Origin of the sequence: Citrobacter sp. CK189 (genome assembly GCF_030333505.1) — a bacterium.
In the GTDB taxonomy this organism is placed as follows: Bacteria; Pseudomonadota; Gammaproteobacteria; order Enterobacterales; family Enterobacteriaceae; genus Citrobacter_B; species Citrobacter_B koseri.
In genome coordinates this window covers 1-84,745 of the sequence record NZ_JAOWFV010000033.1, presented here as the reverse complement: position 1 = coordinate 84,745, position 84,745 = coordinate 1, and the positions used below count along the sequence as shown (strand labels likewise).

The following is an 84,745-nucleotide window of genomic DNA, read 5'->3' as shown; positions in this document are numbered from 1 at the left end:
GTGGAGCGGTAGTTCAGTTGGTTAGAATACCTGCCTGTCACGCAGGGGGTCGCGGGTTCGAGTCCCGTCCGTTCCGCCACCCTAATTAGGGGCGTAGTTCAATTGGTAGAGCACCGGTCTCCAAAACCGGGTGTTGGGAGTTCGAGTCTCTCCGCCCCTGCCAGAAAATTATCCTTAGCATTTGCTAAGGATTTTTTTTGCCTGAAAAACGGCCCCCGGCATATCCATTCAACTCCTTTCCCGGCATCCTTGCCATTGCTGTCCCTTTAATCTTCCAGGACGTTTGTTTTTAACAGATCGCGGATCAACGTATGTTTATCGCTATTTTGTAGCCATATTGCATATAACGGGCGTGAAAGCGTAGCGCTGTCGGCAACGGTATGAAGCCCGCCTTTTTCTTTGGCCCAGCCAACAGGAAGCCAACTGCATCCATTAAGAGCAGACAGTTGCTGTTTCGCCAGTTCAGCTGAACTGGTGGTAAGAACGGGAACCTCATCGCTCGCAATCAAACCCACTTCATGCTGTTGAAAATCAGGTCCCCACTCAAGGCGCAGATAATTTAATTCATCTTTCATCTGTGATGGGCTGCTGCAATACAATGCGAGTGTGAAATGTCCCAGCAATTGGCTGCTAAACTCATCCATTTTTGGCGCTTCGGTGGTAATGAGCAGATCAAGCTGACGTTCATGGAGTTGCTTTACTAACGACTGGCGTTGAGCGATCCTGGCTTCAAATTGCAGACTGGCTTGCGGCTCCAGAGACTGATATAAGCGTGCCAGCCAGCCATTGAGCATGCACTCCCACAGAGAAGCGCTGGCACCGATAGAAAACTCATTATGCCGCGACGTATGCGCCACTTCCTTACGTGCTGCCTGCCACGTATTCATCAGCGTTTCTGCATAGGGTAGTAGCTTTTCACCTGCTGCGGTTAAGCGGATATTGTTTCTGTGCCGGGTGAACAGGTTCACACCAAGCTGATTTTCCAGTTGTCTTATCCGAAAACTGACCGCCGATTGGGTCAGGTAGAGCGCTTCTGCCGCTCGTCCAAAGTGGCGTGTCCGGCTAACTTCCAGGAAAGTTTTTAACAATTCCGTATCCACAACGCTCTCCACAAAATTATTTGTCGTAATGATTTAAATCTTTTGTTTTACACTCTGTCAAGCGTAACTAATACTCCGCGCCATAAATAGCTCGGCCAAAGAATTAGGAGCGTGCAGGATGGCGGAAAGCTTTACGACGACTAATCGATATTTCGACAACAAATATTATCCACGCGGATTCTCTCGTCATGGTGATTTCACCATCAAAGAGGCACAACTGCTTGAACGTCATGGTTATGCCTTCAATGAGCTGGATCTGGGGAAACGTGAGCCAGTAACCGAAGAAGAGAGACTGTTTGTCGCGGTATGCCGTGGCGAACGTGAGCCGGTGACAGAAGCAGAACGCGTCTGGTCTAAATATATGACGCGTATTAAGCGTCCAAAACGTTTCCACACTCTGTCTGGCGGTAAACCGCAGATGGAAGGTGCGGAAGACTACACCGAATCTGACGATTAATAAAAAAAGGGCGAAATGCCCTTTTTTTACGTCAGTAGTTTTTGTAAATGAATCAGTAGTCTGTCTATTGCCCGATAGCCCACAGCCTCCTGCAAATGCAGGCGCGTAATATTCTCCGTTTGTTCCAGATCGGCAATGGTACGGGCAACCTTCAGTAAGCGCTGCCAGGCTCGTATAGACAATCCCAGATGTATCAGCGTCTCCTCCAGCCAGTGCGCATCATCACTGTGTAGAGAGCAGTACTTTCGTATACCCTGGCTGTCCAGATGGGCGTTTAGCTTCCCCTGTCGTTCGTACTGGCGTTTCCGTGCGGATATCACCCGTACTTTCACTGTAGCGCTGTCCTCGCTTTTCACCGCTGCCTGGCTGAGTATACCGGGCGGTGGCAGGGGAATTTCGAGCGAGAGATCGAATCGATCGAGAAAGGGGCCGGATAAACGGCTGAGGTAGCGCAACGTCTGTTCCGGGCTACAGCGATTATGGTTCCCCTGATAGTGACCGGTCGGGCTGGGATTCATCGCTGCAATCAGTTGGAAGCGCGCAGGATAGGTGATCTTTGCCCGGGTGCGCGAAAGGTGTATCTGACCAGACTCAATAGGTTCACGCAGCGCATCCAGCGTGCGTCGCTCAAACTCAGGCAGTTCATCCAGAAACAAAATACCGTTGTGCGCCAGCGATATTTCTCCTGGCGCGGGTATTGAACCTCCCCCTACCATTGCCGTTAATGACGCGCTGTGATGAGGCGAGCGGAAAGGACGTCGTTTCCACTGCCTTTGTACCGTATCAGCGTTCACCAGGCTGAGAATCGCCGCGCTTTCCAGCGCTTCTTTGTCGCTTAATGATGGCAGTAGCCCATTAATGCGGCTGGCCAGCATGGTTTTTCCCGTACCTGGCGGGCCTATCAGCAGCAGGTTGTGCCCTCCTGCGGCCGTGATTTCCAGGCCTCGTTTCCCCTGTTCCTGACCGATAACATCACTGAGATCGTCATGCAGTAAACAGGCGTCAGAATCGGTAGAGACTGGTTTCTCAAGATCACGTTTCCCTTCCAGAAATGCGCATACCGTTTGCAGATGATCTGCAATCAGGCATCCCTCCCCGCTGATTAGCCCAACTTCCGCCGTATTCTCTTTTGCAACAATGATATGTCTGCCTGCCCGAATCGCCTCGGTTGCACTGGATATCGCGCCTGGAACGCCACGTAACGCACCTGTAAGGGCCAGTTCGCCCACCAGTTCATATTCATTAAGCTTATTTGTTGTAAGTTGCTCTGACGCCGCCAGAAGCGCAATTGCGATAGGTAAATCATATCTTCCGCCCTCTTTGGGTAAATCTGCCGGGGCCAGATTAATGGTGATTTTCTTCGCCGGAAATTCATACCCGCTATTGATGATTGCGCTGCGAACCCGATCCCGGGCCTCCTTTACCGTCGTTTCAGGTAGCCCAACCATTGTTAAACCCGGCAGGCCATTACTGATATGCACCTCGATGGTTATTGGCGGCGCATTAACGCCAAGTGCGGCGCGTGTGTGAACAATCGACAGTGACATAACTCCTCCCGTTGAGAGAATTATGCTGCATTAAAAACCAGAAATATCCTGCACGATTGTTAATTTTCGGCGCATATTCCGGTAATTTTATCGCGTTTTCAAAATATGCTTTGCTGTTCGGAAGCTTGCTCGCAAAAAATCACAGATGCGAAAAAAAGATGGGGGTTGCTGTTGTTTATGAGGCAAAAAGTGAAAATTTTTCATTTCCTGTTTTTTGTATAAAAAACAATGATTTTTTGCTAAACCGTTAGCTGCGTCAGAAAAATGAAAATAAAAATATCTTGTGCTATTGGCGAAAGCTATGGTAACTCTTTAGGCATTCCTTCGAACAAGATGCAAGAATAGACAAAAATGACAGCCCTTCTACGAGTGATTAGCCTGGTCGTGATTAGCGTGGTGGTGATTATTATCCCACCGTGCGGGGCTGCACTTGGACGAGGAAAGGCTTAGAAATCAAGCCTTAACGAACTAAGACCCCCGCACCGAAAGGTCCGGGGGTTTTTTTTGACCTTAAAAACATAAACGAGGAGCAGATAATGACTAATAGCATAAAATTCTGTTTCTCCAGATTTACGGCGGGGATGTAACTATGAATGGGGCACAGTGGGTGGTACATGCTTTGCGAGCACAGGGTGTTGAAACCGTTTTTGGTTATCCCGGTGGCGCAATTATGCCGGTTTACGATGCGTTGTATGACGGCGGCGTGGAACATCTGTTGTGTCGTCACGAGCAGGGCGCGGCGATGGCGGCAATCGGCTATGCGCGTTCAACGGGCAAAACGGGCGTCTGTATCGCCACGTCTGGCCCTGGCGCTACCAATTTGATCACCGGTCTGGCTGACGCACTGTTAGATTCCGTGCCGGTTGTGGCCATCACGGGTCAGGTTTCCGCTCCGTTCATCGGAACGGACGCTTTTCAGGAGGTTGATGTGCTGGGGCTGTCGTTGGCATGTACTAAGCACAGCTTCCTCGTGCAGTCACTGGAAGAGCTGCCGCGCATCATGGCTGAGGCTTTCCGGGTTGCTAACTCGGGTCGTCCTGGCCCTGTTCTGGTTGATATCCCCAAAGATATCCAGTTAGCCAATGGTTCACTGGAGCCGTATTTCACCACCGTTGAAAACGAAACGGCTTTCCCGCACGCGGATGTTGAGCAGGCGCGTCGGATGATGGCGCAGGCGCAAAAACCGATGCTGTACGTGGGCGGCGGCGTAGGCATGGCGCAGGCCGTACCCGCGCTGCGCGAATTTATCGCTGCGACGCAAATGCCGGTGACCTGCACGTTAAAAGGCCTGGGCGCGGTGGATGCCGACTATCCGTATTATCTCGGTATGTTGGGGATGCATGGCACTAAAGCGGCAAACTTTGCGGTGCAGGAGTGCGATCTGCTGATTGCCGTAGGGGCACGTTTTGATGACCGGGTGACGGGCAAGCTGAATACCTTTGCGCCGAACGCCAGCGTGATCCACATGGATATCGATCCGGCGGAAATGAACAAACTGCGTCAGGCGCATGTCGCGTTGCAGGGCGATCTGAACGCATTATTGCCCGCGTTACAGCAACCGTTAAATATTGACGCCTGGCGTCAGCACAATGCTGAACTGCGTACTGAGCACGCCTGGCGTTACGATCATCCCGGTGAAGCCATCTATGCGCCGCTGCTGTTAAAACAGCTGTCGGAACGTAAACCCGCAGACAGCGTGGTGACGACGGATGTGGGCCAGCATCAGATGTGGTCTGCGCAGCATATGACGTACACTCGCCCGGAGAATTTCATCACCTCCAGCGGCTTAGGTACGATGGGTTTTGGCCTGCCTGCGGCGGTTGGCGCGCAGGTTGCGAGGCCGAATGATACCGTTATCTGTATCTCCGGTGACGGCTCTTTCATGATGAATGTACAAGAGTTGGGCACCGTAAAACGCAAGCAGTTGCCGTTGAAGATTGTCTTACTCGATAACCAGCGGTTAGGCATGGTTCGACAATGGCAACAACTGTTTTTCCAGGAACGATATAGCGAAACCACCCTTACCGATAACCCCGATTTCCTCATGTTAGCCAGCGCCTTCGGCATTCCTGGCCAACACATCACCCGTAAAGACCAGGTTGAAGCGGCGCTCGACACCATGCTGAACAGTGATGGGCCATACCTGCTTCATGTCTCAATCGACGAACTTGAGAATGTCTGGCCCCTGGTGCCGCCTGGCGCCAGTAACTCAGAAATGCTGGAGAAATTATCATGATGCAACATCAGGTCAATGTGGCAGCTCGCTTCAACCCGGAAACGTTAGAACGTGTTTTACGCGTGGTTCGCCACCGTGGTTTTCAGGTGTGCTCCATGAATATGGAAGCCGCCACCGATGCGCAAAATATAAATATCGAATTGACCGTTGCCAGCCCCCGGTCGGTCGACTTACTGTTTAGTCAGTTAAGTAAACTGGTAGATGTTGCACATGTTGCTATCTGCCAGAGCACAACCACATCACAACAAATCCGCGCCTGAGCGCAAAAGGAAGAAAAATGACGACGAAAAAAGCTGATTACATCTGGTTCAATGGTGAGATGATTCGTTGGGAAGATGCGAAGGTTCATGTGATGTCCCACGCACTGCACTACGGTACTTCCGTGTTTGAAGGGATCCGTTGCTACGACTCTCACAAAGGTCCAGTGGTGTTCCGCCATCGTGAACACATGCAGCGTTTGCATGATTCAGCCAAAATCTATCGTTTTCCCGTCTCCCAGAGCGTTGATGAGCTGATGGAAGCCTGCCGCGACGTTATCCGTAAAAACAACCTGACCAGCGCGTATATTCGTCCGCTGGTGTTTGTGGGCGATGTGGGGATGGGCGTTAACCCGCCTCCGGGATACAGCACTGACGTCATCATCGCGGCGTTCCCATGGGGCGCATACCTGGGCGCAGAAGCGCTGGATCAGGGGATCGATGCGATGGTTTCTTCCTGGAACCGCGCAGCGCCAAACACCATTCCGACAGCGGCAAAAGCGGGCGGTAACTACCTTTCTTCACTGCTGGTAGGGAGTGAAGCGCGTCGTCATGGCTACCAGGAAGGTATCGCGTTGGATGTGAATGGTTATATTTCCGAAGGCGCAGGCGAAAACCTGTTTGAAGTGAAAGATGGCGTGTTGTTTACCCCGCCGTTTACCTCCTCCGCGCTGCCAGGTATTACCCGTGATGCGATCATTAAGCTGGCGAAAGAGCTGGATATCGAAGTGCGTGAGCAGGTGCTGTCTCGCGAATCTCTGTATCTGGCGGACGAAGTGTTTATGTCCGGTACTGCGGCAGAGATCACACCGGTTCGCAGCGTGGACGGTATCCAGGTAGGCGAGGGCCGCTGCGGTCCGGTCACCAAACGTATTCAGCAAGCATTCTTTGGCCTCTTCACCGGTGAAACCGAAGATAAATGGGGCTGGTTGGATCAGGTAAATCCATAAATTAAAAATAAATGGGACGGCACGCACCGTCCCATTTAACAGACAGACACTGGGAGTAAATTACGCATGCCTAAGTATCGTTCCGCCACAACCACACATGGTCGCAATATGGCGGGTGCCCGCGCGCTGTGGCGCGCCACCGGGATGACCGATGCCGATTTTGGCAAACCGATCATCGCCGTCGTGAACTCATTCACCCAGTTTGTGCCGGGTCACGTTCATCTGCGCGATCTCGGTAAGCTGGTCGCCGAACAGATTGAAGCCGCTGGCGGCGTCGCCAAAGAGTTCAACACCATTGCCGTGGATGATGGAATCGCTATGGGTCACGGGGGCATGCTGTATTCACTGCCGTCTCGCGAACTGATCGCCGACTCGGTGGAGTACATGGTGAACGCCCACTGTGCGGATGCGATGGTCTGTATCTCCAACTGCGACAAAATCACCCCAGGGATGCTGATGGCCTCGCTGCGCCTGAACATTCCGGTAATTTTTGTCTCCGGCGGCCCGATGGAAGCCGGGAAAACCAAACTTTCCGATCAGATCATCAAGCTCGATCTGGTTGATGCGATGATTCAGGGCGCGGACCCGAAAGTTTCTGACGATCAGAGCAATCAGGTCGAACGCTCCGCCTGCCCGACCTGTGGGTCGTGTTCCGGGATGTTCACCGCTAACTCAATGAACTGCCTGACGGAAGCGCTGGGCCTGTCGCAGCCGGGCAACGGCTCGTTGCTGGCAACCCACGCCGATCGCAAGCAGCTGTTCCTCAATGCCGGTAAGCGCATTGTTGAGCTGACTAAACGTTACTACGAGCAGGACGACGCTTCCGCACTGCCGCGTAATATCGCCAGTAAAGCGGCGTTTGAAAACGCCATGACGCTGGATATCGCTATGGGCGGTTCGACCAACACCGTTTTACACCTGCTGGCGGCGGCGCAGGAAGCGGAAATCGACTTCACCATGAGTGATATCGACAAGCTTTCCCGCAAGGTTCCACAGTTGTGTAAAGTCGCGCCAAGTACGCAGAAATACCACATGGAAGACGTCCACCGCGCAGGCGGCGTGCTGGGTATTCTGGGCGAGCTGGATCGCGCCGGGCTGATGAATCGCGATGTAAAAAACGTGCTGGGTCTGACGCTGCCGCAAACGCTGGAGCAGTACGACGTTATGGTCAGCCAGAATGAAGCGGTAAAACAGATGTTCCGTGCAGGCCCGGCGGGTATCCGCACGACGCAGGCGTTCTCGCAGGATTGCCGCTGGGATTCGCTGGATACCGACCGCGCCGAAGGCTGCATTCGCTCGCTGGAACATGCCTACAGCAAAGATGGCGGTCTGGCGGTGCTCTACGGTAACTTTGCTGAAAACGGCTGTATCGTAAAAACCGCAGGCGTGGATGACAGCATCCTGAAATTTACCGGCCCGGCGAAAGTCTATGAAAGCCAGGACGATGCGGTTGAGGCGATTCTTGGCGGTAAGGTGGTTGCCGGTGATGTGGTGGTTATTCGCTACGAAGGGCCGAAGGGTGGTCCTGGTATGCAGGAAATGCTCTACCCGACCACCTTCCTGAAATCGATGGGGCTGGGTAAAGCCTGTGCGCTGATCACCGATGGCCGTTTCTCCGGCGGCACGTCTGGCCTCTCTATCGGTCACGTCTCACCGGAAGCGGCCAGCGGCGGTAATATTGCCATCATCGAAGATGGCGACATGATTGCTATTGATATTCCAAACCGTGGTATTCAACTGCAACTGAGCGATGCGGAAATCGCCGCGCGTCGCGAAGCGCAGGAAGCCCGTGGTGATAAAGCCTGGACGCCGAAAGATCGTCAGCGTCCGGTCTCCTTTGCGCTGCGTGCTTATGCCAGCCTGGCGACCAGCGCCGATAAAGGCGCGGTACGCGATAAATCGAAGCTGGGAGGTTGATGATGGCCGAGTCGCAACCCCTGTCAGCCGCCCCGGAAGGGGCGGAGTACCTGCGTGCGGTACTCCGCGCGCCGGTATATGAAGCAGCACAGGTGACGCCGCTGCAAAAAATGGAAAAACTTTCTTCGCGCCTCGACAACGTTATTCTCGTGAAGCGTGAAGACAGGCAGCCTGTACACAGCTTCAAGCTGCGCGGAGCCTACGCGATGATGGCGGGGCTCACCGAAGAACAAAAAGCCCACGGCGTTATCACCGCATCGGCGGGTAACCATGCTCAGGGCGTGGCGTTCTCCTCCGCGCGTTTGGGCGTAAAAGCATTGATTGTGATGCCGCTGGCGACCGCCGATATCAAAGTGGACGCGGTGCGCGGGTTTGGCGGGGAAGTGCTGCTGCACGGCGCGAACTTTGATGAAGCGAAAGCAAAAGCTATCGAGCTGGCGCAACAGCAGGGCTTTACCTGGGTTCCGCCGTTCGATCATCCGATGGTGATTGCCGGGCAGGGCACGCTGGCGCTGGAACTGCTCCAACAGGATGCGCATCTCGACCGCGTATTCGTGCCGGTTGGCGGCGGTGGACTGGCGGCAGGCGTGGCGGTGCTCATCAAACAGCTGATGCCGCAAATCAAAGTGATCGCCGTTGAAGCGGAAGATTCGGCCTGCCTGAAAGCGGCGCTGGATGCCGGTCATCCGGTGGATCTCCCGCGTGTGGGACTGTTTGCCGAAGGCGTGGCGGTTAAACGTATCGGCGATGAAACCTTCCGTCTGTGCCAGGAATATCTCGACGACATTATCACCGTCGACAGCGATGCGATTTGCGCAGCGATGAAAGATCTGTTCGAGGATGTGCGTGCGGTGGCGGAACCTTCCGGTGCGCTGGCGCTGGCGGGGATGAAAAAATACATCGCCCAACACAATATTCGCGGCGAACGCCTGGCGCATGTGCTTTCTGGCGCGAATGTGAACTTTCATGGTCTGCGCTATGTGTCTGAACGCTGCGAGCTGGGTGAACAGCGCGAAGCGCTGCTGGCGGTGACTATCCCGGAAGAGAAAGGCAGCTTCCTGACGTTTTGTCAGCTGCTGGGCGGCCGTTCCGTTACCGAATTTAACTACCGTTTTGCCGACGCTCAAGATGCCTGCATTTTTGTCGGCGTCCGTCTGAGCCGTGGACTGGAAGAGCGCAAAGAGATTCTCGCGCTGCTGCATGAAGGCGGCTACAGCGTGGTGGATCTCTCCGACGACGAAATGGCGAAACTGCATGTGCGCTATATGGTTGGCGGACGCCCATCGAAACCGTTGCAGGAACGTCTGTACAGTTTCGAATTTCCAGAGTCGCCCGGCGCGCTGCTGAAGTTTCTGCACACGCTGGGAACGCACTGGAATATTTCGCTGTTCCACTATCGCAGCCACGGTACCGACTATGGTCGTGTGCTGGCGGCGTTCGAACTGGGCGAAAACGAGCCAGATTTCGAAACCCGGCTGAATGAGCTGGGCTACGAGTGCCACAACGAAACCCACAACCCGGCGTTCCGCTTTTTCCTTGCGGGTTAGGGTGTTCGGGAAAATGCCTGATGGCGCTGCGCTTATCAGGTCTACGTTCTTTTGAGCCGTAGGCCGGATAAGGCGCTTGCGCCGCCATCCGGCTAGTGGTTGGGCAGAATGTTCCAGAACGCATCAATAAGCGGCTCATGCAGCCGCTTTTTTTGTGCGCAAACGCCCAGCTCAAACGGCGTTTTCTCGTCGCTGCGCTCCAGGATCATCACGCGGTTACGCACGGGTTCAGGGCTATTTTCCAATACCACTTCCGGCAGCAGTGCCACGCCGCAGCCGAGCGCGACCATCGACACCATCGCTTCATGTCCACCGACCGTTGCGTATATCGACGGATTGCTGATTTTCTGACGGCGGAACCACAGCTCAATACGGCGACGCACCGGGCCTTGATCGGCCATGATAAACGGCACCGTTGACCAGTCGGGTTTATCCACTGAGACCTGATTTCGCACCGGGCAAGGCAATGCGGGAGCTATCAGCACCACCGCCAGATTCTCCAGCATTGAAAACGCGACCGCGCCGGGCAGGGTTTCCGGTTTACCAGCAATCGCCAGATCCGCCTCGCCCGTCACCACTTTTTCCATCGCATCGGCGGCATCGCCGGTGGTGAGTTTGATTTCCACAGAGGGATGCTCCGCCCGGAAACGGTCAAGAATGGGCGGCAGATGGCTATAAGCGGCAGTGACCGAGCAGAAGATATGCAGCTCGCCCGACAGCGACGGGCCTTGTTGGTCGATGGTGTGGCGTAACTGCTGATACTGCAACAGCGTTTGCTGGGCGAACGTTCGCAGCTCTTCTCCCGCTTCGGTGAGCGTAACGGTACGGTTATCGCGAATGAACAGCGGCTGACCGAGATCCTCTTCGAGGCGTTGAATCTGCCGGGAGAGCGTGGAAGGGCTAACGTGCATTGCCCGCGCGCTGCGGCCAAAATGGCGACTTTCCGCCAGATGCAGGAAGGTTTTCAGATCGCGTAAATCCACTGGCTTTACTCCCGATGTCTACGTTGCAGAAATTGCAATGTGATGTTGTGAATATATCAATTTCCGCAATAAATTTCCTGTCATATAGTGAGTTCATTCTCTCTTGCACAGACACGGCAAGCGAACCGAACAATAAGCACGACACAACATCACGGAGTTACAGATATGGCTAACTACTTTAATACACTGAATCTGCGCCAGCAGTTGGCGCAACTGGGTAAATGTCGCTTTATGGGCCGCGATGAATTTGCCGATGGCGCGAGCTACCTTCAGGGTAAAAAAGTGGTCATCGTCGGCTGTGGCGCTCAGGGGCTGAACCAGGGCCTGAACATGCGTGACTCCGGTCTGGATATCGCCTACGCCCTGCGTAAAGAGGCGATTGCCGAGAAACGTGCTTCCTGGCGTAAAGCGACCGAAAACGGCTTCAAAGTGGGGACTTACGAAGAGCTGATCCCGCAGGCTGATCTGGTGGTTAACCTGACGCCGGACAAACAGCACTCCGACGTGGTGCGTTCCGTACAACCTCTGATGAAAGACGGCGCGGCGCTGGGTTACTCCCACGGTTTCAACATCGTGGAAGTGGGCGAGCAGATCCGCAAAGATATCACCGTGGTGATGGTGGCGCCGAAGTGCCCGGGTACTGAAGTCCGTGAAGAGTACAAACGTGGTTTCGGTGTACCGACGCTGATCGCCGTTCACCCGGAAAACGATCCGAAAGGCGAAGGGATGGCGATTGCCAAAGCATGGGCGGCGGCAACTGGCGGTCATCGTGCGGGTGTGCTGGAGTCCTCCTTCGTGGCGGAAGTGAAATCTGACCTGATGGGCGAGCAGACCATCCTGTGCGGTATGCTGCAAGCGGGTTCTCTGCTGTGCTTCGATAAGCTGGTGGAAGAAGGTACTGACCCGGCATATGCGGAAAAACTGATTCAGTACGGCTGGGAAACTATCACCGAAGCGCTGAAGCAGGGCGGCATTACGCTGATGATGGATCGTCTGTCCAATCCGGCAAAACTGCGTGCTTATGCGCTGTCTGAACAGCTGAAAACCATCATGGCGCCGCTGTTCCAGAAACACATGGACGACATCATCTCCGGTGAATTCTCCTCCGGTATGATGGCGGACTGGGCGAACGACGATAAGAAACTGCTGACCTGGCGTGAAGAGACCGGTAAAACCGCATTCGAAACCGCGCCGCAGTATGAAGGTAAAATCGGTGAGCAGGAGTACTTCGATAAAGGCGTACTGATGATCGCGATGGTGAAAGCGGGCGTTGAGCTGGCATTCGAAACCATGGTGGATTCCGGCATCATCGAAGAGTCTGCGTACTATGAGTCACTGCACGAACTGCCGCTGATCGCCAACACCATCGCCCGTAAGCGTCTGTATGAAATGAACGTGGTTATCTCTGACACCGCCGAGTACGGCAACTACCTGTTCTCTTACGCTTGCGTACCGTTGCTGAAAGCGTTCATGACTGAAATTCAACCGGGCGATCTGGGTAAAGCGATTGCTGAAGGCGCGGTTGACAACGCACAGCTGCGTGATGTGAACGAAGCGATTCGTGGCCACGCTATTGAGAAAGTGGGCCAGAAACTGCGTGGCTATATGACTGATATGAAACGCATTGCGGTAGCTGGTTAAACAGGTTGTCGGGTGGCGCTAACGCTTACCCGACCTACAAAAAGCCATTATTTCGTAGGCCGGGTAAGCGTTAGCGCCATCCGGCAAAAAAGCCCGGTGTTTATACTCACCGGGCTTTTTATTAGTTGCGATACAGCACCTTAATGATGTGGTATCCGAACTGGGTGTGCAGTGGGCCGGTTGGCTCCAGCACCGGGCAGGAGAAGACCACTTTGTCGAACGCCGGAACCATCTGGCCCTGACGAAACTCACCTAAGTCACCGCCTCTTTTGCCTGACGGGCAGATAGAGTGCTTTTTCGCCAGTTTGCCAAAGTCGGCGCCATTCTTGATTTGTTCCAGAAGATCCAGCGCCAGCTTCTCTTCTTTTACCAGGATATGCAGTGCTGCTGCGGTTTTCGCCATTATTTCGCTCTCATGTCTCAAAGGTTGCCCGCCACTTTATCATTCCTTAGGGCGTCGGACATATACTCTTCGCCATCGCAGGACAGATGTCCCGCCGGGTTTAATGAACCGGGAGATGAACGACACTTTTATCAGACATATTCCCTCTGCAACAGGACAGCCGTCCTGTCTTTCCATCTCAGGAGAGAGATAACATGAGCTCAATGAAAAACGCAGAATTTTCAGGTGACTGGCTGACAGGGCTAACCCAAATCGTACGCGATCCGCAGCTGTATGAGCTGCTCAAATATTGCCCTCTGGACATCATGCAGCGCTGGCGCGTTGAGGAAATACCTCGCGGAGCGCTGATTTGCCGTCAGGGCGACATTTGTCGGCAATTCTCGCTGATTGTTTCCGGTGAGGTGGATGTCTTTTACGAAGCTGAAGACGGGCGCCGTTATCGGCAGGCACATTACCGCAAAGGCGACATGCTGGGCGAGCTGGAGATTTTTGAGTCGCGGCATTACATCTGTTCGGTGATGGCGGTTGGCAGCGTTCAGTTGTTAAGCCTGCCGCAGGCGGATTTTCATCGCTGGCTGGCGCTGGATAACCATTTTAACCAGCGGATGCTGCGCTTTTTCAGCCAGCAATATTATCAGTTGTCGAAAAAGGCCAGCAGCGACAATTTGTACTCGCTGTATCAACGGGTTTGCCAGGCATTATGGCAGCGATATCAACATGATGAATCGACCACGATTTTGCTGGATAAACAAAATCTCAGTCAGGAATTTGCGGCGACGACGCGCAGTATCAACCGTATTTTGCACGATCTGAAATCGCTGAAAATTATTGATACCGACGGTGAGCGGATCGTCTTATTAGCCCCTGAAAAACTGAAACAGGAGGCGGAGATCTGAGTCCCTCAGCACAGTAAGGAGACAGAAGATGCAACCCCATATTCGATTAAGCAATAGCATGACCGGTGCGCGGTATGCGCTATTGCCCGGCGATCCCGAGCGGGTGGACAGGGTCGCCCACTTTCTTGATAACCCTGAGATACTGGGGCAAAACCGGGAATTTCGGGCGGCGCGCGGCACATATAAAGGGATTGAGATTCTGGTGCTGTCGACGGGAATCGGCGGGCCATCAACGGCCATTGCCATTGAAGAGTTACGGCAGATTGGCGTGGACACGCTGATTCGCATCGGTAGCTGTGGGGCATTGCAGGATACGCTGGCGCTGGGTGATCTGATTATCGCCAACGGTGCGGTCGCCGATGACGGCACCAGCAAAACCTACGCGCCAGCCTGCTATCCGGCCTGCGCAGACCCGCAGCTTATCGCCACGTTGATCCAGCAGGCGAAGCAGATGAACATTCCTGCGATTTGCGGGCTGGTGCGCAGCCACGACAGCTTTTATACCGATCGTGAAGCTGAACTGGATGCGGAATGGTCAGCGCGCGGCATTCTCGGGGCGGATATGGAAACGGCGGCGCTGATGGTGGTCGGCGCATTACGTGGGCTGCGTACGGCGTCGTTGCTGAACGTGGTCGTTGCCCACAACGGCTGTCTGGACAGCAGTATTAATGATTATGTTCAACAGGAAACGCTGTGCCTGCGGGGTGAAGAACGTCAGATTTCCCTGGCGCTACAGGCCATTTATTTCGATAGCCAGCAAGGAGAGCAATGATGGACTTTTTCAGTATTAACAATGTGATGGTCAACATTCCTCTCGGCGAAGGCGGGTATGCGCTGTCGTGGATTGAGGCTATCGGCACGGTCTTTGGTTTATTGTGCATCTGGTGCGCCAGCCGGGAAAAAATCATCAATTACCTGTTTGGTCTGATTAACGTCACCCTGTTTGCCGCGATCTTTTTCCAGATTCAGCTATATGCCAGCCTGCTGCTTCAGGTGTTCTTCTTTGCCGCCAATATCTATGGCTGGTATGCGTGGAGCCGTCAGAATGAGGCGCAAGAGGCGGCGCTGAAGGTGCGCTGGCTCTCCCGCCAGCAAACGCTGGTGCTGAGTGGTGTGTGTATTGTCGCCATCCTGCTGATGACGCGGTTTATCGACCCGGTGTTCGCCATGCTGACCCATATTATGCTCGGGATGCTGCAAACGGTAGGAGTTCAGGTGGCGATGCCAGAGCTACAGCCGGACGCGTTCCCGTTCTGGGATTCCACCATGCTGGTGCTGTCGATCGCGGCGATGGTGCTGATGACTCGCAAATATGTGGAAAACTGGCTGCTGTGGGTGCTTATTGACGTCATTAGCGTGGTGATTTACGCGGTACAGGGCGTCTATGCGATGTCGCTGGAGTATGTCCTGCTAACGGCGATTGCGATTATGGGATCGTACAGCTGGGTCCTGAGCGCAAAACGCAACGGCTATACGCCGCTTGCCGCCAGCGCCTCCTGATTAACGCTTTTTAGGCTGTCTGAAAGGGCAGCCTGTTACTCCCTCGGCCCTGCTTTCTGCTACAATCCTTCCCCCGTTCGAAGATTGAGCAATATTCCCATGCGTTTAAACCCCGGCCAACAACACGCTGTCGAATTCGTCACCGGCCCCTGCCTGGTGCTGGCGGGCGCGGGTTCTGGTAAGACTCGCGTTATTACCAATAAAATCGCCCATCTGATTCGTGGTTGCGGCTATCAGGCGCGCCATATTGCGGCAGTGACCTTTACCAATAAAGCGGCGCGTGAAATGAAAGAGCGTGTCGGGCAAACGCTGGGGCGTAAAGAGGCGCGCGGGCTGATGATCTCCACTTTCCATACGCTGGGGCTGGATATCATCAAACGTGAATATGCGGCGTTGGGGATGAAATCGAACTTTTCGCTGTTTGACGATACCGATCAGGTCGCATTGCTGAAAGAGCTAACTGACGGTCTGATTGAAGATGACAAAGTTATCTTGCAACAGCTGATCTCGACGATCTCTAACTGGAAAAACGATCTGATGACGCCCGCTCAGGCGGCGGCAAGCGCAAAAGGGGAGCGCGACCGTATCTTCGCTCACTGTTATGGTCTGTACGATGCACATCTGAAGGCCTGCAATGTGCTCGATTTTGATGACCTGATTCTATTGCCGACGCTGCTGCTACAGCGTAATGAAGAGGTGCGTGAGCGCTGGCAGAACAGGATTCGCTATCTGCTGGTGGATGAATACCAGGATACCAACACCAGTCAGTATGAACTGGTGAAGCTGCTGGTAGGAAGCCGCGCGCGCTTTACGGTGGTGGGTGATGATGACCAGTCGATCTACTCCTGGCGCGGCGCGCGTCCGCAAAACCTGGTGTTGTTGAGTAAGGATTTCCCGGCGCTACAGGTGATCAAGCTGGAGCAGAACTATCGTTCCTCCGGGCGCATTCTGAAAGCGGCGAATATCCTGATTGCCAATAACCCTCACGTCTTTGAAAAACGCCTCTTTTCTGAACTGGGCTATGGCGCGGAACTCAAGGTGCTGAGCGCGAACAATGAAGAGCACGAGGCCGAACGCGTTACCGGCGAGCTGATTGCCCATCACTTTGTGAATAAGACTGAATACAAAGATTACGCCATTCTGTATCGCGGGAACCACCAGTCGCGGGTGTTTGAAAAATTCCTTATGCAGAACCGTATTCCCTACAAAATTTCTGGCGGCACGTCGTTCTTCTCCCGCCCGGAGATTAAAGACCTGCTGGCCTATCTGCGCGTACTGACCAACCCGGATGATGACAGCGCTTTCCTGCGGATTGTGAATACGCCAAAACGAGAAATCGGCCCGGCCACGCTGCAAAAGCTGGGCGAATGGGCGATGGCGCGCAACAAGAGTCTGTTTACCGCCAGTTTTGATGTGGGGCTGAACCAGACGCTGACCGGGCGCGGCTATGATTCACTGACCCGCTTCACCCATTGGCTGGGGGAAATTCAGCGTCTGGCGGAGCGTGAGCCGATTGCCGCCGTGCGCGATCTCATCCACGGTATTGATTACGAATCCTGGTTGTATGAGACTTCGCCGAGCCCAAAAGCGGCGGAAATGCGCATGAAGAACGTCAACCAGCTGTTTAGCTGGATGACCGAAATGCTTGAAGGTAATGAACTTGACGAACCCATGACGCTCACCCAGGTGGTGACGCGCTTTACGCTGCGCGACATGATGGAGCGTGGCGAAAGTGAAGAAGAGTTGGATCAGGTACAGCTCATGACGCTGCATGCCTCGAAAGGGCTGGAGTTCCCGTACGTGTTTATGGTGGGAATGGAAGAAGGATTCCTGCCGCACCAGAGCAGCATTGACGAAGACAATATCGATGAGGAGCGCCGTCTGGCCTATGTGGGGATCACCCGCGCGCAGAAAGAGCTGATCTTCACGCTGTGCAAAGAGCGTCGTCAGTACGGCGAACTGGTGCGCCCGGAACCAAGCCGCTTTTTGCTGGAACTGCCGCAGGACGATCTTATCTGGGAGCAGGAGCGTAAAGTGGTAACGGCTGAGGAGCGGATGCAGAAAGGGCAGGCCAGCATAGCCAATATCCGCGCCATGATGGCGAAAGCAAAAGCGAAGTAGGTATTTTCCAGGCCGGATAAGCGTAAGCGCCATCCGGCAGCCAGCATCTAATGAACGTCCAAAGGCCAGTGGACATAGCTTTGCCACTGGCTTTCCTGATCGATCAACTCTTTACCCAGCGGGTGATGCTCCAGCCACCCTTGCGGCAAGGTTAACGTCAGATTCTCATCCTGCGCCTGCAACGTAATCTGTGGCACCAGATCGTCACGGCGACGGCTGGCAAAAATGATCGCCAGACGCAACAGGCGACAAAGATGTTCAGCGACGCGCGGCGGCACCGCATTCTGCTGGTGGAGGGAAGAGAGGTCGATCGGGTTGGTCTGATTTAACAACAGGGTGGCTAACAGCTTCTTTTGCGCGGGGGTGAATCCCGGTAAATCCAGATTACGCACCAGATAAGCCGCGTGCTGCGGCGCCTGTTTAAAATCAACGCTCAGGCCGATTTCATGCAGCTGACAGGCACTGGTCAGGAGTTCGCGACTGATCGGCTCAAGATGCCACTTATCTTCCACCTGATCGAGAAAGTTTACCGCCAGATCCGCTACGCGATGCGCCTGTTCGGTATCGACCATAAACCGACGCTGAATGTTACGCAGCGTGCGGCTGCGAATATCCTGATCCACCGCCAGATGCAGCATGCCATACACCAACCCTTCGCGCAGCGCTCCGCCCGCAAGCGTCATACACTGGATGTCCAGTTCGGTGAAAATCGCGATCAGAATGGCCAGGCCGCTGGGGAATACCAGCGCGCGTTCCAGCGTTAACCCTTCAATTTCCAGCTCTTCCAGACGGCCGCAATGAATTGCGCGTTGCTTCAGCTGTTGAAGTTTCGCCAATGTGATGCGCTCATCCATGCCCTGCGCCATCATGATTTCCTGCAACGCCTGGACGGTGCCAGACGCGCCTACGCAGACTTTCCAGCCATGCTTGCGTAGCTCATCGGCGACCGGACGCAGCACTTCACGCGCGGCTTTTTCCGCTTCATCGAAGTTTTCTTGCGCCAGATTGCGATCGGTAAAGTAGCGTTCAAGCCAGGTGACGCAGCCCATTGACAGGCTAAACAAAGAGGTGGTTTGTGCGCCGGTTCCGGTGACCAGTTCGGTGCTGGCGCCGCCAATATCGACCACCAGACGCTGATCGGCGCCGCCGGTGGTATGGGCAACACCCTGATAAATCAGCCGCGCTTCTTCTTCGCCGCTAATGACCTGGACAGGGCAACCGAGGATCTCCTGCGCTTTGGCGATAAACTCGCCCGCATTGACGGCGAGACGCAGCGTTGCCGTGGCGACGACGCAGATTTGCGGTTGAGGAATATCCTGTAGGCGTTCAGCGAAAAGGCGCAGACATTGCCAGCCGCGCTCCATCGCTTCAGCGGAAAGCGAATTATCACTGTTCAGGCCCGCAGCCAGACGCACCTTGCGCTTAATTCGCGTGAGCGTCTGGATGCTTCCAGCCACCTCGCGTACAACCAGCATATGAAAACTATTGGAACCGAGATCAATTGCGGCATACAGCGAAGTGGAAGTGAGCATATATTACGTTAACCTGAACGACGACGATTACGCGGCGCGCCGGTGCGACGCGGTCCATTGCCTGGGCGCGAGCGCGTCAGGCGCAACGGCTTCGGCAAATTGGTCATCAGCGCTTCCGGGTTATATTTGCTGACCGGGATAGAGTGACCAATATAAGCCTCAATGGCAGGCAGGTTCAGCGCGTACTCTTCACAGGCCAGGCTGATAGAGTGACCGCTCGCTCCTGCGCGACCCGTACGTCCGATACGGTGAACGTAGTCTTCGCAGTCATCCGGCAGGTCATAGTTAAAGACGTGCGTTACGGCCGGAATGTGCAGACCGCGCGCGGCAACGTCGGTTGCGACGAGGATATCGAGATCGCCACGGGTAAACTCGTCGAGAATACGCAGACGTTTTTTCTGCGCAACGTCGCCGGTCAACAGGCCGACACGATGACCGTCAGCTGCCAGATGCCCCCAGATGTCTTCGCAGCGGTGCTTGGTATTGGCGAAAACAATGGCGCGATCCGGCCACTCTTCTTCGATCAGCGTTTGCAGCAAACGCATCTTCTCTTCGTTAGAAGGGTAGAAGAGCTCTTCTTTAATACGGTGGCCTGTCTTTTGTTCCGGTTCCACTTCAACATATTCGGCGTTGTTCATCTGCTCGAACGCCAGTTCGCGAACACGGTAAGAGAGGGTTGCGGAGAACAGCATGTTCAGACGCTGATTGGCCGGCGGCATGCGGCGGAACAGCCAGCGGATGTCTTTAATAAAGCCCAGATCGTACATGCGATCGGCTTCATCCAATACGACGACCTGAATGGCGCCGAGGTTAATGTGGTTTTGTTTCGCGTAGTCGATCAGACGACCCGTAGTGCCGATCAGAATATCGACGCCGCTTTCCAGCACTTTCAGCTGTTTGTCGTAGCCGTCACCGCCGTAGGCCAGGCCTAATTTCAGGCCGGTGGTCTGCGCCAGCGGTTCCGCATCGGCGTGGATCTGCACGGCCAACTCACGCGTCGGCGCCATAATTAAGGCGCGCGGCTGGTTCACCTTGCGATCGTCAATCGCGGGATGAGAGAGAAGATAATGAAACGAAGACGTCAGGAACGCCATCGTTTTTCCGGTTCCGGTTTGCGCCTGCCCTGCGACATCACGACCCGCCAGCGTTAGCGGGAGGGCCAATGCCTGAATGGGCGTACAATTATGAAACCCTTTGTTTTCAAGGGCTTCTATCACCTTTGGGTGCAGGGCGAAGTCGGAAAACTTCTGTTCTGTTAAATGTGTTTTGCTCATAGTGTGGTAGAATATCAGCTTACTATTGCTTTACGAAAGCGTATCCGGTGAAATAAAGTCAACCTTTAGTTGGTTAATGCGACATCAACACGTCGTTGATGAAGGCGAAACCAACACACCAGGCTTATTCCTGTGGAGTTATTATGAGCGATAAAATTATTCACCTGACTGACGACAGTTTTGACACGGATGTACTCAAAGCGGACGGGGCTATCCTCGTTGATTTCTGGGCAGAGTGGTGCGGACCGTGCAAAATGATCGCCCCGATTCTGGATGAAATCGCTGACGAATATCAGGGCAAATTGACGGTTGCTAAACTGAACATCGACCAAAACCCAGGCACCGCGCCGAAGTATGGTATCCGTGGCATCCCGACCCTGCTGTTGTTCAAAAACGGTGAAGTCGCAGCAACCAAAGTGGGCGCACTGTCCAAAGGTCAGCTGAAAGAGTTCCTCGACGCCAACCTGGCGTAAGACGGAAGTTTCATGTTCGGGTGACCAGCATCCTAAATTATTCGGATGACTGGACGCCCGGCTTGAGTCGTGCTAACTTAGTGTTGACTTCGTATTAAACATACCTTATTAAGTTTGAGTCTTGTTTTTTCCAACGCTTCCCGTTTTTTCTCGCGCGAGAAGTGAACAGATTCCTGGCTTGTCACTCAATCCGTCTTGTCGTTTCAGTTCTGTGTACTTTCCTGTGACCAGACAGCGAACAGACATGAGTTGGTGGCCGTAAACAGGCATGGATGATCCTGCCATACCATTCACAACATTAAGTTCGAGATTTACCCCAAGTTTAAGAACTCACACCATTATGAATCTTACCGAATTAAAGAATACGCCGGTTTCTGAGCTGATCACTCTCGGCGAAAATATGGGGCTGGAAAACCTGGCTCGTATGCGCAAGCAGGACATTATTTTTGCCATCCTGAAGCAGCACGCAAAGAGTGGCGAAGATATCTTTGGTGACGGTGTGCTGGAGATATTGCAGGATGGATTTGGTTTCCTCCGCTCTGCAGACAGCTCCTACCTCGCCGGTCCTGATGACATCTACGTTTCTCCCAGCCAAATCCGCCGTTTCAACCTCCGCACTGGTGACACCATTTCTGGTAAGATTCGCCCGCCAAAAGAAGGCGAACGTTACTTTGCGCTGTTGAAAGTTAACGAAGTTAACTACGACAAACCTGAAAACGCCCGTAATAAAATCCTCTTTGAGAACTTAACGCCGCTGCACGCGAACTCACGTCTGCGTATGGAACGTGGTAACGGTTCTACTGAAGATTTAACGGCTCGCGTACTGGATCTGGCTTCCCCGATTGGCCGTGGTCAGCGTGGTCTGATCGTCGCACCGCCGAAAGCGGGTAAAACTATGCTGTTGCAGAACATCGCGCAGAGCATTGCTTACAACCATCCTGACTGCGTACTGATGGTGCTGCTGATCGACGAACGTCCAGAAGAAGTGACCGAAATGCAGCGTCTGGTAAAAGGTGAAGTGGTTGCTTCCACCTTCGACGAACCGGCATCCCGTCACGTTCAGGTTGCTGAAATGGTAATCGAGAAGGCGAAGCGTCTGGTTGAACACAAAAAAGACGTCATCATTCTGCTCGATTCCATCACTCGTCTGGCTCGCGCCTACAACACCGTGGTTCCGGCTTCCGGTAAAGTCCTGACCGGTGGTGTGGACGCCAACGCCCTGCACCGTCCGAAGCGTTTCTTCGGCGCGGCGCGTAACGTGGAAGAGGGCGGCAGCCTGACCATTATCGCAACGGCGCTGATCGACACCGGTTCTAAGATGGATGAAGTGATCTACGAAGAGTTTAAAGGCACCGGTAACATGGAGCTGCACCTCTCCCGTAAGATCGCTGAAAAACGCGTCTTCCCGGCTATCGACTACAACCGTTCCGGTACGCGTAAAGAAGAGCTGCTCACCACTCAGGAAGAGCTACAGAAAATGTGGATCCTGCGCAAAATCATCCATCCGATGGGTGAAATCGACGCGATGGAATTCCTCATTAACAAGCTGGCAATGACCAAGACCAACGACGACTTCTTTGACATGATGAAGCGCTCGTAAGTCCGGCTGATACCGAAAACGCCACGTTTTTACGTGGCGTTTTTCTTTTGCGATTTATCTGATCTGTTAGTCAAATAAACAAGTCATCATCACATTCATTATGTGGAATTGCTGTGGGCTGTATAAACTACGAGTGGTCGAAAGTGTAATGTTCTGAATGCTCTCTTCTAGAGACAGACGTAACGCATTATACTTTAAGGAAATGATATATGCTGAGAGCACATACACTGTGAATTTACTCGCTGCTTTATCTGAGCTAATCAGTATTTTTTTATTCACAACCATTTTTATTTTTCTTGCGCGAAAAGTAGCCATCAAGATAGGTTTAGTGGATAAACCCAATTTTCGTAAACGGCACCAGGGGGTGGTTCCTTTGGTTGGCGGGATTTCTGTGTTCGCAGGAATCAGCTTTATGTTTGCTCTCTCGGATTACTATATTCCGCACGCATCGTTATACCTTTTTTCTGCTGGTGTGCTGGTTTTGGTCGGCGCATTGGATGATCGTTTTGACATTAGCGTGAAAATTCGCGCTGTGGTACAGGCCGCTATTGCTGTTGTCATGATGGTGATAGGGAAACTCCATCTCAGTAGCCTGGGGTATATTTTCGGTCCCTGGGAATTGGTGCTCGGCCCCTTTGGCTATTTCCTCACGCTCTTTGCCGTCTGGGCGGCGATCAATGCTTTCAATATGGTTGATGGTATTGATGGCTTACTTGGCGGGCTGTCCAGCGTCTCATTTGCCGCAATGGGGCTGATTCTGTGGTTTGATGGGCAGACGAGTCTGGCGGTATGGTGTTTCGCCATGATCGCCGCGATTCTGCCCTATATCATGTTAAACCTTGGTGTTCTGGGGCGTCGTTATAAAGTCTTTATGGGCGATGCGGGCAGTACGCTGATTGGCTTCACGGTTATCTGGATCCTGCTGGAAACCACGCAGGGTAAAACGCATCCTATCAGCCCGGTTACTGCGCTGTGGATTATTGCGATTCCATTAATGGACATGGTGGCGATTATGTATCGTCGCCTGCGTAAGGGCATGAGCCCCTTTTCTCCCGATCGCCAGCATATTCATCATTTGATCATGCGTGCAGGGTTTACTTCCCGACAGGCATTTGTTCTCATTACGCTCGCCGCTGCGATTCTGGCTTCCATTGGCGTTGCCGCAGAATATTCCCATTTTGTTCCAGAATGGGTCATGTTGGTGCTCTTTTTGCTAGCATTCTTCCTTTACGGTTACTGCATTAAGCGTGCCTGGAAGGTGGCGCGATTTATTAAGCGCGTGAAGCGCAGACTACGCAGAAACCGTGATAACAATCCAACGATAACCAAGTAAATTGAGGATGCGATGACACAACCATTACCGGGGGCACACGCCGTGAGCGCTGAAAATGAACTGGATATTCGTGGGTTGTTTCGTACCTTGTGGGCTGGGAAGCTATGGATTGTGGGAACAGGGCTGGCTTTTGCGCTGATTGCGTTAGCGTATACGTTTTTTGCCCGTCAGGAGTGGAGCGCAACGGCGATTTCCGACCGCCCCACCGTCAATATGCTGGGCGGCTATTACTCCCAACAGCAGTTTTTGCGCAACCTTGATATCAAAGCCAGCCTCGCGCCGGCCGATCAGCCTTCGGTAATGGATGAAGCGTATAAAGAGTTCGTCATGCAACTGGCGTCCTGGGATACGCGTCGCGATTTCTGGCTACAGACCGATTATTACAAGCAGCGCATGGTCGGCAACAGCAAAGCCGATGCCGCGATGCTGGATGAAATGATCAATAACATTCAGTTCACGCCAGGCGATTTCACTCGCAACACCAATGATAGCGTGAAGCTGATTGCGGAAACGGCGCCCGATGCCAACAACCTGCTTCGCCAGTATGTGGCGTTTGCCAGCCAGCGTGCGGCGAGCCATCTGAATGATGAGTTAAAAGGCGCATGGGCCGCGCGGACTATCCAGATGAAAGCGCAGGTTAAACGCCAGGAAGAGGTGGCAAAAAGCATTTTCTCTCGTCGTGTTCATAGCATTGAACAGGCGCTCAAAATTGCCGAGCAGCATAATATTTCTCGTACGGCTACCGATGTTCCTGCCGATGAATTACCCGACTCTGAGCTGTTTTTGCTTGGCCGCCCTATGCTACAAGCGCGTCTTGAAAACCTTCAGGCTGTCGGTCCGGCATTCGATCTGGACTATGATCAAAACCGGGCCATGTTGAACACGCTGAACGTGGGGCCGACGCTGGACCCGCGTTTCCAGACCTATCGTTATTTGCGCACGCCGGAAGAACCGGTAAAACGCGATAGCCCGCGCCGTGCTTTCCTGATGGTTATGTGGGGCATTGTTGGGGCGCTGATCGGGGCTGGCGTCGCATTAACCCGCCGTCGAGCGATTTAGCAACATCTCAGCAGTGAGGGGTTAGGCCCTCACTGCCTATTCGAAGAGAATCGATGTGAAAGTACTGACTGTATTTGGCACGCGACCGGAGGCCATTAAGATGGCGCCTCTGGTTCATGCGCTGGCAAAGGACCCTCATTTTGAGGCAAAAGTCTGCGTTACTGCGCAGCATCGGGAGATGCTCGATCAGGTTTTGAATCTCTTTTCTATTGTGCCTGACTACGATCTCAATATTATGCAGCCGGGTCAGGGGCTGACAGAGATTACCTGTCGAATCCTGGAAGGATTAAAACCGATTCTTGCCGATTTTAAACCTGATGTCGTATTGGTGCATGGCGATACGACAACCACTCTCGCCACCAGTCTGGCGGCTTTCTACCAGCGTATTCCTGTCGGTCATGTAGAGGCCGGGCTGCGAACCGGCGATCTCTACTCCCCCTGGCCTGAAGAGGCGAACCGCACCTTGACCGGTCGCCTGGCGATGTACCATTTTGCGCCGACGGAAAATTCACGGCAGAATTTACTGCGGGAACAGATCCCTGATAACCACATCTTTGTCACCGGCAATACCGTGATTGATGCGCTGATCTGGGTGCGCGATCGCGTACTGGCCAGCGATACGCTACGCGCCGAACTGGCAAAGCGGTATCCTTTCCTGTGTGACGATAAAAAAATGATCCTGGTGACCGGACATCGCCGTGAGAGCTTTGGCCGGGGGTTTGAGCAAATCTGTCATGCGCTGGCGGAGATAGCCGCTACTAATCAGGATGTACAAATTGTGTATCCGGTTCACCTGAATCCCAACGTCAGCGAACCGGTTAACCGCATCCTGGGTCATGTTGAAAATGTGATACTGATTGAGCCGCAGGATTACCTGCCGTTTGTCTGGCTGATGAACCACGCCTGGCTGATCCTTACCGATTCCGGCGGGATTCAGGAAGAGGCGCCGTCATTAGGCAAACCGGTGTTGGTTATGCGCGAAATGACGGAACGGCCAGAAGCCGTTACCGCTGGCACGGTGCGTCTGGTGGGAACCGATTCACACCGTATTGTGGAAGAAGTCACACGTTTGCTGCACGACGAAAATGAATATCAAACCATGAGCCGCGCCCATAATCCTTATGGCGACGGACAGGCGTGCGGCCGCATTTTACACGCGTTAAAAAATAATCGGGTATCGCTATGAGTTTTACGACCATTTCTGTTATTGGGCTGGGATACATCGGGTTGCCGACGGCTGCGGCCTTTGCTTCTCGCCAAAAGCACGTTATTGGCGTGGATATCAATCAGCAGGCGGTGGACACCATCAACCGTGGAGCCATCCATATTGTTGAGCCGGATCTGGATAGCGTCGTGAAAACTGCGGTTGAAGGAGGATTCCTCCGGGCAACGACAACGCCGGTAGCAGCCGACGCGTACTTGATCGCCGTGCCGACGCCGTTCAAGGGCGATCACGACCCCGATATGGTTTATGTCGAAGCGGCCGCGAAATCTATTGCTCCCGTATTGAAAAAAGGCGCGCTGGTCATCCTCGAATCCACCTCGCCGGTGGGCGCGACAGAACAAATGGCCGCATGGCTGGCGGAAATGCGCCCGGATCTGACTTTCCCGCAGCAGGCGGGGGAACAGGCTGATGTGAACATTGCCTACTGCCCGGAGCGCGTATTGCCAGGTCAGGTCATGGTGGAGCTCATCAAGAATGATCGCGTGATTGGCGGCATGACGCCGGTATGTTCCGCGCGTGCCAGCGAGTTGTACAAGATTTTCCTTGAAGGCGAGTGTGTGGTGACTAATTCCCGCACCGCCGAAATGTGTAAGCTCACGGAAAACAGCTTCCGTGACGTCAATATCGCCTTTGCGAACGAGCTGTCGCTGATTTGCGCCGATCAGGGGATTAACGTCTGGGAACTGATTCGTCTGGCGAATCGTCATCCACGCGTGAATATTCTCCAGCCTGGGCCGGGCGTGGGCGGCCACTGCATCGCCGTCGATCCGTGGTTTATCGTGGCGCAAAACCCGCAGCAGGCGCGACTGATCCGTACCGCGCGTGAAGTGAACGACGGTAAACCACACTGGGTAGTGGCGCAGGTGAAAGCCGCAGTGGCGGATTGCCTGACGGCAACGAATAAGCGCGCCAGCGACATCAAAATCGCCTGCTTTGGTCTGGCGTTTAAACCGAATATTGACGATCTGCGTGAAAGCCCGGCGATGGGCATTGCGCAGGAGATTGCGCAATGGCATGCCGGTGAAACGCTGGTGGTAGAGCCTAATATTCATCAGTTGCCGAAAAAACTGGAAGGTCGCTGCACGTTAGCCACGCTGGAAAATGCGCTGGCGGAAGCGGATGTGCTGGTCATGCTGGTTGACCATCATCCGTTTAAAGCGATTAACGGCGACGCCGTGCGGCAACGCTACATTGTGGATACGAAAGGAGTCTGGCGCTGATGAAACGGATTCTGGTCACTGGCGGCGCGGGATTTATCGGCTCTGCCGTTGTGCGCCACATCATTGATGAAACCCCCGACGCCGTAGTGGTGGTGGATAAGCTCACCTACGCCGGAAACCTGATGTCGCTGGCGCCAGTTGCACAGCATGAGCGCTTTGCCTTTGAGAGAGTGGATATCTGCGATCGGGCATCGCTGGATCGCGTTTTTCAGCAGTACCAGCCGGATTACGTGATGCATCTGGCGGCGGAAAGCCATGTTGACCGGTCTATCGACGGCCCGGCTGCGTTTATTGAAACCAATATCGTGGGAACCTACACGCTGCTGGAAGCGGCCCGGACTTACTGGGCGACGCTCAATGATGAGAAAAAATCGGCGTTTCGTTTCCACCATATCTCCACTGACGAGGTGTATGGCGATCTGCATTCCACGGATGATTTCTTTACTGAGACCACGCCGTATGCGCCGAGCAGTCCTTATTCCGCCTCGAAAGCCAGCAGCGATCACCTGGTGCGCGCGTGGTTGCGTACCTATGGTCTGCCGACGCTGGTCACTAACTGTTCCAATAATTACGGCCCTTACCACTTCCCGGAAAAGCTGATCCCATTGATGATCCTGAACGCGCTGGCGGGTAAACCGCTGCCGGTGTATGGCAATGGACAACAGATCCGCGACTGGCTGTACGTTGAAGATCACGCCAGGGCGCTGTATCGCGTGCTGACGGCGGGCGAAGTGGGGGAGACATATAACATTGGCGGCCATAATGAGCGCAAGAATCTGGAGGTTGTGGAAACGATTTGCGATCTGCTGGAAGAGCTTGCGCCACAAAAACCGCAGGGCGTGGCGCATTATCGCTCCCTGATCGCTTTTGTGGATGACCGTCCAGGCCATGATTTACGCTATGCCATCGACGCAGCGAAAATTGCGCGTGAACTCGGCTGGACGCCGCAGGAAACCTTTGAAAGCGGAATGCGGAAAACCGTGCAGTGGTATCTGGCGAATGAGGCCTGGTGGAAGCCCGTGCAGGATGGCAGCTATCAGGGTGAACGTTTAGGTCTGAAGGGCTAAACCCGGAGGAGGAACGCATGAAAGGTATCATTCTGGCGGGCGGCTCTGGCACCCGCCTGCATCCGATTACGCGCGGCGTGTCAAAGCAGCTTCTGCCGATTTATGACAAGCCGATGATCTACTATCCGCTGTCGGTACTGATGCTGGCGGGTATCCGGGAAATCCTGATTATCACCACACCGGAAGATAAGCACTATTTTCAGCGTCTGCTGGGCGATGGTTCGGAGTTTGGCATTGAGTTGCAGTATGCCGAACAACCCAGCCCGGATGGGCTGGCGCAGGCCTTTATCATTGGTGAAACATTCCTTAACGGCGAGCCGTCCTGTCTTGTACTGGGCGACAATATCTTCTTCGGTCAGGGGTTCAGCCCGAAGTTGCGTCATGTGGCGGCGCAAACCGAAGGGGCGACCGTTTTTGGTTATCAGGTTATGGACCCGGAACGTTTTGGCGTCGTGGAGTTCGACGACAATTTTCGCGCGGTCTCGCTGGAAGAAAAGCCGAAACAGCCGAAATCAAACTGGGCGGTGACCGGTCTCTATTTTTACGACAGCAAGGTAGTAGAGTACGCGAAGCGCGTGAAGCCTTCCGAGCGCGGTGAGCTGGAGATTACGTCCATTAATCAGATGTACCTTAATGACGGCAAGCTGACGGTTGAGTTGCTCGGTCGTGGCTTTGCGTGGCTGGATACCGGCACCCATGACAGCCTGATTGAAGCGAGCACGTTTGTGCAGACGGTTGAAAAACGCCAGGGCTTCAAAATTGCCTGTCTGGAAGAGATCGCCTGGCGTAACGGCTGGCTGGATGACGAGGGCGTAAAACGCGCCGCCAGTTCTTTAGCGAAAACCGGCTATGGCCAATATTTACTGGAGCTACTCCGTGCCCGTCCGCGCCAGTATTGAACCATTAACGTGGGAAAATACGTTCTTTGGCGTCAATAGCGCTATTGTTCGCGTGAACCCTGCCGCGCCGGTGTTAACGCCAGAGGCATTGCAACCCTGGTCGCGCGTGCAGGCGAAAATTTCTGCTGCGCGTACGGATGAATTAGATGCGCTGCAACAGTTGGGGTTTTCGCTGGTAGAAGGCGAAGTCGACTTCAGCCTGCCGGTCGCTGGCGTTGAACGTATTTCTGGCGTGGAAATTGCACAAATTGCCGATATTCCCGCGTTACGTCAACAGGCGTCCGCCGCGTTTGCGCAAAGCCGTTTCCGCGCACCGTGGTATGCGCCGGACGCCAGCGCCCGTTTTTATGCTCAGTGGATTGAAAATGCCGTGCGCGGCACCTTCGATCACCTGTGTCTGGTTATCCGGGCGGCGAATAACGATATTCGCGGGTTTGTCTCGCTGCGCGAACTGAACGACACCGATGCGCGCATCGGCCTGTTGGCCGGGCGTGGCGCAGGGGCAGAATTAATGCAGGCGGCGCTCGAGTGGGCGCAGTCTCGCGGAAAGACAACATTGCGGGTGGCGACCCAGATGGGCAACACCGCCGCGCTTAAACGTTATATACAGAGCGGTGGCAACGTAGAAAGCACCGCGTACTGGTTATACAGGTGACAAAATGATTCCATTTAACGCGCCGCCGGTGGTGGGAACCGAACTCGATTACATGCAGTCAGCGCTGGGAAGCGGCAAGCTTTGCGGAGATGGCGGCTTTACGCGCCGTTGCCAGCAGTGGCTGGAGCAACGTTTTGGCAGCGCTAAAGTGTTGCTGACGCCATCCTGTACGGCGTCACTTGAAATGGCGGCATTGCTGCTGGACATCCAGCCGGGCGATGAAGTCATTATGCCAAGCTACACCTTCGTTTCTACCGCCAACGCCTTTGTGCTGCGCGGGGCGAAAATCATTTTTGTCGATATCCGCCCGGATACCATGAACATTGATGAAACGCTGATTGAAGCGGCGATTACCGACAAGACGCGCGTCATTGTTCCGGTGCATTACGCGGGCGTCGCTTGCGAAATGGACACCATTATGGCGATTGCGAAGCGTCATAATCTGTTTGTGGTGGAAGATGCCGCGCAGGGTGTGATGTCGACCTGGAAAGGCCGTGCGCTGGGGACGATTGGTCATATCGGTTGCTTCAGTTTTCACGAAACCAAAAACTACACGGCAGGTGGTGAAGGCGGCGCGACGCTGATTAACGACCGTTCCCTGATTGAACGGGCGGAAATCATCCGTGAAAAAGGCACCAATCGCAGCCAGTTCTTCCGGGGACAGGTGGATAAATACACCTGGCGGGATATCGGCTCCAGCTATCTGATGTCCGATCTCCAGGCGGCGTATCTGTGGGCGCAGCTGGAAGCGGCCGATCGCATCAATCAACAGCGTCTGGCGCTGTGGCAGACCTACTATGACGCGCTGGCGCCGCTGGCGCGCGCGGGACGTATTGACCTGCCCTCTATCCCGGACGACTGTAGGCACAACGCGCATATGTTTTATATCAAACTGCGGGATATTACCGATCGCAGCGCGCTGATCAACTTCCTGAAAGAAGCGGAAATCATGGCGGTGTTCCATTACATCCCGCTACATGATTGTCCGGCAGGCGACAAGTTTGGCGAGTTCCGTGGCGAAGATCGGTACACCACCAAAGAGAGCGAGCGCCTGCTGCGCTTGCCGCTGTTTTATAATCTGTCTCCCGTTAATCAGCGAACGGTGATCTCGACCTTGCTGAACTATTTCTCCTGATATGTCGCTTGCGAAAGCGTCCCTGTGGACGGCCGCCAGTACGCTGGTGAAAATTGGCGCAGGCTTACTGGTCGTAAAACTGCTGGCGGTGTCGTTTGGCCCTGCGGGCGTCGGCCAGGCGGGTAACTTCCGCCAGATGGTGACCGTGCTCGGCGTGCTGGCCGGGGCCGGGATATTTAACGGGGTGACGAAGTATGTCGCTCAGCATCATGATAACCCTGCCCGGTTGCGTAACGTGGTGGGCACTTCATCCGCAATGGTGCTGGGGTTCTCCACGCTACTGGCGCTGGTCTTCGTGCTGGCGGCGGCCCCCATTAGCCAGGGGCTGTTTGGGCACAGCCACTACCAGGGTCTGGTGCGTTTAGTGGCGCTGGTGCAGATGGGGATCGCCTGGGCGAACCTGCTGCTGGCGCTGATGAAAGGGTTTCGTGACGCTGCCGGGAATGCGCTGTCGCTGATTGTGGGGAGCCTGGTGGGGGTTGTGGCCTACTATGGCTGCTACCGTCTGGGCGGCTATGAAGGTGCGCTGCTGGGTCTGGCGCTGGTGCCTGCGCTGGTGGTGATCCCGGCGGCGATTATGCTGATTAAACGCGGCGCGATCCCGCTTAGCTACCTGAAACCGTCGTGGGATAAAGGGCTTGCCGGACAGCTCAGCAAATTTACGCTGATGGCGCTGATTACGTCCGTCACGCTACCGGTGGCTTATGTGATGATGCGAAACCTGCTGGCGGCGCATTACAGCTGGGATGATGTTGGTATCTGGCAGGGCGTAAGCAGTATTTCCGATGCCTATCTACAATTTATTACCGCCTCGTTTAGCGTGTACTTATTGCCAACGCTGTCGCGTCTGACCGAAAAGCAGGCGATTACGCGCGAAGTGGTGAAATCGCTGAAATTTGTTCTGCCTGCGGTGGCGGCGGCGAGTTTTACGGTCTGGCTGCTGCGTGATTTCGCCATCTGGCTGCTCTTTTCCGCCAAATTCACCGCCATGCGCGATCTGTTCGCCTGGCAACTGGTGGGCGATGTGCTGAAAGTGGGCGCGTACGTTTTTGGCTATCTGGTGATCGCAAAAGCGTCGCTGCGGTTTTATATTCTGGCTGAGATTAGCCAGTTCATTTTGTTGACGGCATTCGCCCACTGGCTGATCCCCGCGCATGGCGCGCTGGGGGCGGCACAGGCGTATATGGCCACCTATGTGGTCTATTTCTCTCTCTGTTGTGGCGTGTTTTTACTCTGGCGTAGGCGGGCATGACTGTACTGATTCACGTACTGGGATCGGATATCCCTCACCATAATCAAACCGTGCTGCGGTTTTTCAATGATGCGCTGGCCGCGACAAGCGAGCATGCGCGCGTGTTTATGGTTGCAGGTCAGGATGCGGGGCTCAGGGAAAGCTGCCCGGCTCTGTCGCTGAGTTTCTACGCCGGGAAAAAAACGCTGGCTGAGGCGGTCATCGCCAAAGCGAAAGCCAATCGCCGGCAACGTTTCTTCTTCCACGGTCAGTTCAATACCAGCCTGTGGCTGGCGCTGCTAAGTGGCGGAATCAAACCTGAGCAGTTTTACTGGCACATCTGGGGCGCGGATCTGTATGAAGTTTCCCGTGGGCTGAAATTCCGTCTGTTTTACCCCGTTCGCCGCATGGCGCAAAATCGAGTGGGCTGTGTGTTCGCTACTCGTGGCGATTTGAGCTATTTCGCCCGTCAGCACCCGCGCGTGCGTGGTGAACTGCTCTATTTCCCGACGCGAATGGACTCTTCGCTTAATAACATGGCAAACGATCGTCCGCGTGAAGGGAAAATGACGGTTCTGGTGGGTAACTCCGGCGATCGCAGTAACGAACATATTGCGGCGTTACGCGCGGTGTATCAGCAGTTCGGCGACACGGTAAATGTGATCGTGCCGATGGGCTATCCGGCCAATAACGACGCGTACATTGATGAAGTCCGTCAGGCGGGACTGGCGCTGTTCAGTGCGGAAAATTTACACATCCTCAGCGAAAAACTGGAATTCGATGCCTATCTGGCGCTGCTTCGCCAGTGCGACCTCGGGTATTTCATCTTTGCCCGTCAGCAGGGAATCGGCACGTTGTGTCTGCTTATCCAGGCCGGTGTCCCGTGCGTGCTTAACCGTGAGAACCCGTTCTGGCAGGATATGGCGGAACAGCATCTGCCCGTGTTGTTCACGACGGACGCGCTTAATGAGGGCGTGGTTCGTGAGGCGCAGCGGCAGCTGGCGTCCGTGGATAAAAGCGGGATCACCTTCTTTAGCCCAAATTACCTTGAAGCGTGGCATAACGCGTTACGCATTGCCGCAGGAGACGCCGCATGAGCCTGATGCAATTTAGCGGGTTACTGGTCGTCTGGCTGCTCTCTACGCTGTTTATCGCCACGTTGACCTGGTTTGAGTTTCGCCGCGTGCGCTTTAACTTCAACGTATTCTTTTCATTGCTGTTTTTGCTGACCTTTTTCTTCGGCTTCCCGTTGACCAGCGTGCTGGTGTTCCGCTTTGACGTCGGCGTGGCGCCGCCGGAAATCCTGTTGCAGACGTTATTGTCCGCTGCGTGTTTTTATGCCGTTTATTACGTGACCTATAAAACCCGCTTACGTAAACGCGTGACGGATGTGCCGCGCAAGCCGCTATTTACCATGAACCGGGTGGAGACTCACCTTACCTGGGTCATGCTGATGGGGATTGCACTGGTGAGCGTTGGCATCTTCTTTATGCACAATGGGTTCCTGCTGTTCCGGCTGCACTCTTACAGCCAGATCTTCTCCAGCGAAGTCTCCGGCGTGGCATTGAAACGCTTCTTCTACTTCTTTATTCCGGCGATGCTGGTGATCTACTTCCTGCGCCAGGACAGTAAAGCGTGGCTGTTTTTCCTGGTGAGTACCGTTGCGTTTGGCCTGCTGACCTACATGATTGTTGGCGGCACGCGCGCTAACATCATTATCGCGTTTGCCATCTTCCTGTTTATCGGCATTATTCGTGGCTGGATCTCGCTGTGGATGCTGGCGGCGGCGGGTGTGCTGGGAATTGTCGGGATGTTCTGGCTGGCGCTGAAGCGCTATGGGCTGAACGTGAGCGGCGATGAGGCGTTTTACACTTTCCTGTATCTGACCCGCGATACCTTCTCGCCGTGGGAGAACCTGGCGCTGCTGTTGCAAAACTACGACAACATCGATTTCCAGGGACTGGCGCCGATCGTCCGTGATTTTTATGTCTTTATTCCTTCGTGGCTGTGGCCTGGGCGTCCGGGCATTGTGCTGAATTCAGCCAACTACTTTACCTGGGAAGTGCTGAACAACCACTCTGGCCTCGCCATTTCCCCCACGTTGATTGGTTCGCTGGTGGTGATGGGCGGCGCGCTGTTTATCCCTCTGGGGGCGGTCGCGGTTGGGCTGATTATCAAATGGTTTGACTGGCTGTATGAGCTTGGCAACCGCGAGACGAATCGCTATAAGGCGGCGATTTTGCACAGTTTCTGCTTTGGCGCCATCTTCAATATGATTGTTCTGGCGCGAGAAGGGCTGGATTCTTTTGTCTCGCGAGTGGTCTTTTTCCTCGTGATTTTTGGTGCCTGCCTGCTGGTGGCAAAACTTTTGTTCTGGCTTTTCGATTGTGCCGGGTTGGTCCATCAACGGACGAAACCGCAGCCGCAGACTCAGGTTGAAGGATAATAATGACGGATAACACGACAGCGCCGCTCTATTCACTTCGTGGATTGCAGCTGATTGGCTGGCGCGATATGCAACATGCGCTGAATTACCTGTTTGCCGATGGGCAAATGAAGCAGGGTACGCTGGTGGCGATCAATGCTGAGAAAATGCTGACCGCAGAAGATGACCCGGAAGTCAGGGCGTTGATTGATGCCGCTGAGTTTAAATATGCGGATGGCATTAGCGTCGTGCGCTCAGTGCGTAAGAAATTCCCCCAGGCGCAGGTTTCACGGGTGGCCGGGGCCGATCTCTGGGAAGAGCTGATGGCGCGCGCCGGTAAAGAAGGGACGCCTGTTTTTCTGGTCGGCGGTAAGCCGGAGGTGCTGGCGCAGACGGAAGCGAAACTGCGTGCGCAGTGGAACGTCAATATTGTCGGTAGCCAGGACGGTTATTTTAAACCTGAGCAGCGCCAGGCGCTGTTTGAGCGCATCCATGCCAGCGGGGCGAAGATTGTGACCGTGGCAATGGGATCGCCGAAACAAGAAATCCTGATGCGCGACTGTCGGGTGATTCATCCTCAGGCCTTATATATGGGGGTGGGCGGCACCTACGATGTCTTTACCGGTCATGTGAAACGCGCGCCCAAAATGTGGCAGACGCTGGGGCTGGAGTGGCTGTATCGCCTGCTGTCTCAGCCGAGCCGTATCACCCGCCAGCTGCGTCTGTTGCGCTATCTCCGCTGGCATTACACCGGCAATCTCTGAACGCTGCTTTTCTTACGGGCAGCGCATTCTGCTTAATACGTTGCCCGCCTCCCACATTTTTGTTCCTTTTTTACACAAAACATGCATTTTTTTAATGCTTCATTTGCCATTTTGCCAAATTTAAGAAACCATTCGCATCGCTTGATGTACCCATAACAATAACCGGCAACAACGCCGGAACGAGTGCAAACACGACAAGAGGATTTATGGCAGAGAAAAAACCGGAGCTACAGCGTGGGCTGGAAGCTCGTCATATCGAATTGATCGCCCTTGGGGGCACGATTGGCGTTGGGTTGTTTATGGGCGCCGCCAGTACGCTGAAATGGGCGGGGCCCTCCGTGCTGCTGGCGTATATCGTCGCCGGGCTGTTCGTCTTTTTCATCATGCGCTCAATGGGCGAAATGCTGTTCCTGGAGCCGGTTACTGGCTCATTCGCCGTTTATGCGCACCGTTACATGAGCCCCTTCTTTGGCTATCTCACCGCGTGGTCATACTGGTTTATGTGGATGGCGGTGGGGATATCGGAAATAACCGCTATCGGGGTATACGTGCAGTTCTGGTTCCCGGACATGGCGCAATGGATACCCGCCCTGATCGCCGTTGGGCTGGTGGCGCTGGCTAATCTGGCCGCTGTCCGTCTGTACGGCGAAATCGAGTTCTGGTTTGCGATGATCAAAGTCACCACCATCATTGTGATGATTGTGGTCGGACTGGGGGTGATTTTCTTTGGCTTTGGCAATAGCGGCCAGGCGATCGGTTTTGGCAACCTGACGGAACACGGCGGCTTCTTTGCCGGTGGCTGGAAAGGGTTCCTGACGGCGTTGTGTATTGTGGTCGCCTCCTATCAGGGCGTGGAGCTGATCGGCATTACCGCGGGTGAAGCGAAGAATCCGCAGGTTACGCTGCGCAGCGCGGTAGGCAAGGTACTGTGGCGTATCCTGATTTTCTATGTAGGGGCGATTTTCGTTATCGTGACGATCTTCCCGTGGAACGAAATCGGCAGTAACGGCAGCCCGTTTGTACTCACTTTTGCCAAAATCGGGATTACCGCTGCGGCGGGCATTATTAACTTCGTGGTGCTGACCGCCGCGCTTTCCGGCTGTAACAGCGGCATGTATAGCTGCGGACGTATGCTGTATGCCCTGGCGAAAAACCGCCAGCTTCCGGCGGCGATGGCGAAAGTCTCCCGTCATGGCGTACCGGTCGCCGGGGTGGCGCTGTCGATCGCGATTCTGCTGATTGGTTCATGCCTGAACTACATTATTCCGAACCCGCAGCGGGTGTTTGTGTATGTCTACAGCGCCAGCGTATTGCCGGGTATGGTGCCGTGGTTCGTGATCCTGATTAGCCAGTTGCGTTTCCGTCGTGCTCATAAAGACGCGATGATCAGCCATCCTTTCCGTTCTATTATGTTCCCGTGGGCGAATTATCTGACGATGGCGTTCCTGGTTTGCGTTTTAATTGGCATGTACTTGAATGAAGATACCCGTATGTCGCTGTTTGTCGGCATCATCTTCCTGCTTGCCGTCACGCTCGTCTACAAGGTTTTCGGCCTGAATCGCGCCGGAACTGCCCACAAGGTGGGGGAATAAGCAGCAAAACGCGCAAAGCGTAACCAAACGCGCATTTTATTTAAAAAGGCACTAGACAGAGGGGTGGGAAGTCCGTATTATCCACCCCCGCAACGGCGCTAAGCGCCCGTAGCTCAGCTGGATAGAGCGCTGCCCTCCGGAGGCAGAGGTCTCAGGTTCGAATCCTGTCGGGCGCACCATTTACCCGGTGCTGGAGCTGCGGTGGTTTTAATACCGCGTAAAAGATTTCAGTGGTGGCTATAGCTCAGTTGGTAGAGCCCTGGATTGTGATTCCAGTTGTCGTGGGTTCGAATCCCATTAGCCACCCCATTATTAAAAGTTGTGAAATGCGAAGGTGGCGGAATTGGTAGACGCGCTAGCTTCAGGTGTTAGTGTCCTTACGGACGTGGGGGTTCAAGTCCCCCCCCTCGCACCACGACTTAAAGAGTTGAACTAAAAATTCAAAAAAAGCAGTACATCGGCGAGTAGCGCAGCTTGGTAGCGCAACTGGTTTGGGACCAGTGGGTCGGAGGTTCGAATCCTCTCTCGCCGACCAATTTTGAACCCCGCTTCGGCGGGGTTTTTTGTTTTCACCTCTTCTTCCTCTTCTTTCCCGATCCCCTGTATCGCTGTCGCAATGTTGAGACATTCCAGGCTTCTGTTGTCGCTATCTGGTGACGTCTAACGTCATGATTTATCACTAATTATCGGTATTGCGTGTTATTTGTCTCCGTTCAGAGACAAAGAGGGGATTTTTATGGCGAAGAAGGCTGGCAGAAACCGCCGCAGAGCCGCGAATGGCCTGATACGTTAAAAAGTCTGAATCCTTATTTTTGGCGGTGCAATCCTGGCATGCAATGTGCAATAATATCCCTGTAGATGCTCATTCCATCTCTTATGTTCGCCTTAGTGCCTCATAAACTCAGGAATGATGCAGAGCCGTTTACGGTGCTTATCGTCCACAGACAGATGTCGCTTACGCCTCATCAAACACCATGGACATAACGTTGAGTGAAGCACCCATTTATGTTGTCATACAGACCTGTTTTGACGCCTGCTTATTTGAGCAGGCGTTTTTTTATGGGGAAGCGGAAGAGAACTGCCGGATGGCGGCTTCGCCTTATCCGGCCTACGGTGACCTGGCAGGCCCGGTAAGCGTAGCGCCACCGGGCAATGGATATTACTGCGGAGGATTGTTCTGCAAGGTCAGCATAAGACCGTCGCGGCGCATGGTGGCCGCTTCTTCCGGCTGATGCAACCGGTCCAGCGCATCGGCGAGCCAGGCGTAGTCGTAGGCGTCAGGGCGTTGCTTGAGCGCGGCGCGGAAGGCGAACGTAGCCTCCTGCCATTCGCCATGCTTCATCAATGACTGACCCAGCGTGCTCCACAGTAGCGGACGATCGCCAACGGTTTTAATCTGCTGGCGCAGCACTTTTTCCAGCTGCTCCGGGTTGTTGGTTTTCAGGCGCGGGATCGGCAGAACCAGGCGGTCGTCATACTGGCGCTTCAGGCCGTCGATGATGATCTGCTGCGCCATATCGTGATCGTCACATTCAATCAGATGCTCTGCCATTGCCACTTGCAGCGGAACCTGGTGGCGAGTTTTACGGCTCTGGTTCTTCCACCATTCGCGTAATCCTTCGCTGCCCTGATCGGCTCGCGCCTGATCCATCAGCCCAATCCAGGCCTGCTGTTCCAGCATGGCGCGATGTTCTTCATCACCGACGTTGGCCTTCGCCATTGACGGGATGATGTCCAGCAGCGAACTCCATGCTCCGGTGCGGATGTAAGCCTGTTCCGCCAGGCGCAGCACTTCTGGATGACGCGGGGTAACTTCCAGCAGTTTGTCCACGCCGTGACGCGCCGCATGATTCTCGTTGCGCGCCAGTTGCAGACGTACGCGGGCGATCTCCACCGGAATCGTGTCATTGCCCGCCAGTTCAGCGGCACGTTCCAGATGCTGATTAGCGCGCGCTTCGTCACCACGCTGTTGCGCGGCTTCGGCGGCCAGCAGATAGTTCACCACCGGCTGTTCAGCGTGATCGGCATTCTTCGCCATCAGCTTCTCAACCTGCTGGTAATCGCCTTCCGCCAGCTTAAGCAGCGCCTGTTCGGTCTGCTTACGTGCGCGGCGGCGTTTACGCCCGACAAACCAGCCGCGAGTGTGCGCGCCGGTGCGGAAAACGCGTCGCAGCAGCCACTCAATGGCGAACAGAATGACCATCATAACGATCAGGATGATCACCAGCCCCGTTACGCTGGTCTCAATGTTGTAATTATCGGTCTGGATCAGAACATAGCCCTGATGACCGGCGATCATTGGGCCTATGACGATACCGGCGATCAACAACACAAAGAGCAATAATACTTTCAGCATCATTATTCTCCTTGCGGCGCGGCTGCCGGTGCTTCTGCCTGCGGAGCAGGGGCCTGAGCCGCTTCGGTCGTGGCCGCCGCCGGCTGCGCCAGCAGGTTACGCACGCGAGTCTGCATCAGTTTCTCAAGAATCGGCTGGCTCTGTAACGTCTCCGGCACGTCCATCGTGATGCTCTGTTGACTCAGTTTATCCACGTCATCAAGAAACGCTTTGGTCGTTGCGTCGTCGGTGTCGTAGTACGCGCGTACCCAGGTGGAGACATTATCCAGCGCCTGACGGTAAGTCTCTTCCTGATGACGCGGCACGGCTTGCGCCGCCACTAACAGGCGGGAGCGGATGTTTTCACGTAAGTAAACGTCCTGGTTCGGTGCCAGCAGCGGGACGGCGGTGTCATCACGACGGCGAATAGTAATAAAGCTGTCCATAAAGTTCTGCCAGCTTTTTTGCAGGTTAACGCGCCATTCGCTGATCGAGCTGGACAGCTCGCTGCTGTCGGAGTCCATTGGCGAATCGTCGGTGTCATTATCGGCCAGACGCAGGTTATCAATCTGGTTAGAGAGCTGGTTCACTTTGAGGATAATGCCGTCGTAGTCCACCTGCGCCACCGCCGACAGGCTGGCAATATCATCGGTAATGGCGCGGCGCGCGGCGATCAGACTGGGGTCGTTCATGTCCGCCAGGCTGGCATCCGCGCTTTTGAGCAGCGCCGCAGCGGTGGTGACATCCTGATCGCTCCACAATTTACGTCCGGCGAGTTTGACCAGAAAATCAGATTGCGCCAGCAGCCAGGTTTTGGCATCGCTGCCGGAGATCGTCGCGACTTTCTGTTGCACTTCATCCAGCTGTTTCGCCAGCGCGGCCTGTTGGCGATTTGCATCATCCAGTTGCGTCGCCTGCTGTTTGATAATGCCTTCCAGCTCCGCTTTTTGGCTTTCCTGGGCTTTTTGCAGCGCCGTAAGTTGGTTAACCAGCGCATCGCTGGTGGCCGTTTGTTTAACGGCCTGCTGCTTTCCCCAGCCATACAGACCGACGCCCGCGGCTAGGGCAATGGCGATTGCCACCGCACTCAATACCAGCGCGGCGCCGTTCTTACTCTTCTTTTCTGCATTGACTGGCTGCGGCGTGGTTTCCACGGCCTCCCTGGTCTCTTCAACCACGGCGGAGGATTTTTCTTGTTCCGTCATTATGGCATCCCATTATGAGAGTTATTGTAATGCGCGCAGTAGCGCATCGTTGTCGGCGTTATCAGCGACCTTAATATCTTGCCAGCCCAGTTCCCGGGCGAGGTGCGCCAGACGCTCACTGACGACCAGCAGCCGACAGCGTAGTAACCAGTGCTCACGATACCACTGCGGGATCAGCGACCAGAGCTGTTGCAGCATTTCGCCGCTGGTGACAACAATCGTCGTCACGCCGCGAGAGTGCCAGCGCATCGCCTCTTCCGCGCCATCGTAATGTTTTGCACTGCGTTGATAACATTCACAAAAGGTGACTTCAGCGCCGCGTTCTGTGAGGGTTTTGCCTAACAGTTCACGCCCGCCGTTGCCCCGTAAAATAAGCGCTCGTTTTCCCGCAATATTTTGTAATTCAGGTAATTGTAGCAAGACTTCGCTGATTTCCCGATCCAGAGGATAGCGAATATCGCATCCGCTAACGGTATGCAGCGCCAGCGCCGTTGTGCGCCCGATGGCGAAGTAGCGTGGCTGCACAGGCCAGCCCAGTCCCTGCTGTTGCAGTTGGGCGTGGGCAAAGGCGACGGCGTGTTGCGAGAGGGCGAACACCAGATCGTTGTCCGTGAGCGCCGCCAGGCGATCGGCAAGCGTTGCCAGTTCCCGGCCCGGCGTAAACTCAATAAGCGGAAAACTCCAGGCCACCTGCCCCAGTGTGCGCAGACGGCTCACTAACTCTTCCCCGGAGGGAGACGGGCGGGTGACCAGAATACTCATGCGGGCGCTTCTCCGTTATAAACCTCGGTCAGAATCGCGCGGGCGCCGTTTTCCAGCAGCTCTTCCGCCAGGGAAATGCCCATTTGCGCGGCGTCCTGCGGCAATCCGCGACGTTCTCCGCGAATCATCTGCGAACCGTCAGGCGCGCCAACCAGCGCACGCAGCCAGACTTCACCATCAATGATTTCAGCATAGCTGCCAATCGGCACCTGACAGCCCCCTTCCAGGCGGGTGTTCATGGCGCGTTCGGCTTTTACACGTAGCGCGGTTTCTTCATGATTCAGCGGTGCTAACAGCGCCTGAGTACGTGCGTCATCCAGTCGGCATTCAATGCCCACTGCGCCTTGCCCTACGGCAGGGAGAGAGATTTCGGGAGGCAGCGCGGTGCGAATACGCGACGTCAGACCTAACCGTTTTAACCCGGCAACCGCCAGGATAATTGCGTCATAATCACCGTTATCGAGCTTACTCAGGCGTGTGCCGACGTTGCCGCGCAGCGAGCGGATGACGAGATCCGGGCGACGCTCGGCCAACTGGCACTGGCGACGCAAACTTGATGTGCCGACGATGCTGCCTGCGGGCAGTTCATCCAGATTGTTGTATTGGTTCGAGACGAAAGCATCGCGTGGATCTTCGCGTTCGCAAATCGTGACCAGGCCAAGCCCTTGCGGGAATTCTACCGGCACATCTTTCATCGAATGCACGGCGATATCGGCGCGCTTTTCCAGCAGCGCGACTTCCAGCTCTTTTACAAACAAGCCCTTACCGCCCACTTTTGCCAGAGGGGTGTCCAGAATCACGTCGCCGCGCGTCACCATCGGCACCAGTTCCACGACCAGTCCCGGATGCTGTGCTATCAACGCGTCTTTGACATAATGTGCCTGCCAGAGCGCAAGGGGGCTTTGGCGTGTGGCAATTCTTAAAACATTGTCTAACATGCTTGTTACCGTCATTATCGTCCGTGGACCATCCTAACATCCTTACAAGTGGGATGTCAGTGTTACGGTCAAAGGTGAGTAAGAGGATCAGGCGCGGCGTCGCGACTGGCAGTGAATAATGACGAGAAACCGCCTGACCGTATTAAGGAATTTACACGCAGCTAACGGTGCTACACTTGTATGTAGTGCATCTTTCTTTACGGTCAATGAGCAAGGTGTTAAATTGATCACGTTTTAGACCATTTTTTCGTCTTTACCCCTTAATGGGGAGAAGGATGAAAAAGGTAACGGTTATTTTTGACATACGGTTTATCCCGAATGGTTTGGTTGTCCGCACTCGCGATGGCAATCAGACGCATGACGGGTAGCAACATCAGGCGATACGTCTTGTACCTCTATATTGAGACTTTGAAACAGAGACTGGATGCCATCAATCAATTGCGTGTGGATCGCGCGCTTGCTGCCATGGGCCCTGCCTTCCAGCAGGTATACAGTCTGCTGCCGACATTATTGCACTACCATAATCCGCTGATGCCGGGTTACCTCGACGGTAACGTTCCCAAGGGCATATGCTTTTACACGCCTGATGAAACCCAACGCCACTACCTGAATGAACTTGAACTGTACCGGGGAATGTCCACGCAGGACCCGCCGAAAGGCGAGCTGCCGATCACCGGCGTGTACTCAATGGGCAGTACATCTTCAGTAGGGCAAAGCTGTTCTTCTGACCTGGATATCTGGGTCTGCCACCAGTCCTGGCTTGATAGCGAAGAGCGCCAGTTGCTGCAACGTAAATGCAGCCTGCTGGAAAGCTGGGCCGCTTCGCTGGGCGTGGAAGTCAGCTTCTTCCTGATCGACGAAAACCGTTTCCGCCATAATGAAAGCGGCAGTCTGGGTGGTGAAGACTGCGGCTCGACGCAGCACATCCTGCTGCTCGACGAATTTTATCGCACCGCTGTGCGTCTGGCCGGTAAGCGTATTCTGTGGAATATGGTGCCGTGCGACGAAGAAGAGCATTACGACGACTACGTCATGACGCTTTACGCGCAGGGTGTCCTCACGCCAAACGAATGGCTGGATCTGGGCGGATTAAGCTCGCTCTCCGCCGAAGAGTACTTTGGCGCCAGCCTCTGGCAGTTGTACAAGAGTATCGATTCCCCGTACAAAGCGGTGCTGAAAACGCTGCTGCTGGAAGCCTACTCCTGGGAATATCCCAATCCGCGCCTGTTGGCGAAAGACATTAAACAGCGCCTGCATGACGGCGAGATCGTTTCGTTTGGTCTCGACCCGTATTGCATGATGCTGGAACGCGTGACCGAATACCTCACGGCTATCGAAGATCCGACGCGTCTTGATTTAGTCCGTCGATGTTTCTACTTAAAAGTGTGTGAGAAACTGAGCCGTGAACGCGCCTGCGTTGGCTGGCGTCGTGAAGTGTTAAGTCAGTTAGTGAACGAGTGGGGATGGGACGACGCCCGTCTGACAATGCTCGACAACCGGGCGAACTGGAAGATCGATCAGGTACGCGAAGCGCATAACGAACTGCTCGACGCCATGATGCAGAGCTATCGTAATCTGATCCGTTTTGCCCGCCGTAACAATCTCAGCGTTAGCGCCAGCCCGCAGGATATTGGCGTGCTGACGCGTAAACTGTATGCCGCATTTGAAGCCCTGCCGGGCAAAGTGACGCTGGTGAACCCGCAGATTTCACCGGATCTCTCCGAACCGAACCTAACCTTTATCCATGTGCCGCCGGGCCGGGCCAACCGTTCTGGCTGGTATCTCTACAACCGTGCGCCGAACATGGATTCGATCATCAGCCATCAGCCGCTGGAATATAACCGCTACCTGAACAAACTGGTGGCGTGGGCCTGGTTTAACGGTTTGCTGACGTCGCGTACCCACCTGTTTATTAAGGGCAACGGCATTGTGGACCTGCCTAAGTTGCAGGAGATGGTGGCCGATGTGTCGCACCATTTCCCGCTGCGTTTGCCTGCGCCAACGCCGAAAGCGCTCTACAGTCCGTGTGAAATTCGCCATCTGGCGATCATCGTTAACCTTGAATATGACCCGACGGCGGCGTTCCGCAATCAGGTGGTGCATTTTGATTTCCGTAAGCTGGATGTCTTCAGCTTTGGAGAAGAGCAAAACTGCCTGGTCGGCAGTGTCGACCTGTTGTATCGCAACTCGTGGAACGAAGTGCGTACCCTGCACTTCAACGGCGAACAGGCGATGATTGAAGCGCTGAAAACGATTCTCGGTAAAATGCACCAGGATGCCGCGCCGCCGGACAGCGTGGAAGTGTTCTGCTATAGCCAGCATCTGCGCGGCCTGATCCGCACCCGCGTACAGCAACTGGTCTCCGAGTGCATTGAACTGCGCCTCTCCAGCACCCGCCAGGAAACCGGACGTTTTAAAGCGCTGCGCGTTTCGGGCCAAACCTGGGGGCTGTTCTTCGAGCGCCTGAATGTTTCGGTGCAGAAACTGGAAAACGCCATTGAGTTTTACGGCGCGATTTCGCACAACAAACTTCACGGACTTTCCGTTCAGGTTGAGACCAACCATGTGAAATTACCGTCGGTGGTGGATGGGTTCGCCAGCGAAGGGATCATCCAGTTCTTCTTTGAAGAAACCGGCGATGAGAAAGGCTTTAATATTTATATTCTGGACGAGAGTAACCGGGCGGAAGTGTATCACCACTGCGAAGGCAGCAAAGAAGAGCTGGTACGCGACGTGAGCCGCTTTTATTCGTCGTCGCACGATCGCTTCACCTACGGCTCCAGCTTCATCAACTTCAACCTGCCGCAGTTCTACCAGATTGTGAATACCGACGGTCGCGAGCAGGTCATTCCGTTCCGTACCCAGCCCATCAGCGCCGTGCCACCGGCAAACCAGGACAACGACGCGCCGTTGTTACAGCAGTATTTCTCGTGAACATGATGCCGGATGGCGGTGTTACAAATGACGCGAGATACGTAGGCCGGATAAGCGCAGCGCCATCCGGCAATAAAACTTAGCGGAAGCTCACCGCTTCTCCAGCCTGTTGTGTCGCGGCCTGCTCCAGCAGATCCCAGAAGGTTTCGCCGCTGCGATCGCAAATCCATTCGTCGCCTTTCAGGTCAAAATGGTAGCCGCCCTGTTTGGTCGCCAGCCATACCTGGTGCAGCGGCTCCTGACGGTTGATGATGATTTTGCTGCCGTTTTCAAAGGTAATGGTTAGCACGCCGCCGTTGATTTCGCAGTCGATATCGCTGTCGCCGTCCCAGTCGTCCAGACGTTCTTCAATGGTCATCCACAGGGTGTCTGCGAGGCGATGAAATTCACTGTCGTTCATTGTTGTTTCCCGTTTTTTACGTGATGGCGGCAGTATAACCTGGAAGAATTCATGATGCAGTTTTCAGCCAACTCTTGCTTTTACGTCTTCTCCTGCGATGATAGAAAACAGAAAGCATGAACTTACAGGCAATCCATAATGAAAAATGTGTTTCAGGCACTCGCTGTACTTCTCACTCTGTTCAGCCTGACCGGCTGCGGTCTGAAAGGCCCGCTCTATTTTCCACCTGCTGACAAAAACGCGCCGCCGCCGACGCATGAGGTTGATTCGCAAATCCAATCGACGACGCCCGATCAAAACGATCGCGCTACGGGAGACGGCCCTTCTCAGGTGAACTATTGACGGTACGTTTCTGTCCCCGCGTAAATGGAGTGAATGATGCAATTCTCTAAAATGCATGGCCTTGGCAACGATTTTATGGTCGTCGACGCGGTAACGCAGAATGTCTTTTTCTCGCCGGAGTTGATCCGCCGCCTGTCAGACAGGCATCTGGGCGTGGGGTTCGACCAGCTTCTGGTTGTCGAGCCTCCTTACGATCCTGAACTGGATTTTCATTACCGCATCTTCAACGCCGATGGCAGCGAAGTGTCGCAGTGCGGTAACGGCGCCCGCTGCTTTGCGCGGTTTGTGCGTCTGAAAGGGCTGACCAATAAGCGCGATATCCGCGTCAGCACGGCCAATGGCCGGATGGTGCTGAGCGTCACTGATGATGAGCTGGTGCGGGTGAACATGGGTGAGCCAAACTTTGAACCCGCGCAGGTTCCTTTTCGCGCCAACAAAGCGGAAAAGACCTATATTATGCGAGCGGCCGAGCAGACAATATTGTGCGGCGTGGTTTCAATGGGGAACCCGCACTGCGTGATTCAGGTCGATAATATCGACACGGCGGCAGTCGAAACGCTGGGACCGGTTCTGGAAAGCCATGAGCGTTTTCCAGAACGAGCGAATATTGGGTTTATGCAGGTTGTGAAGCGCGAGCATATCCGATTACGCGTTTATGAACGTGGGGCAGGAGAAACTCAGGCCTGCGGCAGCGGCGCATGCGCCGCCGTTGCGGTGGGCATTCAGCAGGGTTTGCTGGCAGAAGAAGTACGCGTGGAATTACCTGGCGGTCGCCTTGATATCGCCTGGAAAGGCCCGGGTCATCCGTTGTATATGACTGGCCCGGCGGCACATGTCTACGACGGATTTATTCATCTATGAAGCAACCAGGGGAAGAACTACAGGAAACACAGATGGAACTGGACGACCGGGCGGTCGTCGATTATCTACTGCGTAACCCTGAGTTTTTTATCCGTAATGCGCGCGCCGTTGAGGCGATGCGCGTTCCTCATCCCGTGCGGGGTACGGTGTCGCTTGTTGAGTGGCACATGGCCCGCGCCCGGAATCATATCCATGTTCTTGAAGAGAACATGACGCTGCTAATGGAACAGGCGAATGCCAACGAAAGCCTGTTCTACCGTCTGCTGCATTTGCAGGGACGGCTGGTTTCCGCCAGTAGCCTGGATGAAATGCTGATGCGTTTTCATCGCTGGGCGCGGGAGCTGGGGCTGGCGGGCGCGACCATCCGGCTGTTTCCCGATCGCTGGCGACTCGGCGCGCCGTCGAATCATACCCATCTGGCGTTAAGCCGTCAGGCCTTTGAACCGCTGCGTATCCAGCGTCTGGGGCAGGCGCAACACTATCTTGGCCCATTGAATGGCCCGGAACTGCTGGTGGTGCTGCCTGAAGCCAAAGCGATTGGCTCGGTGGCGATGTCGATGCTGGGGCGCGATGGCGATTTGGGGGTCATACTCTTCAGTAGCCGCGATGTGCATCATTACCAGCAGGGGCAGGGGACACAGTTACTGCAAGAAATCGCCTTGATGTTGCCGGAACTGCTGGAGCGCTGGATTGAACGTGTATGACCGAATTATCGCTTTCTCAGGACGTTGCGCGCTTCTTGCGTTACCTGGGCGTAGAACGGCAACTTAGCCCCATTACGCTACTGAACTATCAGCGTCAGCTTGATGCCATTATCGCTTTAGCCGGAGAAACCGGTCTGCAAAGCTGGCAACAATGTGACGCTGCGATGGTGTGCGCTTTCGCGGTACGCAGCCGCCGTAAAGGGTTAGGGCCCGCCAGCCTGGCGTTGCGCCTCTCTGCTTTACGCAGTTTCTTTGACTGGCTGGTGAGCCAGGGTGAACTCAACGCTAATCCGGCGAAAGGCGTCTCTGCGCCGAAAGCGCCTCGTCACCTGCCGAAAAATATCGACGTGGATGATATCAACCGCCTGCTGGATATCGACCTCAACGATCCGCTTGCCGTGCGCGATCGGGCGATGCTGGAGGTGATGTACGGCGCGGGGTTGCGTTTGTCTGAACTGGTAGGGTTAGACATCAAACACCTCGATCTCGATACGGGCGAAGTGTGGGTGATGGGGAAGGGCAGCAAAGAACGGCGTCTGCCCATTGGCCGCAATGCGGTGGCGTGGATTGAGCATTGGTTGGATCTGCGCGGCCTGTTCGGCAGCGATGACGATGCGCTGTTTCTCTCGAAGCTCGGGAAACGGATCTCCGCGCGCAATGTACAAAAACGGTTTGCGGAGTGGGGCATTAAGCAAGGGCTGAACAGCCATGTCCATCCGCATAAACTGCGTCACTCGTTCGCGACCCATATGCTGGAGTCGAGCGGCGACCTGCGCGGCGTGCAGGAGCTGTTAGGCCATGCCAATTTGTCTACCACGCAAGTCTATACTCATCTTGATTTTCAACACCTGGCCTCGGTGTACGATGCGGCGCATCCACGCGCCAAACGGGGGAAATAATGCGTTTTTACCGGCCTTTGGGACACATCTCAGCACTCACGTTCGATCTGGATGACACCCTTTATGATAACCGTCCGGTTATCCTGCGCACCGAGCAGGAAGCGCTCACCTTTGTGCAAAACTACCATCCTGCGCTGCGTACATTGCAGAATGCCGATCTGTATCGCCTGCGTCAGGCGGTACGCGAAGCAGAGCCGGAAATTTATCATGATGTGACGCGATGGCGTCATCGCGCCGTGGAGCGCGCCATGCTGGAAGCGGGCCTGTCAGCGGAAGAGGCAATGGCGGGGGCGAACGCCGCGATGATCAATTTCGCAAAGTGGCGCAGCCGTATCGATGTTCCGCAAGTGACGCATGACACGCTGAAGCGGCTTGCAAAAAAATGGCCGCTGGTGGCCATTACTAACGGCAATGCGCAGCCGGAACTGTTTGGGCTGGGCGATTACTTCGAATTTGTGCTGCGCGCAGGCCCGGACGGGCGCTCTAAACCGTTCAGCGACATGTACTCTCTGGCGGCGGAGAAGCTCAACATGCCGATCGGCGAGATCCTCCACGTCGGCGACGATCTGACGACCGATGTCGCCGGGGCGATCCGCTGTGGAATGCAGGCCTGCTGGATCAAACCAGAAAATGCCGACCTGATGCAGACCACTGACAGCCGTTTACTGCCGCATATCGAAATTTCACGGTTGGCATCTTTGACCTCGCTGATATAATCACCAGCAGTATTGTATATATACCCAGCTTTTTGGCGGATGGCGCTGCGCTTATCCGCCCAACACACTTTTACGCGGCGGTGCCAATGGACGTTTCTTACCTGCTCGAAAGCCTTAATGATAAACAGCGCGAAGCGGTGGCTGCGCCACGTAGCAACATGCTGGTGCTGGCGGGAGCGGGGAGCGGCAAAACCCGCGTGCTGGTGCACCGTATTGCCTGGCTGTTGAGCGTAGAGAATAATTCACCCTATTCCATTATGGCCGTTACCTTCACCAATAAGGCGGCGGCGGAAATGCGCCACCGTATCGGTCAGTTAATGGGAACCACGCAGGGCGGGATGTGGGTCGGCACCTTCCACGGTCTGGCGCACCGTCTGCTGCGCGCGCACCATATGGACGCCAACCTGCCGCAGGATTTCCAGATCCTCGACAGCGAAGATCAGCTGCGCCTGCTCAAGCGCCTTATTAAAGCGATGAACCTTGACGAGAAGCAGTGGCCGCCGCGCCAGGCGATGTGGTACATCAACAGCCAGAAAGACGAAGGGCTGCGTCCGCACCATATTCAGAGCTACGGCAACCCGGTGGAGCAGACCTGGCAGAAGGTTTACCAGGCTTATCAGGAAGCGTGCGATCGCGCAGGGCTGGTGGACTTTGCCGAACTGCTGCTGCGCGCGCATGAACTGTGGCTCAACAAGCCGCATATCCTTCAGCACTACCGCGAACGTTTTACCAATATCCTGGTGGACGAATTCCAGGATACCAACAACATCCAGTACGCGTGGATCCGTCTGCTGGCAGGCGATACTGGCAAAGTGATGATCGTCGGCGATGATGACCAGTCTATTTACGGCTGGCGCGGGGCGCAGGTGGAGAACATCCAGCGTTTCCTCAAGGATTTCCTGGGCGCGGAAACCATTCGTCTGGAGCAGAATTACCGCTCGACCAGCAACATCCTCAGCGCGGCGAACACCCTGATTGAAAACAACAATGGCCGTCTGGGGAAAAAGCTGTGGACCGATGGCATTGATGGCGAACCGATTTCACTCTATTGCGCGTTTAATGAGCTGGATGAAGCGCGTTTTGTCGTTAACCGCATCAAAACCTGGCAGGACAACGGCGGGGCGCTGGAACAGTGCGCGATTCTCTATCGCAGCAACGCCCAGTCGCGCGTGCTGGAAGAGGCGCTGTTGCAGGCCAGTATGCCGTACCGTATTTATGGCGGTATGCGCTTCTTCGAACGTCAGGAAATTAAAGATGCGCTCTCCTATCTGCGCCTGATCGCCAATCGTAATGATGATGCGGCGTTTGAGCGCGTGGTGAACACCCCGACGCGCGGTATTGGCGATCGCACGCTGGACGTTGTGCGCCAGACCTCGCGCGACCGTCAGTTAACCTTGTGGCAGGCGTGCCGCGAGCTGTTGCAGGAGAAAGCGCTGGCTGGCCGCGCCGCAAGCGCCCTGCAACGCTTTATCGAGCTAATTGACGCGCTGGCGCAGGAAACGGCAGATATGCCGCTGCATGTTCAGACCGATCGGGTGATTAAAGACTCGGGTCTGCGCATGATGTACGAGCAGGAAAAAGGCGAGAAAGGCCAGACGCGTATTGAGAACTTAGAAGAACTGGTGACGGCGACGCGCCAGTTCAGCTACAACGAAGAAGATGAAGACCTGATGCCGTTGCAGGCGTTTCTCTCTCACGCCGCGCTGGAAGCGGGCGAAGGGCAGGCGGATACGTGGCAGGATGCGGTTCAACTGATGACCTTGCACTCGGCGAAAGGGCTGGAGTTTCCGCAGGTGTTCATCGTCGGCATGGAAGAGGGGATGTTCCCCAGCCAGATGTCGCTGGATGAAGGCGGGCGTCTTGAAGAAGAGCGTCGCCTGGCCTATGTCGGCGTAACCCGCGCGATGCAGAAGCTGACGTTGACCTATGCGGAAACCCGCCGTCTGTATGGCAAAGAGGTCTACCACCGCCCGTCGCGCTTTATCGGCGAATTGCCGGAAGACTGCGTGGAAGAAGTGCGGCTGCGCGCCACGGTCAGCCGTCCGGTGAGTCACCAGCGGATGGGAACCCCGATGGCGGAAAACGACACCGGGTACAAGCTGGGACAGCGCGTGCGTCACCCGAAATTCGGTGAAGGCACGATCGTTAATCTGGAAGGCAGTGGCGAGCACAGCCGGTTACAGGTCGCATTCCAGGGGCAGGGGATCAAATGGCTGGTAGCGGCCTACGCCAGACTGGAAACGGTTTAATCGGTTTGGCTTTGCCGGATGGCGACGCTGGTGCGTTTTATCCGGCCTACAGACCGGGTAACATTTTGATTTGTAGGCCGGATAAGGCGAAGCCGCCATCCGGCTATCTGTCGGTTAATATTCTGAATATCATAGATAAATAACTCCCCTCTGCTAACATTTTTGCATAAGGGGAAATTATTACTTTTTCGCGTTTCGTTGCGTGTTGACGTCAAATTTTTGCTGGCGTAACATGCGCGCACGATTACGCTAAGAGGACATTCGCCTTGGACACACCCAGTAGATGCTGGCTCATTATCCTGTCATTCAGGATCAACTCCTAAGGCTATCCCTTTTTGCTGATAGCCTTAGCGGTTGTCAGCGACCTTCTCTTTTTCCCGTCGCGCTGAGTCAGGCTGTTTAATGGTCTGAAACCCAATTTGTTTCTGTGTGCCCACCCGAACTGTCCGATATTTTTAAGCATTGGGAGTCCCGGTCATGCTGAGCGCATTTCAACTGGAAAATAATCGACTGACCCGGCTGGAAGTCGAAGAGTCACAAACCCTGATTGATGCCGTATGGGTCGATTTGGTCGAACCGGACGACGACGAGCGACTGCGCGTACAATCTGAACTGGGCCAAAGCCTGGCGACACGTCCTGAACTGGAAGACATCGAAGCATCCGCGCGTTTCTTTGAAGACGAAGACGGGCTGCACATCCACTCCTTTTTCTTTTTCGAAGATGCGGAAGACCACGCCGGTAACTCCACGGTGGCATTCACCATTCGCGATGGCCGCCTGTTTACGCTGCGTGAACGCGAACTGCCCGCTTTCCGTTTGTACCGTATGCGCGCCCGTAACCAGGCGATGGTGGACGGCAATGCCTATGAATTACTGCTCGACCTGTTTGAAACCAAAATCGAACAGCTGGCGGATGAAATTGAAAACATCTACAGCGATCTGGAAGAACTGAGCCGAGTGATCATGGAAGGGCATCAGGGCGATGAATATGACGAAGCGCTCTCCACGCTGGCGGAACTGGAAGATATCGGCTGGAAAGTTCGCTTATGTCTGATGGATACCCAGCGCGCGCTCAACTTCCTGGTGCGCAAGGCGCGTCTTCCGGGGGGGCAACTGGAGCAGGCGCGTGAGATCCTGCGCGATATCGAGTCCCTGCTGCCGCACAACGAATCCCTGTTCCAGAAGGTGAACTTCCTGATGCAGGCGGCGATGGGCTTCATCAACATCGAGCAGAACCGCATTATCAAGATCTTCTCGGTGGTATCTGTAGTGTTCCTGCCGCCGACGCTGGTGGCGTCCAGCTATGGGATGAACTTTGAGTTTATGCCGGAGCTGAAGTGGAGCTTTGGTTACCCTGGCGCGATTATCTTTATGATCCTTGCGGGTCTGGCGCCGTATTTGTACTTCAAGCGTAAGAACTGGCTGTAATATTGCGCCCGGTGGCGCGTCGCTTACCGGGCCTACCGATCCCGTAGGCCGGATAAGCGTAGCGCCATCCGGCACGCTTTTATCCTCGAACTTTGCGTCTTTGTGTATAAATCGCATCCATCACAAAAATCGCCAGCGCCACCCAAATAAAGGCGAACGTCACCATCTTATCGGCGCCCGGTATTTCTCCATAGAACGTCACGGCCAGCAGGAACATCAGGGTTGGGCCAATGTACTGGAAAAAACCCAGCGTGGAGAGGCGCAGGCGCGTCGCCGCCCCGGTAAAGCACAGCAGCGGTACCGTGGTGACGATACCTGCCGCAATCAGCAACAGATTCAGCGACAGCGGATTCTGCCCCATATGGCTGGTTGGGCTATCCGCGATGCCAAACAGATAAATCGCGGCGACCGGCAATAGCCACAGCGTTTCGATCAGCATCCCCGTTTGTGCTTCAACCGCAATCTTCTTACGTACCAGGCCGTAAAACGCAAAGCTAAACGCCAGCCCCAGTGCGATGATCGGCAGAGAGCCGAAGGTCCAGAGCTGCACCAGTACGCCGCAGGCCGCCAGAATCACCGCCAGCCACTGCATACGACGGAAGCGCTCGCCGAGGAACAGCATTCCCAGCAGAATGTTAACCAGCGGGTTAATAAAATACCCGAGGCTGGCTTCCAGCATATGGTGGTTATTGACCGCCCAGATAAAGAGCAGCCAGTTTCCACCGATCAGCACGGCTGACAGCGCCAGCATGAAAATTTTCTTCGGCGTTTGCAGCAGTGTTTTAACGCCAGACCACTGGCGGCTGATGCTCATTAGCGCGATCATAAAGAAAAATGACCAGATCACGCGGTGCGTCAGGATCTCGTCTGCGGGCACGTAGTAAATCAGTTTGAAGTACGCGGGTGCGATGCCCCAAATAAAATAGGCGGCAAGAGCGAGTAACACGCCCTGCCGCGTTTGCTTAGCATCCATCGGGAAAACTCATATCAGAAATGTAACAACAGTTTACCTGTTTTTATCCCACCATATAAGTTGCGGTCGCACTGGCAATGTAAAGCTGTTCTTCGTTGTGCAGTTCCACACGCGCCACAGCGACTTTATTGCCCGCGCGCAACAGGCTGCTGGTGGCGGTGAAGCGGTTGCCTCTGCCCGGGCGCAGGTAGTCAACGCGCAGATCGATAGTTCCCATACGCGACATGCGCTGGCGTAGCTCGTCTTCGCTGATGGTCTCATGGCGGGTCAGCGTGCTGCCCACGCACACCAGTCCGGCGGCGACGTCCAGCGCGGAGGCGATCACCCCACCGTGTAAAATACTTTGCGCCCAGTTGCCTACCATCATCGGCTGATTGTTAAAGGCCAGTTGGGCAAACTCCTTTTCATAGCGTTCCAGCTCCAGTCCTAATGCCCGGTTAAAAGGCATATGGTAAACAAACATCTCGCCCACCAGTTTCAGGGCCTGCTCAGCGGTAAGTACGGAAGACATACGATCCAGACACTCCATTGGTTAATGAAATGTTGATATTATGCTTCTTATTTGTTGTTTTCTACTTTAAGAGAGGATAACTAAACAGGGATTAAGTAAGTATGTAGAATGGCTGGCAGATAATTATACCATTCAACACTTATTGCGTTCAGGAGAACACGACCGATGCGGGCGATTTTGGGTTGGTTATTACCAGCAGCAATGATGCCATTGGCTGTATATGCGCAGGAAGCGACAGTGAAAGAAATTCATGACGCGCCTGCGGTACAGGGCAGTATTATCGCAAACATGTTGCAGGTGCATGATAATCCCTTCACGCTTTATCCTTATGATACGAACTACCTGATCTACACCAATACCAGCGATCTGAACAAAGAAGCGATCAGCTCTTATAACTGGTCTGAAAACGCGCGCAAAGACGAAGTGAAGTTTCAGCTGAGCCTGGCCTTCCCGTTCTGGCGTGGGATTGTTGGGCCAAACTCGGTGCTGGGGGCGTCGTACACGCAGAAATCTTGGTGGCAGTTGTCCAACAGCGAAGAGTCCTCGCCGTTTCGTGAGACTAACTACGAACCGCAGTTGTTCCTCGGCTTTGCCACGGATTACCACTTTGCAGGCTGGACGCTGCGTGATGTGGAGATGGGGTATAACCATAACTCCAACGGGCGTTCCGATCCGACTTCGCGGAGCTGGAACCGCCTGTATACGCGTCTGATGGCGCAAAACGGTAACTGGCTGATGGAAGTGAAACCGTGGTACGTCGTTGGCGGCACCGGCGATAACCCCGATATCACTAAATATATGGGCTACTATCAGCTTAAAATCGGCTATCACCTGGGAGATGCGGTGCTGAGTGCGAAGGGCCAGTACAACTGGAATACCGGTTACGGCGGGGCGGAAGTGGGGTTAAGTTACCCGATGACGAAACATGTGCGTCTCTATACCCAGGTATACAGCGGCTATGGCGAATCGTTAATCGACTATAACTTTAATCAGACGCGTGTCGGCGTGGGTGTTATGCTGAATGACATATTCTGATCTGCGCAATGATTGTGTTTAAAACATTGCAGTTTCTTTCGCAGGCGCTGAAAATAGCGCCTGTTTTTATTTCAGGCAAACGGGGTTAATGTGGCGCAGGCGGAAGTGTTGAATCTGGAATTGGGGGCTAAACAGGTTTTACAGGAAACCTTTGGCTACCAACAGTTTCGCCCAGGCCAGGAAGAGATCATTGAGACGGTCGTCTCGGGTCGTGATTGCCTGGTTGTCATGCCGACCGGCGGCGGCAAATCCCTGTGTTACCAGATTCCAGCCTTACTGCTTAACGGACTTACCGTTGTCGTTTCGCCGCTTATCTCCCTGATGAAAGATCAGGTCGACCAGTTGCTGGCAAACGGCGTGGCGGCGGCGTGCCTGAACTCGACGCAGAGCCGTGAACAGCAGCATGAGGTGATGGCCGGTTGCCGAACCGGGCTGGTTCGCCTGCTGTATATTGCGCCGGAGCGCCTGATGCTGGATAACTTCCTTGAGCATCTGGCACACTGGAATCCGGTCTTACTGGCCGTCGATGAAGCGCACTGTATCTCGCAGTGGGGGCATGACTTCCGCCCGGAATACGCCGCGCTCGGTCAGCTCCGCCAGCGTTTTCCTTCCCTGCCGTTTATGGCGTTGACCGCCACCGCAGATGACACCACCCGACTGGATATTGTTCGCCTGCTGGGGCTGAACGATCCGTTAATCCAGATCAGCAGCTTTGACCGTCCGAACATCCGCTACATGCTGATGGAGAAATTTAAGCCGCTCGATCAACTGATGCGCTATGTGCAGGAACAGCGCGGCAAGTCCGGTATCATCTACTGTAACAGCCGGGCGAAGGTGGAGGACACCGCCGCACGTCTGCAAAGTCGCGGCATCAGCGCGGCGGCGTATCATGCCGGTCTGGAAAATAACGTGCGCGCCGATGTGCAGGAGAAGTTCCAGCGCGACGATCTGCAAATCGTCGTGGCGACCGTCGCATTTGGTATGGGCATTAACAAACCTAACGTGCGTTTTGTGGTGCATTTTGATATTCCCCGCAACATTGAATCCTACTATCAGGAAACCGGCCGCGCCGGGCGTGACGGCCTGCCCGCAGAGGCGATGCTGTTCTACGATCCGGCTGATATGGCGTGGCTGCGCCGCTGTCTGGAGGAGAAACCCGCCGGGCAGCTACAGGATATTGAACGGCATAAACTGAACGCGATGGGGGCGTTTGCCGAAGCGCAGACCTGTCGTCGTCTGGTGCTGCTGAACTACTTTGGCGAAGGGCGGCAGGAACCCTGCGGCAACTGCGATATTTGCCTCGACCCGCCAAAACAGTACGACGGCCTGATGGATGCGCGTAAAGCCCTGTCGACGATTTATCGCGTTAATCAGCGTTTTGGTATGGGCTATGTGGTGGAAGTATTGCGCGGCGCGAACAATCAGCGTATCCGCGATTTAGCTCATGACAAATTGCCGGTGTACGGCATTGGTCGCGATCAGAGCCATGAGCACTGGGTCAGCGTGATTCGTCAGCTTATTCATCTGGGTATGGTTACGCAGAATATTGCCCAACATTCGGCGTTGCAGTTAACCGAAGCGGCGCGTCCGGTGCTGCGTGGCGAAGTGCCGTTGCAGCTTGCCGTGCCGCGTATCGTCGCGTTGAAGCCGCGAGTGATGCAGAAATCTTTCGGCGGCAATTACGATCGCAAACTGTTCGCCAAACTGCGCAAATTGCGTAAGGCCATTGCCGATGAAGAGAATATCCCGCCGTATGTCGTCTTTAACGATGCGACGCTGATTGAAATGGCCGAACAGATGCCGGTTTCGCCGAGTGAAATGCTGAGCGTTAACGGCGTCGGCATGCGCAAGCTGGAGCGTTTCGGTAAAGAGTTTATGGCGCTGATCCGCGCGCATGTCGATGGTGACGACGAAGAGTAGTCAGCCAGGTAAAAAAGTGCCAGGATGGTGACTCGGTAAACTATTCCCCCGCGAGTCATTTTTATGTTGATGCTATTTCTCACCGTAGCGATGGTGCATATCGTTGCGTTAATGAGTCCTGGACCGGACTTTTTCTTTGTCTCTCAAACCGCCGTGAGCCGCTCACGCAAGGAAGCGATGATGGGCGTGCTGGGTATTACCTGCGGCGTCATGGTTTGGGCGGGCGTTGCGTTGCTCGGCCTGCATCTGATTATCGAGAAAATGGCCTGGCTGCATACCATCATTATGGTGGGTGGTGGTTTGTACCTGTGCTGGATGGGCTATCAGATGCTGCGTGGCGCGCTAAAAAAACAGGACGTCGCCGCGCCTGCGCCGCAGATTGAACTGGCGCAAAGCGGTCGTAGCTTTGTGAAAGGTTTGCTGACGAACCTGGCGAACCCGAAAGCGATCATCTATTTCGGATCGGTCTTTTCACTGTTCGTTGGCGATAACGTCGGCGTAGCCGCGCGCTGGGGTATTTTCGCGTTGATTATCGTGGAAACGCTGGCCTGGTTTACCGTGGTCGCCAGCCTGTTCGCGCTACCGAAAATGCGTCGCGGTTATCAGCGTCTGGCGAAGTGGATCGACGGTTTTGCCGGTGCGTTGTTTGCCGGTTTCGGCATTCACCTGATTATTTCGCGTTAATTATCGTAGGCCGGATAAGCGTTAGCGCCATCCGGCAATTTCTCAGGCATGCCTTGCGGACGCCAGCAGCGCACCCACCAGCATAAACAGCGAACCAAATACCTTATTCAACGCCTTCATTTGCTTCGGCCCTTTAATCCAGCCTGCGATACGTGTCGCCAGCGTCGCGTAACCGATCATCACAATGATATCAACGACAATGGTTGTGATGCCGAGCACGACGTACTGCATCAGCTGCGGCTCCTGCGGCTTGATAAACTGCGGAAATAGCGCGGCGAGAAAAACAATGCTCTTTGGGTTGGTCAGGTTTACAAATACCGAGCGTCTGAACAGACGGCTTCGGGACTGCGCGTGCACCAGCGTGTTGAGATCGATAGCGCCTGCGGCACGCCATTGCTGGATACCCAGCCAGATCAGATAAGCGGCACCCGCCCATTTCAGGATTTCGAATGCGACGACGGAACGTGAAAACAGCGTCCCCAGGCCCACGCCAACCAGTACGATGTGAATGCCAAGCCCGGTCTGCAAACCCGCAATAGACGCCGTTGCGCCGCGATAGCCGTGGCTGATTGCCGTGGTCATGGTATTGATGGCGCCGGAGCCGGGAGAAAGGCTCAAAATAATGGATGTCAGCAGATAAGCGAACCACCATTCGAAGGTCATGAGGAACTCCCTGATTGTCTGTTTTTATGCCACAATACCCTACTGTCGCTGTATTGTGTCAGGCATCATAAAGAAAACGATTTTTACCTGGTAAACGAGGCTGGATACCCGATGTTTCAGCAGCAAAAGGACTGGGAAACGAGAGAAAACGCGTTCGCTGCTTTTTCTATGGGGCCACTGACAGATTTCTGGCGTCAGCGGGAAGAAGCAGAATTCACGGGCGTGGACGACGTTCCCGTACACTTTGTCCGCTTTCACGCACAGAAAAACGATCGTGTCATCGTCATCTGTCCAGGTCGTATTGAAAGCTACGTAAAGTATGCCGAACTGGCGTATGACCTGTTCCATCTTGGTTTTGATGTCCTCATCATTGACCACCGCGGGCAAGGGCGCTCCGGGCGTTTGCTGTCGGATACGCACCGTGGTCATGTGGTCAATTTTAACGATTATGTCGATGACTTAACCGCATTCTGGCAGCAGGAAGTGCAATCGGGGCCGTGGCGGAAACGCTATATTCTGGCGCACTCTATGGGGGGCGCTATCGCCACGCTGTTCCTGCAACGCAACGCCGTCCAGTGTGATGCCATCGCGCTTTGCGCGCCGATGTTTGGTATCGTGATGCGCTTACCGGAATGGATGGTGCGCCACATTCTTGACTGGGCCGAGGGGCATCAGCGAATCCGTGAAGGGTATGCCATTGGCACCGGGCGCTGGCGAGCGCTGCCCTTTAGTATGAATGTGCTAACGCACAGTCGGCAGCGCTATCGGCGCAATTTACGTTTCTATGCCGATGAACCCCGGCTGCGCGTCGGGGGGCCGACTTACCACTGGGTGCGTGAAGGTATTCTGGCCGGTGAGCAGGCTCTGGCGGGGGCGGGTGATGACGCAACCCCTGTGCTACTCGTTCAGGCTGAAGAAGAGCGTGTGGTGGATAACCGCGCGCATGACCGTTTTTGTGAAATCCGCGCCGCAGCGGGCCATCCCGTAGAGGGGGAGCGACCGCTTGTCATAAAAGGCGCGTACCATGAGATCCTTTTTGAAAAGGACGCAATGCGCTCAGTCGCGCTTAACGCCATTGTCGAATTTTTCGACAGGCATAACTAATTCATCCAGCGGAAACCGCTTTGCCTTGAGGTTTAATTTTCTTATGTATCAGGTTGTTGCGTCTGATTTAGATGGTACGCTGCTCTCTCCCGATCACACGTTGTCCCCTTACGCGAAAGAGACGCTGAAATTATTGACCGCCTGTGGCGTGAATTTTGTGTTCGCGACTGGCCGCCACCACGTCGATGTGGGGCAAATCCGCGATAATCTTGAGATTAAGTCTTACATGATTACCTCCAACGGCGCGCGCGTGCATGACACCGACGGGAACCTGGTGTTCACCCACAACCTTGACCGCGACATCGCCAGCGATCTGTTTGGCGTAGTGAATGCAAGCCCGGATATCGTGACTAACGTCTATCGCGATGATGAGTGGTTTATGAACCGCCACCGCCCGGATGAAATGCGTTTCTTCAAAGAAGCGGTATTTCACTATTCGCTGTTCGAACCGGCGATGCTGGAGCCTGAAGGGGTCAGCAAAGTGTTCTTCACCAGCGATGCGCATGAAAAACTACTGCCGCTGGAGCAGGCGATTAACGCACGCTGGGGCGATCGTGTGAACGTCAGCTTCTCTACGCTGACCTGTCTGGAAGTGATGGCGGGAGGCGTGTCGAAAGGGCATGCTCTGGAAGCCGTCTCGAAAGCGATGGGCTACAAATTGCAGGATTGCATTGCGTTTGGCGATGGCATGAACGACGCGGAAATGCTCTCGATGGCGGGGAAAGGCTGCATTATGGGCAATGCCCATCAGCGCCTGAAAGATCTGCATCCGGGCCTGGAAATCATTGGCATCAATGCCGACGATGCCGTACCGCATTATCTGCGTAAGCTCTTTTTGCGGTAATGCGATTGCTCTTTAGTTGACCAGTTGTCAACTAAACTCTCCGCTACAATGGGTGCCCCTTATTCAAAGAGACATCCATTGTGGCGCTACTCATCATTACCACTATCCTGTGGGCCTTCTCCTTTAGCCTGTTCGGCGAGTATCTCGCGGGTCATGTTGATAGCTATTTTGCGGTGCTGGTGCGTGTTGGGCTGGCAGCGCTGGTGTTTCTCCCGTTTCTGCGTACCCGTGGGCATAGCGTAAAAACCATTGGCCTGTATATGCTGGTGGGGGCGATGCAGCTTGGCATTATGTATATGTTGAGTTTCCGCGCCTATCTCTATCTGACGGTCTCCGAACTGCTGCTGTTTACCGTCCTCACGCCGCTTTATATCACGCTGATTTATGATTTGATGAGCAAGCGTCGCCTGCGCTGGGGTTATGCCTTCAGCGCGTTGCTGGCGGTCATCGGCGCTGGGATTATTCGTTACGACCAGGTTACCGATCATTTCTGGACGGGGTTACTGCTGGTACAGCTTTCCAATATCAGTTTTGCCATCGGGATGGTGGGCTACAAGCGTCTGATGGAAACCCGGCCTATGCCGCAGCATAACGCGTTCGCCTGGTTTTACGTCGGGGCGTTTCTGGTGGCCATTGTCGCCTGGTCTATGCTGGGGAACGCGCAGAATATGCCGGAAACGACGCTACAGTGGAGCATTCTGATCTTCCTGGGCGTGGCGGCGTCGGGCATCGGCTACTTCATGTGGAACTATGGCGCGACCCAGGTGGATGCCGGTACGTTAGGCATAATGAACAATATGCATGTGCCTGCGGGACTGTTGGTTAATCTGGCGATCTGGCATCAACAGCCCCACTGGCCGAGTTTTATTACAGGCGCGCTTGTGATACTGGCTTCCCTGTGGGTACATCGGAAGTGGGTCGCTCCGCGCTCCGTACAAACGGCAGATGGTCGCATGCGTGGTTCCGCGCCGAGCGAATAAACGCTTCAGTCACCGCCTGACGCTGCTCGCCATCGCGCACCGCAGCGTAGAGGCGGCTCCATAAACCGTCGCCCAGGGTTTTGGTAACGACCAGCCCCTGGCGTTCGAAACTCTCCACTACCCAGTGCGGCAGGGCGGCAATGCCCATTCTGGCGGCGACCATCTGAATCAGCAGTAGGGTGTTATCCACGTTTTTCAGTGACGGGCTGATGCCGGCGGGTTGCAGGAAATGCCGCCAGACATCCAGTCGGCTGCGCTGTACCGGATAGATCAACAGCGTCTCACTGGCTAAATCTTCCGGCGTAATCTGCGTCTTACTGGCCAGCGGATGATCGGGCGCCAGCACCAGTCGTACTTCAAAATCGAACATCGGCGAATAGTGCAGCCCGCTGCGCGGCAGGATGTCTGATGTCATCACCAGATCCAGCTCCCCCTGTTGCAACGCGGGCTGGGGATCAAACGTCACGCCGGATTTGAAATCCATCTCAACCTGCGGCCACCTGGCGTGGAAGTTTTCCAGCGCCGGGGTCAGCCACTGAATACAGCTATGGCATTCAATCGCAATGCGTAATCGGGTCTGCTGTGGTTCGTTACAGGCCTGTAGGGCGCGGCTAATCTGCGGCAGTACCTGGTTTGCCAGTTGCAGGAGAATTTCCCCCTGTGGCGTAAAACGCAGCGGCTGACTCTTACGGACAAATAACCGGAAGCCAAGGCGCTGTTCCAGATCGCTGAACTGGTGAGACAAGGCGGATTGGGTCTGGTGCAGCGTAGCCGCCGCAGCCGCCAACGAACCGCTATTCCGCAACGCCTGGAGCGTTTTCAGGTGTTTAATCTCGATCATGAAAGTCCTTCACTTCGGCATGAGTAAATTGCGCTTGAGGAATATACAGTACCTGCCAATTATAGATGTGTAAACATCTGGACGTCTAAAACTCGTCATATTTCGACTTGCAGATGCGTTGGCTTCCTCGCTTACCCCAGTCACTTACTTCAGTAAGCTCCTGGGGATGCGCATCGTTGCCGCCTTCCTGCAAGCCGAACTATTTAGAGTTTTTTATTCAGATTCAATGAAATAAGAGAGGAATAAACATGACAATCCGCAATCACACCCTCGGTTTTCCTCGCGTTGGCCTGCGTCGTGAGTTAAAAAAAGCGCAAGAGAGCTACTGGGCGGGTAACGCCACCCGTGAAGACCTGCTGGCAACCGGACGTGAACTGCGTGCGCGCCACTGGGATCAACAAAAGCAGGCGGGCATCGACCTGCTGCCGGTGGGCGATTTCGCCTGGTACGACCATGTTCTGACCACCAGCCTGTTGCTGGGCAATGTACCGGCTCGTCATCAGAACAGCGACGGCTCGGTGGATATCGACACTCTGTTCCGCATTGGCCGCGGTCGCGCGCCGACCGGTGAGCCGGCTGCGGCGGCGGAAATGACCAAATGGTTTAACACCAACTATCACTATATGGTGCCGGAGTTTGTGAAGGGTCAGCAGTTTAAACTGACCTGGACTCAGCTTCTGGATGAAGTGGACGAAGCGCTGGCGCTGGGTCACAAGGTGAAACCGGTACTGCTGGGGCCGGTAACCTACCTGTGGCTGGGTAAAGTGAAAGGTGAGTCGTTCGACCGTCTGAGCCTGCTGAACGACATTCTGCCGGTCTACAAACAGGTACTGACCGAGCTGGCGAAACGCGGCGTTGAATGGGTACAGATTGATGAACCTGCGCTGGTGCTGGAACTGCCGCAGGAATGGCTGGATGCTTACAAGCCTGCGTATGATGCGCTGCAAGGCCAGGTGAAGCTGCTGCTGACGACCTATTTTGAAGGCGTCACGCCGAATCTGGATACCATCGCCGCGCTGCCGGTGCAGGGTCTGCACGTTGATCTGGTACACGGTAAAGATGACGTTGCCGAACTGCACAAGCGTCTGCCGTCTGACTGGCTGCTGTCTGCGGGTCTGGTTAACGGTCGCAACGTCTGGCGCGCCGATCTTACGGAAAAATATGCGCAAATTAAGGACATTGTCGGCAAACGCGACCTGTGGGTGGCCTCGTCCTGCTCTCTGCTGCACAGCCCGATCGACCTGAGCGTCGAAACCCGTCTGGATGCGGAAGTGAAAAGCTGGTTTGCTTTCGCGCTGCAAAAATGCGGTGAGCTGGCGCTGCTGCGCGATGCGCTGAACAGCGGCGACACGGTAAAACTTGAAGCGTGGAGCGCGCCGATTCAGGCTCGTCGCCACTCCACCCGCGTGCACAACGCGGCGGTGGAGAAACGTCTGGCGGCGATTACCGCCCAGGACAGCCAGCGTGCCAGCCCTTATGCCGAACGTGCCCAGGCGCAGCGTAACCGTTTTAACCTGCCGTCATGGCCGACCACCACGATCGGCTCATTCCCGCAGACGACGGAAATCCGCGGCCTGCGTCTGGACTTCAAAAAGGGCAACCTTGATGCAAATCACTACCGTACCGGCATCGCTGAACACATCAAACAGGCGATCGTTGAGCAGGAGCGTTTAGGTTTAGACGTACTGGTACACGGTGAAGCCGAGCGTAACGACATGGTGGAGTACTTCGGTGAGCATCTGGATGGTTTTGTTTTCACCCAGAATGGCTGGGTGCAGAGCTATGGCTCCCGCTGCGTGAAACCGCCGGTCGTCATTGGCGATGTCAGCCGCCCGGAACCGATCACCGTGGAGTGGGCGAAATACGCGCAGTCCCTGACTGATAAACCGGTGAAAGGGATGCTGACCGGCCCGGTGACGATCCTCTGCTGGTCATTCCCGCGTGAAGATGTGAGCCGTGAAACCATCGCTAAACAGATTGCGCTGGCGCTGCGTGATGAGGTTGCCGATCTGGAAACGGCGGGAATCGGCATCATTCAGATTGATGAACCGGCACTGCGTGAAGGGCTGCCGCTGCGTCGCAGCGACTGGGATGCTTACCTGCAATGGGGTGTGGAAGCCTTCCGCATCAACGCTGCGGTGGCGAAGGATGATACCCAGATCCATACCCACATGTGTTACTGCGAGTTCAATGACATCATGGATTCTATCGCGGCGCTGGATGCGGACGTGATTACCATTGAAACGTCGCGCTCTGATATGGAGCTGCTGGAGTCGTTCGAAGAATTTGAATACCCGAACGAAATCGGGCCGGGCGTCTACGACATTCACTCGCCGAACGTACCGAGCGTCGAGTGGATTGAAGCCCTGCTGAATAAAGCCGCTCAGCGTATTCCGGCGGAACGTCTGTGGGTGAACCCGGACTGCGGCCTGAAAACCCGTGGCTGGCCGGAAACCCGCGCCGCGCTGGCGAACATGGTCAAAGCCGCGCAGAATCTGCGTCAGGCATAATTCGGTGCTCGGGAAGCGCTAGCGCTTACCCGGGTTACAGGAAATCGCAACTGTTGTAGGCCCGGTAAGGCATAGCCGCCACCGGGCAATTAACGTTTATTTCTTCCCGCCGTACTGCGCAAACCACCCCAGCATTCTTTGCCAGCCATCTTTCGCCGATTCTTCGTGATAGCTTGGACGATAATCCGCATTAAAAGCATGCCCTGCATCCGGGTAAACGACGATCTCCGCTTTGGCGTTTGCTGCGCGCAGCGCCTGCCGCATGGTTTCGACGGTATCCACGGGAATGCCAGTGTCCTGCCCGCCATACAGCCCCAGAACCGGCGCGTTCAGAGCGGTCGCGATATCCACCGGGTGTCTGGGCGAGTTCAGGGTTTTGTCCCCGACCAGCTTTCCATACCATGCTACCGCGGCTTTTAACTGTGGATTGTGTGCAGCATACAGCCAGGTAATACGCCCACCCCAGCAAAAGCCGGTTATCATCAGACGATGCACATCGCCGCCGTTGCGGGAGGCCCAACTGGCGACGTGGTCCAGATCCGCCAGTACCTGAGAGTCCGGTACTTTGGCCACCAGACCGCTTAACAGCGTTGGGATATCGGCAAAATCGTTCGGATCGCCTTCGCGGAAATAGAGTTCTGGTGCGATAGCCAGATACCCTTCCAGCGCCAGGCGGCGGCAAACGTCGCGAATATGTTCATGAACGCCAAAGATCTCCTGCACCACAATGACAACGGGTAACGCGCCATCGTTCACTTTTGGCCGCGCGTGCCAGGCGGGCATCTCATCACCCTGAGTAGGAATAGATGTTACGCCTGCGATAATGGCGTCATCAGGGGTGTGAACCGTTGTGGTAGCAAGGGGGGAAGCAGCAGGTGCAAAGCCAGATTGTTGTGTCGTTGTCATGGTATTCTCCGTACCCTTAAGGAAATAGCGCAATGTTAAATATAGACAGCATGCAACAAATCACATTGCCTGAAACAGGCTATCTTTTGTGCAATGGTGCGCGGTATTGATATGTTTATGTGATGTAACTCACTATTTCATGGTAATTCAATGCAATTTATTTACTTCATGGTGATGAGCGTCACGAAACTATTTTTAGCTCTTCGGTAAAGTGTCTTTTTGCTTCTTCTGACAAACCCGATTCACAGAGGAGTTTTTATGTCCAAGTCTGATGTTTTTCATCTCGGCCTCACCAAAAATGATTTACAAGGGGCTACGCTGGCTATCGTCCCTGGCGACCCGGAGCGTGTGGAAAAGATCGCCGCGCTGATGGAAAAGCCGGTTAAGCTGGCATCTCATCGCGAATTCACCACCTGGCGTGCTGAGCTGGATGGTAAAGCTATCATCGTCTGCTCTACCGGTATTGGCGGCCCGTCCACCTCTATTGCGGTAGAGGAACTGGCGCAACTGGGTATTCGTACTTTCCTGCGTATCGGCACCACTGGCGCTATTCAGCCGCATATCAACGTGGGCGATGTGCTGGTCACAACCGCGTCTGTACGTCTGGACGGAGCGAGCCTGCACTTTGCGCCGATGGAGTTCCCGGCCGTCGCCGATTTTGAATGTACGACTGCGCTGGTTGAAGCGGCGAAATCCGTGGGCGCGACCACTCACGTTGGCGTTACCGCCTCTTCTGACACCTTCTATCCGGGTCAGGAACGTTACGACACCTTCTCTGGCCGCGTCGTTCGTCGTTTCAAAGGTTCTATGGAAGAGTGGCAATCGATGGGCGTCATGAACTACGAAATGGAATCCGCTACGCTGCTGACCATGTGCGCGAGCCAGGGTCTGCGTGCCGGTATGGTGGCGGGCGTTATCGTTAACCGCACTCAGCAAGAGATCCCGAATGCGGAAACGATGAAACAGACCGAAAGCCATGCGGTGAAAATTGTTGTGGAAGCAGCGCGTCGTCTGCTGTAATTCTTCCCTTTCCCACGAAAGGCCGACGCGTTCGGCCTTTTCTTTTTGCGTAGCGCCTCGCAGGAAAACCCTTTCAAACTGGACGTTTATACAGCACAATTCTATTTTGTGCGGGTAATTCCTTGATGCAGGGGGCGTGGTGGATATCACAATCATTTTGTATGCCGTGTTGGCGCTGGCAGGTGTGGGGGTAGGCTGGCTGATCGCCAGTTATCAACAGGCGCAGCATAAGGCCGAACAGCTGGCGGAACGTGAAGAGATTGTGGCGTCGCTCAGCGCTGCAAGACAGCAGGTTGCGCTAAGCGAACACTGGCGCGAGGAGTGTGAACTGCTCAATAACGAACTGCGCAATCTGCGGGACATCAACACCTCGCTGGAAGCGGATCTGCGTGAAGTCACCACGCGACTGGAGGCCACTCAGCTGCATGCGGAAGATAAAATCCGCCAGATGATCAACAGCGAACAGCGCTTAAGCGAGCAGTTTGAGAACCTTGCCAACCGCATCTTCGAGCAGAGCAACCGCCGGGTTGATGAGCAAAACCGCCAGAGTCTGAATAGCCTGTTAACGCCGCTGCGCGAACAGCTGGATGGCTTCCGTCGCCAGGTGCAGGACAGCTTTGGTCAGGAGGCGCGTGAACGCCACACCCTGGCGCATGAGATCCGCAATCTACAACAGCTGAATGCGCAAATGACGCAGGAAGCGGTGAACCTGACGCGCGCGTTGAAAGGCGATAATAAAACCCAGGGTAACTGGGGAGAAGTGGTGCTGACGCGCGTACTTGAAGCCTCGGGTCTGCGTGAAGGTTATGAGTATGAAACCCAGGTGAGTATTGAAAATGACGCCCGCTCGCGTATGCAGCCGGATGTTATTGTGCGTCTGCCGCAAGGGAAGGATGTCGTCATCGACGCCAAAATGACGCTGGTTGCCTATGAGCGCTATTTTAACGCTGAAGATGAGTACACGCGCGAAAGCGCGTTGCAGGAGCACATCGCGTCAGTACGTAACCATATTCGCTTGCTGGGGCGCAAGGATTACCAGCAGTTGCCGGGGTTACGCACGCTCGACTATGTGCTGATGTTCATTCCTGTCGAGCCTGCGTTTTTACTGGCGCTGGACAGACAGCCCGAACTGATTACCGAAGCGCTTAAAAATAATATTATGCTGGTCAGCCCGACGACGTTGCTGGTGGCGTTGCGTACGATTGCCAACTTATGGCGCTATGAGCATCAAAGCCGTAACGCGCAGCACATCGCAGACAGAGCCAGCAAACTCTACGACAAGATGCGCTTATTTATCGATGACATGTCGTCCATCGGCCAGAGTCTGGACAAAGCGCAGGACAACTACCGGCAAGCCATGAAAAAACTCTCCTCAGGGCGTGGAAATGTGCTGGCGCAGGCGGAGGCTTTTCGTGAGCTGGGGGTGGAAATCAAACGCGAGATAAATCCAGATCTGGTTGAACGTGCGACCTCGCAGGATGAAGAGTATCGTTTACGCGCGGTTCCTGAAGATCAACAGGATACGCCTTGTGCTGATGATGAGCGGATAAATCAGCAATCGCACTAGTTCCTTCGGGGTAGCGGAGCCCGGTTGAAGGGTAGGGCAAATTGGCCCAATCTGTTACACTTCTCGAACATTTTATTGATGAGCAGGCACTGAGATGGTGGAAGATTCACAAGAAACGACGCACTTTGGCTTTCAGACCGTCGCTAAAGAGCAGAAAGCTGACATGGTGGCCCACGTTTTTCATTCTGTGGCGTCAAAGTACGATGTCATGAATGACTTGATGTCATTTGGCATTCACCGCTTGTGGAAGCGCTTCACCATCGACTGTAGCGGCGTGCGTCGTGGTCAGACTGTTCTTGACCTGGCGGGCGGTACAGGCGACCTGACAGCCAAATTCTCGCGTCTGGTTGGCGAAACCGGCAACGTTATCCTGGCGGATATCAATGACTCGATGCTCAAAATGGGCCGCGAGAAGCTACGTAACATTGGCGTGATTGGCAATGTTAAGTACGTGCAGGCCAACGCCGAAGCGCTACCTTTCCCGGATAACACATTCGATTGCATCACCATTTCGTTTGGTCTGCGTAATGTGACGGAAAAAGAGAAAGCGCTGCGCTCCATGTACCGTGTACTGAAACCGGGCGGGCGTTTGCTGGTGCTTGAGTTTTCTAAACCAATTATCGAGCCGCTGAGCAAAGCGTATGACGCATATTCATTCCACATTTTGCCGCGTATTGGCTCAGTCGTGGCGAATGATGCGGACAGTTACCGCTATCTGGCGGAATCTATCCGTATGCATCCGGATCAGGACACCTTAAAAGCGATGATGCAGGACGCCGGGTTTGAAAGCGTCGATTACTACAACCTGACGGCGGGCGTTGTTGCGCTGCATCGTGGCTATAAGTTCTGACAGGAGACCGGGGATGCCTTTTACACCCTTCGTGACCGCAGGAATCGAAAATCTGCTCAATACCTTTCTGTACCGTTCACTGGCGCTGAAATCCGCCAGAGCGCGTTTGCAGGACAAGGTGCTGCGTGTGGAGCTCAAAGGATTTTCGACGCCGCTCGTATTGGTGTTCAGTGAACGCCAGGTCGATGTGCTGGGGGCATGGGAAGGCGAGGCTGATTGCACGGTCATCACGCATGCCAGCGTGTTGCCTGAATTGCGCGATCGCCAGCGGCTTACCGCGCTTATTCGCAGCGGCGAGCTGGAGGTTCAGGGCGATATTCAGGTGGTACAGAATTTTGTGGCGCTGGCCGATCTGGCGGAATTCGATCCCGCAGAGCTTTTAGCGCCTTATACCGGCGATATCGCGGCGGAAGGGATCAGCAAAGTCCTGCGTGGCGGCGCTAAGTTTTTACGTCATAACATTCAGCGTCAGCAGCGTTATATCGCTGAGGCGATGACTGAAGAGTGGCGTATGGCGCCCGGGCCGCTGGAAGTGGCATGGTTTGCAGAAGAAACGGCAGCCGTTGAGCGTGCAGTAGACGCGCTGACTAAACGGCTGGAAAAACTGGAGGCCAAATGACGCCAGGTGAAGTACGGCGCCTTTATTTCATCATTCGCACCTTTTTAAGTTACGGCCTTGATGAGCTGATCCCCAAAATGCGTATCACGCTGCCGCTTCGGTTATGGCGTTACTCATTATTCTGGATGCCGAACCGGCATAAAGACAAACCGCTGGGTGAACGATTAAGGCTGGCTTTGCAGGAGCTGGGGCCGGTGTGGATCAAATTTGGTCAAATGCTTTCCACCCGTCGTGACCTTTTCCCGCCTCAGATTGCCGATCAGCTTGCGCTATTGCAGGATAAAGTTGCCCCTTTTGATGGCGCGCTGGCGAAAGCACAAATTGAAGAAGCAATGGGCGGCCTGCCTGTTGAAGAGTGGTTTGATGACTTTGACATCCAGCCATTAGCCTCTGCGTCGATTGCCCAGGTACATACCGCGCGGCTGAAGTCGAACGGTAAAGAGGTGGTGATTAAGGTTATCCGCCCGGATATTCTGCCGGTTATTAAAGCCGATTTAAAACTGATCTACCGTCTTGCCCGTTGGGTGCCGCGCCTGCTGCCGGACGGACGACGCCTGCGCCCGACCGAAGTTGTTCGCGAGTATGAAAAAACGCTGATCGATGAACTGAATTTGCTGCGTGAATCGGCAAACGCCATCCAGCTACGGCGTAATTTCGAAAACAGCCCCATGTTGTATGTTCCTGAAGTCTATTCCGACTACTGTAGTCAGGACATGATGGTCATGGAGCGGATTTACGGCATTCCCGTTTCGGATGTGGCGACGCTGGAAAAGAACGGCACCAACATGAAGCTGCTGGCTGAGCGTGGCGTACAGGTCTTCTTTACCCAGGTGTTCCGCGACAGTTTTTTCCATGCGGATATGCACCCTGGCAATATCTTCGTCAGCTATGAGCATCCTGAAAATCCGAAATACATTGGGATTGATTGCGGCATTGTGGGGTCGCTGAACAAAGAGGATAAACGCTATCTGGCGGAGAATTTCATCGCGTTCTTTAACCGTGACTACCGCAAAGTAGCGGAACTGCATGTGGATTCAGGGTGGGTGCCACCGGATACCAATGTTGAAGAGTTTGAGTTCGCTATCCGCACCGTGTGCGAGCCCATTTTCGAAAAACCGCTGGCGGAAATCTCGTTTGGTCACGTTTTATTAAACCTTTTCAATACGGCGCGTCGATTTAACATGGAAGTCCAGCCACAGCTGGTATTGTTACAAAAGACATTGCTGTATGTTGAAGGGGTTGGACGCCAGCTCTATCCACAGTTGGATCTGTGGAAAACGGCGAAGCCGTTTCTTGAATCCTGGATTAAAGATCAGGTTGGCATTCCTGCGCTCACCAGAGCACTTAAGGAAAAAGCGCCGTTCTGGGTCGAAAAAATGCCAGAAATACCTGAACTGGTGTATGACAGTTTGCGCCAGGGCAAATATTTACAGCACAGTGTTGATAAGATTGCGCGCGAGCTTCAGGAGAATCATGTGCGTCAGGGACAATCCCGCTATTTACTGGGCATTGGCGCGACGTTGTTGTTAAGTGGGACATTCCTGCTTGTCAGCCGCCCGGAATGGGGGCTGATGCCTTGCTGGTTAATGGCCGGAGGCCTGGTCGCCTGGCTGATTGGCTGGCGTAAAACTCGCTGATTTTTTCATCGCTCAAGGCAAGTCGTGTATAATGCGACCTTAATAATTCATCATCTATCACAGAGGAACTCGTATGGGTGGTATCAGTATTTGGCAGTTGTTGATCATTGCCGTCATCGTTGTACTGCTATTTGGCACCAAAAAGCTCGGCTCCATCGGTTCCGATCTTGGCGCGTCCATTAAAGGCTTCAAAAAAGCGATGAGCGATGATGATGCGAAGCAGGATAAAACCAGTCAGGACGCTGATTTTACCGCTAAATCTATCGCTGATAAGCAAGGTGAAGCGCAAGGCGAAACGAAGAAAGAAGACGCCAAAAGTCACGATAAAGAGCAGGTATAATTCGTGTTTGACATCGGTTTTAGCGAACTGCTGTTGGTATTCGTGATCGGCCTCATCGTTCTGGGGCCTCAACGATTGCCGGTAGCGGTAAAAACGGTAGCGGGCTGGGTACGCGCGTTGCGATCCCTTGCGACCACGGTGCAGAATGAACTGACCCAGGAGCTGAAGCTCCAGGAGTTTCAGGACAGTCTGAAGAAGGTCGAAAAAGCGAGCCTCCAGAACCTGACTCCAGAACTGAAAGCCTCAATGGATGAACTTCGTCAGGCCGCAGAGTCGATGAAGCGTTCCTACAGCGCCAACGATCCTGAAAAAGCGAGCGATGAAGCGCATACCATCCATAATCCGGTGGTGAAGGATAACGAAGCGCAGCATGAAGGGGTTACACCTGCCGCCGCTGAAACCCAGGCCAATTCTCCTGAGCAAACATCGGAAACGGCTGATGCCGGGCAGCCTGAACAGACGGAAGCCGCTTCCGTAAACGAGATGGACGCAGAAAAGAAATCCGCCGCGACTGTTGTCGAATCCTCCCCCTCGTCGAGTGATAAATCGTAAACATGGCTGTAGATGATACCCAACCTCTTATTACGCATCTGATTGAACTGCGTAAGCGTCTGTTGAACTGCATTATTGCGGTTATTGTGATTTTTCTGGCGTTGGTCTATTTCGCCAATGACATTTATCACATGGTTGCCGCGCCGCTGATCGAACAGATGCCGCAGGGTGCGACGATGATCGCCACCGACGTGGCCTCGCCGTTTTTCACCCCTATCAAACTGACTTTCATGGTGTCGCTGATCCTGTCTGCGCCCGTGATTTTGTACCAGGTATGGGCGTTTATTGCCCCTGCGCTGTATAAGCATGAACGTCGTCTTGTCGTGCCGCTGCTGGTGTCCAGCTCGCTGTTGTTCTATATCGGCATGGCGTTCGCCTACTTTGTGGTCTTCCCGCTCGCGTTTGGTTTCCTTGCCAATACCGCGCCGCAGGGCGTACAGGTTTCTACCGATATCGCCAGTTACCTCAGCTTTGTGATGGCGTTATTTATGGCATTCGGCGTCTCTTTCGAGGTGCCCGTCGCGATTGTCCTGCTCTGCTGGATGGGGGTAACTACCCCTGAGGACTTGCGTAAGAAGCGTCCTTACGTCGTGGTTGGCGCGTTTGTCGTGGGGATGCTGCTGACGCCGCCAGATGTCTTCTCACAAACATTGCTGGCGATACCGATGTACTGCCTGTTTGAGGTTGGCGTGTTCTTCTCTCGCTTCTATGTCGGTAAACGACGTCCACGAGAAGAAGATGACGAGGCCGAGACTGAGCAGGCCGGGAAAACTGAAGAATAAACGCAACCGCCCGTCAGGGCGGTTGTTATATGGGAGGAAGCATGTTTGATATCGGCGTTAATTTAACCAGTTCGCAATTTGCGAAAGATCGCGATGACGTGGTGACGCGCGCGCTGGCTGCCGGGGTGTCGGGTATGCTTCTGACCGGAACCAATCTGCACGAAAGCCAGCAGGCGCAAAAACTGGCGCAGCGTTATGCCTGCTGCTGGTCGACGGCTGGCGTACATCCGCATGACAGCAGCCAGTGGCAATCAGAAACTGAAGACGCGATCGTTGCTCTGGCAAGCCAGCCGGACGTGGTGGCGATTGGCGAATGTGGTCTGGACTTCAATCGTAATTTTTCCACGCCGCAAGAACAGGAACGCGCCTTCCAGGCGCAGTTGCGCATTGCCGCTGAGTTGCAGATGCCCGTTTTTATGCACTGTCGGGATGCGCATGCGCGTTTTCTGGCGCTGCTTGAGCCGTGGCTGGATAAACTCCCGGGCGCGGTATTGCATTGCTTTACCGGTACGCGTAAGGAGATGCAGGAGTGCATAGACAGAGGGCTTTATATCGGTATCACGGGTTGGGTCTGCGATGAACGTCGCGGTCTTGAATTGCGTGAGTTGCTGCCCTTCATCCCTGCGGAAAAACTGTTGATTGAGACCGACGCCCCCTACCTGTTGCCGCGCGATCTCACGCCTAAACCGGCTTCGCGGCGTAACGAACCGGCGCATCTGGCGCACATTCTTGCGCGCGTTGCCCACTGGCGCGGGGAAGACCCGCAATGGCTGACGGCCACAACGGATGCCAATGTCAAAACGTTGTTTGGGATTGCCTTCTAAAGCGCGCTTAAACTTTACGAAACGCGGTGTTTTTCACGCTCTGCTTCACCTCTTTATTCAGCAGGTTAAGCAGCAGCATGGAGCGCGCTTCGCCATCCGGTTCGGTAAAAATCGCCTTCAGACCTTCAAATGCGCCTTCAGTGATAATCACGCTGTCCCCTGGGTAGGGCGTTTCGGGATCAACAATGCCTTCCGGTTTGTAGACAGAAAGCTGATGAATCACGTTGGACGGAACGGTGGCAGGGTGCGCGCCAAACCGCACGAAGTGGCTGACGCCGCGCGTGGCGTTGATCGTGGTGGTATGAATCACTTCCGGGTCGAATTCAACAAACAGATAGTTAGGAAAGAGCGGTTCGCTAACGGCGGTACGTTTGCCGCGCACCATTTTTTCCAGCGTGATCATCGGCGTCAGGCAATTTACCGCCTGTCTTTCGAGGTGTTCCTGAGCACGCTGAAGTTGCCCGCGCTTGCAGTACAGTAAATACCAGGATTGCATAATAACTCTTATCCGCTTGTCCGGGGCGCAAGCATAACAAAAGCCATGCGCTAAGTTAATTATACCCGTTGTATTTCAGGCTGCTTCTTTGTTGACTACCTCGCCGCAACCTGAAATTTATTGGGTAGATAACCCCTGGGTTCCCCTGTACCGTCAGAGTTCACGCTAATTTAACAAAAATACAGCATCACGATGATGAACGCCGTATAATGAGGCGCTTACAAAGAGGCCACAACTGACGCCATGAAATATCACGACTTACGCGACTTCCTGACGCTGCTGGAACAGCAGGGTGAACTCAAACGCATTACGCTTGCGGTAGATCCCCATCTGGAAATGACTGAAATTGCTGACCGTACGCTGCGTGCGGGCGGGCCTGCTCTGTTGTTTGAAAATCCTAAAGGCTATGCGATGCCGGTGTTGTGCAACCTGTTTGGCACGCCCAGACGCGTCGCAATGGGTATGGGCCAGGAAGATGTCACCGCGTTGCGCGAAGTCGGCAAGCTGCTGGCGTTTCTGAAAGAGCCGGAGCCGCCGAAAGGGTTCCGCGACCTGTTTGATAAGCTGCCGCAGTTTAAGCAAGTGCTGAACATGCCGACCAAACGGCTACGCGGCGCGCCGTGCCAGCAGAAAGTGTTCTCTGGCGACGACGTTGATTTACAGCGTATTCCCATCATGACCTGCTGGCCGGAAGATGCCGCGCCGCTTATTACCTGGGGGCTGACCGTGACGCGCGGCCCTCACAAAGAGCGGCAAAATCTGGGGATCTACCGTCAGCAACTGATCGGCAAAAACAAATTGATCATGCGTTGGTTGTCGCATCGTGGCGGCGCGCTGGATTTCCAGGAGTGGTGCGCGGCGCATCCTGGCGAGCGTTTCCCGATTGCGGTGGCGCTGGGTGCCGATCCGGCCACCATTCTCGGCGCAGTGACCCCCGTACCGGATACGCTGTCGGAATACGCGTTTGCAGGGCTACTGCGTGGCACAAAGACGGAAGTGGTTAAATGTCTCTCCAGCGATCTTGAAGTACCTGCAAGTGCGGAAATCGTCCTGGAAGGTTATATTGAACCGGGCGAAATGGCGGCGGAAGGGCCGTATGGCGACCACACCGGTTATTACAATGAAGTGGATAACTTCCCGGTTTTCACCGTTACGCACATTACGCAGCGTGAAGACGCCATTTATCACTCAACTTATACCGGCCGACCGCCTGATGAACCTGCTGTGCTCGGCGTGGCGTTGAATGAAGTCTTCGTCCCGATTTTGCAAAAGCAGTTCCCGGAAATTGTTGATTTCTATCTTCCGCCGGAAGGGTGTTCTTATCGACTGGCCGTTGTAACGATGAAAAAGCAGTACGCGGGCCATGCGAAACGCGTCATGATGGGCGTTTGGTCATTTTTACGCCAGTTTATGTATACCAAATTTGTTATCGTCTGCGATGACGACGTCAACGCACGCGACTGGAATGATGTGATTTGGGCGATCACCACCCGTATGGACCCGGCGCGGGATACGGTGCTGGTAGAAAACACCCCCATTGATTATCTGGATTTTGCCTCGCCGATCTCCGGGCTAGGTTCAAAAATGGGACTGGATGCCACAAACAAATGGCCGGGCGAAACCCAACGTGAGTGGGGGCGTCCTATCAAGAAAGATCCTGAAGTGACTGCGCGTATTGACGCGATTTGGGATGAGCTGGCCATCTTTAACGACGGTAAAGGCGCCTGAGGCGCGATCGTTTTGCCCTATAGACCCGACAGAGGGAGCGCATGACAACCTTAAGCTGTAAAGTGACCTCGGTAGAAGCTATCACCGATACCGTATATCGCGTTCGTTTAGTGCCAGACGCGGCGTTTTCCTTTCGCGCTGGTCAGTATCTGATGGTCGTAATGGATGAGCGGGATAAGCGTCCGTTCTCTATGGCCTCCACGCCGGATGAGCACGGATTCATTGAGCTGCACATTGGCGCTTCGGAGCTTAATCTGTATGCGATGGCGGTGATGGATCGCATTCTGAAAGACAGAGAAATTGTCGTCGATATTCCGCATGGCGAAGCCTGGCTGCGTGATGATGAAGAACGCCCGCTGATTCTGATTGCGGGGGGAACGGGTTTCTCCTATGTCCGTTCAATTTTGCTGACGGCGCTTGCGCGTAATCCGAATCGCGACGTGACGATCTACTGGGGCGGGCGTGAAGAGAAGCATCTCTACGATCTCGCTGAGCTGGAGGCGCTTTCGGTTCAACACCCGAATCTGCGCGTTGAGCCGGTGGTTGAGCAACCGGAAGAAGGCTGGCGTGGCCGCACGGGCACGGTATTAACTGCGGTATTGCAGGATCACGGTACGCTGGCGGGGCATGATATCTACATTGCCGGTCGTTTTGAGATGGCGAAAATCGCTCGTGATCTGTTCTGCAATGAGCGTAACGCGCGGGAAGATCGCCTGTTTGGCGATGCGTTTGCCTTTATCTAAGCAATAAAAAACCCGCCCCTGACAGGCGGGAAGAACGGCAACTAAATTGTTATAGAGTGGCATTTGCGTTGTAGGCCGGATAAGACGCCTGAGCGTCGTCATCCGGCATGGTCGCCGGGGGCGCTTCGCTTGTCCGGCCTCCAATAAATAACGCTCTATGATTAAACTCGCTCAAATACTGTCGCGATACCCTGACCTAATCCGATACACATCGTCGCCAGGCCAAACTGGGCGTCTTTGCGCTCCATCAGATTCAACAGCGTGGTGCTGATGCGCGCCCCGGAACAACCCAGCGGGTGGCCCAGTGCGATCGCGCCGCCGTTGAGGTTGATCTTCTCGTCAATCTGCTCCATCAGTCCCAGATCTTTTATACACGGCAGGATCTGCGCGGCGAACGCTTCGTTCATTTCAAACAAATCAATATCGCTGGCGGCAAGCCCTGCTTTTTTCAGCGCCAGTTTTGACGCCGGAACCGGGCCGTAACCCATAATTGAGGGATCGCAACCGACAACTGCCATTGAACGAATGCGGGCGCGTGGTTGCAGGCCCAGTTCACGCGCACGGCTTTCGCTCATTACCAGCATGGCGGCTGCGCCATCGGAGAGGGCGGAAGAAGTGCCTGCGGTCACGGTGCCGCTGACCGGATCAAACGCGGGGCGCAGAGTCGACAGCGCTTCGACGGTGGTCTCCGGGCGGATGACTTCGTCGTAGCTAAACTGCTTTAGCACGCCGTCGGCGTCATGACCGCCGGTCGGGATGATCTCGTTTTTAAACGCGCCGGACTGCGTGGCTGCCCAGGCGCGGGCGTGTGAACGTGCGGCAAACGCATCCTGCATTTCACGGCTGATGCCGTGCATACGGGAAAGCATTTCTGCCGTCAGCCCCATCATCCCGGCGGCTTTGGCTACGTTGCGGCTCAGGCCGGGATGGAAATCGACGCCATGACTCATTGGCACATGGCCCATATGCTCCACGCCGCCAATCAGGCACGTCTGCGCGTCACCGGTCATGATCATCCGTGCGGCATCGTGCAGCGCCTGCATGGAGGAACCACACAGACGGTTAACGGTGACCGCCGGAACGGAGTGGGGGATTTCAGCCAGTAGCGCGGCGTTGCGGGCGATGTTAAAACCCTGCTCCAGCGTTTGTTGCACGCAGCCCCAGTAAATGTCGCCGATAGCGGCTGCTTCCAGCGCGGGATTACGCGCCAGCAGACTGCGCATTAAGTGTGCGGAGAGATCTTCTGCCCGCACGTTACGAAATGCGCCGCCCTTTGAACGGCCCATCGGGGTGCGAATTGCATCGACAATGACAACCTGTTCCATTGTGACTCCTTAAGCCGTTTTCAGGTCGCCAACCGGGCGGGCTGGCTCAACCGGGGGATAGTACGGTTCGTTATGGCGCGCTTTGTTACGCAGACCTTCCGGCACTTCATAGAGTGGGCCGAGGTGCTGATACTGCTGCGCCATATCGAGATATTTTGCGCTGCCGAGCGTATCCAGCCAGCGGAACGCGCCGCCGTGGAACGGAGGGAAGCCCAGACCGTAAACCAGCGCCATATCCGCTTCTGCCGGACTGGCGATGATGCCTTCTTCCAGACAGCGCACCACTTCGTTGACCATCGGAATCATCATGCGGGCGATAATCTCTTCGTCGCTGAAGTCGCGTTTCGGCTGGCTGACCTCTGCCAGCAGGCTGTCCACGGCTGCGTCTTCTTCTTTCTTCGGCTTGCCTTTGCTGTCTTCTTTATAGCGCCAGAAACCCAGACCGTTTTTCTGACCATAGCGGCTGGCGTCAAACAGCGCGTCGATGGCATCACGATAATCTTTCTGCATACGCTGTGGGAAACCGGCCGCCATGACTGCCTGTGCATGATGCGCGGTATCGATCCCGACCACATCCAGCAGATAAGCCGGGCCCATCGGCCAGCCAAACTGTTTCTCCATCACTTTGTCGACTTTGCGGAAATCGGCGCCGTCGCGCAGTAGCTGGCTGAAACCGGCGAAATACGGGAACAGTACGCGGTTAACAAAGAAGCCGGGGCAGTCGTTGACCACAATCGGCGTTTTGCCCATTTTGCTGGCCCAGGCGACGACTTTAGCGATGGTTTCATCCGAGCTTTTCTCGCCGCGAATGATTTCAACCAGCGGCATCCGGTGTACCGGGTTAAAGAAGTGCATGCCGCAGAAGTTTTCCGGGCGCTTCAGCGCGCTTGCCAGTTCACTAATTGGAATGGTGGACGTATTTGACGCCAGCACGGTATCCGGGCGGACGTTGTCTTCGGTCTCCGCCAGTACCGCTTTCTTCACTTTCGGGTTTTCCACTACCGCTTCGACCACCACATCAACGCGATCAAAACCGGCGTAGTTCAGCGTTGGGTGAATCGTTGAAATCACGCCCGCCAGTTTCAGGCCGTCGATCCTGCCGCGTTCCAGCTGCTTATTCAGCAGTTTCGCCGCTTCGGTCATGCCCAGCATCAGGGATTTGTCGTTGATATCTTTCATGATCACTGGCACGCCTTTCCAGGCTGACTGGTAAGCGATGCCGCCGCCCATAATACCTGCGCCCAGTACGGCTGCCTGCTTCGGTGTTTCAACGTCTTTGGTCAGCTTTTTCGCTTTACCTTTCACGAACTGATCGTTGAGGAAGATACCGACCAGCGCGCGGGCTTCATTGGTATGCGCCAGCGGGACAAAGCTTTTATTTTCCAGATTCAGGGCTTCTTCACGGCCAAAGCGTGCGGCGGCTTCGATCGTTTTCACGGCGGTCATCGGGGCGGGGTAATGCTTCCCGGCCGTCTGCGCCACCATGCCTTTGGCGATGGTAAAGCTCATCGCCGCTTCAATTTTACTGAGCTTCAACGGTTCCAGCTTCGGCTGGCGTTTAGCTTTCCAGTCCAGTGAGCCGTCAATCGCCTGACGTAATACCGCTATTGCGCCATCAAGCAGTTTTTCCTGTTTCACGATACCGTCGACCAGGCCGATTTTCAGCGCCTGCTCAGCGCCGATGTCTTTCCCGGCAGCAATAATTTCCAGCGCGCTGTCAGCGCCCAGCATACGCGGCATACGGACAGAACCGCCAAAGCCCGGCATGATGCCCAGCTTCGTTTCTGGCAGGCCAATGCGCAGATCCGGCGTCACCAGACGATAATCGGTTGCCAGTACGCACTCGCAGCCGCCGCCCAGCGCATAGCCGTTGATGGCGGAAAGCGTTGGCACCGGTAAATCTTCGAGGCGATTAAAGACGCTGTTGGCAAAGTGCAGCCACTGGCTTAACTGTTCTTCAGGAACAAGGAACAGCGAAAGGAATTCGGTGATATCGGCACCGACAATAAAGGCTGCTTTGTTAGAGCGCAGCAGCAGCCCTTTTAAATCTGTTTGCTTTTCCAGCACGTCCAGCGCCTGGCCGAGGCTGGCGACGGTCGCAGTGTCGAGTTTATTGACCGATCCTGGGGCATCGAACACCAGTTCGGCGATGCCATCTTCCAGCCAGTCGAGGTACAGGGTGTCGCCTTTGTAAAGCATGTCAGTCTCCTGAATCCGCAAGGTGATCTGGTCATACCAGATGAAGCGAGTGTGTATTTTGTGTTAAAAAAATGCAAATAAGAGATTAAAAAAATGCCGATGCGATCACGCTCGGCAGAAATCACGCTCTCCCGGAGCGATGTGCTAAGATGCGGAGACTCGAGGTCAAAAAAACAGAAGGGTAGAAAATGGAATCACTGGCCGCACTCTATAAAAATCATATCGTTACCTTACAAGAACGGACGCGTGACGCACTGGCGCGTTTTAAGCTGGATGCGCTACTTATTCACTCCGGCGAGCTTATCAACGTCTTCCTCGACGACCATCCCTATCCGTTTAAAGTTAACCCGCAGTTTAAAGCCTGGGTACCGGTCACACAGGTTCCAAATTGCTGGTTGCTGGTCGATGGCGTGAATAAACCCAAACTGTGGTTCTACCTGCCGGTGGATTACTGGCACAACGTTGAGCCGCTGCCCACGTCGTTCTGGACCGAAGAGGTAGAGGTGATTGCCCTGCCGAAAGCCGACGGTATTGGCAGCCAGCTCCCTGCCGCGCGCGGTAATATCGGTTACATCGGTCCGGTGCCGGAGCGTGCGCTGCAACTGGATATCGCCGCCAGCAACATCAACCCGAAAGGGGTGATCGATTACCTGCATTACTACCGTGCGTACAAAACGGATTACGAACTGGCCTGTATGCGTGAAGCGCAGAAAACGGCGGTGAACGGCCATCGCGCGGCAGAAGAAGCGTTCCGTTCCGGTATGAGCGAGTTCGACATTAACCTGGCTTACCTGACCGCGACCGGCCACCGTGACACCGATGTGCCTTATAGCAATATCGTGGCGCTCAACGAGCACGCTTCGGTTCTTCATTACACCAAACTGGATCATCGCGCGCCGTCTGAAATGCGCAGCTTCCTGCTGGATGCCGGGGCGGAATATAACGGTTATGCCGCAGACCTGACGCGTACCTGGGCGGCAAACAATGACACCGATTACGCTCAGTTAATCAAAGATGTGAATGACGAACAGCTGGCGCTGATTGCGACCATGAAAGCGGGCGTCAGCTACGTGGATTATCACATTCAGTTCCATCAACGCATCGCGAAATTGCTGCGTAAGCATCAGATTGTCACCGATATCAGCGAAGAAGCGATGGTCGAGAACAATCTCACCGGGCCGTTTATGCCGCACGGTATTGGTCATCAACTGGGTCTTCAGGTTCATGATGTTGCAGGCTTTATGCAGGACGATACCGGGACGCATCTGGCCGCGCCGTCGAAATACCCTTATCTGCGCTGCACCCGCGTGCTGCAACCGCGCATGGTGTTGACCATTGAGCCGGGGATCTACTTTATCGAATCGCTGTTGGCGCCGTGGCGCGAGGGGCAATTCAGCAAGCACTTCAACTGGCAGAAAATTGAAGCGCTGAAACCGTTCGGCGGCATTCGTATTGAAGACAACGTGGTGATTCACGAAAACGGTGTTGAAAATATGACGCGGGATTTGAAACTGGCGTGATGGACAGCTGGTTAATCCCTGCGGCGCCGGTCACTGTCGAGGAAGAGATCAAAAAAAGCCGCTTCATTACGCTGCTCGCCCACACGGACGGTGTTGAAGCGGCGAAAGCCTTTGTTGATGCTGTCAGAGCGGCGCATCCAGATGCGCGTCATCATTGCGTGGCATGGGTGGCGGGCGCGCCGGATGATTCACAACAGCTGGGATTTTCTGATGATGGCGAACCGGCGGGAACGGCGGGCAAACCGATGCTTGCCCAGCTAATGGGCAGCGGCGTTGGCGAGATCACCGCTGTTGTGGTGCGTTACTATGGCGGTATTCTGCTCGGCACCGGTGGGCTGGTAAAAGCCTACGGCGGCGGCGTGAATCAGGCGTTGCGTCAGTTAACGACGCAGCGCAAGACGCCGTTAACCGAATATACTTTGCAGTGTGAGTACGGCCAACTGGCCGGAATAGAAGCATTATTAGGGCAGTTTGCCGGTCAAATCGTTACCAGCGATTATCAGGCATTCGTTCGGCTCAGGGTGGCGCTTCCTTATGCAAATGTGGATGAATTTTCAGCAAGGCTGGCGGATTTTAGCCGTGGTTCATTGCAATTGTTAGCGATTGAAGAATAATCCCACCTCATTTTGAAGAACAAAGGAAGCGGCAGAGATGCATTTTCGCGCCATTACCCGAATCGTTGGACTGTTGGTCATTTTATTTTCGGGAACAATGATCCTCCCTGGACTGGTTGCGTTGATCTACCGTGATGGGGCGGGGCGGGCATTCACGCAGACATTCTTTGTCGCACTGGTGATCGGCTCTCTGCTGTGGTGGCCCAACCGCCGGGAGAAAGGCGAGCTTAAATCCCGCGAAGGGTTTCTCATTGTGGTGCTGTTCTGGACCGTACTGGGAAGCGTGGGGGCGTTGCCGTTTATCTTCTCTGAAAGCCCGAACCTCACCATTACCGATGCTTTTTTTGAATCATTCTCCGGCTTAACGACAACGGGCGCGACGACGCTGGTGGGGCTGGACTCTTTACCGCACGCGATTCTCTTTTACCGCCAGATGTTGCAATGGTTTGGCGGGATGGGGATCATTGTGCTGGCGGTGGCGATTCTTCCTATCCTCGGCGTCGGGGGGATGCAGCTCTACCGCGCAGAAATGCCGGGGCCGCTGAAAGACAATAAAATGCGCCCGCGTATTGCGGAAACGGCAAAGACGCTATGGCTGATTTATGTGTTACTGACGGTGGCCTGCGCGCTGGCGCTATGGTTCGCCGGAATGCCCGCGTTTGACGCCATTGGGCACAGTTTTTCTACTATCGCCATTGGTGGTTTCTCTACGCACGATGCCAGCGTCGGTTATTTCGATAGCCCGACCATTAACAGCATCATGGCTATCTTCTTGCTGATCTCTGGCTGTAACTACGGTCTGCACTTCTCTTTATTAAGCGGGCGCAGCCTGAAAGTTTACTGGCGTGACCCTGAATTTCGTATGTTCATTGGCGTTCAGTTGACGCTGGTGGTGATCTGTACGCTGGTGCTGTGGTTCCACGATATCTATAACTCGGCGCTGACCACGCTCAACCAGGCGTTCTTTCAGGTCGTATCAATGGCGACAACCGCCGGGTTTACCACTGACAGCATCGCCCGCTGGCCGCTCTTTCTGCCGGTGCTGCTGTTATGCTCTGCGTTTATCGGCGGCTGTGCGGGGTCAACGGGCGGCGGGCTGAAGGTGATCCGCATCCTGTTGCTGTTCAAACAGGGGAACCGTGAACTGAAGCGTCTGGTCCATCCGAATGCGGTTTACAGTATAAAACTGGGGCACCGTGCGCTGCCGGAACGTATCCTCGAAGCGGTATGGGGATTCTTTTCTGCTTATGCCTTAGTCTTTATTGTCAGTATGCTGGCCATTATCGCGACTGGCGTGGATGACTTTTCCGCGTTTGCCTCCGTTGTGGCGACCCTTAACAACCTGGGGCCAGGGTTAGGTGTGGTTGCGGACAACTTTGCCAGCATGAACCCTGTTGCGAAATGGATTCTGATCGCCAATATGTTATTTGGTCGTCTTGAAGTCTTTACTTTGCTGGTACTTTTTACCCCTACCTTCTGGCGTGAATAATGGAGTAACACGTGAAAACATTGATTCTTTTTTCTACCCGGGACGGACAAACGCGCGAGATAGCTTCTTATCTGGCCTCGGAATTAAAGGAGTTGGGGATCTGGGCGGATGTGATTAATCTCCATCGTACTGAAGAGCTGGACTGGCAAAGTTACGATCGCGTGGTGATTGGCGCCTCTATTCGTTATGGTCATTACCATGCCGCTTTCCAGGAGTTTGTGAAGAAGCACGCTACGCGCCTGAACGCGATGCCGAGTGCGTTTTATTCCGTTAACCTGGTCGCGCGTAAACCTGAAAAGCGCACACCGCAGACCAACAGCTACGCGCGCAAGTTTCTGATGAGTTCGCAGTGGCGACCCGATCTTTGCGCCGTTATTGCTGGCGCGCTTCGTTACCCTCGTTACCGCTGGTATGACCGTCTGATGATTAAACTCATTATGAAGATGTCTGGCGGTGAAACGGATACGAGTAAAGAAGTGGTCTATACCGACTGGGAACAAGTGGCGAATTTTGCCCGCGACATCGCCCAATTAACCAACAAATCGTTGGCAAAATAAACGTAAAGAATAAAAAACACGCAGTCGGAAAATAATTTTAAATTTCCCCTTGTCAGGCCGGAATAACTCCCTATAATGCGCCTCCACTGACACGGAACAA

Annotated in this window: 79 protein-coding genes and 6 tRNA genes; 66 read left to right on the top strand and 19 right to left on the bottom strand. The window is 54.6% G+C overall.

Annotation, left to right across the window (positions count from 1 at the left end; all coding sequences use genetic code 11):
• The first annotated feature begins 2 nt into the window (after positions 1–2).
• Both OGV83_RS04060 and OGV83_RS04055 read left to right on the top strand, forming a co-directional pair.
• A tRNA-Asp gene (locus OGV83_RS04060) sits at positions 3–79 on the top strand.
• A gap of 8 nt (positions 80–87) precedes the next feature.
• A tRNA-Trp gene (locus OGV83_RS04055) sits at positions 88–163 on the top strand.
• Between the two features lie 103 nt (positions 164–266).
• On the opposite strand, the gene hdfR is transcribed toward OGV83_RS04055, so the two are convergent.
• Positions 267–1,112, bottom strand: a complete 846-nt coding sequence (gene hdfR / locus OGV83_RS04050; protein ID WP_286463177.1) for an HTH-type transcriptional regulator HdfR — start codon at positions 1,110–1,112, stop codon at positions 267–269.
• 106 nt (positions 1,113–1,218) lie between these two features.
• Between hdfR and maoP the strand changes: the two genes are divergently transcribed.
• Complete coding sequence (maoP, locus tag OGV83_RS04045; RefSeq protein ID WP_012131115.1) at positions 1,219–1,557, top strand: macrodomain Ori organization protein MaoP; 339 nt, start codon at positions 1,219–1,221, stop codon at positions 1,555–1,557.
• Positions 1,558–1,583: 26 nt separating this feature from the next.
• Here the strand turns inward: maoP and OGV83_RS04040 are convergent, their stop codons facing one another.
• Positions 1,584–3,104, bottom strand: coding sequence for a YifB family Mg chelatase-like AAA ATPase (locus OGV83_RS04040; RefSeq protein ID WP_286463176.1), 1,521 nt, complete (start codon positions 3,102–3,104; stop codon positions 1,584–1,586).
• Positions 3,105–3,455: 351 nt separating this feature from the next.
• Here OGV83_RS04040 and ilvL point away from each other — a divergent pair, with 351 nt between their 5' ends.
• The 7 genes from ilvL (at position 3,456) to ilvA (ending at position 10,011) form a co-directional block, all read left to right on the top strand.
• Entirely contained in the window at positions 3,456–3,554 is a 99-nt protein-coding gene (gene ilvL, locus OGV83_RS04035; protein ID WP_001311244.1) for an ilv operon leader peptide, read from the top strand.
• A gap of 86 nt (positions 3,555–3,640) precedes the next feature.
• Positions 3,641–3,691, top strand: a complete 51-nt coding sequence (gene ilvX, locus OGV83_RS21560; RefSeq protein ID WP_202401504.1) for a peptide IlvX — start codon at positions 3,641–3,643, stop codon at positions 3,689–3,691.
• Positions 3,692–3,693: 2 nt separating this feature from the next.
• Positions 3,694–5,340: an acetolactate synthase 2 catalytic subunit gene (ilvG, locus tag OGV83_RS04030; protein WP_115626141.1), complete on the top strand. Its 1,647-nt coding sequence runs from the start codon at positions 3,694–3,696 to the stop codon at positions 5,338–5,340.
• Positions 5,337–5,600, top strand: coding sequence for an acetolactate synthase 2 small subunit (ilvM, locus tag OGV83_RS04025; RefSeq protein ID WP_012131119.1), 264 nt, complete (start codon positions 5,337–5,339; stop codon positions 5,598–5,600). The genes ilvG and ilvM overlap by 4 nt, the downstream gene beginning before the upstream one ends.
• A gap of 17 nt (positions 5,601–5,617) precedes the next feature.
• Positions 5,618–6,547 carry a branched-chain-amino-acid transaminase gene (gene ilvE / locus OGV83_RS04020; protein ID WP_012131120.1) on the top strand — a complete coding sequence of 310 codons (930 nt, stop codon included), beginning with the start codon at positions 5,618–5,620 and terminating at the stop codon, positions 6,545–6,547.
• A 66-nt stretch (positions 6,548–6,613) separates the two neighbouring features.
• Positions 6,614–8,464 carry a dihydroxy-acid dehydratase gene (gene ilvD, locus OGV83_RS04015; RefSeq protein WP_024130091.1) on the top strand — a complete coding sequence of 617 codons (1,851 nt, stop codon included), beginning with the start codon at positions 6,614–6,616 and terminating at the stop codon, positions 8,462–8,464.
• 2 nt (positions 8,465–8,466) lie between these two features.
• On the top strand, positions 8,467–10,011 hold the full coding sequence (gene ilvA / locus OGV83_RS04010) for a threonine ammonia-lyase, biosynthetic (protein WP_286463179.1): 1,545 nt from the start codon (positions 8,467–8,469) through the stop codon (positions 10,009–10,011).
• Positions 10,012–10,103: 92 nt separating this feature from the next.
• Here ilvA and ilvY read toward each other — a convergent pair whose 3' ends face one another.
• Positions 10,104–10,994 carry an HTH-type transcriptional activator IlvY gene (gene ilvY / locus OGV83_RS04005; protein ID WP_024130093.1) on the bottom strand — a complete coding sequence of 297 codons (891 nt, stop codon included), beginning with the start codon at positions 10,992–10,994 and terminating at the stop codon, positions 10,104–10,106.
• A gap of 165 nt (positions 10,995–11,159) precedes the next feature.
• Between ilvY and ilvC the strand changes: the two genes are divergently transcribed.
• The gene (gene ilvC, locus OGV83_RS04000; protein ID WP_012131124.1) at positions 11,160–12,635 is read left to right on the top strand and encodes a ketol-acid reductoisomerase; all 1,476 of its coding nucleotides are present in this window, start codon (positions 11,160–11,162) and stop codon (positions 12,633–12,635) included.
• Positions 12,636–12,756: 121 nt separating this feature from the next.
• Here the strand turns inward: ilvC and ppiC are convergent, their stop codons facing one another.
• Positions 12,757–13,038 (bottom strand): peptidylprolyl isomerase PpiC, encoded by a 282-nt coding sequence (gene ppiC / locus OGV83_RS03995; RefSeq protein WP_001140251.1) that lies wholly within the window; start codon positions 13,036–13,038, stop codon positions 12,757–12,759.
• Positions 13,039–13,232: 194 nt separating this feature from the next.
• On the opposite strand from ppiC, the gene OGV83_RS03990 reads away from it, so the two are divergent.
• The 4 genes from OGV83_RS03990 (at position 13,233) to rep (ending at position 17,555) form a co-directional block, all read left to right on the top strand.
• Positions 13,233–13,934, top strand: coding sequence for a Crp/Fnr family transcriptional regulator (locus tag OGV83_RS03990; RefSeq protein WP_024130094.1), 702 nt, complete (start codon positions 13,233–13,235; stop codon positions 13,932–13,934).
• A 28-nt stretch (positions 13,935–13,962) separates the two neighbouring features.
• Entirely contained in the window at positions 13,963–14,706 is a 744-nt protein-coding gene (locus OGV83_RS03985) for a nucleoside phosphorylase (RefSeq protein ID WP_286463175.1), read from the top strand.
• Positions 14,706–15,434, top strand: coding sequence for a nicotinamide riboside transporter PnuC (gene pnuC / locus OGV83_RS03980; protein WP_047460031.1), 729 nt, complete (start codon positions 14,706–14,708; stop codon positions 15,432–15,434). The genes OGV83_RS03985 and pnuC overlap by 1 nt, the downstream gene beginning before the upstream one ends.
• 99 nt (positions 15,435–15,533) lie before the next feature.
• Positions 15,534–17,555 carry a DNA helicase Rep gene (rep, locus tag OGV83_RS03975; protein WP_047460028.1) on the top strand — a complete coding sequence of 674 codons (2,022 nt, stop codon included), beginning with the start codon at positions 15,534–15,536 and terminating at the stop codon, positions 17,553–17,555.
• 47 nt (positions 17,556–17,602) lie between these two features.
• Here rep and gppA read toward each other — a convergent pair whose 3' ends face one another.
• Positions 17,603–19,087, bottom strand: a complete 1,485-nt coding sequence (gene gppA / locus OGV83_RS03970) for a guanosine-5'-triphosphate,3'-diphosphate diphosphatase (RefSeq protein WP_012131131.1) — start codon at positions 19,085–19,087, stop codon at positions 17,603–17,605.
• An 8-nt stretch (positions 19,088–19,095) separates the two neighbouring features.
• Positions 19,096–20,361, bottom strand: a complete 1,266-nt coding sequence (gene rhlB / locus OGV83_RS03965) for an ATP-dependent RNA helicase RhlB (protein ID WP_012131132.1) — start codon at positions 20,359–20,361, stop codon at positions 19,096–19,098.
• 143 nt (positions 20,362–20,504) lie between these two features.
• Between rhlB and trxA the strand changes: the two genes are divergently transcribed.
• The 20 genes from trxA (at position 20,505) to OGV83_RS03865 (ending at position 37,574) form a co-directional block, all read left to right on the top strand.
• Entirely contained in the window at positions 20,505–20,834 is a 330-nt protein-coding gene (gene trxA / locus OGV83_RS03960) for a thioredoxin TrxA (RefSeq protein ID WP_001280776.1), read from the top strand.
• A 169-nt stretch (positions 20,835–21,003) separates the two neighbouring features.
• Entirely contained in the window at positions 21,004–21,096 is a 93-nt protein-coding gene (locus OGV83_RS03955) for a rho operon leader peptide (RefSeq protein ID WP_223849128.1), read from the top strand.
• 78 nt (positions 21,097–21,174) lie between these two features.
• Entirely contained in the window at positions 21,175–22,434 is a 1,260-nt protein-coding gene (rho, locus tag OGV83_RS03950) for a transcription termination factor Rho (protein WP_002437993.1), read from the top strand.
• Between the two features lie 229 nt (positions 22,435–22,663).
• Positions 22,664–23,767: a UDP-N-acetylglucosamine--undecaprenyl-phosphate N-acetylglucosaminephosphotransferase gene (gene wecA, locus OGV83_RS03945; RefSeq protein WP_024130098.1), complete on the top strand. Its 1,104-nt coding sequence runs from the start codon at positions 22,664–22,666 to the stop codon at positions 23,765–23,767.
• 12 nt (positions 23,768–23,779) lie between these two features.
• On the top strand, positions 23,780–24,826 hold the full coding sequence (wzzE, locus tag OGV83_RS03940) for an ECA polysaccharide chain length modulation protein (protein WP_049009048.1): 1,047 nt from the start codon (positions 23,780–23,782) through the stop codon (positions 24,824–24,826).
• 55 nt (positions 24,827–24,881) lie between these two features.
• A complete protein-coding gene (wecB, locus tag OGV83_RS03935; RefSeq protein WP_012131136.1) occupies positions 24,882–26,012 on the top strand; it encodes a non-hydrolyzing UDP-N-acetylglucosamine 2-epimerase in 1,131 nt (376 codons plus the stop codon).
• On the top strand, positions 26,009–27,271 hold the full coding sequence (wecC, locus tag OGV83_RS03930) for a UDP-N-acetyl-D-mannosamine dehydrogenase (protein ID WP_012131137.1): 1,263 nt from the start codon (positions 26,009–26,011) through the stop codon (positions 27,269–27,271). The genes wecB and wecC overlap by 4 nt, the downstream gene beginning before the upstream one ends.
• A complete protein-coding gene (rffG, locus tag OGV83_RS03925) occupies positions 27,271–28,338 on the top strand; it encodes a dTDP-glucose 4,6-dehydratase (protein ID WP_047460017.1) in 1,068 nt (355 codons plus the stop codon). The genes wecC and rffG overlap by 1 nt, the downstream gene beginning before the upstream one ends.
• A 17-nt stretch (positions 28,339–28,355) precedes the next feature.
• Positions 28,356–29,237 carry a glucose-1-phosphate thymidylyltransferase RfbA gene (gene rfbA / locus OGV83_RS03920; protein WP_071258130.1) on the top strand — a complete coding sequence of 294 codons (882 nt, stop codon included), beginning with the start codon at positions 28,356–28,358 and terminating at the stop codon, positions 29,235–29,237.
• Positions 29,215–29,892, top strand: a complete 678-nt coding sequence (gene rffC / locus OGV83_RS03915) for a dTDP-4-amino-4,6-dideoxy-D-galactose acyltransferase (RefSeq protein WP_071258132.1) — start codon at positions 29,215–29,217, stop codon at positions 29,890–29,892. Before rfbA ends, rffC begins: the two co-directional genes overlap by 23 nt.
• Positions 29,893–29,896: 4 nt before the next feature.
• Complete coding sequence (rffA, locus tag OGV83_RS03910; protein ID WP_049009039.1) at positions 29,897–31,027, top strand: dTDP-4-amino-4,6-dideoxygalactose transaminase; 1,131 nt, start codon at positions 29,897–29,899, stop codon at positions 31,025–31,027.
• Position 31,028: 1 nt separating this feature from the next.
• Positions 31,029–32,279 carry a lipid III flippase WzxE gene (wzxE, locus tag OGV83_RS03905; protein WP_060816125.1) on the top strand — a complete coding sequence of 417 codons (1,251 nt, stop codon included), beginning with the start codon at positions 31,029–31,031 and terminating at the stop codon, positions 32,277–32,279.
• Positions 32,276–33,355 (top strand): TDP-N-acetylfucosamine:lipid II N-acetylfucosaminyltransferase, encoded by a 1,080-nt coding sequence (locus OGV83_RS03900; protein WP_058668338.1) that lies wholly within the window; start codon positions 32,276–32,278, stop codon positions 33,353–33,355. Before wzxE ends, OGV83_RS03900 begins: the two co-directional genes overlap by 4 nt.
• The gene (wzyE, locus tag OGV83_RS03895; RefSeq protein WP_286463173.1) at positions 33,352–34,704 is read left to right on the top strand and encodes an ECA oligosaccharide polymerase; all 1,353 of its coding nucleotides are present in this window, start codon (positions 33,352–33,354) and stop codon (positions 34,702–34,704) included. Before OGV83_RS03900 ends, wzyE begins: the two co-directional genes overlap by 4 nt.
• A gap of 2 nt (positions 34,705–34,706) precedes the next feature.
• Positions 34,707–35,447 (top strand): lipopolysaccharide N-acetylmannosaminouronosyltransferase, encoded by a 741-nt coding sequence (gene wecG, locus OGV83_RS03890; RefSeq protein WP_012131145.1) that lies wholly within the window; start codon positions 34,707–34,709, stop codon positions 35,445–35,447.
• A 206-nt stretch (positions 35,448–35,653) separates the two neighbouring features.
• Positions 35,654–37,039 (top strand): bifunctional threonine/serine APC transporter ThrP, encoded by a 1,386-nt coding sequence (gene thrP, locus OGV83_RS03885; RefSeq protein WP_058668340.1) that lies wholly within the window; start codon positions 35,654–35,656, stop codon positions 37,037–37,039.
• Positions 37,040–37,141: 102 nt separating this feature from the next.
• Positions 37,142–37,218, top strand: a tRNA-Arg gene (locus OGV83_RS03880).
• 54 nt (positions 37,219–37,272) lie between these two features.
• Positions 37,273–37,348 (top strand) — tRNA-His (locus OGV83_RS03875).
• 19 nt (positions 37,349–37,367) lie between these two features.
• Positions 37,368–37,454 (top strand) — tRNA-Leu (locus tag OGV83_RS03870).
• Between the two features lie 43 nt (positions 37,455–37,497).
• A tRNA-Pro gene (locus tag OGV83_RS03865) sits at positions 37,498–37,574 on the top strand.
• A 624-nt stretch (positions 37,575–38,198) separates the two neighbouring features.
• On the opposite strand, the gene hemY is transcribed toward OGV83_RS03865, so the two are convergent.
• Genes hemY through hemC form a run of 4 tightly spaced genes read right to left on the bottom strand, consistent with a single transcriptional unit; the run spans position 38,199 to position 42,279 of the window.
• On the bottom strand, positions 38,199–39,395 hold the full coding sequence (gene hemY, locus OGV83_RS03860; RefSeq protein WP_047460000.1) for a protoheme IX biogenesis protein HemY: 1,197 nt from the start codon (positions 39,393–39,395) through the stop codon (positions 38,199–38,201).
• A 2-nt stretch (positions 39,396–39,397) separates the two neighbouring features.
• Positions 39,398–40,579 (bottom strand): uroporphyrinogen-III C-methyltransferase, encoded by a 1,182-nt coding sequence (gene hemX / locus OGV83_RS03855; RefSeq protein ID WP_012131148.1) that lies wholly within the window; start codon positions 40,577–40,579, stop codon positions 39,398–39,400.
• A gap of 21 nt (positions 40,580–40,600) precedes the next feature.
• Positions 40,601–41,341 (bottom strand): uroporphyrinogen-III synthase, encoded by a 741-nt coding sequence (gene hemD / locus OGV83_RS03850; RefSeq protein ID WP_071258134.1) that lies wholly within the window; start codon positions 41,339–41,341, stop codon positions 40,601–40,603.
• Positions 41,338–42,279, bottom strand: a complete 942-nt coding sequence (hemC, locus tag OGV83_RS03845; protein ID WP_071258150.1) for a hydroxymethylbilane synthase — start codon at positions 42,277–42,279, stop codon at positions 41,338–41,340. The genes hemD and hemC overlap by 4 nt, the downstream gene beginning before the upstream one ends.
• A gap of 387 nt (positions 42,280–42,666) precedes the next feature.
• On the opposite strand from hemC, the gene cyaA reads away from it, so the two are divergent.
• Positions 42,667–45,213 (top strand): class I adenylate cyclase, encoded by a 2,547-nt coding sequence (gene cyaA, locus OGV83_RS03840; RefSeq protein ID WP_071258135.1) that lies wholly within the window; start codon positions 42,667–42,669, stop codon positions 45,211–45,213.
• Positions 45,214–45,292: 79 nt separating this feature from the next.
• Here cyaA and cyaY read toward each other — a convergent pair whose 3' ends face one another.
• Positions 45,293–45,613, bottom strand: a complete 321-nt coding sequence (gene cyaY, locus OGV83_RS03835) for an iron donor protein CyaY (RefSeq protein ID WP_047459992.1) — start codon at positions 45,611–45,613, stop codon at positions 45,293–45,295.
• Between the two features lie 138 nt (positions 45,614–45,751).
• Between cyaY and lptM the strand changes: the two genes are divergently transcribed.
• From lptM to corA, 8 genes are all read left to right on the top strand, one after another.
• Positions 45,752–45,955, top strand: coding sequence for an LPS translocon maturation chaperone LptM (lptM, locus tag OGV83_RS03830; RefSeq protein WP_012131153.1), 204 nt, complete (start codon positions 45,752–45,754; stop codon positions 45,953–45,955).
• A 36-nt stretch (positions 45,956–45,991) separates the two neighbouring features.
• Positions 45,992–46,816 (top strand): diaminopimelate epimerase, encoded by an 825-nt coding sequence (gene dapF, locus OGV83_RS03825; protein ID WP_024130100.1) that lies wholly within the window; start codon positions 45,992–45,994, stop codon positions 46,814–46,816.
• Positions 46,813–47,520: a DUF484 domain-containing protein gene (locus OGV83_RS03820; protein ID WP_012131155.1), complete on the top strand. Its 708-nt coding sequence runs from the start codon at positions 46,813–46,815 to the stop codon at positions 47,518–47,520. The genes dapF and OGV83_RS03820 overlap by 4 nt, the downstream gene beginning before the upstream one ends.
• Positions 47,517–48,419 (top strand): tyrosine recombinase XerC, encoded by a 903-nt coding sequence (gene xerC / locus OGV83_RS03815; protein ID WP_286463172.1) that lies wholly within the window; start codon positions 47,517–47,519, stop codon positions 48,417–48,419. Before OGV83_RS03820 ends, xerC begins: the two co-directional genes overlap by 4 nt.
• Positions 48,419–49,135 (top strand): 5-amino-6-(5-phospho-D-ribitylamino)uracil phosphatase YigB, encoded by a 717-nt coding sequence (gene yigB, locus OGV83_RS03810; RefSeq protein ID WP_012131157.1) that lies wholly within the window; start codon positions 48,419–48,421, stop codon positions 49,133–49,135. The genes xerC and yigB overlap by 1 nt, the downstream gene beginning before the upstream one ends.
• 86 nt (positions 49,136–49,221) lie before the next feature.
• Positions 49,222–51,384, top strand: a complete 2,163-nt coding sequence (gene uvrD / locus OGV83_RS03805; protein ID WP_286463170.1) for a DNA helicase II — start codon at positions 49,222–49,224, stop codon at positions 51,382–51,384.
• 266 nt (positions 51,385–51,650) lie between these two features.
• Positions 51,651–51,707, top strand: a complete 57-nt coding sequence (gene ysgD, locus OGV83_RS03800; protein ID WP_213164972.1) for a YsgD/CorL family protein — start codon at positions 51,651–51,653, stop codon at positions 51,705–51,707.
• Between the two features lie 154 nt (positions 51,708–51,861).
• Positions 51,862–52,812, top strand: coding sequence for a magnesium/cobalt transporter CorA (gene corA / locus OGV83_RS03795; protein WP_012131160.1), 951 nt, complete (start codon positions 51,862–51,864; stop codon positions 52,810–52,812).
• A gap of 79 nt (positions 52,813–52,891) precedes the next feature.
• Here corA and rarD read toward each other — a convergent pair whose 3' ends face one another.
• Positions 52,892–53,785, bottom strand: coding sequence for an EamA family transporter RarD (gene rarD, locus OGV83_RS03790; RefSeq protein ID WP_012131161.1), 894 nt, complete (start codon positions 53,783–53,785; stop codon positions 52,892–52,894).
• A gap of 43 nt (positions 53,786–53,828) precedes the next feature.
• Complete coding sequence (gene yigI, locus OGV83_RS03785; protein ID WP_024130101.1) at positions 53,829–54,296, bottom strand: acyl-CoA thioesterase YigI; 468 nt, start codon at positions 54,294–54,296, stop codon at positions 53,829–53,831.
• A gap of 165 nt (positions 54,297–54,461) precedes the next feature.
• Between yigI and pldA the strand changes: the two genes are divergently transcribed.
• From pldA to rhtC, 3 genes are all read left to right on the top strand, one after another.
• Positions 54,462–55,331, top strand: a complete 870-nt coding sequence (gene pldA, locus OGV83_RS03780) for a phospholipase A (RefSeq protein ID WP_047459983.1) — start codon at positions 54,462–54,464, stop codon at positions 55,329–55,331.
• 90 nt (positions 55,332–55,421) lie between these two features.
• A complete protein-coding gene (recQ, locus tag OGV83_RS03775; protein WP_049009841.1) occupies positions 55,422–57,251 on the top strand; it encodes an ATP-dependent DNA helicase RecQ in 1,830 nt (609 codons plus the stop codon).
• A 63-nt stretch (positions 57,252–57,314) separates the two neighbouring features.
• A complete protein-coding gene (gene rhtC, locus OGV83_RS03770) occupies positions 57,315–57,935 on the top strand; it encodes a threonine export protein RhtC (RefSeq protein WP_012131165.1) in 621 nt (206 codons plus the stop codon).
• Between the two features lie 42 nt (positions 57,936–57,977).
• Here rhtC and rhtB read toward each other — a convergent pair whose 3' ends face one another.
• Positions 57,978–58,598, bottom strand: coding sequence for a homoserine/homoserine lactone efflux protein (gene rhtB, locus OGV83_RS03765; protein WP_286463169.1), 621 nt, complete (start codon positions 58,596–58,598; stop codon positions 57,978–57,980).
• A gap of 111 nt (positions 58,599–58,709) precedes the next feature.
• Between rhtB and pldB the strand changes: the two genes are divergently transcribed.
• The 3 genes from pldB to OGV83_RS03750 all read left to right on the top strand — a co-directional run bounded on the left by pldB (position 58,710) and on the right by OGV83_RS03750 (position 61,526).
• Entirely contained in the window at positions 58,710–59,702 is a 993-nt protein-coding gene (gene pldB / locus OGV83_RS03760) for a lysophospholipase L2 (protein ID WP_012131169.1), read from the top strand.
• Positions 59,703–59,745: 43 nt separating this feature from the next.
• The gene (gene yigL / locus OGV83_RS03755; protein WP_012131170.1) at positions 59,746–60,546 is read left to right on the top strand and encodes a sugar/pyridoxal phosphate phosphatase YigL; all 801 of its coding nucleotides are present in this window, start codon (positions 59,746–59,748) and stop codon (positions 60,544–60,546) included.
• 80 nt (positions 60,547–60,626) lie between these two features.
• The gene (locus tag OGV83_RS03750; protein WP_115609805.1) at positions 60,627–61,526 is read left to right on the top strand and encodes a carboxylate/amino acid/amine transporter; all 900 of its coding nucleotides are present in this window, start codon (positions 60,627–60,629) and stop codon (positions 61,524–61,526) included.
• Here OGV83_RS03750 and metR read toward each other — a convergent pair.
• A complete protein-coding gene (gene metR / locus OGV83_RS03745; protein WP_012131173.1) occupies positions 61,414–62,367 on the bottom strand; it encodes an HTH-type transcriptional regulator MetR in 954 nt (317 codons plus the stop codon). The genes OGV83_RS03750 and metR overlap by 113 nt on opposite strands.
• 248 nt (positions 62,368–62,615) lie before the next feature.
• Here metR and metE point away from each other — a divergent pair, with 248 nt between their 5' ends.
• Complete coding sequence (metE, locus tag OGV83_RS03740) at positions 62,616–64,877, top strand: 5-methyltetrahydropteroyltriglutamate--homocysteine S-methyltransferase (protein ID WP_286463168.1); 2,262 nt, start codon at positions 62,616–62,618, stop codon at positions 64,875–64,877.
• 96 nt (positions 64,878–64,973) lie between these two features.
• Here the strand turns inward: metE and OGV83_RS03735 are convergent, their stop codons facing one another.
• Positions 64,974–65,783 carry a dienelactone hydrolase family protein gene (locus OGV83_RS03735; protein ID WP_286463167.1) on the bottom strand — a complete coding sequence of 270 codons (810 nt, stop codon included), beginning with the start codon at positions 65,781–65,783 and terminating at the stop codon, positions 64,974–64,976.
• Positions 65,784–66,041: 258 nt separating this feature from the next.
• Between OGV83_RS03735 and udp the strand changes: the two genes are divergently transcribed.
• From udp to tatD, 9 genes are all read left to right on the top strand, one after another.
• Positions 66,042–66,803, top strand: a complete 762-nt coding sequence (gene udp / locus OGV83_RS03730; protein ID WP_012131176.1) for a uridine phosphorylase — start codon at positions 66,042–66,044, stop codon at positions 66,801–66,803.
• A gap of 139 nt (positions 66,804–66,942) precedes the next feature.
• Complete coding sequence (gene rmuC / locus OGV83_RS03725; RefSeq protein WP_200093331.1) at positions 66,943–68,370, top strand: DNA recombination protein RmuC; 1,428 nt, start codon at positions 66,943–66,945, stop codon at positions 68,368–68,370.
• Between the two features lie 94 nt (positions 68,371–68,464).
• Positions 68,465–69,220, top strand: a complete 756-nt coding sequence (ubiE, locus tag OGV83_RS03720; RefSeq protein ID WP_012131179.1) for a bifunctional demethylmenaquinone methyltransferase/2-methoxy-6-polyprenyl-1,4-benzoquinol methylase UbiE — start codon at positions 68,465–68,467, stop codon at positions 69,218–69,220.
• A 13-nt stretch (positions 69,221–69,233) separates the two neighbouring features.
• A complete protein-coding gene (gene ubiJ, locus OGV83_RS03715; RefSeq protein WP_115182274.1) occupies positions 69,234–69,839 on the top strand; it encodes a ubiquinone biosynthesis protein UbiJ in 606 nt (201 codons plus the stop codon).
• Entirely contained in the window at positions 69,836–71,476 is a 1,641-nt protein-coding gene (gene ubiB, locus OGV83_RS03710; RefSeq protein WP_012131181.1) for a ubiquinone biosynthesis regulatory protein kinase UbiB, read from the top strand. Before ubiJ ends, ubiB begins: the two co-directional genes overlap by 4 nt.
• Before the next feature lie 73 nt (positions 71,477–71,549).
• Positions 71,550–71,816 (top strand): Sec-independent protein translocase subunit TatA, encoded by a 267-nt coding sequence (tatA, locus tag OGV83_RS03705; RefSeq protein ID WP_286463165.1) that lies wholly within the window; start codon positions 71,550–71,552, stop codon positions 71,814–71,816.
• 3 nt (positions 71,817–71,819) lie between these two features.
• Complete coding sequence (gene tatB, locus OGV83_RS03700) at positions 71,820–72,368, top strand: Sec-independent protein translocase protein TatB (protein WP_286463164.1); 549 nt, start codon at positions 71,820–71,822, stop codon at positions 72,366–72,368.
• Between the two features lie 2 nt (positions 72,369–72,370).
• A complete protein-coding gene (tatC, locus tag OGV83_RS03695) occupies positions 72,371–73,150 on the top strand; it encodes a Sec-independent protein translocase subunit TatC (RefSeq protein ID WP_012131184.1) in 780 nt (259 codons plus the stop codon).
• Between the two features lie 41 nt (positions 73,151–73,191).
• Positions 73,192–73,974, top strand: coding sequence for a 3'-5' ssDNA/RNA exonuclease TatD (gene tatD / locus OGV83_RS03690; RefSeq protein ID WP_286463163.1), 783 nt, complete (start codon positions 73,192–73,194; stop codon positions 73,972–73,974).
• Between the two features lie 7 nt (positions 73,975–73,981).
• On the opposite strand, the gene rfaH is transcribed toward tatD, so the two are convergent.
• Entirely contained in the window at positions 73,982–74,470 is a 489-nt protein-coding gene (gene rfaH / locus OGV83_RS03685) for a transcription/translation regulatory transformer protein RfaH (RefSeq protein WP_104867953.1), read from the bottom strand.
• Between the two features lie 243 nt (positions 74,471–74,713).
• On the opposite strand from rfaH, the gene ubiD reads away from it, so the two are divergent.
• Positions 74,714–76,198 (top strand): 4-hydroxy-3-polyprenylbenzoate decarboxylase, encoded by a 1,485-nt coding sequence (gene ubiD / locus OGV83_RS03680; RefSeq protein ID WP_012131187.1) that lies wholly within the window; start codon positions 74,714–74,716, stop codon positions 76,196–76,198.
• A gap of 41 nt (positions 76,199–76,239) precedes the next feature.
• The gene (gene fre, locus OGV83_RS03675; protein WP_012131188.1) at positions 76,240–76,941 is read left to right on the top strand and encodes an NAD(P)H-flavin reductase; all 702 of its coding nucleotides are present in this window, start codon (positions 76,240–76,242) and stop codon (positions 76,939–76,941) included.
• Between the two features lie 161 nt (positions 76,942–77,102).
• Here fre and fadA read toward each other — a convergent pair whose 3' ends face one another.
• Together fadA and fadB are read right to left on the bottom strand one after the other, a co-directional pair.
• Complete coding sequence (gene fadA / locus OGV83_RS03670) at positions 77,103–78,266, bottom strand: acetyl-CoA C-acyltransferase FadA (protein WP_286463162.1); 1,164 nt, start codon at positions 78,264–78,266, stop codon at positions 77,103–77,105.
• Between the two features lie 9 nt (positions 78,267–78,275).
• Entirely contained in the window at positions 78,276–80,465 is a 2,190-nt protein-coding gene (fadB, locus tag OGV83_RS03665; RefSeq protein WP_130028665.1) for a fatty acid oxidation complex subunit alpha FadB, read from the bottom strand.
• Positions 80,466–80,653: 188 nt separating this feature from the next.
• Between fadB and pepQ the strand changes: the two genes are divergently transcribed.
• Genes pepQ through hemG form a run of 4 tightly spaced genes read left to right on the top strand, consistent with a single transcriptional unit; the run spans position 80,654 to position 84,645 of the window.
• Positions 80,654–81,985 carry a Xaa-Pro dipeptidase gene (gene pepQ / locus OGV83_RS03660; RefSeq protein ID WP_012131193.1) on the top strand — a complete coding sequence of 444 codons (1,332 nt, stop codon included), beginning with the start codon at positions 80,654–80,656 and terminating at the stop codon, positions 81,983–81,985.
• Positions 81,985–82,599 (top strand): IMPACT family protein, encoded by a 615-nt coding sequence (locus OGV83_RS03655; RefSeq protein ID WP_012131194.1) that lies wholly within the window; start codon positions 81,985–81,987, stop codon positions 82,597–82,599. The genes pepQ and OGV83_RS03655 overlap by 1 nt, the downstream gene beginning before the upstream one ends.
• Positions 82,600–82,636: 37 nt before the next feature.
• Positions 82,637–84,088 carry a Trk system potassium transporter TrkH gene (gene trkH / locus OGV83_RS03650; RefSeq protein ID WP_012131195.1) on the top strand — a complete coding sequence of 484 codons (1,452 nt, stop codon included), beginning with the start codon at positions 82,637–82,639 and terminating at the stop codon, positions 84,086–84,088.
• A gap of 11 nt (positions 84,089–84,099) precedes the next feature.
• Positions 84,100–84,645 carry a menaquinone-dependent protoporphyrinogen IX dehydrogenase gene (hemG, locus tag OGV83_RS03645; RefSeq protein WP_047459942.1) on the top strand — a complete coding sequence of 182 codons (546 nt, stop codon included), beginning with the start codon at positions 84,100–84,102 and terminating at the stop codon, positions 84,643–84,645.
• The last annotated feature ends 100 nt before the right edge of the window (positions 84,646–84,745 follow it).

Coding starts and splice junctions, on each gene's coding strand:
- hemX (WP_012131148.1), bottom strand. CDS start 40,579: ATGACGGAACAAGAAAAATCCTCCGCCGTGGTTGAAGAGACCAGGGAG.
- ppiC (WP_001140251.1), bottom strand. CDS start 13,038: ATGGCGAAAACCGCAGCAGCACTGCATATCCTGGTAAAAGAAGAGAAG.
- OGV83_RS03900 (WP_058668338.1), top strand. CDS start 32,276: ATGACTGTACTGATTCACGTACTGGGATCGGATATCCCTCACCATAAT.
- hemY (WP_047460000.1), bottom strand. CDS start 39,395: ATGCTGAAAGTATTATTGCTCTTTGTGTTGTTGATCGCCGGTATCGTC.
- ubiE (WP_012131179.1), top strand. CDS start 68,465: ATGGTGGAAGATTCACAAGAAACGACGCACTTTGGCTTTCAGACCGTC.
- rffG (WP_047460017.1), top strand. CDS start 27,271: ATGAAACGGATTCTGGTCACTGGCGGCGCGGGATTTATCGGCTCTGCC.
- trxA (WP_001280776.1), top strand. CDS start 20,505: ATGAGCGATAAAATTATTCACCTGACTGACGACAGTTTTGACACGGAT.
- fadB (WP_130028665.1), bottom strand. CDS start 80,465: ATGCTTTACAAAGGCGACACCCTGTACCTCGACTGGCTGGAAGATGGC.
- ubiB (WP_012131181.1), top strand. CDS start 69,836: ATGACGCCAGGTGAAGTACGGCGCCTTTATTTCATCATTCGCACCTTT.
- yigL (WP_012131170.1), top strand. CDS start 59,746: ATGTATCAGGTTGTTGCGTCTGATTTAGATGGTACGCTGCTCTCTCCC.
- rho (WP_002437993.1), top strand. CDS start 21,175: ATGAATCTTACCGAATTAAAGAATACGCCGGTTTCTGAGCTGATCACT.
- rffA (WP_049009039.1), top strand. CDS start 29,897: ATGATTCCATTTAACGCGCCGCCGGTGGTGGGAACCGAACTCGATTAC.
- ilvG (WP_115626141.1), top strand. CDS start 3,694: ATGAATGGGGCACAGTGGGTGGTACATGCTTTGCGAGCACAGGGTGTT.
- ilvL (WP_001311244.1), top strand. CDS start 3,456: ATGACAGCCCTTCTACGAGTGATTAGCCTGGTCGTGATTAGCGTGGTG.
- wzzE (WP_049009048.1), top strand. CDS start 23,780: ATGACACAACCATTACCGGGGGCACACGCCGTGAGCGCTGAAAATGAA.
- pepQ (WP_012131193.1), top strand. CDS start 80,654: ATGGAATCACTGGCCGCACTCTATAAAAATCATATCGTTACCTTACAA.
- dapF (WP_024130100.1), top strand. CDS start 45,992: ATGCAATTCTCTAAAATGCATGGCCTTGGCAACGATTTTATGGTCGTC.
- fre (WP_012131188.1), top strand. CDS start 76,240: ATGACAACCTTAAGCTGTAAAGTGACCTCGGTAGAAGCTATCACCGAT.
- wecC (WP_012131137.1), top strand. CDS start 26,009: ATGAGTTTTACGACCATTTCTGTTATTGGGCTGGGATACATCGGGTTG.
- tatD (WP_286463163.1), top strand. CDS start 73,192: ATGTTTGATATCGGCGTTAATTTAACCAGTTCGCAATTTGCGAAAGAT.
- xerC (WP_286463172.1), top strand. CDS start 47,517: ATGACCGAATTATCGCTTTCTCAGGACGTTGCGCGCTTCTTGCGTTAC.
- udp (WP_012131176.1), top strand. CDS start 66,042: ATGTCCAAGTCTGATGTTTTTCATCTCGGCCTCACCAAAAATGATTTA.
- yigB (WP_012131157.1), top strand. CDS start 48,419: ATGCGTTTTTACCGGCCTTTGGGACACATCTCAGCACTCACGTTCGAT.
- wecG (WP_012131145.1), top strand. CDS start 34,707: ATGACGGATAACACGACAGCGCCGCTCTATTCACTTCGTGGATTGCAG.
- metE (WP_286463168.1), top strand. CDS start 62,616: ATGACAATCCGCAATCACACCCTCGGTTTTCCTCGCGTTGGCCTGCGT.
- cyaY (WP_047459992.1), bottom strand. CDS start 45,613: ATGAACGACAGTGAATTTCATCGCCTCGCAGACACCCTGTGGATGACC.
- fadA (WP_286463162.1), bottom strand. CDS start 78,266: ATGGAACAGGTTGTCATTGTCGATGCAATTCGCACCCCGATGGGCCGT.
- pldA (WP_047459983.1), top strand. CDS start 54,462: ATGCGGGCGATTTTGGGTTGGTTATTACCAGCAGCAATGATGCCATTG.
- rhtC (WP_012131165.1), top strand. CDS start 57,315: ATGTTGATGCTATTTCTCACCGTAGCGATGGTGCATATCGTTGCGTTA.
- uvrD (WP_286463170.1), top strand. CDS start 49,222: ATGGACGTTTCTTACCTGCTCGAAAGCCTTAATGATAAACAGCGCGAA.
- OGV83_RS03985 (WP_286463175.1), top strand. CDS start 13,963: ATGCAACCCCATATTCGATTAAGCAATAGCATGACCGGTGCGCGGTAT.
- ubiJ (WP_115182274.1), top strand. CDS start 69,234: ATGCCTTTTACACCCTTCGTGACCGCAGGAATCGAAAATCTGCTCAAT.
- OGV83_RS03735 (WP_286463167.1), bottom strand. CDS start 65,783: ATGACAACGACACAACAATCTGGCTTTGCACCTGCTGCTTCCCCCCTT.
- yigI (WP_024130101.1), bottom strand. CDS start 54,296: ATGTCTTCCGTACTTACCGCTGAGCAGGCCCTGAAACTGGTGGGCGAG.
- gppA (WP_012131131.1), bottom strand. CDS start 19,087: ATGCTCACTTCCACTTCGCTGTATGCCGCAATTGATCTCGGTTCCAAT.
- OGV83_RS03820 (WP_012131155.1), top strand. CDS start 46,813: ATGAAGCAACCAGGGGAAGAACTACAGGAAACACAGATGGAACTGGAC.
- ubiD (WP_012131187.1), top strand. CDS start 74,714: ATGAAATATCACGACTTACGCGACTTCCTGACGCTGCTGGAACAGCAG.
- maoP (WP_012131115.1), top strand. CDS start 1,219: ATGGCGGAAAGCTTTACGACGACTAATCGATATTTCGACAACAAATAT.
- OGV83_RS03990 (WP_024130094.1), top strand. CDS start 13,233: ATGAGCTCAATGAAAAACGCAGAATTTTCAGGTGACTGGCTGACAGGG.
- ilvA (WP_286463179.1), top strand. CDS start 8,467: ATGGCCGAGTCGCAACCCCTGTCAGCCGCCCCGGAAGGGGCGGAGTAC.
- pnuC (WP_047460031.1), top strand. CDS start 14,706: ATGGACTTTTTCAGTATTAACAATGTGATGGTCAACATTCCTCTCGGC.
- ilvM (WP_012131119.1), top strand. CDS start 5,337: ATGATGCAACATCAGGTCAATGTGGCAGCTCGCTTCAACCCGGAAACG.
- rhtB (WP_286463169.1), bottom strand. CDS start 58,598: ATGACCTTCGAATGGTGGTTCGCTTATCTGCTGACATCCATTATTTTG.
- hemD (WP_071258134.1), bottom strand. CDS start 41,341: ATGAGTATTCTGGTCACCCGCCCGTCTCCCTCCGGGGAAGAGTTAGTG.
- wzxE (WP_060816125.1), top strand. CDS start 31,029: ATGTCGCTTGCGAAAGCGTCCCTGTGGACGGCCGCCAGTACGCTGGTG.
- OGV83_RS04040 (WP_286463176.1), bottom strand. CDS start 3,104: ATGTCACTGTCGATTGTTCACACACGCGCCGCACTTGGCGTTAATGCG.
- rhlB (WP_012131132.1), bottom strand. CDS start 20,361: ATGAGCAAAACACATTTAACAGAACAGAAGTTTTCCGACTTCGCCCTG.
- rfbA (WP_071258130.1), top strand. CDS start 28,356: ATGAAAGGTATCATTCTGGCGGGCGGCTCTGGCACCCGCCTGCATCCG.
- trkH (WP_012131195.1), top strand. CDS start 82,637: ATGCATTTTCGCGCCATTACCCGAATCGTTGGACTGTTGGTCATTTTA.
- tatC (WP_012131184.1), top strand. CDS start 72,371: ATGGCTGTAGATGATACCCAACCTCTTATTACGCATCTGATTGAACTG.
- tatA (WP_286463165.1), top strand. CDS start 71,550: ATGGGTGGTATCAGTATTTGGCAGTTGTTGATCATTGCCGTCATCGTT.
- rep (WP_047460028.1), top strand. CDS start 15,534: ATGCGTTTAAACCCCGGCCAACAACACGCTGTCGAATTCGTCACCGGC.
- pldB (WP_012131169.1), top strand. CDS start 58,710: ATGTTTCAGCAGCAAAAGGACTGGGAAACGAGAGAAAACGCGTTCGCT.
- corA (WP_012131160.1), top strand. CDS start 51,862: ATGCTGAGCGCATTTCAACTGGAAAATAATCGACTGACCCGGCTGGAA.
- ilvE (WP_012131120.1), top strand. CDS start 5,618: ATGACGACGAAAAAAGCTGATTACATCTGGTTCAATGGTGAGATGATT.
- rfaH (WP_104867953.1), bottom strand. CDS start 74,470: ATGCAATCCTGGTATTTACTGTACTGCAAGCGCGGGCAACTTCAGCGT.
- hemC (WP_071258150.1), bottom strand. CDS start 42,279: ATGTTAGACAATGTTTTAAGAATTGCCACACGCCAAAGCCCCCTTGCG.
- wzyE (WP_286463173.1), top strand. CDS start 33,352: ATGAGCCTGATGCAATTTAGCGGGTTACTGGTCGTCTGGCTGCTCTCT.
- ilvD (WP_024130091.1), top strand. CDS start 6,614: ATGCCTAAGTATCGTTCCGCCACAACCACACATGGTCGCAATATGGCG.
- ilvC (WP_012131124.1), top strand. CDS start 11,160: ATGGCTAACTACTTTAATACACTGAATCTGCGCCAGCAGTTGGCGCAA.
- OGV83_RS03655 (WP_012131194.1), top strand. CDS start 81,985: ATGGACAGCTGGTTAATCCCTGCGGCGCCGGTCACTGTCGAGGAAGAG.
- rarD (WP_012131161.1), bottom strand. CDS start 53,785: ATGGATGCTAAGCAAACGCGGCAGGGCGTGTTACTCGCTCTTGCCGCC.
- thrP (WP_058668340.1), top strand. CDS start 35,654: ATGGCAGAGAAAAAACCGGAGCTACAGCGTGGGCTGGAAGCTCGTCAT.
- metR (WP_012131173.1), bottom strand. CDS start 62,367: ATGATCGAGATTAAACACCTGAAAACGCTCCAGGCGTTGCGGAATAGC.
- lptM (WP_012131153.1), top strand. CDS start 45,752: ATGAAAAATGTGTTTCAGGCACTCGCTGTACTTCTCACTCTGTTCAGC.